Source organism: Lutimonas halocynthiae, from assembly GCF_030409835.1.
In the GTDB taxonomy this organism is placed as follows: domain Bacteria; phylum Bacteroidota; class Bacteroidia; order Flavobacteriales; family Flavobacteriaceae; genus Lutimonas; species Lutimonas halocynthiae.
On sequence record NZ_JAUFQO010000016.1, the window covers coordinates 115,344 to 230,686 of the forward strand.

The 115,343-nt window shown below is 33.9% G+C and carries 111 protein-coding genes, 1 tRNA gene and 1 pseudogene (1 of these 113 only partly in view); 66 read left to right on the top strand and 47 right to left on the bottom strand.

The genetic code is table 11. The annotated features are described in order from the left end of the window. The first annotated feature begins 76 nt into the window (after window positions 1-76). The 7 genes from QWY87_RS13445 (at window position 77) to QWY87_RS13475 (ending at window position 6,455) form a co-directional block, all read left to right on the top strand. Entirely contained in the window at window positions 77-958 is an 882-nt protein-coding gene (locus QWY87_RS13445) for an SDR family oxidoreductase (RefSeq protein WP_290292078.1), read from the top strand. A 197-nt stretch (window positions 959-1,155) separates the two neighbouring features. Beyond that, window positions 1,156-1,938: a ParA family protein gene (locus QWY87_RS13450; protein WP_290292079.1), complete on the top strand. Its 783-nt coding sequence runs from the start codon at window positions 1,156-1,158 to the stop codon at window positions 1,936-1,938. Then, window positions 1,922-2,818: a ParB/RepB/Spo0J family partition protein gene (locus QWY87_RS13455; protein ID WP_290292080.1), complete on the top strand. Its 897-nt coding sequence runs from the start codon at window positions 1,922-1,924 to the stop codon at window positions 2,816-2,818. The genes QWY87_RS13450 and QWY87_RS13455 overlap by 17 nt, the downstream gene beginning before the upstream one ends. Next, entirely contained in the window at window positions 2,819-3,463 is a 645-nt protein-coding gene (locus tag QWY87_RS13460) for a DUF5683 domain-containing protein (RefSeq protein ID WP_290292082.1), read from the top strand. A gap of 17 nt (window positions 3,464-3,480) precedes the next feature. Then, window positions 3,481-4,179 carry a 4-hydroxy-tetrahydrodipicolinate reductase gene (gene dapB / locus QWY87_RS13465; protein ID WP_290292085.1) on the top strand — a complete coding sequence of 233 codons (699 nt, stop codon included), beginning with the start codon at window positions 3,481-3,483 and terminating at the stop codon, window positions 4,177-4,179. 80 nt (window positions 4,180-4,259) lie between these two features. Then, entirely contained in the window at window positions 4,260-5,804 is a 1,545-nt protein-coding gene (gene lepB, locus QWY87_RS13470; protein ID WP_290292087.1) for a signal peptidase I, read from the top strand. A gap of 21 nt (window positions 5,805-5,825) precedes the next feature. Next, the gene (locus QWY87_RS13475; RefSeq protein WP_353959173.1) at window positions 5,826-6,455 is read left to right on the top strand and encodes a WbqC family protein; all 630 of its coding nucleotides are present in this window, start codon (window positions 5,826-5,828) and stop codon (window positions 6,453-6,455) included. Window positions 6,456-6,472: 17 nt separating this feature from the next. On the opposite strand, the gene QWY87_RS13480 is transcribed toward QWY87_RS13475, so the two are convergent. The 5 genes from QWY87_RS13480 to QWY87_RS13500 form a co-directional block, all read right to left on the bottom strand. Then, complete coding sequence (locus QWY87_RS13480) at window positions 6,473-7,903, bottom strand: amidohydrolase (protein WP_290292088.1); 1,431 nt, start codon at window positions 7,901-7,903, stop codon at window positions 6,473-6,475. A 202-nt stretch (window positions 7,904-8,105) separates the two neighbouring features. After that, window positions 8,106-8,735: a tRNA (guanine-N1)-methyltransferase gene (locus QWY87_RS13485; protein WP_290292090.1), complete on the bottom strand. Its 630-nt coding sequence runs from the start codon at window positions 8,733-8,735 to the stop codon at window positions 8,106-8,108. A gap of 170 nt (window positions 8,736-8,905) precedes the next feature. After that, a complete protein-coding gene (locus QWY87_RS13490) occupies window positions 8,906-11,818 on the bottom strand; it encodes an FAD-binding and (Fe-S)-binding domain-containing protein (protein ID WP_290292092.1) in 2,913 nt (970 codons plus the stop codon). 29 nt (window positions 11,819-11,847) lie between these two features. Next, window positions 11,848-12,186 carry a tRNA-binding protein gene (locus QWY87_RS13495; RefSeq protein ID WP_290292095.1) on the bottom strand — a complete coding sequence of 113 codons (339 nt, stop codon included), beginning with the start codon at window positions 12,184-12,186 and terminating at the stop codon, window positions 11,848-11,850. Beyond that, a complete protein-coding gene (locus QWY87_RS13500; RefSeq protein ID WP_290292098.1) occupies window positions 12,186-12,644 on the bottom strand; it encodes an Mpo1 family 2-hydroxy fatty acid dioxygenase in 459 nt (152 codons plus the stop codon). The genes QWY87_RS13495 and QWY87_RS13500 overlap by 1 nt, the downstream gene beginning before the upstream one ends. A gap of 146 nt (window positions 12,645-12,790) precedes the next feature. On the opposite strand from QWY87_RS13500, the gene QWY87_RS13505 reads away from it, so the two are divergent. Next, window positions 12,791-13,348: a thioredoxin family protein gene (locus QWY87_RS13505; RefSeq protein WP_290292100.1), complete on the top strand. Its 558-nt coding sequence runs from the start codon at window positions 12,791-12,793 to the stop codon at window positions 13,346-13,348. A 17-nt stretch (window positions 13,349-13,365) separates the two neighbouring features. Here the strand turns inward: QWY87_RS13505 and QWY87_RS13510 are convergent, their stop codons facing one another. The 3 genes from QWY87_RS13510 to QWY87_RS13520 all read right to left on the bottom strand — a co-directional run bounded on the left by QWY87_RS13510 (window position 13,366) and on the right by QWY87_RS13520 (window position 15,771). Beyond that, window positions 13,366-13,908: a YfiT family bacillithiol transferase gene (locus QWY87_RS13510; protein WP_290292101.1), complete on the bottom strand. Its 543-nt coding sequence runs from the start codon at window positions 13,906-13,908 to the stop codon at window positions 13,366-13,368. A gap of 6 nt (window positions 13,909-13,914) precedes the next feature. Beyond that, window positions 13,915-14,730, bottom strand: a complete 816-nt coding sequence (locus QWY87_RS13515) for a hypothetical protein (protein WP_290292103.1) — start codon at window positions 14,728-14,730, stop codon at window positions 13,915-13,917. A gap of 108 nt (window positions 14,731-14,838) precedes the next feature. Further along, window positions 14,839-15,771: a peptidylprolyl isomerase gene (locus tag QWY87_RS13520; RefSeq protein WP_290292105.1), complete on the bottom strand. Its 933-nt coding sequence runs from the start codon at window positions 15,769-15,771 to the stop codon at window positions 14,839-14,841. Window positions 15,772-15,942: 171 nt separating this feature from the next. On the opposite strand from QWY87_RS13520, the gene QWY87_RS13525 reads away from it, so the two are divergent. Both QWY87_RS13525 and QWY87_RS13530 read left to right on the top strand, forming a co-directional pair. Beyond that, window positions 15,943-16,761 carry a hypothetical protein gene (locus QWY87_RS13525; RefSeq protein WP_290292107.1) on the top strand — a complete coding sequence of 273 codons (819 nt, stop codon included), beginning with the start codon at window positions 15,943-15,945 and terminating at the stop codon, window positions 16,759-16,761. 472 nt (window positions 16,762-17,233) lie between these two features. After that, complete coding sequence (locus tag QWY87_RS13530; protein WP_290292109.1) at window positions 17,234-18,001, top strand: hypothetical protein; 768 nt, start codon at window positions 17,234-17,236, stop codon at window positions 17,999-18,001. Here QWY87_RS13530 and aroC read toward each other — a convergent pair. After that, on the bottom strand, window positions 17,978-19,036 hold the full coding sequence (aroC, locus tag QWY87_RS13535; protein WP_290292111.1) for a chorismate synthase: 1,059 nt from the start codon (window positions 19,034-19,036) through the stop codon (window positions 17,978-17,980). The genes QWY87_RS13530 and aroC overlap by 24 nt on opposite strands. Window positions 19,037-19,194: 158 nt before the next feature. On the opposite strand from aroC, the gene QWY87_RS13540 reads away from it, so the two are divergent. After that, a complete protein-coding gene (locus QWY87_RS13540) occupies window positions 19,195-19,467 on the top strand; it encodes an acylphosphatase (RefSeq protein ID WP_290292113.1) in 273 nt (90 codons plus the stop codon). Here QWY87_RS13540 and QWY87_RS13545 read toward each other — a convergent pair. Continuing rightward, complete coding sequence (locus QWY87_RS13545) at window positions 19,457-20,209, bottom strand: sulfite exporter TauE/SafE family protein (protein ID WP_290292116.1); 753 nt, start codon at window positions 20,207-20,209, stop codon at window positions 19,457-19,459. The genes QWY87_RS13540 and QWY87_RS13545 overlap by 11 nt on opposite strands. A gap of 142 nt (window positions 20,210-20,351) precedes the next feature. Between QWY87_RS13545 and QWY87_RS13550 the strand changes: the two genes are divergently transcribed. The 3 genes from QWY87_RS13550 (at window position 20,352) to QWY87_RS13560 (ending at window position 21,383) form a co-directional block, all read left to right on the top strand. Beyond that, window positions 20,352-20,436 (top strand) — tRNA-Ser (locus QWY87_RS13550). A 214-nt stretch (window positions 20,437-20,650) separates the two neighbouring features. Further along, window positions 20,651-21,100 (top strand): hypothetical protein, encoded by a 450-nt coding sequence (locus tag QWY87_RS13555; RefSeq protein WP_290292118.1) that lies wholly within the window; start codon window positions 20,651-20,653, stop codon window positions 21,098-21,100. 79 nt (window positions 21,101-21,179) lie between these two features. Then, on the top strand, window positions 21,180-21,383 hold the full coding sequence (locus tag QWY87_RS13560) for a hypothetical protein (protein WP_290292120.1): 204 nt from the start codon (window positions 21,180-21,182) through the stop codon (window positions 21,381-21,383). Here the strand turns inward: QWY87_RS13560 and QWY87_RS13565 are convergent. The 3 genes from QWY87_RS13565 to QWY87_RS13575 all read right to left on the bottom strand — a co-directional run bounded on the left by QWY87_RS13565 (window position 21,363) and on the right by QWY87_RS13575 (window position 22,790). Continuing rightward, window positions 21,363-21,563, bottom strand: a complete 201-nt coding sequence (locus QWY87_RS13565) for a hypothetical protein (protein WP_290292123.1) — start codon at window positions 21,561-21,563, stop codon at window positions 21,363-21,365. The genes QWY87_RS13560 and QWY87_RS13565 overlap by 21 nt on opposite strands. Before the next feature lie 73 nt (window positions 21,564-21,636). Further along, the gene (locus QWY87_RS13570; protein WP_290292125.1) at window positions 21,637-22,050 is read right to left on the bottom strand and encodes a hypothetical protein; all 414 of its coding nucleotides are present in this window, start codon (window positions 22,048-22,050) and stop codon (window positions 21,637-21,639) included. 209 nt (window positions 22,051-22,259) lie between these two features. Next, the gene (locus QWY87_RS13575; RefSeq protein ID WP_290292127.1) at window positions 22,260-22,790 is read right to left on the bottom strand and encodes a DUF4468 domain-containing protein; all 531 of its coding nucleotides are present in this window, start codon (window positions 22,788-22,790) and stop codon (window positions 22,260-22,262) included. Window positions 22,791-22,983: 193 nt separating this feature from the next. On the opposite strand from QWY87_RS13575, the gene QWY87_RS13580 reads away from it, so the two are divergent. Further along, complete coding sequence (locus tag QWY87_RS13580) at window positions 22,984-24,033, top strand: type I restriction endonuclease (protein ID WP_290292128.1); 1,050 nt, start codon at window positions 22,984-22,986, stop codon at window positions 24,031-24,033. 98 nt (window positions 24,034-24,131) lie between these two features. Here the strand turns inward: QWY87_RS13580 and QWY87_RS13585 are convergent, their stop codons facing one another. The 7 genes from QWY87_RS13585 to QWY87_RS13615 form a co-directional block, all read right to left on the bottom strand. Beyond that, window positions 24,132-24,713, bottom strand: coding sequence for a hypothetical protein (locus QWY87_RS13585; protein ID WP_290292131.1), 582 nt, complete (start codon window positions 24,711-24,713; stop codon window positions 24,132-24,134). Between the two features lie 150 nt (window positions 24,714-24,863). Next, window positions 24,864-25,520 carry a DUF4145 domain-containing protein gene (locus tag QWY87_RS13590; protein WP_290292133.1) on the bottom strand — a complete coding sequence of 219 codons (657 nt, stop codon included), beginning with the start codon at window positions 25,518-25,520 and terminating at the stop codon, window positions 24,864-24,866. Between the two features lie 169 nt (window positions 25,521-25,689). After that, window positions 25,690-26,334, bottom strand: coding sequence for a C1 domain-containing protein (locus QWY87_RS13595; RefSeq protein ID WP_290292136.1), 645 nt, complete (start codon window positions 26,332-26,334; stop codon window positions 25,690-25,692). Next, a complete protein-coding gene (locus QWY87_RS13600) occupies window positions 26,335-27,387 on the bottom strand; it encodes a DUF4236 domain-containing protein (protein WP_290292139.1) in 1,053 nt (350 codons plus the stop codon). A gap of 57 nt (window positions 27,388-27,444) precedes the next feature. Continuing rightward, window positions 27,445-27,867: a hypothetical protein gene (locus QWY87_RS13605; protein WP_290292140.1), complete on the bottom strand. Its 423-nt coding sequence runs from the start codon at window positions 27,865-27,867 to the stop codon at window positions 27,445-27,447. 167 nt (window positions 27,868-28,034) lie between these two features. Next, window positions 28,035-28,436 carry a hypothetical protein gene (locus QWY87_RS13610; protein ID WP_290292142.1) on the bottom strand — a complete coding sequence of 134 codons (402 nt, stop codon included), beginning with the start codon at window positions 28,434-28,436 and terminating at the stop codon, window positions 28,035-28,037. Window positions 28,437-28,697: 261 nt separating this feature from the next. Then, the gene (locus QWY87_RS13615; RefSeq protein ID WP_290292145.1) at window positions 28,698-29,102 is read right to left on the bottom strand and encodes a hypothetical protein; all 405 of its coding nucleotides are present in this window, start codon (window positions 29,100-29,102) and stop codon (window positions 28,698-28,700) included. Window positions 29,103-29,281: 179 nt separating this feature from the next. Between QWY87_RS13615 and QWY87_RS13620 the strand changes: the two genes are divergently transcribed. Further along, window positions 29,282-30,376, top strand: a complete 1,095-nt coding sequence (locus tag QWY87_RS13620) for an AbiH family protein (protein WP_290292148.1) — start codon at window positions 29,282-29,284, stop codon at window positions 30,374-30,376. Between the two features lie 178 nt (window positions 30,377-30,554). On the opposite strand, the gene QWY87_RS13625 is transcribed toward QWY87_RS13620, so the two are convergent. The 6 genes from QWY87_RS13625 to QWY87_RS13645 all read right to left on the bottom strand — a co-directional run bounded on the left by QWY87_RS13625 (window position 30,555) and on the right by QWY87_RS13645 (window position 36,018). After that, entirely contained in the window at window positions 30,555-30,812 is a 258-nt protein-coding gene (locus QWY87_RS13625) for a hypothetical protein (RefSeq protein WP_290292150.1), read from the bottom strand. 4 nt (window positions 30,813-30,816) lie between these two features. Further along, window positions 30,817-31,119: a hypothetical protein gene (locus QWY87_RS13630; protein ID WP_290292153.1), complete on the bottom strand. Its 303-nt coding sequence runs from the start codon at window positions 31,117-31,119 to the stop codon at window positions 30,817-30,819. A 1,117-nt stretch (window positions 31,120-32,236) separates the two neighbouring features. After that, a complete protein-coding gene (locus QWY87_RS17875) occupies window positions 32,237-32,380 on the bottom strand; it encodes a helix-turn-helix domain-containing protein (RefSeq protein WP_353959174.1) in 144 nt (47 codons plus the stop codon). A 55-nt stretch (window positions 32,381-32,435) separates the two neighbouring features. Continuing rightward, window positions 32,436-33,320, bottom strand: a complete 885-nt coding sequence (locus QWY87_RS13635) for a sulfotransferase domain-containing protein (protein WP_290292154.1) — start codon at window positions 33,318-33,320, stop codon at window positions 32,436-32,438. A gap of 614 nt (window positions 33,321-33,934) precedes the next feature. Beyond that, window positions 33,935-35,527 carry a Gfo/Idh/MocA family protein gene (locus QWY87_RS13640; protein ID WP_290292155.1) on the bottom strand — a complete coding sequence of 531 codons (1,593 nt, stop codon included), beginning with the start codon at window positions 35,525-35,527 and terminating at the stop codon, window positions 33,935-33,937. After that, the gene (locus tag QWY87_RS13645; RefSeq protein ID WP_290292156.1) at window positions 35,524-36,018 is read right to left on the bottom strand and encodes a DoxX family membrane protein; all 495 of its coding nucleotides are present in this window, start codon (window positions 36,016-36,018) and stop codon (window positions 35,524-35,526) included. Before QWY87_RS13645 ends, QWY87_RS13640 begins: the two co-directional genes overlap by 4 nt. A gap of 353 nt (window positions 36,019-36,371) precedes the next feature. On the opposite strand from QWY87_RS13645, the gene QWY87_RS13650 reads away from it, so the two are divergent. The 6 genes from QWY87_RS13650 to QWY87_RS13675 are packed head-to-tail and all read left to right on the top strand — an operon-like array spanning window position 36,372 to window position 40,008. Beyond that, window positions 36,372-36,536 (top strand): Lacal_2735 family protein, encoded by a 165-nt coding sequence (locus QWY87_RS13650; RefSeq protein ID WP_290293711.1) that lies wholly within the window; start codon window positions 36,372-36,374, stop codon window positions 36,534-36,536. Between the two features lie 15 nt (window positions 36,537-36,551). After that, on the top strand, window positions 36,552-36,953 hold the full coding sequence (locus QWY87_RS13655) for a DUF2452 domain-containing protein (protein ID WP_290292158.1): 402 nt from the start codon (window positions 36,552-36,554) through the stop codon (window positions 36,951-36,953). Beyond that, window positions 36,950-37,240, top strand: coding sequence for a TIGR03643 family protein (locus tag QWY87_RS13660; protein ID WP_435389548.1), 291 nt, complete (start codon window positions 36,950-36,952; stop codon window positions 37,238-37,240). Before QWY87_RS13655 ends, QWY87_RS13660 begins: the two co-directional genes overlap by 4 nt. Window positions 37,241-37,242: 2 nt before the next feature. Further along, window positions 37,243-38,370: an FAD-binding domain-containing protein gene (locus QWY87_RS13665; RefSeq protein WP_290292161.1), complete on the top strand. Its 1,128-nt coding sequence runs from the start codon at window positions 37,243-37,245 to the stop codon at window positions 38,368-38,370. An 18-nt stretch (window positions 38,371-38,388) separates the two neighbouring features. After that, window positions 38,389-38,517, top strand: a complete 129-nt coding sequence (locus QWY87_RS13670; protein WP_290292163.1) for a DUF2256 domain-containing protein — start codon at window positions 38,389-38,391, stop codon at window positions 38,515-38,517. A 3-nt stretch (window positions 38,518-38,520) separates the two neighbouring features. Continuing rightward, window positions 38,521-40,008, top strand: coding sequence for a cryptochrome/photolyase family protein (locus QWY87_RS13675; protein ID WP_290292166.1), 1,488 nt, complete (start codon window positions 38,521-38,523; stop codon window positions 40,006-40,008). A gap of 22 nt (window positions 40,009-40,030) precedes the next feature. Here QWY87_RS13675 and QWY87_RS13680 read toward each other — a convergent pair whose 3' ends face one another. Both QWY87_RS13680 and QWY87_RS13685 read right to left on the bottom strand, forming a co-directional pair. Continuing rightward, entirely contained in the window at window positions 40,031-40,444 is a 414-nt protein-coding gene (locus QWY87_RS13680; protein WP_290292169.1) for a hypothetical protein, read from the bottom strand. Further along, window positions 40,444-40,968 (bottom strand): glutathione peroxidase, encoded by a 525-nt coding sequence (locus tag QWY87_RS13685; protein ID WP_290292173.1) that lies wholly within the window; start codon window positions 40,966-40,968, stop codon window positions 40,444-40,446. The genes QWY87_RS13680 and QWY87_RS13685 overlap by 1 nt, the downstream gene beginning before the upstream one ends. Before the next feature lie 130 nt (window positions 40,969-41,098). On the opposite strand from QWY87_RS13685, the gene QWY87_RS13690 reads away from it, so the two are divergent. Beyond that, entirely contained in the window at window positions 41,099-42,343 is a 1,245-nt protein-coding gene (locus tag QWY87_RS13690; RefSeq protein WP_290292175.1) for an NAD(P)/FAD-dependent oxidoreductase, read from the top strand. 29 nt (window positions 42,344-42,372) lie between these two features. Here QWY87_RS13690 and QWY87_RS13695 read toward each other — a convergent pair whose 3' ends face one another. Continuing rightward, the gene (locus QWY87_RS13695; RefSeq protein ID WP_290292176.1) at window positions 42,373-43,416 is read right to left on the bottom strand and encodes a sugar phosphate isomerase/epimerase family protein; all 1,044 of its coding nucleotides are present in this window, start codon (window positions 43,414-43,416) and stop codon (window positions 42,373-42,375) included. Between the two features lie 429 nt (window positions 43,417-43,845). On the opposite strand from QWY87_RS13695, the gene QWY87_RS13700 reads away from it, so the two are divergent. Further along, entirely contained in the window at window positions 43,846-45,471 is a 1,626-nt protein-coding gene (locus QWY87_RS13700) for a sodium:solute symporter (protein ID WP_290292178.1), read from the top strand. Window positions 45,472-45,492: 21 nt separating this feature from the next. Here QWY87_RS13700 and QWY87_RS13705 read toward each other — a convergent pair whose 3' ends face one another. Next, on the bottom strand, window positions 45,493-46,158 hold the full coding sequence (locus tag QWY87_RS13705) for a hypothetical protein (protein WP_290292180.1): 666 nt from the start codon (window positions 46,156-46,158) through the stop codon (window positions 45,493-45,495). Window positions 46,159-46,423: 265 nt separating this feature from the next. On the opposite strand from QWY87_RS13705, the gene QWY87_RS13710 reads away from it, so the two are divergent. From QWY87_RS13710 to QWY87_RS13865, 32 genes and pseudogenes are all read left to right on the top strand, one after another. Next, window positions 46,424-46,582: a hypothetical protein gene (locus tag QWY87_RS13710; protein WP_290292182.1), complete on the top strand. Its 159-nt coding sequence runs from the start codon at window positions 46,424-46,426 to the stop codon at window positions 46,580-46,582. Window positions 46,583-46,797: 215 nt separating this feature from the next. Beyond that, the gene (locus QWY87_RS13715) at window positions 46,798-48,684 is read left to right on the top strand and encodes a tetratricopeptide repeat-containing sensor histidine kinase (protein WP_290292184.1); all 1,887 of its coding nucleotides are present in this window, start codon (window positions 46,798-46,800) and stop codon (window positions 48,682-48,684) included. Then, the gene (locus tag QWY87_RS13720) at window positions 48,668-49,345 is read left to right on the top strand and encodes a response regulator (protein WP_290292185.1); all 678 of its coding nucleotides are present in this window, start codon (window positions 48,668-48,670) and stop codon (window positions 49,343-49,345) included. Before QWY87_RS13715 ends, QWY87_RS13720 begins: the two co-directional genes overlap by 17 nt. A gap of 7 nt (window positions 49,346-49,352) precedes the next feature. Continuing rightward, window positions 49,353-50,486 carry a glycerate kinase gene (locus QWY87_RS13725; RefSeq protein WP_290292187.1) on the top strand — a complete coding sequence of 378 codons (1,134 nt, stop codon included), beginning with the start codon at window positions 49,353-49,355 and terminating at the stop codon, window positions 50,484-50,486. 91 nt (window positions 50,487-50,577) lie between these two features. Beyond that, a complete protein-coding gene (locus QWY87_RS13730) occupies window positions 50,578-51,900 on the top strand; it encodes a GntP family permease (protein WP_290292189.1) in 1,323 nt (440 codons plus the stop codon). A 478-nt stretch (window positions 51,901-52,378) separates the two neighbouring features. Beyond that, window positions 52,379-53,494, top strand: a complete 1,116-nt coding sequence (gene gmd / locus QWY87_RS13735; protein ID WP_290292190.1) for a GDP-mannose 4,6-dehydratase — start codon at window positions 52,379-52,381, stop codon at window positions 53,492-53,494. Beyond that, window positions 53,487-54,593, top strand: a complete 1,107-nt coding sequence (locus tag QWY87_RS13740) for a GDP-L-fucose synthase family protein (RefSeq protein ID WP_290292191.1) — start codon at window positions 53,487-53,489, stop codon at window positions 54,591-54,593. The genes gmd and QWY87_RS13740 overlap by 8 nt, the downstream gene beginning before the upstream one ends. Before the next feature lie 394 nt (window positions 54,594-54,987). Continuing rightward, window positions 54,988-55,404, top strand: a complete 417-nt coding sequence (locus QWY87_RS13745) for a sugar 3,4-ketoisomerase (protein ID WP_290292193.1) — start codon at window positions 54,988-54,990, stop codon at window positions 55,402-55,404. Further along, on the top strand, window positions 55,388-55,810 hold the full coding sequence (locus tag QWY87_RS13750) for a sugar 3,4-ketoisomerase (RefSeq protein WP_290292195.1): 423 nt from the start codon (window positions 55,388-55,390) through the stop codon (window positions 55,808-55,810). The genes QWY87_RS13745 and QWY87_RS13750 overlap by 17 nt, the downstream gene beginning before the upstream one ends. Window positions 55,811-55,820: 10 nt before the next feature. Continuing rightward, window positions 55,821-56,492, top strand: coding sequence for a DUF4956 domain-containing protein (locus QWY87_RS13755; RefSeq protein ID WP_290292198.1), 672 nt, complete (start codon window positions 55,821-55,823; stop codon window positions 56,490-56,492). Then, a complete protein-coding gene (locus QWY87_RS13760; RefSeq protein ID WP_290292200.1) occupies window positions 56,492-58,039 on the top strand; it encodes a hypothetical protein in 1,548 nt (515 codons plus the stop codon). The genes QWY87_RS13755 and QWY87_RS13760 overlap by 1 nt, the downstream gene beginning before the upstream one ends. Window positions 58,040-58,044: 5 nt before the next feature. Continuing rightward, window positions 58,045-59,763, top strand: a complete 1,719-nt coding sequence (locus QWY87_RS13765) for a hypothetical protein (protein ID WP_290292202.1) — start codon at window positions 58,045-58,047, stop codon at window positions 59,761-59,763. Beyond that, complete coding sequence (locus tag QWY87_RS13770) at window positions 59,738-60,406, top strand: VTC domain-containing protein (protein WP_290292205.1); 669 nt, start codon at window positions 59,738-59,740, stop codon at window positions 60,404-60,406. The genes QWY87_RS13765 and QWY87_RS13770 overlap by 26 nt, the downstream gene beginning before the upstream one ends. A 93-nt stretch (window positions 60,407-60,499) precedes the next feature. Further along, a complete protein-coding gene (locus tag QWY87_RS13775) occupies window positions 60,500-61,054 on the top strand; it encodes an acyltransferase (protein WP_290292207.1) in 555 nt (184 codons plus the stop codon). After that, window positions 61,051-62,151, top strand: a complete 1,101-nt coding sequence (locus QWY87_RS13780) for a DegT/DnrJ/EryC1/StrS family aminotransferase (protein WP_290292209.1) — start codon at window positions 61,051-61,053, stop codon at window positions 62,149-62,151. Before QWY87_RS13775 ends, QWY87_RS13780 begins: the two co-directional genes overlap by 4 nt. A gap of 275 nt (window positions 62,152-62,426) precedes the next feature. Then, entirely contained in the window at window positions 62,427-63,830 is a 1,404-nt protein-coding gene (locus QWY87_RS13785; protein ID WP_290293713.1) for a lipopolysaccharide biosynthesis protein, read from the top strand. Beyond that, complete coding sequence (locus QWY87_RS13790; protein WP_290292211.1) at window positions 63,827-65,131, top strand: glycosyltransferase family protein; 1,305 nt, start codon at window positions 63,827-63,829, stop codon at window positions 65,129-65,131. The genes QWY87_RS13785 and QWY87_RS13790 overlap by 4 nt, the downstream gene beginning before the upstream one ends. Then, complete coding sequence (locus QWY87_RS13795; protein ID WP_290292213.1) at window positions 65,128-66,327, top strand: O-antigen ligase family protein; 1,200 nt, start codon at window positions 65,128-65,130, stop codon at window positions 66,325-66,327. Before QWY87_RS13790 ends, QWY87_RS13795 begins: the two co-directional genes overlap by 4 nt. A gap of 367 nt (window positions 66,328-66,694) precedes the next feature. Next, a pseudogene (locus QWY87_RS17905) lies at window positions 66,695-66,976 on the top strand (CatB-related O-acetyltransferase); the annotation flags it as partial. An 8-nt stretch (window positions 66,977-66,984) separates the two neighbouring features. Next, window positions 66,985-68,121, top strand: a complete 1,137-nt coding sequence (locus tag QWY87_RS13805; RefSeq protein WP_290292216.1) for a glycosyltransferase family 4 protein — start codon at window positions 66,985-66,987, stop codon at window positions 68,119-68,121. Between the two features lie 28 nt (window positions 68,122-68,149). Continuing rightward, window positions 68,150-68,890 carry a glycosyltransferase gene (locus QWY87_RS13810; RefSeq protein WP_290292219.1) on the top strand — a complete coding sequence of 247 codons (741 nt, stop codon included), beginning with the start codon at window positions 68,150-68,152 and terminating at the stop codon, window positions 68,888-68,890. Between the two features lie 42 nt (window positions 68,891-68,932). After that, a complete protein-coding gene (locus tag QWY87_RS13815) occupies window positions 68,933-69,439 on the top strand; it encodes an LbetaH domain-containing protein (RefSeq protein ID WP_290292221.1) in 507 nt (168 codons plus the stop codon). A gap of 4 nt (window positions 69,440-69,443) precedes the next feature. Then, window positions 69,444-70,094 (top strand): dTMP kinase, encoded by a 651-nt coding sequence (locus QWY87_RS13820; RefSeq protein ID WP_290292223.1) that lies wholly within the window; start codon window positions 69,444-69,446, stop codon window positions 70,092-70,094. Beyond that, entirely contained in the window at window positions 70,091-71,200 is a 1,110-nt protein-coding gene (locus QWY87_RS13825) for a phosphotransferase (protein WP_290292224.1), read from the top strand. The genes QWY87_RS13820 and QWY87_RS13825 overlap by 4 nt, the downstream gene beginning before the upstream one ends. Then, window positions 71,193-72,326 carry a glycosyltransferase family 4 protein gene (locus QWY87_RS13830; RefSeq protein ID WP_290292226.1) on the top strand — a complete coding sequence of 378 codons (1,134 nt, stop codon included), beginning with the start codon at window positions 71,193-71,195 and terminating at the stop codon, window positions 72,324-72,326. The genes QWY87_RS13825 and QWY87_RS13830 overlap by 8 nt, the downstream gene beginning before the upstream one ends. Continuing rightward, window positions 72,323-73,531: a glycosyltransferase gene (locus QWY87_RS13835; RefSeq protein ID WP_290292229.1), complete on the top strand. Its 1,209-nt coding sequence runs from the start codon at window positions 72,323-72,325 to the stop codon at window positions 73,529-73,531. Before QWY87_RS13830 ends, QWY87_RS13835 begins: the two co-directional genes overlap by 4 nt. A 13-nt stretch (window positions 73,532-73,544) precedes the next feature. Continuing rightward, window positions 73,545-74,246 (top strand): hypothetical protein, encoded by a 702-nt coding sequence (locus QWY87_RS13840; RefSeq protein WP_290292231.1) that lies wholly within the window; start codon window positions 73,545-73,547, stop codon window positions 74,244-74,246. Then, window positions 74,243-75,214 (top strand): NAD-dependent epimerase/dehydratase family protein, encoded by a 972-nt coding sequence (locus tag QWY87_RS13845; RefSeq protein ID WP_290292234.1) that lies wholly within the window; start codon window positions 74,243-74,245, stop codon window positions 75,212-75,214. Before QWY87_RS13840 ends, QWY87_RS13845 begins: the two co-directional genes overlap by 4 nt. Before the next feature lie 13 nt (window positions 75,215-75,227). Then, window positions 75,228-75,833: a sugar transferase gene (locus QWY87_RS13850; RefSeq protein ID WP_290292237.1), complete on the top strand. Its 606-nt coding sequence runs from the start codon at window positions 75,228-75,230 to the stop codon at window positions 75,831-75,833. A gap of 1 nt (window position 75,834) precedes the next feature. After that, window positions 75,835-76,803 (top strand): ATP-grasp domain-containing protein, encoded by a 969-nt coding sequence (locus tag QWY87_RS13855; RefSeq protein ID WP_290292239.1) that lies wholly within the window; start codon window positions 75,835-75,837, stop codon window positions 76,801-76,803. After that, window positions 76,793-77,458: an HAD family hydrolase gene (locus QWY87_RS13860; RefSeq protein ID WP_290292241.1), complete on the top strand. Its 666-nt coding sequence runs from the start codon at window positions 76,793-76,795 to the stop codon at window positions 77,456-77,458. Before QWY87_RS13855 ends, QWY87_RS13860 begins: the two co-directional genes overlap by 11 nt. A 19-nt stretch (window positions 77,459-77,477) precedes the next feature. Then, complete coding sequence (locus tag QWY87_RS13865) at window positions 77,478-78,605, top strand: DegT/DnrJ/EryC1/StrS family aminotransferase (protein ID WP_290292244.1); 1,128 nt, start codon at window positions 77,478-77,480, stop codon at window positions 78,603-78,605. A 3-nt stretch (window positions 78,606-78,608) separates the two neighbouring features. Here QWY87_RS13865 and QWY87_RS13870 read toward each other — a convergent pair whose 3' ends face one another. Next, a complete protein-coding gene (locus QWY87_RS13870; protein WP_290292247.1) occupies window positions 78,609-78,974 on the bottom strand; it encodes a four helix bundle protein in 366 nt (121 codons plus the stop codon). Window positions 78,975-79,066: 92 nt separating this feature from the next. Between QWY87_RS13870 and wecB the strand changes: the two genes are divergently transcribed. The 3 genes from wecB to QWY87_RS13885 all read left to right on the top strand — a co-directional run bounded on the left by wecB (window position 79,067) and on the right by QWY87_RS13885 (window position 84,050). Beyond that, window positions 79,067-80,143, top strand: a complete 1,077-nt coding sequence (gene wecB / locus QWY87_RS13875) for a non-hydrolyzing UDP-N-acetylglucosamine 2-epimerase (RefSeq protein WP_290292248.1) — start codon at window positions 79,067-79,069, stop codon at window positions 80,141-80,143. Between the two features lie 197 nt (window positions 80,144-80,340). Next, window positions 80,341-82,251, top strand: coding sequence for a polysaccharide biosynthesis protein (locus QWY87_RS13880; protein WP_290292250.1), 1,911 nt, complete (start codon window positions 80,341-80,343; stop codon window positions 82,249-82,251). A 614-nt stretch (window positions 82,252-82,865) separates the two neighbouring features. Then, window positions 82,866-84,050: a lipoprotein N-acyltransferase Lnb domain-containing protein gene (locus QWY87_RS13885; protein WP_290292252.1), complete on the top strand. Its 1,185-nt coding sequence runs from the start codon at window positions 82,866-82,868 to the stop codon at window positions 84,048-84,050. Window positions 84,051-84,354: 304 nt separating this feature from the next. Here QWY87_RS13885 and QWY87_RS13890 read toward each other — a convergent pair whose 3' ends face one another. The 6 genes from QWY87_RS13890 to QWY87_RS13915 form a co-directional block, all read right to left on the bottom strand. Next, window positions 84,355-85,422 (bottom strand): putative type IX sorting system protein PorV2, encoded by a 1,068-nt coding sequence (locus tag QWY87_RS13890; RefSeq protein WP_290292253.1) that lies wholly within the window; start codon window positions 85,420-85,422, stop codon window positions 84,355-84,357. A gap of 568 nt (window positions 85,423-85,990) precedes the next feature. Next, the gene (locus tag QWY87_RS13895) at window positions 85,991-86,962 is read right to left on the bottom strand and encodes a YheT family hydrolase (protein ID WP_290292255.1); all 972 of its coding nucleotides are present in this window, start codon (window positions 86,960-86,962) and stop codon (window positions 85,991-85,993) included. A 49-nt stretch (window positions 86,963-87,011) separates the two neighbouring features. Further along, window positions 87,012-88,091, bottom strand: coding sequence for a DUF3179 domain-containing protein (locus tag QWY87_RS13900; RefSeq protein WP_290292258.1), 1,080 nt, complete (start codon window positions 88,089-88,091; stop codon window positions 87,012-87,014). Then, on the bottom strand, window positions 88,088-89,077 hold the full coding sequence (locus tag QWY87_RS13905) for a hypothetical protein (RefSeq protein WP_290292262.1): 990 nt from the start codon (window positions 89,075-89,077) through the stop codon (window positions 88,088-88,090). The genes QWY87_RS13900 and QWY87_RS13905 overlap by 4 nt, the downstream gene beginning before the upstream one ends. 61 nt (window positions 89,078-89,138) lie before the next feature. Then, window positions 89,139-90,455, bottom strand: coding sequence for a DNA recombination protein RmuC (locus QWY87_RS13910; protein ID WP_290292265.1), 1,317 nt, complete (start codon window positions 90,453-90,455; stop codon window positions 89,139-89,141). A gap of 6 nt (window positions 90,456-90,461) precedes the next feature. Continuing rightward, complete coding sequence (locus QWY87_RS13915) at window positions 90,462-91,007, bottom strand: DsrE family protein (RefSeq protein WP_290292267.1); 546 nt, start codon at window positions 91,005-91,007, stop codon at window positions 90,462-90,464. A gap of 62 nt (window positions 91,008-91,069) precedes the next feature. Here QWY87_RS13915 and QWY87_RS13920 point away from each other — a divergent pair, with 62 nt between their 5' ends. Then, the gene (locus tag QWY87_RS13920; protein WP_290292269.1) at window positions 91,070-91,645 is read left to right on the top strand and encodes a 1-acyl-sn-glycerol-3-phosphate acyltransferase; all 576 of its coding nucleotides are present in this window, start codon (window positions 91,070-91,072) and stop codon (window positions 91,643-91,645) included. A 97-nt stretch (window positions 91,646-91,742) separates the two neighbouring features. On the opposite strand, the gene QWY87_RS13925 is transcribed toward QWY87_RS13920, so the two are convergent. Then, window positions 91,743-92,408, bottom strand: coding sequence for a potassium channel family protein (locus QWY87_RS13925; RefSeq protein ID WP_290292271.1), 666 nt, complete (start codon window positions 92,406-92,408; stop codon window positions 91,743-91,745). Between the two features lie 24 nt (window positions 92,409-92,432). Further along, window positions 92,433-93,515, bottom strand: coding sequence for a glycine cleavage system aminomethyltransferase GcvT (gcvT, locus tag QWY87_RS13930; protein ID WP_290292273.1), 1,083 nt, complete (start codon window positions 93,513-93,515; stop codon window positions 92,433-92,435). A 119-nt stretch (window positions 93,516-93,634) separates the two neighbouring features. Here gcvT and QWY87_RS13935 point away from each other — a divergent pair, with 119 nt between their 5' ends. Then, window positions 93,635-95,101, top strand: coding sequence for an aminopeptidase P family protein (locus tag QWY87_RS13935; RefSeq protein ID WP_290292275.1), 1,467 nt, complete (start codon window positions 93,635-93,637; stop codon window positions 95,099-95,101). Window positions 95,102-95,106: 5 nt separating this feature from the next. Here QWY87_RS13935 and QWY87_RS13940 read toward each other — a convergent pair whose 3' ends face one another. After that, the gene (locus QWY87_RS13940; protein ID WP_290292277.1) at window positions 95,107-96,735 is read right to left on the bottom strand and encodes a M1 family metallopeptidase; all 1,629 of its coding nucleotides are present in this window, start codon (window positions 96,733-96,735) and stop codon (window positions 95,107-95,109) included. An 81-nt stretch (window positions 96,736-96,816) separates the two neighbouring features. Here QWY87_RS13940 and QWY87_RS13945 point away from each other — a divergent pair, with 81 nt between their 5' ends. Next, a complete protein-coding gene (locus tag QWY87_RS13945) occupies window positions 96,817-97,941 on the top strand; it encodes a BamA/TamA family outer membrane protein (RefSeq protein ID WP_290292278.1) in 1,125 nt (374 codons plus the stop codon). Window position 97,942: 1 nt separating this feature from the next. Here the strand turns inward: QWY87_RS13945 and thrC are convergent, their stop codons facing one another. The 3 genes from thrC to thrA are packed head-to-tail and all read right to left on the bottom strand — an operon-like array spanning window position 97,943 to window position 102,630. Then, complete coding sequence (thrC, locus tag QWY87_RS13950) at window positions 97,943-99,235, bottom strand: threonine synthase (RefSeq protein ID WP_290292279.1); 1,293 nt, start codon at window positions 99,233-99,235, stop codon at window positions 97,943-97,945. Further along, a complete protein-coding gene (locus QWY87_RS13955) occupies window positions 99,235-100,176 on the bottom strand; it encodes a homoserine kinase (protein WP_290292281.1) in 942 nt (313 codons plus the stop codon). The genes thrC and QWY87_RS13955 overlap by 1 nt, the downstream gene beginning before the upstream one ends. 9 nt (window positions 100,177-100,185) lie before the next feature. Continuing rightward, window positions 100,186-102,630, bottom strand: coding sequence for a bifunctional aspartate kinase/homoserine dehydrogenase I (gene thrA / locus QWY87_RS13960; protein ID WP_290292283.1), 2,445 nt, complete (start codon window positions 102,628-102,630; stop codon window positions 100,186-100,188). 433 nt (window positions 102,631-103,063) lie between these two features. On the opposite strand from thrA, the gene QWY87_RS13965 reads away from it, so the two are divergent. After that, window positions 103,064-103,651 (top strand): HdeD family acid-resistance protein, encoded by a 588-nt coding sequence (locus QWY87_RS13965; protein WP_290292286.1) that lies wholly within the window; start codon window positions 103,064-103,066, stop codon window positions 103,649-103,651. Window positions 103,652-103,705: 54 nt separating this feature from the next. On the opposite strand, the gene QWY87_RS13970 is transcribed toward QWY87_RS13965, so the two are convergent. Further along, window positions 103,706-106,243 carry an ATP-dependent Clp protease ATP-binding subunit gene (locus QWY87_RS13970; protein WP_290292289.1) on the bottom strand — a complete coding sequence of 846 codons (2,538 nt, stop codon included), beginning with the start codon at window positions 106,241-106,243 and terminating at the stop codon, window positions 103,706-103,708. 223 nt (window positions 106,244-106,466) lie between these two features. Between QWY87_RS13970 and gyrA the strand changes: the two genes are divergently transcribed. Together gyrA and QWY87_RS13980 are read left to right on the top strand one after the other, a co-directional pair. Next, a complete protein-coding gene (gene gyrA, locus QWY87_RS13975) occupies window positions 106,467-109,001 on the top strand; it encodes a DNA gyrase subunit A (RefSeq protein WP_290292292.1) in 2,535 nt (844 codons plus the stop codon). Window positions 109,002-109,045: 44 nt separating this feature from the next. Then, a complete protein-coding gene (locus QWY87_RS13980) occupies window positions 109,046-110,311 on the top strand; it encodes a tetratricopeptide repeat protein (RefSeq protein ID WP_290292297.1) in 1,266 nt (421 codons plus the stop codon). 76 nt (window positions 110,312-110,387) lie between these two features. Here QWY87_RS13980 and QWY87_RS13985 read toward each other — a convergent pair whose 3' ends face one another. Genes QWY87_RS13985 through QWY87_RS13995 form a run of 3 tightly spaced genes read right to left on the bottom strand, consistent with a single transcriptional unit; the run spans window position 110,388 to window position 113,287 of the window. Next, complete coding sequence (locus tag QWY87_RS13985; RefSeq protein ID WP_290292301.1) at window positions 110,388-111,263, bottom strand: esterase-like activity of phytase family protein; 876 nt, start codon at window positions 111,261-111,263, stop codon at window positions 110,388-110,390. A 45-nt stretch (window positions 111,264-111,308) separates the two neighbouring features. Beyond that, a complete protein-coding gene (locus tag QWY87_RS13990; protein WP_290292304.1) occupies window positions 111,309-112,079 on the bottom strand; it encodes a C40 family peptidase in 771 nt (256 codons plus the stop codon). 32 nt (window positions 112,080-112,111) lie between these two features. Then, on the bottom strand, window positions 112,112-113,287 hold the full coding sequence (locus tag QWY87_RS13995) for an acetyl-CoA C-acyltransferase (protein ID WP_290292305.1): 1,176 nt from the start codon (window positions 113,285-113,287) through the stop codon (window positions 112,112-112,114). 264 nt (window positions 113,288-113,551) lie between these two features. Here QWY87_RS13995 and QWY87_RS14000 point away from each other — a divergent pair, with 264 nt between their 5' ends. Next, window positions 113,552-115,343 carry the 5' portion of an HD family phosphohydrolase gene (locus QWY87_RS14000; RefSeq protein ID WP_290292308.1) on the top strand. It continues 266 nt past the right edge of the window, so 1,792 of the gene's 2,058 nt are visible here — the first part of the coding sequence; the start codon lies at window positions 113,552-113,554; the stop codon falls past the right edge of the window.

A 115,343-nucleotide genomic window follows, 5' to 3' on the forward strand; every position in this document is an offset into this window, starting at 1 on the left:
AAAAAACAAATAATCATCTGAAGTTTTTAACAATTTAAAAGTGTATTTTTGTTTTAAAACAAGAAAATTAGAACCTATGGAATATGACAAGCCCATGTTACGGGACAATGCGTTAAAAGGAGAAGTTATTATAGTTACTGGGGGTGGCAGTGGTTTAGGAAAGGCGATGACCACTTATTTTCTTGAATTAGGAGCGAGTGTTGTGATCAGTTCAAGGAATATGGATAAGTTGTTAACAACAGCGAAAGAACTTGAAGAAAAAACTGGAGGAACAGTACTTCCAGTGAGTTGTGACGTCAGACATTACGATCAAGTTGAGAATATGTTGGCAACAGCGCTTGAAAAATTCGGTAAAGTTGATGCCCTAGTTAATAATGCTGCTGGAAATTTTATCAGTCCAACTGAGAGATTGTCTGCAAATGCATTTGACACGATAATTGATATTGTTTTAAAAGGATCTAAGAATTGCACGCTCGCACTTGGTAAGCATTGGATTGATACAAAACAAAAACGTTCTACGGTTTTAAATATAGTAACTACTTATGCCTGGACAGGATCTGCCTACGTGGTTCCTTCTGCAACAGCTAAAGCAGGTGTTTTAGCCATGACGAGATCATTGGCTGTAGAATGGGCGAAATATGGAATTCGCACCAATGCAATTGCTCCAGGGCCTTTTCCAACTAAAGGAGCTTGGGATAGATTGTTACCGGGTGAATTGAAGGAAGAATTCGATATGAAGAAAAAAATCCCGGTTGGAAGATTGGGAGTACATCAGGAGCTTGCTAATCTTGCAGCGTATCTGATTTCTGATTTTTCAGCATTTGTCAACGGAGAAGTTGTCACTATTGATGGAGGAGAATGGTTAAAGGGCGCAGGAGAATTCAATATGCTTGAAAAAATACCAGAGGAAATGTGGGATATGCTTGAAATGATGATAAGAAGCAAAAAGAGTAAATAAAGCGAATAATATCCACCGTAATTTTTCAGAATATTTATCGAACATTTGCCAGTACATGTTTAGGTTCCAACCTTTTGCATTAAAACAAATATTGTAATACGCTTAACTTGTGAATAAGAGGGCTTGTATGTTAAAAACTTCGTTTCATAAGCTCATAAATAATTGTATTTTTACAGCGATTAAAATTCATTATTTGAATGGGAAAAATTATAGCTATTGCTAATCAAAAAGGAGGCGTTGGTAAAACAACAACAACAGTAAATTTGGCGGCATCCTTAGGGGTCTTAGAGCAAAAAGTACTACTGGTTGATGCTGATCCACAAGCTAATGCGACCTCTGGATTAGGAATTGAAGTTGAAAGTGTTGAGAAGGGCACTTATCAGGTGCTCGAACATACCGTTGGAGCGCGGGAAGCTATAATTAAAACCAATTCACCAAATGTGGATATGATTCCTGCCCATATTGATCTGGTCGCCATTGAGATCGAACTGGTCGATAAAGAAAGAAGAGAGTATATGCTGAAAACGGCGCTCGATGAAGTTAAAGATGATTATGATTATATTATCATTGATTGTGCGCCATCATTAGGCTTGATAACGGTCAATGCCTTGACAACAGCTGATTCGGTTATCATACCAATCCAATGTGAGTATTATGCTTTGGAAGGTTTGGGCAAATTATTAAATACGATCAAGAGCATACAAAAAATTCATAATCCTGAACTTGAAATAGAAGGCTTATTATTAACGATGTATGATTCGCGATTAAGACTTTCGAATCAGGTTGTTGCTGAAGTGAAAAAGCATTTTCACAATATGGTATTTAAGACTATTATTCAACGAAATATTAGATTGGGAGAGGCGCCAAGTTTTGGAGAGAGCATTATTTCTTATGATGCAACGAGTAGGGGAGCTGTAAATTATATTAATTTGGCTCATGAAATTATAAAAAACAACAGTAACGATGGCCAAAGCGACTAAGAAACAGGTTTTAGGAAGGGGATTATCAGCTTTATTGAGTGATGCCAAGGAAGATATTACATCGATTCAGGATAAAAATGCTGAAAAACTTGTTGGTAGTATCGTTGAGATAGAATTAGATGCTATTGAAGTAAATCCTTTTCAGCCAAGAACTAATTTTAACGAAGAAGCGCTTAGAGAGTTAGCAGGTTCGATACGTGAATTAGGAGTAATCCAACCCATAACTGTAAGAAAATTAGAAGGAAATAAATTTCAGCTGGTTTCAGGTGAAAGAAGGTACAGAGCCTCTAAACTAATTGGGTCTTTGTCGATACCTGCTTATGTCAGGATTGCGAACGATCAGGAAATGCTGGAAATGGCACTGGTTGAGAACATTCAAAGAAAAGATCTTGATCCGATAGAAGTTGCTTTGTCGTACAGACAATTAATTGAAGAAGTGAAACTTACACAAGAGCAATTGAGTGTGCGTGTAGGTAAAAATAGATCAACCGTTACCAACTTTTTAAGACTTTTAAAACTTGATCCTATCATTCAAACTGGAATCAGAGACGGATTCTTAAGTATGGGCCACGGAAGGGCTTTGATCAATATTTATGAGAATGAGGTACAGCTTGAGGTATATCAAAAAATAATTAAAGATAAGCTCTCAGTTAGGCAAACTGAACAGTTGGTTAAAAGCGTAAAGGAAGGAAAACCGGTTGAAACTCCTCCAGCAGTTAAAAAAGAAATACCAGAATATTTAAAACAGGGTATAAAGGAAATGAGTACCTATCTGGGGCACAAAGTTGATGTGAAAGTTTCCGGAAATGAAAAAGGTAAGATCATTATACCATTTCATTCAGAGGAAGATTTTGCCCGCATCAAAAAATTACTTGAGTAAATGCTGCAAAAAGTTATTTATAGCCTAATTATTTGCATTTTTTGTTGGAATCCATGTCATGCTCAGGAGATTGAGGAGAAACAAAAGGAGGACAAGAAAGAGGTAGTAGCTGGTGAAGTAGTGACTGATGAAGTGGTAGTTGATGATATGGTTGTTGAAGGCGTTGTTTCCTTAGACTCTCAAACGATTGACCCGCTTTCTCCTGCTACAGCTGCATTTTATTCAACAGTTCTGCCAGGGCTTGGTCAGGCTTATAATAAGAAATATTGGAAAATCCCTATTGTTTATGCTGCTATTGGTACCGGTGTTTACTTTGTTGTGGACAACCAAAAGGAGTATGATCGTTATCAGGAAGCATATAAATTAAGAATATCAGGTAGACCCGATGAATTTGATGGAACAGGAACTAATCCGAACATTAGTGAAGCAGGTCTTATCAGGGCTCAAGAGGTATTAAAAAAGAACAGAGATCTTGCACTTTTTATAACCATAGGGTTGTATGCTTTGAACATCATTGAAGCGAATGTTGATGCCCATTTGGATGACAAGGCCTTTAACAGGAATTTATCATGGAAACCATCTTTGTATGTGAATCCTGTAGATAAGAAAACGGTAGCTGGATTAAATTTAAAATTCGACTTTTAATAAGAAAGTATAGAGAAATGAAAATTGCATTGTTAGGTTATGGCAGAATGGGAAAGGCCATTGAAGAAATTGCCTTAGAAAGAGGACATGAAATTGTCATTAGAAAAGACGTTGATCCAATTGACGTGGATCTAAGTCTTGCCGATGCCGCTATAGATTTTAGTCATCCCGCTGCTGCATTTGATAATATTAAAGATTGCATTGATAGCAATGTTGCAGTAGTTTCAGGGACAACAGGCTGGCTGGATAGATTCGATGAGATCAAATCATATTGTGAGGCGCATGACGGGGCTTTTATCTATGCTTCAAATTTTAGTATCGGAGTTAATTTGTTCTTTAATTTGAATGCACATCTGGCAAAAATGATGGAACAGATTAAAGGTTATGACGTTGCCATGGAAGAGATTCATCATGTTCACAAACTAGATGCGCCCAGTGGTACAGCAATTTCACTGGCAAACGATATTCTCGAAAATTCTGAAAAGAAACAATGGAATATAGAAACAGCTGATTCGGATGACCTTTTTATTAAAGTAAAAAGAGAAGGTGAAGTACCAGGTACCCATAGCGTATCTTATACATCAGCGATTGATGCTATAGAAATTAAACATACTGCCTTTAATCGTACCGGATTTGCACTTGGAGCTGTAGTGGCTGCCGAATGGTTGCATGGAAAAAAAGGTGTTTTTAATATGAAAGACGTATTGAGTTTATAAAATATATCCTTTGAAAAAGGTAACATTTTACAAGACTCTTATACTAATTAAGATAAATAAGAATTAAATATAAAATCATTATGACCTTAACACAGTGGTTACTTTTTATACTCATCCTGCAGGTAGTTCATTTTTTGGGAACCTGGAAATTATATGTCAAAGCAGGTAGAAAGGCATGGGAAGCAATTATTCCCGTATACAATGCAATCGTTTTGATGCAAATAATCAACAGACCAAAATGGTGGGTGATATTGCTATTCATTCCGATTATTAACCTTTTGATGTTCCCTATAGTTTGGGTTGAAACGATCAGAAGCTTTGGTAAGAACACCACAAAAGATTCATTTCTTGTCGTATTAAGTCTTGGTTTTTACATTTTTTATGTGAATTATATGGAAGATGTGGCCTATATCAAAGATAGAAGCCTAAAACCGAGAACAGCAACAGGAGAATGGGTGAGTTCAATAGCCTTTGCAGTTATTGCAGCAACATTGGTGCACACTTATTTTATGCAGCCCTATACTATTCCAACATCATCTTTGGAAAAATCCTTGTTAATTGGAGATTTTCTGTTTGTGAGTAAGTTCCATTACGGAGCAAGGGTACCGATGACAACTGTTGCGGCACCTATGGTTCATGATACCTTGCCAATTGTTAAAACCAAGAGTTATTTGAAGTTTCCTCAATTGCCTTATATGCGATTACCAGCCTTGCAAAAGATAAAGCAAAACGATATTGTTGTCTTTAGCTGGCCCGTGGATACCGTTGAGCAATTCTTTAAAAAGACGAATAGAAAGATTAGAAAACCCATCGATAAAAAATCCAATTATGTGAAACGCTGCGTTGGAATACCTGGTGATTCGCTTGAAATCAGAGATGGGTATGTTTATATCAATGGAAAAAAGAATGTATTACCAGATAGAGCGAGATTACAGTTTTTCTATGAAACTGATACAGATGGCAAGGCTTTAAGCGTCAAGAGTCTGAAGAGTAGATATCACGTTAGAGAAGGAGGTAGGTTACAGGACGGAAATTATATTTTGAATCTCGCTGATGAGGATGCCCAATTGATTTCAAAGAACCCTACAGTTAAGAGTTTGACCAAACGTTTATCTCCAAAAGGAGAGGCTGAAGATGTATTTCCTAATGTGAGTTCTCTTGACTGGAACCGTGATAATTTTGGACCTGTTTATATTCCTGAAGAAGGGAAAACAGTTGCCTTAAATATAGCGTCATTGCCTTTTTACAAGCAAATTATTGTGGAGTATGAAAAAAACACACTTCGTGTTGAAAACGGTCAAATTTATCTAAACGGAAGTGCAGAACCGGTGGATACCTATACGTTTAAGCAAAATTATTACTGGATGATGGGTGACAACCGCCACAACTCTGAAGATTCAAGATATTGGGGTTATGTACCTTATGATCATGTTGTTGGTAAGCCTGTATTTATTTGGTTTAGTTGGAATTCTGACGGTCAGGGACTAGATAAAGTCAGATGGGAAAGACTATTCACAACGGTTGGAGGAAGTGGTAAAGCCATATCTTTTTTCTTTCCATTTGTTGGATTGATGTTGGTTCTTTATGGTTTTAACTGGTTTAGAAAAAGAAAGAAGGCTGCTTAATTCGTATTTTAATTTTTTATTTTGCTCGTACAACCAAGCTTTTTTGCCCCAATTATCCAATATGTATTGATCGCTGATCAAGAGGAAATTATTTTTGAGAAACAGGATAACTTCCAAAAGCAGACCTATAGAAACAGGTGCTATATTTATGGAGCAAATGGAAGGCAATTGTTAAGCGTTCCTATTCAGCATTCAAAATCGAATCAAAGGCAAAAAACAAAAGACATTAAGATTGATCATACCTTCGCATGGAAGAAAAATATCATAAAGTCTCTTGAATCGTCTTACAGGTCATCACCCTATTTTGAATTTTATGAAGATGAACTCATGCAAATATTTGAAAAACCTCATAAATTTTTACTGGATTTAAACATGCATTCTTATGAGCTCATCAATGATTGTTTACAGCTGGATCAAAAATTTTCATTTACCAATGATTATATTGATACAAATGTAAAAGACAATGATTATAGGTTTTTAGCCAATGCAAGGAAAATGCCTGCTTATGAGCTAAGTTCCTATACTCAGGTGTTTGATGACAAGCATGGTTTTATAAGCAATTTGAGTATACTGGATTTGTTATTTAATGAAGGTACAAATGCTCCGGATTACTTAACCTCACATTCAAATTTGACCATAAATAAATTTTAAAAATTGTTGCATAATTATTAAGGCTCAACAATTGGTGGAGGGCCTTCTGGAATCATTGCTTTATATACTTCAGTTCCTTTTCTTTCTTTGTATTCATCCTTTATTTTTTGTACCGTTTTCGGGTTTTCATATAGATCGTACATCGTCATTGCCATGGCCTTTGCAGCCTGAATTAAGCCCTTATGACCAATTGACATTCCACCGCAGGCTACTACCGCCCAAGAATGCCAGGGCGTGTCTATAGGGGCAGTTGTAACTCTAAGATTTATGTTGGGAACATTCCAGCTTACGTCCCCAACATCTGTTGAACCACCACCAGGGTTTTTTCTTGTTTCTTTTAATGCGCTTATTTCACTATCAAGGCCTAGTTGAGGTTTACCGGTAACCTCTTGAATTTTTTTTCCGAAGGCTATTTCTTCCTCTGTATATGTTATTGGCCCCAGTAGTTCTAAGTTTTTTTGTAAAACCTCACCGCCGGCTCGATTTACCAATACTTCATAAATTCCGGAAATCAAAGTAATCTTATAATCTACATTTGCCATGATGGCTGCTCCTTCAGCCATTTTCATGACCCTTTCATAAACCGGCATCATTCCGGAGCGTTTAGAGTCTCTGATTCGTACCCATAATTTTGAATAATCAGGAACAACATTCACCACTAAACCTGCGTCCTGAATATGATAATGCATTCTTACACTTGGTTTAACGTGTTCTCTATAATAGTTGATTCCTGATGTATATAATTCGAGTGCATCCGAGGCGCTTCTGCCATTCCAAGGATCAGCTGCAGCATGCGCGGCCTGTCCGAAGAATTCAACTTTAAAATCAATTAAGGCCAGAGAGCTTTGAACATCTGATTCTGTAGAAGCGTGAGGGTGCCAACTCATGTTTACATCTACGTCATCCCAAAGGCCTGCGTTGACCATCCATATTTTACCAAAATATTTTTCTTCACTTGGGGTTCCAAAGAATTTAATGGTACCCTGAATCTTTCCTTGCTCAATTAGTTCTTTAATGGCAATGGCCGCACCTAGGCTGGCTGCGCCAAATAAGTTATGTCCGCATCCATGTCCGGCGGCTCCCTCCTTTAAAGGTTCCTTGACCGGAACCGCTTTTTGAGAAATACCGGGTAAGGCGTCAAACTCGCCCAATATGCCAATGACGGGCTTACCAGATCCATAAGTTGCTACGAAAGCAGTTGGCATACCCGCGACTCCCTTTTCAACTGTAAACCCATTCGTTTCTGCATAGTCTGATAAGATCTTAGAAGAATCATATTCCTCAAATGCAGTTTCAGCTTTGGCCCAGATTTCATCGCTAATGGCGATCAGGTCCTTTTTATGAGCTTCTATAGCGTTGTTGATGTCTTGCTTATCTTTTGGTAATTTTTGCTGCGTAAAGGCCACAATAGGTAAGAAAATAATGAGCAGGCTAAGGAAATTCTTCAAAATTTGTATATTAAAGGTTTAGTATCAGCAATTTAATGATTAAAACCATAAAAAAATAATTAGAGACCAAGTTGGATTAACCATCATGATCTGACAAGTGAGATGTATCATTACTAATTAAGTCACGCGCCAGAATTTGGCGCATAAAAAAACCGAATAAAATCAATTATTCGGTTTGTAAATTTTTATGATAAAAAAATACTTATTTCTTACCCTTTTTATCCGCATATTTTTGCTTGTTTAGCTCATCCTGTAATTCTCTTCTTACTTTTTGCTCCCTTTCAAGGGCTTTCGCTTTGTAAGCTTCAAATTCTTTTTCAGTATCACTTAACAGATCTCTGGCTTGCACTGTAATGGAGTTGCTTGATTTGAATCTGAAAATAAAGAATAGGAGCAAGGCAACTAAACTAAAAATGATCGTCCATAACAAACTGTTATACGAACCTTTGGTCATGGGTATACCAAGAAACTTTATATTGTCTTTTTCCTTCGTTACGGATGTTAAGTTATTATTGGTCGTTTGGAGATCAGACTTTAAACTTTTAATCTCGTTTCCTTGAACCTCGACTAGTTTTTTTGTGTCCCCTAAATCTTTCTTCAAGGCCTGCATTGAGTCAAGAACATTCCCTTTAATCTTTTGATAAGAGGTCTTTTTTACAACTTTATATTCTTGATAAGAACTAGATTTTCTGTATAAATAACCGAATTGGCTTTCAATCGTACCATTATCGAGTGAAGGTTTAGGCCCGGTTTCTGCCTCAGCCTGCCCATAACTAACGGCAGAAAAGCATAAAAAAAAGGTGAAAGATAAAACAGTGATGAATTTTTTCATTTCAATGTTATTTGATTAATAAAATTACAATATCTTGATATAAAGCAACTTGGAATGTATTATATTGATAGTAATATCTTACAAGTAGCCTTAAAAAGGGTATTATAATCGTTCTCTAATTAAATTTAAGAGGGCTCTAAAATTAAATAAATTTACCTTGTCTGCAAAACTTATTTTAAAGCTTCCTTGAACAAGCTAATTGGATGTTTTGCCAATCTATTTGTTCCGTCTTTAATTTGGTGTCTACAACTTGTTCCTGAGGCAATAATTTCAACATTAGATTCCATATTTCTAACTTTAGGGAAAAGTGTATCTTCTCCTACTTGCATGCTTAGATCATAGTGTTCTTTTTCATAACCAAACGATCCGGCCATACCGCAACATCCTGTATTCATAATTGAAACTTCGAAATTTTGAGGCAGGTTTAGCATGCTAAAAGTAGCCTTCATATTTGACAGCGACTTTTGCTGGCAATGTCCATGAACTTTTATTTTTTTTGCCTTACTTGTAAATTGACGTTTATGAATCTTGCCTTTTTTAATTTCTCTCTCAATAAATTCTTCTATTGTAAAGGCATTTGTACTTATGAGCTTCGCATTTTCTTTGTCATCTGCCAATCTGAGATATTCATCTCTAAAAGTTAAAATTGCCGAAGGTTCTATTCCAACAAGTGGTGCATCTTTATTAATTTTTTCTTTGAAAAAGTCAACATTAAGGTTTGCTAGTTCTTTAGCTTCATCTAAGAGACCCTTTGAGATAAAACTCCTGCCACTTTCCTCGTGATCAGTAATTAAAACCTCATAGCCTAACTTTACTAGAGCTTCGATGCAGTCTTTTCCAACCTGATCATCATAAAAGTTTGTAAACTCGTCAATAAACAAATAAACTTGACCATTTGGGTAATGGGTATTTTTAAACCTGTTTTTATTGTTTTGATACCATTTTTTAGTTGTTTTCTGAGCAAGCTTAGGAATACTTCTTTGTATAGCCACGCCCATTATTTTTTTAGCCAGGCTGGTACTTAATACCAAATTGGCAATGGAGGGCATTAAAGAGCCTAACTTGTTGTATTTCACGTTATCCGCAAATAACCTCGTCCTGAAACTCACACCGTTTTCTTTTTGATATTGATAGAGAAATTCAGCTTTCAATGCTGCCACATCAACATTACTAGGGCATTCACTGGCACAGGCTTTACAACTTAAACAGAGATCAAATACTTCTTTTAGTTCAGCATGATCAAATCGATTTGATTTTTCGCTATTCGTTAAGTATTCTCGCAGCATGTTTGCTCGAGCTCGAGTTGTATCCTTTTCGTTTTTAGTAGCTCTATAACTTGGGCACATTGTTCCGCCGGCAAATACAGGTTTTCTACAATCTCCTGAGCCATTACATTTTTCAGCAGCTCTTAATATGCCTTGTGAATCAGAGAAATCCTGAATGGTTTCTATTTGAGGTTCTTCCCGATCCGGATTATACCTTAGAGAAGCATCCATAGGCCAAGGGTCAATAATCTTTCCAGGATTAAAAATTTGCTGCGGATCGAATACTTGTTTGATCCTTCTCATCAGCTCATAATTCTTTTTACCCAACATAAGACTTAGAAATTCTGATCTGACTATACCATCTCCATGTTCCCCGCTCATTGAACCTTTATATTTCTTTACAAGTTCAGCTACTTTACTGGTGATTTCACGAAATAAATGGATGTCTTCACTCAATTTAAGATTGAGGATAGGTCTTAAGTGCAGTTCGCCAGCACCCGCATGGGCATAATAAACAGCCTCCTGGTCATAGCTTTTCATCATTGCTGTAAATTCAGCAATGTAGTTTGGTAGGTCCTTAACTTCTACAGCGGTGTCTTCAATACAGGCCACAGCCTTGCGGTCACCCACTATATTACCTAACAAGCCCAGGCCTGCTTTTCTAAGAGACAGGGCCTTTCCAATGTCGTCACCTAATAGGATAGGATGCGCGTAACCAAAATTTTTGTCTTGTAATTCTTTAATAAGTGCTTGCGCATTTTTTTTGACAATATCCGGATCATCATGACAGAGTTCCATCATTAATATCGCGGCAGGATCGCCTTGAACAAAAAATCTGTTTTTTAATTGTTCCCGATTATTCTTGGTACAGTCAAGAATGGTTTTATCCATTAATTCACAAGTATATAGATTGTGATTCATGGCTGCAACTACAGCCTCAAGACTTTCCTGAATACTTTCAAAATGAGCAGCAACGATGATGTTATGGGCAGGAGGGAGGAGATCAAGAGATAAGGTAACATCTGTTGTGAAAGCCAAAGTTCCTTCGCTTCCACAAAGTAATTTTGCTACATTGATTGGCTTATTTTCATCAGAAAAGATTTCATTATCAAGTAAGGCATCTATTGCATATCCATTATTCCTGCGATGAATCGATGGTTTTGGGAATTCATTTCTAATTTCCTCTTGGGTTTCTTTTTTTGACAATTCGCTGAAAAGCAGGTTGTATATTTTGCTTTCAAGTGAATTTCCTTTTAGTTTTTCGTTAAACTCTTTTTTAGTCAGATTTCCGAAGGCACAGGCTGATCCATCAGACAAAACAGTGTTCATTTCAATTACCTTGTCTCTGGTAACGCCGTATTGAATTGAAGTAGTTCCAGAAGAATTATTTCCAACCATTCCGCCAATCATGCAACGGTTTGAAGTAGAAGTGTTCGGACCAAAAAACAGGCCAAATGGCTTTAAAAATTCATTTAATTCATCGCGCACAATTCCTGGTTCAACCCGAATGGTTCTATTCTTTTCATCAAAGGCTAGTATGCGTGTATAGTTTTTAGACGTATCCACTATGATTCCTTCACCAACGCATTGACCCGCAAGTGATGTCCCGGCGGTTCTTGGAACGAGTGAAATCTTTCGCTTTGATGCGAAATCTATAAGTGTTTTGATGTCATCTGGCCCTTTTGGAAAGGCTACTGCCAAAGGTATTTTTCTATACACTGAGGCGTCAGTAGCATACATGTTCTTATGAAGATCATCAGTATATAATTCGCCACTTAAATCGGTTGAAAGTTGATGCAATTCTTTTGTCACTGACATGCTTAAAACAATAAAATTTTAGGTTTGTATTAAAGTACCTGTGTTCCGTTAGCGATATTGTCGCCTGATTGTAAAAGTACTACATCTTTACCGTTTTGAAGCCCTAAAACAAGGCATTCACTCTTGAAATTTGCAATTTGTTTGGCTTCAAAATTTATAACGGCTATGACTTTTTTATGCATTAAAGTCTCCTTTGAATACAAGGTGGTTATTTGAGCACTTGACTTTTTTATTCCCAGGTCACCAAAATCTATTTTAAGCTGAAAAGCAGGAACTCTGGCTTTAGGAAAATCCAATACTTCAATGATGGTTCCAACTCTCAAATCAACTTTCTGAAAGTCTTCAAAAGAGATAACGGCTGAACTCATTACTTAGATAGTTTTTCTAAGACCCAGGCCGGACCTATTAATAAAAACTGAAGGTCTTTAATAAAGGAAGGTTTTTTACCTTCAATATGATGCCCGTAGAATTGCCCGATCCAGGCAGCAACGAAAATTGCTACAGAAGTAATAAATAAAGGCAGGTATTGACCTAAATAGTAGTTGCCAATGATGGTAAGTACACCAAATCCTAACATTCTTAAAAATAGCGTAAATGATAAGCGGATGTAAAAGATCAAAAGAAAGACCATTACGATACTGGCCCAATTTCCAATCATAGGATTGCTAATACCTAATGTGTTTTGAATAAATCCTGAAGGAATACTCATGATCATCCCGACGATGCTGAAAAATATGGCAGGAACACAGATATAATGGATCTTTTGATTGGTTTCGTTTTGATGGCTTACGGCATATTCATCATACCATTGTTGCGCTGTCTTCATAGGATTGATTTCAATTTTAATATTATTTGAATGTGCTTTTATTTCTAGTAAGCAAGAATAGCATCTTAAAAAGTTAATAAATGGTTCCTTTTAAAAGATTATTTTTGTGTCAAGATTGAAGTAAATATATAAATAAATTAGGATTTATGGCGAACACAGCATCTAATATGCTTCCTCTAGGATCTGAGGCTACGGATTTTAAATTAATTGACACGATTTCGAATGAGGTTTTATCTTTAGAACAGTTAAAAGGAGAAAAAGCAACAGTTATAGTTTTTATATGTAATCACTGCCCATTCGTTATTCATGTTAATCATGAATTAATTAGGATGGCACAGGAGTATAAAGAGAAAGGAGTTGGGTTTATTGCCATCTCCTCGAATGATAGTGTCAACTATCCGCAAGATGGTCCTGAAATGATGAAAAAAGTGGCGCTTGATTTGTCTTACCCATTTCCTTATTTATATGATGAATCGCAGGAGGTAGCTAAGGCCTATCAAGCGGCCTGTACACCAGATAATTATGTTTTTGATAAGGATTTAAAATTGGTTTACCGAGGGCAAATCGATAATTCAAGACCAGGAAACGGCGTGCCCGTAAGCGGAACTGATCTTAGAGAAGCATTAGATTTACTTTTAGCCGGCAAAACATTACATGGTCAGCAAAAACCAAGTATGGGATGTAATATTAAATGGAAAGCTTGATGATGAAAATTAATAAATTAGAACCAATCTTTATCTATCAATAGATTCCCTATATGGGTATAATGATGTTTGCTATGCCACGCGTAGATACCAATGTTTTTTTCAAGTGAAACTTCTTCATTCGTATCTGGATGTATAAATACCCGCTTTAACTCTTCTTTTGACAGTCCCTTAAGTAAATAAACCCATTTGGCATGAAGACTTTCTAAGGCGGTAAGAGATAATTCTATCGGAGCCTTATAATCATTTAATTCGGCCCAACGGTCTTCATGATAAGCCTTAATCACTGGTTTATCTTCAGTCAAAGTCCATTTGAATCTGATATAACTATTGTAATGGCTGTCAACCACGTGATGAATCACTTGTCTAATTGTCCAGCCACCATCTCTATAAGGGGTGTCTAACTGCTCATCAGATAGCTTCTGCGTGATCAAACGCATCTTTCTTGGAAAGGAATCAAGTATTTTAATCCATTTTTGAATGTCAATTTCTGTAATTTCTTCAGGAATTTTTGCCTTCCCGATAGGATATTTAAGTTGTTCTAATGGATCGATTTGCATATTTTACTAAAAATTGGCATGAAGGGTTAACAACGGCCCCGAAAAATCCATGTTGAATCTGCCGTCTAAGTTACCATCGGTAACTCTTGCGTTTAAAAAGAAAAAACGATAGTCCAAACCAACCCCGAAATTTTTTATAATCTGGTATTTAACACCCGGTGCAATATCCCATAAGCCTCCTGAGTATTTATCAATAGTGATTCCAAACCAGTCAACCCTGGCTACAAATGCCCATTTTGGTGTAGGAGCCCAATGATACCATCCTCCTATATTTGGCAAAGGGATCAAGCCATCAATAGTTTTTTTCTCAAATTTACGGTCTCCTTCACTGGATAAGGCCTCACCTTCTATAAATAGTCCAAGGTTCATGGCATGAACTCCAAGTCCGGCACCTAAAGAATGTTTTGGTCCGGATGAAATTGTTCTCCCCACAAATATCCTAAACACGCCCACACTAACTCCTCCTCTAACAGTGCTGCCTGGTAGAAAAGTTACATTATCAAATTTAATAGAATCTTTTAATGTTGCCCCAGCAGCATTGTTTACGGTAAAACCTTCTACGGTTAAGCGCCATTTCTTGTTCCATCTCCATTCTAAATTTAAAAATGGGGTAGCCTGGTTATCATTGAAATCGAATGTTTCTGACCAATCAATATCACTATCCTCAGACTCAGCACTGGCGCCAAATTTAATGTCCTTTTGAGGAATGAAGACCCCAATTTCTCCGTAAAATTCATCAGCTAAAAGTGGATGCTGTTCCTCTTCTTGAGCCCAAGTAAAAGGGATAAAACAGAAAGAAAAAATGAGGAGTAAATATTTCATAATATATGAATATTGGATTATTGGACTATTAAAGTTACAATATAATTAGCACATAAAAAAGCACCTGTCATAAAAATAACAGGTGCTTTTGATTCTATGTAGAAAGGCTTATTTAACAGCCACTAATTCAACGTCAAAAATCAATGTGGCATCAGGAGGTATAACCCCTCCAGCTCCTTGCGAGCCATAAGCCAAATGAGAAGGAATAACCAAACGTGCTTTGTCTCCAACTTGCAACAATTGCAAGCCTTCATCCCATCCTTTTATAACCTGACCAATTCCTACTGTAAAGTCAATTGGTTGTTTACGATCATATGAAGAATCAAATACCCTTCCATCAGGCAACTGACCTTTATAATGTACAGAGATTTCTTTACCTTGACTTGCTTGTGCACCAGATCCTTTTTGAATAATCTGATATCTTAAACCGCTTTCAGTTTTTTCAAAACCTGCTGCTAGTTTGTCTAATTCAGCATCCATTTGTTCTTTAGCTTCAGCTATTTTTTTATCTCTATCTCCTTCAAAAGTTCTGAATGCCTCAATCGCATCAAAGGCTTCAGCAGCTCCGCCAACTCTTATGATTTCCATTTTTTCAATGCTGTCATCTTGAGTGATCGTATCAACTATGTCTTGTCCTTCAAGTACTTCACCAAAAACAGTATGCTTATTATCTAACCAAGGTGTTGGTACATGCGTTATGAAAAACTGTGATCCATTTGTTCCAGGGCCAGCATTGGCCATAGAAAGAATACCTGGCTTGTCATGCTTAAGGTCTGCGTGAAATTCATCCTCAAAGCTATAACCTGGATTTCCTGTTCCTGTTCCAAGAGGGCATCCGCCTTGAACCATAAAATCAGGAATCACCCTGTGAAATTTTAAACCATCATAATATCTTTCACCTTGTGGTTTAGCTGAGTTTTCTAAATTTCCTTCTGCGAGGGCAACAAAATTACCCACTGTTCCTGGAGTTTTTTCCATCTCAAGCTTTAAAAGAATATCACCCTTTGTGCTTTTTATTTTCGCATATAAACCGTCGTTCATGTCTTATTTTTTTTAAAATCCTTGCAAAGATAAATTATTCCGTAAGAAATGGAATCAACTCAGAAGATTTATTGAAAAATTTTAAGGAAATATTAGCATTTACAACCTTGAACCATATAAAATATTTTAGGTTTTGTAGCGTTATAAAACAGTAATACAAAAACAATTACAATGAAAAAGATCGGATTTATAATTATCGTTTTGTTTTTAAGCCATACGATATCCGCACAAATACAGAAAGAAAGTTTCAACGAATCAGAAATTCCTGATGGTTGGATCTACGAAATTAATTCAAATGCCACCGGGTGGCAATTTGGATATACGGGTGTAATGCCAAACAGTGGCCCAACGATTGAATCTGAGTTTGATTCAGGTGCAGCGTTATTTAATGATCATGTTCATGGATCAAAATCAAATGACAGAACGAGCTTGACAACGCCGATTGCAGACCTTTCGGATGTTAAAGATGTTCAGATAGAAGTAACCTACAACTTACAGGTTGAAGATGAAAAAGGCGAGTTCTCTATCGAAGTGTTTGATGGAAAAAAATGGAAAGAAGTGTATTTTCAGGATACTTCATCTCCTAAAAACACAGGTATGAATGAAGTAGTCTTGTTAGAAGTAAGTGAATTTTTGAATGATGAATTTCAAGTAAGGTTCGTATATAATGATGAAGGTCAAAACGAAACACAGGGTTTAGGAATTGATCATTATGAATTAAAAGAAGCTACCATGGATGTCGAATTCAATGAAAGTAAAATCAGTTCAATTAATGTCTTAAACTTACCGGATAACGTTTTGGTATTAGATACTAATGATGAATTGAATACAGATGTTATGCAAGATCTGGCTCAACATTTAGAGCGATCAGAACTTTCAACAGATTCAATTATGTATAATATTACTGAATTCCCAAACGGAAGCGAGATGTTCAGAGTCCAAGAAGAAAACAACGTAGGTTCATTTAAGACATATAAGAAGTTGAAATAATAATTAACATTTTAGATTTTGTTTAAAAGACTACTTGTTTCGATAAGTAGTCTTTTTTTGTTTCGTTTTATATCAAAACAAAAGACCGCTATGAAATTTTTATCTTCCAGTAGCGGTCCAAAAAAAAGGGATCTTTAGGGACTTTGCTTTTGAGAGCAAAGCCATATATTAATGTCTTTTTCTTCATCTGTTGAAGGTTTAAGACTCGACAATTCAATTTTACATCCATGAATGCTTCAATAATCTGAAACCTACACGACGGCCTTATACAGAAACATCTGTATTAAATTTATGATGAGAAAATTGTTATTTGAGGGAAGTGAGTTGCACTTGTTAACATACAACTGAATCTTAAACGCTTGAATTAAAATTTTATTTTAAGTGATACATAATTATTACTTTTACCTCCATGAGAATTATCTTCGATAGTAATTCTTGTCTAATCTCAGATTCATTAAAAAGGGTAGTTTAAATGATCAACATACACGTGGATGACGCTTCCAATGAACAAAAAGTCAAAGAAATTATTCTTTCATTCAATGATACCGGCAAAACCTATTGGAAGAAAAGAAATACCATTAAAGTTTTTGATTTTGAAGATAAACAGTGGAATGTAAAATCATTTAAAGTACCACATTTGATTAATCGTTTTGCTTATAAATATGTGAGAGGCTCGAAGGCAAGACGCTCATTTGAACATGGAAAGAATATACTGGCTAAAGGAATTTTGACTCCAAAACCAATTGGCTATGTAGAATATAGTAATTTAATAGGTTTAGAAGAAAGTTTTTATGTTTCTGAAAATTTGAATTACGATTTGAAATTTGAAAACCTTTTTGATGAGAATTATCCTGATAGAGTGAATATCCTTGAGCAGTTCACTGAGTTCACATATCAGTTGCATGAGAATGAGATCCATAGTTTTGATCATTCAAAAGGGAATACATTGATGATAAAGAAACCGGATGGTTCGTATGATTTTTATTTGGTTGACCTGAATAGAATGAAATTTGAAAAAATGGATTACCAGCAAAGGATTGATAATTTCAATAGATTAGGATTAACACCATCAATGATAGAAATTATAGGAAGCAAATACGCTGCTATCACAGGCCTGGATAAAGCTAAAGTAATTAGCGATATCACTGCTTCTTGTGATAAATTCCACGAATTTAAATATCGCAAAATGCGATGGAAAAAGAAGTTTGGTATGAGTTTAGCTCCTGGCTCTGGCCAATAAGTAAAAATCTGCCATGACCATTGCGGCTAATGCCTCAATAATAGGAACAGCTCTAGGCACTACACATGGATCATGTCTTCCTCGACCTTGCATTTCAACATTATTCCCCTTAGAATCAATCGTATCTTGTTTTTGGATCAATGTAGCAACAGGTTTGAACGCCACGCGAAAGTAAATATCCATACCATTAGAAATCCCGCCTTGAATACCTCCAGACAGGTTTGTTTTAGTAGTACCGTCTTGATTAAATAAGTCGTTGTGATCACTACCTTTCATTTTCGCTCCGCAAAAACCACTTCCATACTCAAATCCTTTCACCGCATTTATTGAAAGCATGGCTTGCCCTAGTGCAGCATGCAGTTTGTTAAAAATAGGTTCACCCAATCCAACAGGAATATTTTGAATAACACAGGTGATTGTTCCTCCAACAGTATCTCCTTGTTTTTTGATTTCGCTGATATGTTCAATCATCTTTTCAGCGATAACTGGGTCAGCGCATCTCACGATATTTTGTTCTATTGTTGAGAAGTCAAGTTCTTGGTATGGTTTATCGATAAAAATTTCTCCTACTGAAGAAGTAAAAGCGGTTATCTTGATGTCTTTGATCAATTGTTTGGCAACTGCGCCACCAACAATCCAATTTGCTGTTTCTCTTGCTGAACTTCTACCACCACCTCTGTGATCACGTACTCCATATTTTTGATCATAGGTGTAATCGGCGTGAGAAGGTCTGTAAACGTCTACATTATGAGTATAGTCTTTACTCTTTTGATTGGTATTTTTGATTTGAAAGCCAATAGAAGTTCCTGTTGTTTTCCCTTCGAAAATGCCGGATAAAAATTCAACCTGATCTGGCTCCTTTCTCTGTGTTGTAATTTTTGATTGTCCTGGTTTTCTGCGGTCCAGTTCATTTTGAACATATGATAGATCAAGATCAATACCTGCAGGACAACCGTCAATAACACCTCCAATTGCCGGACCGTGTGATTCGCCAAAAGTGCTTAGTTTAAAAAGATTACCAATTGAGTTACTCATGTAAATAGATTAAAAAAATCGAAAAGCAAAGTTACTATAATAAGTGAGAAGTGAAAAACGAGAACTAATAAGTTTTGGAATATTAATCATAAATTTGACCCTGTAGCGAACCCTTCGGAGGTGAACCCTTCACTTCCGACCCGGTGAGCGTATTTAAAATGATCAAAAACTATCAAATACAAGTAGTAGGTAAGGTTCAAGGTGTCTGGTTTAGAAAATATACTTTTGAGGAAGCCGTAAAACTCAATATTGTGGGCTTTGTGAGGAATGAGCAGAATGGCAGTGTTTATGTTGAAGCAGAAGGAATCGAATCAGATTTGAATCAATTGTTGCGATTCTTAGAGAAAGGCTCACCCATGTCAAAGGTAGAATCTGTAAACTATGAGCTTGCACCTGTTAGGCATTATACAGAATTTAAAATTAGTCGGTAAAGAACCATAATTTTATGGCCATAATGATCACCATTACGATTAAAAATATTTTCACTAACCCGTCTCCTTTTGAAACTGACCACCTGCTGGCAAACCAGCCACCTACAGCATTTCCGAAAGCAAGAATCAGCCCGTATTCCCAATTTATTTTATCATTGACCATAAAAATGATCACTGCAAAAACGGTATAAATTCCTGTTATAACAATTTTGAGGGCATTACTTTTTACTAAAGAAAATCTATTGACCCCTGAAAGGACCAGTAACATTAAAAAGCCGACACCAGCTTGAATAAAACCTCCATAAATTCCTACGAAGAAAAATAGAATAATACTTGTCCATAAGTGCTTGCCACTAACTCTTTCTATAACATCTTCAAGTTTAGCTTTTCTATTTAAAACCAGGTAGGCAACAACAATGACCATGATAATGGCAAGAATTTTATTAAAAAGCGCACCATCAATTTCAATAGCCAATTGTGCTCCAAGAATGGCGCCTAATGTTGCTGAAATTCCAAAATAGATGCTGAATGGATAGGTATTGATTCCCTTACTCCGAAATCCGGCATTCGTCACAATACTTTGAATTAATATGGCTATTCTATTGGTTCCGTTCGCTACGCTAGGAGGGAGGCCTAAAAAGATAAGCATAGGCAAGGTTAACAGTGAACCACCTCCGGCTAAGGTATTTATAACACCGGTTACCAATCCAATAAAAGCTAAAAGTATTAATTCTAATTCCATGTAAAAAAGTAAGCGATAAAAGTAGTATTTATTTAATTAGTTGCTAAGTGAAATTAACTAGAAAAAAAATTATAAAATGCTTTAGTAAAACAAAAAAGGGTTTTATATTTGCGCTCGCATTTGAGCAATCAGATACACTCTTGGAGAAATGGCAGAGTGGTCGAATGCACTAGTCTTGAAAACTAGCGAGGGTCACACCTCCGGGGGTTCGAATCCCTCTTTCTCCGCAAAAACCCTTGTAACTTATTTGTTATGAGGGTTTTCTATTTTTAGGTGACAAAATAGGTGGGAATTTAGGTTACTTTACTCTGTTAATAATAAAATACCACTTCAATTTACTACTTTATTAGGATGCGATTGTAAACCAAAATTTTCAACGATAACATTATTGTATATAGACTTAATCCTCAGTATATTTATGTACTTTTTACATTTATTGTTATGAAATTATCTAACACCCTTTTTCTATTATTATTTTTGAGCTTAATTACGTCATGTGTCAAACAATCCGATGATAAAATAGAAATATTATCATGCTTTGATAAAGACCCAAAAGACTTATATGATTCATTTAGACCTGAATTTGAGCGAAGATTTGTAGATGCATCGGATGGTGAAATATACCTAATAGTCTTTGATAAAAAAGAGAAGCCTATAATTGGGTTTGTTGGAAACGAAAAAGTTAGTGAGATTCGTTTAATTAGTTCCAATAATAAAATATTTACATCTTGGTGTAATTACTTTGGTACGGATACTGTCTATAAAAAAAAGATAGATGTTCGGAAAGAGAAAATTTCATATCAATTATATGCTGAAAGAGGTTATTCCGAAGAGGGTGGGTTAGAATATGTTATGGGAATTCAAAAGGTAAATCCTGAAAAAAAAGAGTAATGATACTTTTTTGAAATTCCGTAACAACAGCAAGGTTTTTCCTTACCTCAAAATCAATATCAGTTTCTAACTTTGGGTTATGAAATTACAAGAACTTGTTTATTACTGCGATTCACACCCTCAGCATCAGGAGGAAATCATCTCTAATAATTGGAAGTATTGGGATATGACTTTAGATGAAATGATTAAGGAGCTAGGGGAATGGAAACCCCTACCGATTAAAGAGGGGTTTGATATTTGGAAATTGAAGCTGAATAATTTTTTAATGACAGTCTTTAATTAGATAATCAAACTCTTTATATAATTGGCGTATTCTTTCATCTCGAGATGCTTCGTTTCCTACATGTTCTCTTATGTCAGCTTCTTGCTGATTTCTCCAAATCAATAAATCTTCGTAACAAGTATCGTCGTCCTTGTCACAACTAATTATCATTACAGTTAATGCAAAAAATATCCTTTTCAAAGCCTTAATTTTAGTACTAAATAGTATTAGTTAGAATTATTAGTTTCATATTAAAAATCAGATAATACTTAAATTAATATACAAATTCGAGTGTTGTAGGACGGATAATTCCATTTACAGCTTTAGTAGTAATTGTTGTGGAATCTACCAACTCTCCATTTATATAAAGATTAAACTCTTCCATTTCATTTATTTGACTAAGATATGCCCAAACACTTATGGTTATGCAGTCGCAAGTTGTCTGTATTTTCGTTACTTCATCTCCTGAAGTATAGTATGTGTATTCAGAGGTAAAAGGCAGGTCTGTTCTATCCCACTGTTTAACACCCCTTGAATTAACAGAGATAGATGCCCTTGGAAAAGAATATTTACCCTTAATTTCAATTTTTATATCAAATTTTTCAGGTATTTCTTTTATCGATTCATCTTCAGATGAACATCCGATTAAACTAAATAGAAACAAACCTAATAATATTACTTTTTTCATACTCTTTTTTTTGTTTTTACAAAACTGGTGAAAAGGTTTAGGTTTCTATTATGGGTTACCGTAAACTATAAAATTTACCCTAGTAAGGGTATATGATTTTAGTGCTAAAAGTTGGAATATTGGAAAGTGGAGTTAGATGAAATGATTGATGAGTTGGGAAATGAAAAACCCGAAAAAATCATTGATGGTTATATTAAATAAAGATTTGGTTACCAATTATCATTGGTTGTATCATTCAATAGAAAATCAATATAATTATCATAGATATTATTCAACTCTATATTGATTTCATTCTTCATTTTTTGAACTTTGTCTAGATGCTTCTTCTTCTTACTATCACCATAATAAAGTAATGATAACTCAATATCATACTTTACCCCATTAGCCGCAATCGAGTTTATATCATAAACATGATATTTTACTTTTTCATCCTTAATGTCAATTTGAATTAAATAACTTAATCCATATGTATAAAACTTGGATGTAATGATTGAATTTGAAACACCCTGGAAACGTAACATTTTATTCTCAACACTTGATTGAATTACTGATTCAGTATTTCTAAAGTTATATGCAACCCATTCAAGGGTTTTCCCATAAATAACATCTTTCTCTTGATTTGGGACATTATTTATTGTTTCTCCCTCGAACATATTTAATTGATTAAACTCAATCTTTAAATCCTGACCAGAAATCATATTATATATCATCAAAGCTAAAATTGCCAACTTGCATTTCATAATCGAGATATTTTTAAATATTCACCGAAAGGTAGACTTCAATTAAACCTTAAACCATGACAATAATCAACCTACTCAAATTTACCCTGATGAGGGTATTTTGCAATTGCATGATATATGTCAGTTAAATTAAGTTATACAATTTATAAATTCATCCATTGCAATATCTGCTTAAATATTCAAAATTTATACGATGGAAATAAAATCAAAACTTAAGGAATTAACTGAAAAGGTTAACCTAATGAAGGAACAAATAACAACTGAAGAAGCAACTAAAACTGCTTTTATTTTACCCTTTATAAACTTACTAGGTTATGATATTTTTAACCCGACAGAAGTAGTTCCAGAATTTACTGCAGATATTGGCTTAAAAAAGGGGGAAAAAGTTGACTATGCTATATTTGAAAATGGCAATCCTATTTTAATAATTGAGTGTAAACATTGGAAGGAAGATTTAGATGTTCATAATTCACAACTGTTTAGATATTTTCATGTTTCAAAGTCGAGGTTTGCTCTTTTAACTAATGGAATTGAATATAGATTCTACACTGATCTAGAACACACCAATAAAATGGATGAGAAACCATTTCTAGAATTTAATATTAGCAAATTGAAGGATTCAACAGTTTTGGAAATTTCGAAATTTCATAAATCTAACTTCGATATAGATAAGATTGTTTCTAATGCCAGTTCTTTAAAATATACAAAGGAAATAAACAAGGTTTTTAATACTGAATTGAATGAGTCTTCAGATGATTTTGTACGATTCTTTGCCTCAAGAGTTTACAACGGTAGATTAACGGAGAAGGTTATGGAACAGTTTAGGGAACTGGTTCAAAAAGCAATTAATCAATTAATCAGTGAAAAAGTAAATGATAGACTTCAAAGCGCATTGTCTAAAGAAGCTGTTCAGCAAGATGAGGAAAACATTGAAGTTGTAGAAGAAAGTAAGATAGAAACTACCGAGGAGGAATTGGAAGGTTATAGAGTGATTGTTGCTATATTGAGGCGTAAACTTGAAAAATCAAGAATTGCATATAGAGACACCCAATCATATTTCGGGATTTTACTAGATGATAATAATCGTAAACCACTATGTAGACTTCATTTGAATGGGGGAACAAAATATATTGGGTTGATTGATAAAAATAAAAAAGAGATAAGAGAAAATATTGAGACTATTGATGATATATACAACTTTGAAGAAAAGTTGTTGGATACTGTAGATTTCTATCTCAATTAAATCTCAATGCAATAGAATTATCAACCTATTGAAATTTACCATGTTAAGGGTATGTGCTAATGTGTGGGAGTGGTGGAATGAAAACCCCCTCCTTCTTATCAAAAATCATTCCCACGGGACTTCTTTTCGATTTTATCAAGTACCTCACCTTGAGCTTTAATACTAAACGACATTGTAAATTCTTTCCCAAGCCTACAATCCCCGTCCTTATGCTCAATTATAATTAATAAAAAATGACCATCTTTATAAGCTCTATACTCTAACGCCCTACTCGGCGTGGCGTTAAATTGTGCCTCATAAAATTTAACGCCATAAAAATTCTCAACTGCTTTAATAAATCTATAAGTCTCTGAAAACTCATACAACTTTACTTCGCTTTTTTTTATTTCTAAATTCATGTTAGATAGAGGGTATCCATTATCTTCTAAAACCCTAAATTTCAAGGTTTCTTGAAAATCCTCATAAAACTCTTCATTAGGATGAAAACCCAATTCGGTTATGTAATTCGTTTTTCCTACGAATGCCGCCCATACTTTTCCATCAATTCCACCAAGCCTTATTTTTACCCCTTCTTCCTTTTTTCCGTCATATTCTTCTCCAATAACAAATTGTTTCATCCCGACTTGACCCGTCATTATGGACGTAGCTAAAACAGTAAATAATAGATATTTCTTAATCATTTTCAACTTTTTCACCAAATGTACAAATTAATATCAATCCTTTTTTTGATTAAGAAATTTACCCTGATGAGGGTATGGAGTTAGATGAAATGATTGATAAGTTAGGGGAATGAAAAAACTAATGAAAATTTGAGTTATTAAACGCAAGATTTAAATCATGTCTTTTTTATATTGTTCGGTCAAAAGTTCCATTTCAATCCAATGCGTGGTTACTTTAATTAACAACTTTAAATCTTTAATGTCTTTATCTTCCCATTTACGAACATAGTGAGTTTCGTCATTTCCTAACCAAGTTGCTCGTTCACCCATTTCCCTGACATTGATATTTTCGATGTCATCTTTAATGCACTTGCCAAGAAATTTTTTCTTTATGTTTATTTCTTTTTCAGGGTTTTTAGCAATCAAATAGTCTTTTATTAAAAATTCTAGTGCTTTTCTAAATCCTATTCCTGCTATATGGTGCAAGTTTAAGGATTCTGCTTTTGATGCTTGGTTGAAGATTTCAATAAAATTACTTGATAAGTTTTTCAAAGTATCTGAAAACTCAACTTCAACAAATGTTCCAATTGAAGAAGATTGGTATGCAAAAGAAGCTCCACTTGTTCCTCGGTTAAACTGAGCTAAGAATATCCGACCACAATTGGAATTAGGACAGCCATAAACAATTTCAAGAGCGTTTCCTTTAAGAAATGCCTGGAACGTCTTTGGAGTCACACTATTATGACAAAAAGGGCATTCATGTGGGGCTGTGTAATAATTAACCAATTTGCTTGAACCATCAAATTGAAGTGCTTTTATACTTAACATTTATCTCTTTTAAATTGTTAATGACAAGTAAATATAATTGAATAGTTTTTATTTATATCAATATTCATAGATTACCTAGAACGGTTTCTCATTCCAAATATTTTCAAAGATACTTCATCACTAAATCTTAAAGCATGAGAGTGATTAGTGTGAAAAGTATTGAAGTGATTTACTCGGGTTCTTTTAAATTACGTTCAATCTTAGGGCTTAATAAATAAATTTTTTCGCTATCGATTATAACCTCTCTATAATCCCATTTTGAGCCATCCTCCGTACATGCTACATAATATTCGTTATAATTTATCTTCTTGACGTAATATGTCTTACAGGCAACTTCATATTGATTTATCACATTATTTAGTTTAGACTCTTCAACACTCGTTGGTTGCCTCCAAGCTTCGGTAAAATCTACAAAACTTAAAATGTAAATTGTTATAGATGCTATAATTAATACGGCAGTAGCAATATAAATTATTATTTTTCTATAAGAAGGGGCAGAAACGTCCGTATTGTTAACCATTTCTTCATTCAATATTTCTTCTTCTTCTTCTTCTTCTTCTTCTTCAGGTTCGGGAAATTGATATTTACAATGCTTACAAACTAAAGCTTCACTATTAACAACTTCCGCACACATTGGGCATTTTTTCTCTTCGATTTCTGAATCTTGTTTAAAACGACGTTCCATGAATTTTATATCCTCTCTAAGCCCTTTTAATTCATCAATAACATCATTAATTCGAAGCATCCATGCCCCGAATAATCTTGTTAGTAATATGACTACTATAAAAATGAATATTGCAATAAATATTTCCATTTAATAAGTTTTAAAATTTTGACAAAAATTAAAGGGTGAATCAGCCTGTGAAGTCATTAAATATAAAAATAGACCATTAGTAGATTTAATAATGATTGTGCCATAGTTGCAAACTGGAATTTGATGATTATTTTTAAATCTTTTGTCTGGTCCTCCATTTCGATTCGAATATTTCCAACTATAGTAGCTAATTTCGGCATCTTTTGGCACTCTATCGTCTTCGATAAAGTTAGTTTTGCCATCCTCTAAAATAAGGTCAGAATATTCGACGAATCCAACATTTTTATTGTCATATACTAACAACCCGTCCGGCATGAAATAAATTGATTGACCACGAGCAACTATCACTGGAATATTAATATTTGTCTTAACCCATGGGGGTTTCCCTTCACCTATTTTAGAAACGGAACGATTAACTAAGTTGTCAGCTCCTGCATTTATTTTAGATTCATGAGAATAGATATTTCTTGAATCTATCATTGCCCATGTTTTATTATTTCCAGTCAAGAAATTGAATGCATGAATTCTTTTTTCAAACTTTTCTGAAGAGTTTGATTTGAAATCATAATTAATTTCAATGGTTCTACGTTTTGACTCCCAATATGCAATATAAATTGTTGCTATAATTCCGATGGAAGCCGCCAAGATTCCATAAAGATTATTAATTGAGAAAAGATAAAACGATGTAATTGCAACGATAATAGCACTAAGGTAATCCAGTCTTATTGATGAATAGGATTTATTCAATTTATCCAGAAGTTCTTTTCTTGATGTTGGTCTTAATTCCTTGGCTGAAACAGAATTATACTTTTCAGTAGGGATATCATTATTTTCATAAACTTCTGAATCTATTATTCTATTATTACTGTTTCTTCGACCGCCTAATTCTTCTCGATAATAAAGCCCATGCCTTCCTGCATGAACATAACTACTTCCATTTGGACGGACACCAACTCTGAAACCTGTTACTCCCACTGAAGTGCCTATACCACTCTTGGATAAATTAAATCTAATTGGACCAACGCTTACTGATTTTCTGATATAAAAAGCCATGTCAAATGGTTTAGTATTAAAATTCTACATGATAAACACCTAATGAGCACGTTATTATTAATTCATTGGCTTAAAGTGAACAACGGTTCTGTTTTCGTCATTTAAAACTGTTGCGGAGTATTTATTAGTAATAATGCCTCCAAATTTATTTGAGCCTCTTGCTACAAAATCAACATAAAAAACAGCATCATAATCGTCATCCAAATTCTTTAAAAATGGTATCTCTTGTTTGCTTTGATTAATTAAATCGGTCATCCCTAATTCAGTAAATCTTTTCAGCTGAGCCTCATTCATAGTTTTTTTGCGTTCCCCTGCTTTAATCGTTTTCTTAATCTCCATACTTACAAACTCAAAAGTAGAGGGGTCATTCATGATTTGTTTTAATTCCAATGTAATGTTTTCCTTCATCTTCTCCTCAGGAGATTTCTGACATGAGGTGAAAAATAAAATGGAGATAAATACAATTGCAACTTTTTTCATTTATTTTAATTTAAAAATTAACACCGCAAAATTAGTTTCAACCAATAAAATTTGGTTACGGTTTTCCTTAATCTAATATAATATTATTCAAAGAGACCTTGCCATTAATCCTTAAACCATGAGAATTATCAGCATGAAAAAAAACCTCCGATTGAAAGGTGCTTGATTTAGTAAATTCCTTCGTATTCCCTAATCTCACCAACATAGTCCCCTGAATAGACCTTATCAATGATGATTTTGTTAAATCTTGGTCTGCCCACTTGTATATCCCCATTTGAGAATACATAGAGGTATGCATTTTTCAATGTTTTATTCCAAATTAAGCGGCCATCCACATTTACAATTTTGACCTTAACTTTGGAGGTCTCTCCAACATACCGGCCTTGATTGTTAGATTTTAAGGATACTGTGACATTCTTATATACTATCCCTTCAATATCCAATACTGATACATTCCGAATAATTTCAGTTTTGTACGATGGGCTTATTGTTTCTTCTTCTTCTTGCGACAAAAGAATTGCAGGAAAACTGAACATTAGAATAATCAGAAGTGTTGTAATCTTTTTCATAGTGTTTAAATTATACCACAAAAATACCTTACTTTATTAGACAATCATCCGACAAGACATGTCATATCTCTCCAATAGTAAGGCAAAACCCTACTGCAAGATCAATATCAATTTCTAACTTTTAAAATGACCCTACAAGAACTAATTGATTACTATGATTCACACCCCGAGCATCAAAAAGAAATACGTGCTAATGGTTGGAAATATTGGAATATGGAGTTAGATGAAATGATTGATAAGTTAGGGGACAATCTGAATGACTTATTTAAATCCAACGGCTTCTGGATTTATTTTTTGACTACTCCTTTCAAGTTCTTCCCAAATTCCTGTGACTGTAGTATCTTTTAATTTGTCTAAAAAAATCCGTTGTGAATCAACTACACGACGCCAGCCTTCAAATGACCCTAATACCTTCGGCATTGTTGCGCCATTTTGTATTTGCTTTTGCAGTTTTATTAAATCATCATCTTGTTCTTTTACTATTTTTTGAATATTATAATACTTTGCATATAAATCTGGGTCGCATTTTTCCTCTAAAACAATGTTTCTTTTTACGACTTTAACTCTTTCAAAATAATTGTAACCTAATGCGCCAACCAGCACTATTGCAGTTGTAATAATCCATTTAGTGTCACTATACCAATGTTTTTTATTTTTCTTGCCCATGGGTAATTATTTAAACATCAAAATTATATCCATCTCCCAAAGATACCGCACCATTAAATCTAAAAGCATGAGAATTATCAATCTATTGAATTTTACCCTGTTGAGGGTATATTAGATAATAAGTTAATTCATAGGATAGTATTGAGGTAGTTCCGATATTTACCATTTAAAAATATTTCATGAACAGTTCAAAAAACTATGTATTACTTATTGGAAACGGATTTGATATAGCACATGGGCATGAAACTTCTTATTTAGATTTTGCAGACTATTTATTGATACAATTATCACAAAGAATTTTTACTCATTTATCGGGAGCTTTGGCATCTAATCCTTACTTTGATGATAGGGCTAATATAAATCTTAGACACATAGCACTCAATAAACGAAACGATGTAAATCAAGATTTTCAAGATTTGTTTGAGGCTTTTTTAAAAAGTGAAACGGCTAATAGTCATAAGTATATTCATGAAGTACTAATTGAAAAATACTTGGATAAATTACAACTCATTTTAGCCAACAAATTTATGGCAGGTCTGTTCAGGAATAGAAGTTCTTCTAATAATTGGTTCGATATAGAAAATATGTATTTTAAAAATGTCAAAGATATTGCTCTAAGAAAACCATATCAGAACCAACGATTAAAGAATTTAAATAAAGATTTTAATGATTTAAAAACTGAGCTTTCAGATTATTTGAATAATCAAAACTATTCTGTAAATAAAGAGATACATTCCTACTTCGGCACTTTAGCAAAATCCATCGATAGTTTAACAATTATTAATTTTAACTATACTCCAACTCTTGATAATTATCAGAAATTATTCCCTGTGGATTGTGAGATATTTAATATTCACGGTACTTTAAAAAAGGGCAATATTATTTTTGGTTATGGTAATGACCAAAATGATGAATATCGAAGGATATTGGAATTAGAAGAAGATGAGCCTTTAAAAAATTTCAAAACCTTTGAGTATTTGAGAGATGGTGTTTATTCATCTCTGTTAGAAAGAATCGGAAATTTTTCTGATTATGAAGTCTATGTGATTGGTCATTCTTTGGCTTTAACGGATAAAACTATTTTGGAAGAGGTTTTTTCGAGAAAAGAATGTTCGAGTATAAATCTTTTAAAAAGGACGGACCTAAAGAATGAATCAAATAAAATAATTGAGAATTTTAAAAAACTTAGTTACGCCGTTGCACGAGTTATAGAAGATGATAAAATCGTTAGAAAAATTATCGTAGATCAAGATAGAACCATGTATTTCCCATGATTGATAAATGGGAATTGTCAATCTAAGTTATATGTAGGGATTAATAAATGTAATTTTTCTGCTTTAATATTTCTATTTCTTCTTCAAGCTTAATAATGTAAAGTAATGCTCGAGTTGGAGTCTCTTCCAAGCTCTTCTGACATCTGTCTTTGTAGTATTTCTGACATATTTTTTAAAGTTAATCAAAGGTTGACACAGCGCCTTTTTTTCTTAATTGAGTTTTCTTTCTGAAATCAATGATTAAGGGTTTTTCGTAATTAGGAGGAAAGTCAATAAAGAACTGTTCTAGGTGTTCAGCAAGTGTTTCCCTATCTTCTGGAATATTTAATACATAGCATCTGAAAGCTTTGTTTAGAAATGAAATGATTTGCTTGTCAGAATATTTTTTCGAGTTCCTGATAAAATGTATTAAGTCCTGTTCCGATTCTATTTTCATAATATTAATTTAAGGTTCTCAAATCTTCGTCTGATGACTCTTTGGTCATGTTGATAATTATCGGTTCCCTTAATAGTCCGGTTTCTACTGTCAAATCAATGGCTTTTTCCTTGGGCAATACTAGTTTCGCAATTTCCATGTAGGCTCTGAATCTATCTTGTACCTTCATTCCTTCAACACACTCAATCATATCTGGTACACTTTCGCTTAAATAGGTGAGTAGTTCTTGTTTAACTTGTTTTGTAAGGGCGTTCTTACTCCCGATTGGTCGTCCCTTCCCAAATGCATTTCCTTTTTCAAATGGCATAATGTTATTCTATGTTATTTCAACATGACTTGTATTCATAAACTATGACAATACTTGATAAATATCATTTTCTTGCTTTCTGCTGTAATATAAAGACTGGCTAATCGTTGCCGACATAGTTGCAGTTTTTTCCTTCTTTACTTAAATTAAATACTCCTTGTTTATATTTGTCAGATATGTGCTAATTTTCTATTTTGACATATCTATTAAAAATTACTTTGGTTAAACTTGTCAATTAATTCTTTTTGTCAATTTTTTGTCAACTAAAACCCAAATCGAAGGCTCTGAATGACGCTCCTAATTTCTTTCGAATCTTCAAGGCTCAATGTCACCGAAAAATTACCGCCCGATATTAGGCAATTTTCAATATCAAAGCCGTTGAGGTTCAGTAAATCAATAGTTTTGTCCATATTGAGGGATTCAATTTTTAGTTTCATCTTTTTCGGGCGACCAAAATTTTTTTAGCGCTTTTTTAGCGTTTTTGAGGTTACCACCCCTCACTCGTTATGTTTCTCTCTCTAAACTTGCTTATGTTAGATTCAGAGGTGTTTGGATATAGGTAGCCCTACGACTACCAAAATCCTATACTTGCTTCCGTTGAGTTCTTCGGCTTATTAGGACTTGGAGTAAGATTAAGACTTCTCCAAGTTAACAGACAAACGCTTTCTTAATTGCGTGGTAACCATCTACTGTTATTCGGTACGATGTTCGACTTAGTTACCTTCCCATTCTTGTCGATTACTAAAGAGCTTTCCCGAATCGTGATTTTATTTAGACGCATAAAAAAAGCCCTCAAGTTGTCGGAGAACTCAAAGGCTGATATGTCAGGATATTACTCCTGTAATTTATCATAAGTTGCTCCAACTAACTTGTACTATAAATATAAAACAAACTATCTTTATATTGTATTGATTATTTAAATAATACTACCTAACACTCTTTCAGTCAGTTATATTATTTCTAAAAAATATTTGACAAATAGTAATTTTTTCCTATTGAGATTCATGGCCGAAAAGAGGAGTAAAACGCAGATTCTAGCAAGTGACCCCTAAAAATGAACACAAAAAAAGAGGGTAATCAATTAAGACGACCCCCTCAGTTCGATATAAGTTGAGCCCTATCTTTTAAACTTTAAAGACCTGACTTCTTCCATTGACTTTTCTAAATCACTTCGCTTGACATACATTCTTCGTCCGATTTTTTCAGCTGGTAAATCCCCGCCTTTTATTCTATTACGAACTGTTGCCTCTACAACCGTCAATAAAAATTTGACCTAAAAATGTTTTTTAATCATACTATTTTATGATTCTCATATCTTATATTTCATAAGCAAAATATGTAAGGATGGGCTCAAGCTTAGAATTTAAAATTTCTATAGTTTTATCATCTAATTTTTCTTTATAATCACCTGATATTCCTTTTCTATTATGGGATAATTTATCTTCATTTTTTGGTCTTTTCATCAAGTTTTCATCAACTAATTCTCTTCTTAGAGTATCTGATATCGACAGACCAGTTATATTGGATAAATCCATAAGCCATTTCGAATAATCAACGATCATGTTTTCATATTTAATTATTCCAACATTATCATGTCTGCATAGTTTATTTTTATATTTATCAAAAATAGAAAAGATCTTATCAACTTCATTTAGTACAAACTCATCAATTTTACTACTCAAGGCAAAACTTCTTTTATCAAGAAACTCATTTCTTTTATTACTGGATTCAATAGGCACGACATGACTATATGCCATTGAATAATAGAGAGATACCAAAACATCTCGAGGGTCTCTTATGGAGAGAATTATTTTATAATTATTAAAGTTATCTACATTTTCTAACATTCCTCCAAATACGCTGTACAAATAACCTGTTTCTTTGAAAACATGTTTAAATTCCTCCATTTGTTCGAATGATAAGTGATCAAGATATGGTATTTTACTTGAAAACGCATAATCATTTATAGAAACTGGAATCATTTCATTTTCAACAGCAATCCTCCGAAGTAAACCCTTAACATGTTGTGTGGCAGCCTTATTGATACTAAAATGAATAACACTTGCAGTAATTGATTCTAGGTCTAAACTATTATTCAATAGTGCGATTTCAATCTTAAATTTCTTTGCAAGGTGATAATCATTTATCTTTTTACCTAAAAGGGGTATTTTTTTTGTTAAATTCCAAATCATTTTTTTCATGTTTTATCTATTTGTTTATCGACAATCAATTAATGAGAGTTTAAATTCTTAATTTATTATTAATGTTTTTTCTGTGTCATAAAACTTTAAAAACCAAATGCGAGGATAATTAACATCGGTTTAAAATGCGCTGGCTTGGTTTCATGCCAAATTTAGTAAAAGTCTGTAAACATTAATGATATTTATCATGTTTTCATGAGTAAAAAATATCGAAGTAATTGTGAAAAAACACCTTGATTCAACTTCCTGACGTATGAATGAGGGGCAGCTAATACGCTTTTCAAATCCACTGTTGTAATTTTATTCTTGTAAACGGCATCCGCCAAGATTTTTAACAACTTGTCAATCTTTGTTAAATTATGTTTGTAGTTGTGCACTGCTTCTCTAACTACCTGCTCATTTCGTCAGAAAAGTAATTTCTTTTTGGAATATCGAATTTCGAAGTAAAGACTTCATCATTTGATATTTCTTGTTCGGTGAATCTTACAAATAACCATTTAATTGATACAAATCAATTTAAGATGGATAAGTACAAAAAAAAGCTGCTCAGTTAAATATTGAATATTTAACTTAACAGGCAGCTTTTTGAATATTTATCTATTCAGTGCGATATGCTAGTAGTTAGTACTCCCCAGCAAAACGGCATCAAAATCAATACCATCAATAGGCTTGATCGTTTCTGTTTCACGATCCCAATCGATACGTCTACCTAGTTTCCAAGAGAGCCCTGTCATATGCGCTGTAATCGCTTCTTCAAAGCCTTCTTTGATACCACAACTTAATTCGGTACCATTTCGAATTCCACTAAGCCACTCTCGTAAATGCAAAAAGGTAGAATCTACCCGAGCACCATCAATATAGGTCCACATCAAACCCTTATCAGCAAAATACTGCGAAGTGGCAGATGAAATTGCATCTGGCACACTGGCTCCTGGATCGTATTGATAAATTGGTACCGATGGTTTCATAGTATGCGCCTCGAGCATCTTAGCATATTTGGTTGAACCTCCGTCGGGCCAAATGGTTAAACGATTGCCCAGTTCCATGGTTGCATCATGACCCATTAAAATTGTGGGCCTGCTAAAGCTATTGCCTAAGGTGGCGCTATAAATAAAGGTCATTCCTTTCTCCTTTCCTTTACCTTGGCTATTACCAATGCTAAAGTCAGGAAACTCCATATTTGCCTGCAGTACATCAGGTACATTTCGTCCGTCGATATGTGTATAAATACCACCAGAAGCCGATATTGATTTCGGAATCCCCATATTTAATACACAATTCAAACGATCGTAATCATGGGTTAACAAGTCACCTGATAAACCAGAACCATAGGCCCACCATTTACGCCATCTGAAAAAATGATTTTTATTAAACGGTATTTTGGGAGCTGATCCTAAAAATTGTTCCCAATCAATCGTTTGTTCATTGGCTTCTTTATCAATATCATAATTCCAGGCTCCATTGTCGTCGTTTCTATTCGTATTGGTCTGCACCATAGAAATATGACCTAAAGTATTTTTCGTAACCACATCTTTTGCAGTTTGAAAACTCAATGTCTGTCGGTGTTGGTGCCCCACCATCAAACGCGCTTTTGATTTTTGAGCAGCTTCGCGTAAGTGATAAGTCTCCTCAATGGTGTGGGTCATAGGTTTCTCTATATATACATGTACATTGTTTTCTAAAGCGTCTATGGCCATAGGTGCATGCCAGTGGTCCGGGGTGGCAATAATGATAGCTTCTACGTCACCGCTGCGTATCATTTCCTGATAGGTTCTGAAGCGTTTTACCGCTTGTTCTTCAGAAGAAAAAGAATCGATCACTTCTTGTGCCCGAACATCAAATACATCACAGACAGCAACCAGATTTACATTTAATTTTTCTTGACTATTAAAATCCGCTAAAGCTGAGTGATTAGGGTTTTCCTCTGCAGCTTTTGCCATATTATCTAACCAATCTCTAGTGGCAAATCCGAGAGAACGACACAATTGCTCTCCACGAATACCAAAGCCGATAATACCGACTCTGACAGGTGCACCACCTATTGGCGGCAGCACTTTGGATAAGGAAGCTTCTATATTTAATTGTTCTAATAATTTACTACGCTCTTTACTGCTTTGCACACTACTCGCGGCACCAGCCCACCAGATAGCTCCAGCAATGGGTAAACCGCCTAAACCTTTAATGATGTCTCTTCTTGTCCATTTCATAGTGTAGCAGTTTTAAGTGTTTTTTTCTTATTACTAAAGAGTCGTGCCAGACCGAAATACTGTGCAGTCGGATATTGAAAGAGCACCAAACAAGCCACTAATTCAATTAAGTTTTTGTTTACAAACCAATAGCTACCTTCTACATTAACTTCTGCCAGCCATGGAAATGATGGATGTGCGAGATAATACAAAGCCAGTAAGCCCATTCCGATAAATGCACCTGTTTTTTCGAAAAACCCTAGTGTAAGCGTTAAACCTACAATTATAAGAGCGGCCATATTCAGGCCATCTACCCAACCCATCATCGATTCGTTTGTTAAGGACATAAAAATAGGTTTAAAAGGCCCTTGTGCTGAAGCCAGATAACCATAAGAAGTCCAGTCAGGATTATAAAGTTTAATAATTCCTTCATATAAAAAGTGCCAGCCTATAAGAATTCGTAAAAGAACTATGCTGTCTTTGAGTTCCCATGTTTTTTTTGTTATAGTCATAGAAGTTGTGTTAAAAGCAACAAAGTTAAAGCCGTAAATAAGGAATATCTATGATTTTAGTCATTTGCTGTCGATCAATTCTCGCTTACGAAGTTAAAAAAAAGGGTAGACATTAATCTGATTATTTTAACCTAAAGTGACTGTTGGATAGAGCAAGTTTAACGCTATCATTTCTTGCGAAATCAGGTAGTGAAAAATAAAGAAACAAAACGGTTACAATATGTTTGTCATGGAGGAAATCCTAATAATTATACTTTTTGTTTAACTATTATTGTAATAAGTTAAACAAAAAGTGTATATTTGTTCCGTTCAACAGAGAAGCAGAGTTAAATCAGTGTAAAACAAGCAAAATGATGTTCGGATTATTTAAGAAGAAAACAGAGCAAGAGAAATTACAGGATCAATATGAGAAATTGATGAGAGAAGCGTATTTACTGTCAAGCACAAACAGAAAAATGAGTGACCAAAAAACATTCGAAGCGAATCAATTAATGGATCAAATTGCAAGGTTGAGTTAATTTATACAGAGAGAAATGCAAGGTGACAAGAAACCAGATAACGTAGTTTTTAATATTGAAACGCAAAGATATGATGCTTCTTTAAAATCTTATGCAACATCTGTTGGAGCACCAGTAATTACAACGAATGATACCGTTGACTGGAAGAACAGGAGTATCCGTAAAGTAAACCAGAAAGTTCAAACCAAGTATTTGGAATTAAAGGCCGAATATGAGAAAATGATGGCTGAGTTTGAATATAACAACTTAATTTTCAATGCAAAGTTCACTTTTGAACCCCTCATTGGAGATATTTACCATTTATACAAAAGAGAGAACGGTGAAACATTTCTATCTATCATAGCTCCGAATGAATGCAATTTTAATACGATGGGTAGTTTTTACTTAAATGCTGATCAAATTTGGGAAAAAGTATGATGCGTACCGGAGAATTTACTGAAAGAGAATTAGATCGCATCATTGAAATGGCCTGGGAAGATCGTACGCCTTTTGAATCGATGCTTTTTCAATTTGGCTTGCCTGAAAAAGAGGTCATTAAAGTGATGAGAGCTTCTCTTAAAGAGAGTAGTTTTAAACGTTGGAGAAAGCGTGTGAATAGTGGTGTTAGTCAAAAGCACTTAAAGAAAAGAAACCCTGATATGACGCGCTTTAAATGTTCCAGACAAAAAGCCATTTCCGGTAATAAAATAAGTAAAAGATACTAATTATGCTTTTTGAAAATGACATGGAAATGTTTCCTACTTCGTATAAAGAAATTCTTCAGCGGATAGATCAAATTGACCCAGTCAAATATAGTAACACCAGAAACTATTTAAATGGTGCTGTCTCTTATCTGTCACCTTACATTTCAAGAGGAGTGATTAGCACAAAATTTGTTTTTACGCAATTGATTGAAAGAGGTTTTCATGCGGACCGTATAGAAAAATTTATCCAAGAACTGGCATGGCGTGATTATTGGCAACAAGTTTGGATCCACAAGGGAGATGCCATTAATACGGATCTAAAGAATATACAAAATCCGGTAACTAACGTTTCTATTTCAAAAGGAATCATAGATGCAAATACTGGAGTGGACGCCATTGATAAAGCAATCTTATCGTTTTATAAGACCGGCTATATGCACAACCATATGAGAATGTACGTCGCTTCAATAGCCTGTAATGTTGCTCAGAGTCATTGGAATGTTCCGGCCAAATGGATGTATTATCATCTGCTTGATGCAGACTGGGCAAGTAATGCCTTGAGTTGGCAATGGGTTGCAGGAGCCAATAGTCAGAAGAAGTATTACGCTAATCAAGAAAATATTAATAAATATTGTTTTACGAATCAAAAAGATACATATCTCGATACATCTTACGGTGCTTTCGCTGATATGGACATACCAGATTACCTTTCAGAGACCGTTGACTTGGTTTTGGAGACTTCTTTACCTCCTAAACAACATATCGTGATTGATGAAAGTGTACCAACTTGTATCTATAACTTCTATAATTTAGATCCAAACTGGCAGAAAGCCAAAGAGGTGAATCGAATATTACTGTTAGAACCTTCTCATTTTAAGCAATACCCTGTATCAAAAAACAGCATTGATTTCATGCTGAAACTTGCAGGAAACATAGATGCAATTCAAATTTATGTTGGTGAATTTCATGAACTTATAGAAGATTTCAATCTGAAAAAGATGATGTTTAAAGCACACCCTTTAAGCAGTCATTATCAGGGAGAAGAAGAAAAGAGAGAACTGATGTTTTCTGTTCAAGGTTATTTTCCGTCTTTCTTTAGTTATTGGAAGGAATGTAAAAAAGAATTGCTACCGATTGAAATAGTTTCTTAAGAATTTAAAGAGAAGGAAATGAAAAAACAACACCTTCCTGAAAAAATATGCATCGTGTGTGATCGCCCGTTTAAGTGGCGCAAGAAATGGGCTTTAAACTGGGATGAAGTAAAGTATTGTAGTGAACGCTGTAGAAGAAATAAATAAGAGATGAAAACGACCCACCTTATCTTTCCGCATCAGTTATTTCAGCATCCATCTTGGATAGACCACACTGTACCAATTTATCTGATCGAGGAGTATTTGTTTTTTAAGCAGTATCCGTTTCACAAGCAAAAAATAGCGTTTCACAGAGCTTCTTTGAAATCTTATGAAAGTTATTTAAAGTCTTTGGGTTTTGAAGTATGTTATGTTGAAGCTACTGAAGATAGATCAGATATCAGGTTGCTTATTGCCGAGTTGAAACAGAACGGAATTAAAGAAATCAGCTATATAGACCCATCAGACTGTTGGCTCGAGAATAGAATAGAAAAATCTTGCTTTCAACAGCAAATCTCCGCTAAAAAATGGGATTCTCCCATGTTCCTTAATTCAAAAGATGATTTGTTGCCTTTTTTCCGCAGCGACAAAAAAAAATATCATCAGACGAGTTTTTATAAGGATGAAAGAAAGAAACGCGGTATTTTGATATCAAAAGATGGAAACCCAGAGGGTGGGAAATGGACCTATGACACTGATAATCGTAAAAAGTATCCGGCAAAGAAAATTCCGCCTCATGTACAGTTTCCGGATGCTGACGCCTATTATGAAGAAGCAATAGTATATGTTCAAACACATTTTTCTCATCATTTAGGCGCCCTAACGAACAATCCTCTTTATCCTACTAATCACAGCATAACAGACAAATGGCTGGACCAGTTTTTTGAGAACAGATTTATGGAGTTTGGCCCGTATGAAGACGCGATACTTGGAGAAAATTCATTGTTACATCATAGCATTTTAACACCCATGCTCAATGTAGGCCTTATAACGCCGCAGGAAATTATTGATCGGTGTTTGGTCTATGCTGAAAAACACGATATTCCGATTAATTCAACTGAAGGTTTCGTCAGACAAATAATTGGATGGAGGGAATTTATCAGAGGGATGTACATGGCTAGAGGAACAGACCAGCGCAACTGTAATTTTTGGCGTTTTAAAAAGAAAATTCCTGCTTCATTTTACACAGGAACCACCGGTATAGCTCCTATTGATATAACGATAAAAAAGGTACTTGAAACAGGGTATTGTCATCATATTGAACGCTTGATGGTATTGGGTAATTTTATGGTACTATGTGAGTTTGATCCCGATGAAGTGTATCGTTGGTTTATGGAGATGTTCATTGATGCATATGATTGGGTGATGGTACCTAACGTATATGGAATGAGCCAATATGCCGATGGCGGATTAATGGCTTCTAAACCCTACATCAGTGGTAGTAATTATTTAATGAAAATGAGTAATTATAAAAAAGGTGAATGGCAGGCAGTTTGGGATGGATTGTTTTGGCGATTTATGGACGTACATCGTGACTTTTTCAAACAAAACCCCAGACTTGGGATGTTGGTGAATACTTTTGATAAAATGCCTGACGAGAAACGTCAAAAGCACCTTGAAAATGGTGAATTATACTTGTCAAAGCTAAGTGAGGGTTAAAGAAAATTAAGACTTTTAAAAATTACATAGCAGTAATGAGCATACTATATAGAAATAATATGGTCCACAGAAAAGTTCTGATCCAATTCTTTTTTACTAGTGAATCCAACATTTTTTGATTGGCTTTTCCTTTGGAAATTTGAGCATGAATAGGAACAAATTGCGTGAAAGTAGATACCCATATCACAATGATGATAATGATGCTCAAAACTGTATAAAGATTGATTTCCATGATCAGTTGATATATAGAAATCCCTAATTGGCCAAGCATCAATGGCATCACAATAAAAGTTAGACGAGAAGTATATACTTTATGCCAGTTTATAAGATTTTTAGAATTATAATGGAGAAAACCGGGATATACAATGCGTTGAACAATCCAAACCAACACAAGTAATCCAAAATCGAATAAAAGACGCAGAATCGCTATGGACATTACAAATGCTTCGTTATTTTAGAGCTCAATGGGTTCGTAATTGAAAAATAATAATCAATTAAACGGCCTTTATCATCAACCAAATATTTTTGAAAATTCCATTTAACACTAGAACTCTTTTTGTTGTTTAAGCTTTTGGTTGTAAGCCATTTATATAAAGGATGCTGCTTGCTACCTTTAACATCAATTTTTTCAGTGAGTAAAAACTTAACACCAAAATTTAACTCACAAAACTTTTGAATCTGCGTAGCATCACCAGGCTCTTGTCTACCAAATTGGTTACATGGTGATCCAATAATTACTAAGCTATCTTGAAATTGATCACTTAAAGCTTGAAGGTCTTTATATTGTTTTGTAAATCCACATTCGGAAGCAACATTGACAAAGAGTATTTTCTTGCCTTCAAAATCATGTAAAGAGATTGGTTGTCCATTTAAAGAATTGATAGCAATATCATAAATTGATTGTTTTATTGTATCCTTCGATTTACTGCTTACTAATTTGGCTTTGTCAATTGTTTTCATGTCTCTGTTTTTTACTTTAGGTAAAGATATCTAAATTTTGTTTAATTATAAAATTATTTTGTTAAACAAAATCTAAAACACTTAAATTAGCAGAAAAGTAATATAGCTTTGAATTCTTAACATAATCCTTATGAATAAACAAGATTATAAAATACACATCATAGGAGCAGGCATCAGTGGTTTGGTTGCTGCCAGAGTACTAGAGGATCATGGCTATTTACCTGTTATCATGGAAGCCTCTGACAGCGTTGGTGGCCGTGTTAAAACAGATGTAGTGAAAGGCTACCAATTAGACCATGGCTTTCAAGTACTATTAACTGCGTATCCTGCTGCACAAAAGTATTTGGATTTCACATCCTTAGAATTGCAAAAATTTGTGCCAGGAGCCGCGATTTTTAAATCGGGAAAGCAAATCGTTTTGGGCGATCCTTTAAGAGATATTTCTTTGTTGTTTTCGACACTATTTTCAGGAATAGGTGTAATTGGTGATAAACTGAAAATACTCAAATTAAATAACCGAGTAAAAAACAAAAGCTTGGCTGACATTTTCGCTGATAAGGAGCAAAGCACATTGGCTTATTTGCTGGAGCTTGGTTTTTCTTCAGCTATGATTGATGATTTTTTTAAACCATTTTTTACTGGTATTTTTTTGGAAACTGAACTGGCCACATCAAGCAGGATGTTCGAGTTTGTTTATAAGATGTTTGGAGAAGGCTATGCGGCTTTACCTAAATCTGGAATGCAAGCTATTCCAAGACAACTTGCCAATAATTTAAAGCACACCACGATTATATTTAATTCACCGGTTAGTTCAATCAAGGACCAAGAAATAACACTTAAGAATGGTGATAAAATTCAAACTGATTTCACCATAGTAGCTACTGAAGCCAGTGGACTTATTCAAAATTTAAGCAATCAGGCTACAAAATGGAAGTCTTGTGACACCTTATATTTTGAGACTAAAGAGCGTATTATTGCTAAACCATTAATTGGCCTTATACCCGCTGCTGATGCTTTGATAAATAATATTTTCTATCCCACAAGCTTTGCGAGTGATCAATCATCTAAAAATCAATTATTATCAGTTACTGTGGTCAAAAACCACAGCTTAACTCAAGAAGCACTCATCAATCAGGTTATGTTAGAGTTAAAGCAATATTGTTGTATCGATTCTTGCACATTTCTTAAACGATACAGCATTCCGATGGCTTTACCAAAGTTAGATAATCTTCAATATGACATATTACCGTCTGAAACAAGATTAACTACAAGTATATTTCTAGCCGGAGATACACAATTAAATGGCTCCCTAAACGCTGCAATGATTTCAGGAGAAAGAGCAGCACTTGGACTTATTGAAAATATATCAAAATAAAGAGTCAGAGAAAAATGAAAAAGCGGGTATTAAAGCCCTAAAATACTTTTATTCAGCTCTTTGTTAATCCCTGAAGAGGCAAAGTCATCAAATGATTTACCTGCTTTTATTATCATGTGATCTTTTACAAATTGAGCACCTTCAATTGCGCCGTCTATAGGGTTTTTTAAACAACATTCCCATTCAACGACGGCCCATCCATCAAAATTATATTGCGCAAATTTGCTGAATATAGATTTGAAATCAATCTGACCATCACCCAGTGATCTGAACCTGCCAGGTCGTTCGACCCATGATGAATAACTTCCATAAACTCCCGCTTTTCCCGAAGGATTAAATTCTGCGTCTTTTACATGGAACATTTTAATTCTTTCATGATAAATATCTATGAATGCCTTATAATCCATTTGTTGCATGATAAAATGACTGGGATCATATAAGATATTGGCGCGTTGATGATGATTGGTAGCCTCTAAAAAACGCTCAAAAGTAAGCCCGTCATGCAGATCTTCGCCTGGGTGTAGTTCAAAACAAATATCAACCCCATGCTGGTCATACACATCTAAAATAGGTAACCATCTTTTTGCCAATTCTTGGAATCCGTCTTCAACGAGGCCTTCAGGTCTTTGTGGCCAAGGATACACAAAAGGCCATAATAATGCTCCTGAAAACGCGACTAAGGCATTAATGCCCAAATTTTCACTGGCTTTGGCGCATAACATCATTTGATTAACAGCCCATTCTGTTCTTGCCTTCGGGTTGTTGTGAAATTTTGAAGGAGCAAAACCGTCAAACATTTTGTCATAGGCTGGATGTACCGCAACCAACTGACTTTGCAAATGAGTACCCAATTCGGTTATTTCAACTCCATGGCTGTTAGCAATACCTTTTATTTCATCAGCATAAGTTTTGCTCTCAGCAAGTTTCTCAAGATCAAAACACCTGGCATCCCAAGAAGGTAATTGAACCCCCTTGTAGCCATAAGAAGCCATTTCTTTACAACTATCATTTAAGTTGTTAAACGGGGCTTTATCATCCATAAACTGCGCTAAATATATTGCTGGTCCTTTCATTTGCTTATTTATTGTGTTTAATATTAGATCTTTATTCTTTGTTTTTTATAAGGATTTCTTGAGCCAAAGAGTAGTTCAGAAACCATTATTAAAATATCCATGAGCGTTCTTTCATTTTTATCTGAAGCATCATAGCTAATTTACGAGAAAAATTGACAAAATCTTCATCTTGTTGGTATGGATAAATTCAGATTTTCTGCTATAGAAAAAAACAACCCCTGACATGATCTGACAATATTCCATTAACGGATATTCGATTAGCTCAGTTTTTGGTAGATTACAATAAAGGAAACTTAAGATTGAACCTAAAATGACTAGTATTGTATAATTTCTTGTTTATGAAAAAAAATTAATTTACTTTTTACAAGATTATTATGGCCAATATTAAAACTCATTTTTAGAACAACAAAAACTAAAGAATAAACCTATATGAAAGCACTGGACACTCTGGATTGGATTGTTATTGTTACTTATTTTATTGTGTTGCTAGGTGTTGCCTGGTGGGTAATTTTACAAAAGCAAAAAAATACTGAAGACTATTTTCTAGCTGGTAGAAATATTGGCTGGTTCATGGTAGGTGCTTCTATTTTTGCTTCAAACATTGGGTCAGAACATGTGGTTGGATTGGCTGGAAATGGAGCAGGGGATAAAATGCCGCTTTTGATTTATGAAATGCACGCATGGATCGTATTAATGTTGGGTTGGGTGTTTTTACCTTTTTATGCTCGAAGTGGCGTTTTTACAATGCCCGAGTTTTTAGAAAAAAGATTTGACGCAAGATCGAGATGGGTCTTATCAATTGTATCTCTGGTAGCTTATATATTAACCAAAGTATCTGTAACCATTTATGCAGGTGGAATTGTTGTTTCTGCCTTATTGGGGATTCCCTTTTGGATTGGTGCGGTGGCAACCGTCGTCTTAACGGGGATTTATACAGTTTTAGGAGGTATGCGTGCCGTGGTTTATACCGAAACAATACAGGCTATAGTGCTCGTATTAGGAGCAGGAGTACTTACGTTTATGGGGCTGGATGCTGTTGGTGGCTGGTCAGAACTTAAAGCAACTGTTGGAAGTGATTATTTTAATATGTGGCGCCCTAATTCTGATCCGGATTATCCATGGTTACCCTTATTCATTACCAGTACGGTTGTAGGGATCTGGTACTGGTGTACCGATCAGGTAATTGTACAACGAGTGCTAACGGCCAAGAACATTAAAGAAGGAAGAAGGGGAAGTATATTTGGTGCTTTACTAAAATTAATGCCGGTGTTTTTGTTTTTAATTCCAGGTGTTGTAGCCTTAGGCTTAAAAATGCAAGGTAAATTAGACTGGGATAATCCTGATGAAGCTTTTCCTGTATTGATGAGTAACCTGTTGCCATCCGGTTTAAGAGGTTTGGTTGCTGCTGGTCTGTTGGCAGCATTGATGAGTTCATTGGCCTCCGTATTTAATTCGTGCTCGACACTCTTCACTTTGGATATTTATAAAAAAATGCGACCGAATAAGCCGGAAAAAGATTTGGTTAAAACAGGGCAAATCGCGACCTTTTTTGTAGTTGGATTAGGCCTTTTATGGATACCCATTATTTCCAGATTATCTGATGGTTTATACGAATACTTGCAAAATGTGCAAGCGTATATTTCGCCACCCATAGCAGCTGTATTCTTATTGGGTATTTTTTATAAGCGGATAAATTCTAATGGTGCTATCGCGACTTTGGTTGGAGGTTTTATTATAGGTTTTTCAAAGCTGACCTTAGAGATCATGAAATCAAGTTTTAGTGAAGGAAGTTTTTTATTCAATATAGCGGATATCAATTGGCTGGTATTTGGTGCCTATTTCTTTGCTTTATGCATCGGTATAGCTGTAGTGGTGAGTATGTTTTATCCTGCTCCATCAGAGGAACAATTGGCTGGATTAACTTTTGGGACAATTACTGAAGAGCAGAAGTCTGCCAATAAATCAAGCTATAATATTTGGGATATCTTAACTTCTCTAACTGTTGTTGTGATCGTGGTGTATATTATGCTTTCCTTCAGTTCACTTACTCTATAAAAGAATAAATAGAATCGGGTTTCAGGCATTAAAGGCTCTCATTTTTTCCAGCCTCATGGCGAAAGGAACACTCTTGTGATCGAAAGTGTATTCAATAGACCTGTCGAATTCTACTGTTTGTTGCAGTTGTAATGAGGATGTTTCTATTGTGCCTTCAAGTGCTGATTTAAGGGCTTTGTCCATAATGATTTGAATACTGCCATAATAAAGCTCGGTAATCATATAAACACGACGAATTTTTCCGTCATAGGTTTTCCAGTTGTCATGCTTTAGAATTTCTAAATAATTGTCGATTCTAATCCTGTTTAAGTTTGACATGGTTTTAATTTGCAGGTTGCCAAAGTGAAAATTATTGATCTTATTCAGCTCAAATCTGGCTTCCAGATCCTGAATTATTGGATTTTCGAGGGTAGTGATAACATTTGATTCCATATGTATTACCCTGTCAGCCAGATGGGCATTCTTAATCTTTTCCTTATCCAGATCTTTTATGCCTTTAGTCCAGTTTTCACGACTAATAATGCCAGCGTCTAAAAAGGTATTATAGACATGTTCTGACATGCCGGGATCATCAAATTTTGGTTTTCCTATCAAAGGATCCCAAACAAGATTACCCAAAATAATGTTCTCATGGGATGCAGGAATCAGCTCTAAGTTGTATTTGTTTCTAAATCGTTTTATTTCCATGGCCATCAAATAAATAATATGATTAGTAAAATTAATTCGTATTTGAAAAGGAAGGGTAAGGAAAATACTTACTATCAGTAAGGTTAATTTAATAGAAGGCTGAACTGATTTGAATAACTTGTAGTTAGTATTGAAATGCTTTTTATGAATACAGGCTTTGGGTGATTTTTACAATGCAGACGAGCTTAAAATCAGTGCGTTATGTTTATAATTATTTACATTTTTATAATTTTTTAGTATCTTTTGGGTACTAAAACTGATAATTATGAAAAAATTAGGAATTATTATTGTGTTACTCATAATGGGAATTTTAAGTACACAATGCACAGAGGATGAAACTGTGGAAGCTGCAGAATACAAAGCAATCCAATTGATTGATGGGGGCGAAGAGGGGGATCAAGAATTGGATTCTGAGCGAGATTGAATTGATTATTTTTATTAATGTAATTGCTTAAATTGAATTGTTCTATTAAAATAAATTACGTTCTGATTCAGATTTGTCTTGGGATTCAGTTGCTATTTTTTTCTTCCTGTCTTAATGAAGATTTGGATACAAGAAAAAACGAGTTAAACTCTCTTGATAGCTTGAATTATTGGCTTCAAAAAAGTAAGAGTGACTCGATTAATGAAATTACGAAGATGTCATTTCTTAAAAGAACACTACAAATTGCTTTGAAGGAAGAAAATGATTCAGTAAAAGTAAGTAATCTTCTCAGGATTTCTGACCAATTGTATTCGTTGAATAGTGATTCGCTGTTTGAAGAGACGAACAAATTGATTTTAAAAATTGCTTTGAAAGTGAAGGATACCAAAGCAATTGCTGAATATCACTGGAACATCGGAAATATGTTGGCTGACAGAGACATATTAGATAGTGCTTATTACCATTATGTGAAATCTAGAAATTTTTACTCTTCAATTGGTCATGAATATTACAAATCTAAGATGGACTATAATTTATCTTTTTTAGAGTTTCGAGTTAAAAACTATGTTCAGAGTGAGATTTCAGTTATTTCAGCAATTAACGGTTTTAAGAGCTTAGAAAGAAAACGGAATTTATTTTTATGCTACAATCGTTTGTTGATTATTGATAAAGAGTTAGGTAATTATGACAGTGCGGTATATCATTTTCGAGTTGCCACGGAATTATTATCCCAATTAGAGTCAAAAAGTGTTAACAGAGAAAGATTATTAAACAATCTAAGCCTTGTTTACCAAAAACAAGAAAAGTATGAGCTGGCCATCAAGACGCTGGATCAGGCCCTTGAAAACGATGAATTAAAGAAAAACCATCTAAACTTATATGCAAAGTTAATCGACAATCGTGCTTTTTGTATGTTTTTAAATGAGCAAGATAGGGATGTGTATCCCATTTATATGGAAGCCTTGAAAATCAGAGAACAGGCGAATGATAGAGGCGCTGAAGTAATCAGTCGAAAGCATTTGGCGTATTATTTCCTTAAAAAAGGAGATAGCTTAAGAGCCTATAAGGAAGCAAAAATTGCATATGATATTTCTAATAAGCTCGGACTGAACCGGGATATTTTGGAAAACCTGCATCTGTTATCTGTTTCTGATCCTAAAAATAGTATAAGCTATATGAACAGGTATATTTCATTGAATGATAGTTTGTTATTTGAAGAGCGAAAAATTCGAGATAAGTTTACAAGAATTCAATTTGAAACAGAAAATTATATCGCTGCGAATGAGGAGCTTAAAAGGAAAAATGTCTGGATTTCATTAACCAGTGGATTCGGTATTTTTAGTTTGGGTTTATTCTTTTTTTTATATCGACAACGATCTAAAAACAGGACATTAATTCTTGAAAGTCAACATCACCAGGATAATGAGGAAATTTATGATTTGATGTTAAAACAGCAAAATAAGACTGAAGAAGGAAGGATTCAAGAAAGGATACGGATTTCTCAGGAACTGCATGATGGTATTTTGGCGAGGTTGTTTTCGGTTAGAATGGGGCTTGGTTTTTTAAATATTGGTGAAAACATAGATGATATTACTAAGTATGACGCCTTTATGAAGGAGTTACAGCTGGTAGAAAAAGAGATCAGAACCTTATCACATGAACTGAAGGCTGATGACTTGTCTTCGAAAAAAGACTTTACTATTTTATTGTCAGAGTTATTAAAGGAACAAAGCACCTTTGGGCAATTCAAATATGAATTAGATGCTGATAAAACTATAGCCTGGAACAGGGTGGATGAAGCTATTAAGATCAATTTATACAGAATTGCTCAGGAGGCAATTTTTAATATAATTAAATATGCTAAGGCTCAGAAGGTTATAGTGAGCTTGAGAAAGAAAAAGGAAAATATTGAATTGAGTATTGTTGATGATGGGCATGGTTTTGACACGAATAAGAAACAAAAAGGAATTGGATTGAAAAACATGCACTCCAGGGCTAAATCCATCGGAGCTGATATTAATATTCATTCAAAGCCTGAAACAGGAACGGCAATTACATTAAGCATATCAACTAAAACCATATATCATGAGGCAAAAGAATAAAGTGTTGATCATTGATGATCATCCCCTAATTTGTGATTCCTACAGAAAGGCTTTACATCAGGTAATGAAAGAGAATCAAGACATTCAAATGCAAATTGAATCTGCTGAGAATTGTGATACGGCTAAGGAAAAAATAATGAATTCCTGGACCAATGACAGTTGGGATCTGGTTTTTCTGGATATAAGACTCCCGGCTTCCAAGGATCGCAGGATACTCTCTGGGGAAGATTTAGGAGAAATGATAAGGGAAAACCATCCTCTGGCAAAAATCATTGTTGCAACGACATTTAATGATAATTACCGTATTCAGAATATTTTTAAAAGTTTGAATCCAGAAGGGTTTTTGATTAAAAATGATTTAGATCCCAAGGAATTGGTGAGTGCCATTATTAAGATTATGCAAGGTGGTGTGCATTACAGCCAAACCGTATCAAACCTTATGCGCATAAAAATGCATAGAAATATTAATATTGATAAAAAAGATCGACAGATTTTATTTGAATTATCATTGGGTACCAAGATGAAAGATTTGCCAAACATCGTACCTTTGTCTATAGCTGGCATCGAAAAAAGAAAAAGAATCTTAAAAGAAATATTTGATGTTGAGGATCAGGGAGACAAAGCTTTGATTCTTAAAGCCAGGGAGTTAGGTTTTATATAATAGTATTATGAAGATTGTCATCGCACCAGATAAATTTAGAGGATCTCTAACAGGAATAGAATTTTGTTGGATCGTTAAAGAAGCCATATGGAAAATAATTCCTGATGCTGAAATCGTAGAAGCCCCTGTTGCAGATGGAGGTGATGGTACCTTGTCAGCGCTTGAGTCCCAAGTGCCACATGGTAAAAAGTTACTGGAAGTGCATGACCCCTTATTCAGAAAAATTGAAGCTGCTTTTTTGTACAATGAAGATTTTAAAATTGCCTTTGTAGAAATGGCTGAAGCTTCTGGGCTTAGACTTTTGAAGGAAGATGAATATAACTGTTCTAAAACCACAACTTATGGAACCGGGGAATTGATCAAAGCAGCGCTGGATGCAGGTGCAGAAAAAATCATATTGGGAGTTGGAGGTAGTGCTACGTGCGATTGCGGTATGGGTATGGCTGCCGCTTTGGGTTATGAATTTTATGATGCAGAAGGCAAGGCAGTAGAGCCTATTGGCGAAAATTTATCTTCGGTGAAAGAGATTAGAACTGATAAAGTAGATCCTCGTGTCATGACAACAGATTTTGAAGTGGCCTGTGATGTTATTAGCCCCTTGTATGGAGAAGACGGAGCGGCATATATTTATGGACCACAGAAAGGTGCCAGTAAAGAGGAGATTGAGTTTTTGGATAAAGGATTGAGAGATTTCAATGAAGTTTTAATTGAGACTTTTAATAAAGATATAAATGATATATATGGTGCTGGTGCCGCAGGCGGTATGGGCGCAGGGGCACTTACTTTCCTAAATGGAGAATTGAGATCAGGAATTGAAATGGTTAAAGAAATGATACGTTTTGATAAAAAGATCAAAGATGCAGATTGGGTCGTTACAGGAGAAGGTAAGTTAGATTTTCAAACCCTGACAGGTAAGGCAGTGAAAGGAGTGTCAGAGTCTGCACAGGATCAAAAAATTCCTGTAGCTGTATTTTGTGGACGTATTACCTTACCCCAAGACGCCTTATCAAATATGGGCATACAGTATTCAGCATCAGTCATGCTAGAGGCCATTGATTATGATGATGCGATAAAGAACGGAAGGTCTTATCTGGATAAAATGGCAACGGATTTTGCATTGAGGGTGCAAAGAGATCTGTGATGGAATGCATGAATGATATAAATAGATTACCAAAACCAAAACCAAAACCAAAAACTTAATACTTAACCCTTAACACTTAGTCCTTAGCCCTATGCTAATTCTGATTTCCCTTGTTCTTGTTGTAATATTGATGATCGTAGCCTCATCAAAATTTAATGTCCACCCCTTTTTAAGTTTACTCGCAGCTGGTATCTTTATGGGTTTTATTGGCGGTTTATCTGAAGCTGAGATTACAAAAACCTTGATGGAGGGCTTTGGGAAAACACTCGGAAGTATTGGTATTATTATAGCTTTCGGAACAATCATTGGGGCTTATCTCGAAAAAAGTGGCGGAGCCATGTCTTTAGCCAATTGGGTCATTAAAAAAGTTGGGAAAAAGAATTCGGCTTTAGCGATGAACCTTACCGGTTTTATTGTTTCAATTCCGGTGTATTGTGATTCAGGCTTTATCATTCTTTCTTCTTTGATGAAAGCAGTTAGTAAACGCTCCAATATTCCCTTAATAGTTCTTGGTGTTTCTTTGGCATCAGGACTATACGCAACCCATGTTTTTATTCCGCCTACACCAGGCCCTTTGGCAGCTACTGCAGCACTCGATGCAGATCTTGGTTTGGTAATTATGTTGGGCTTTGTAGTGGCCATCCCAGTTGCTTTGACTGGCATGTTCTGGGGAAAGTATATAGGAAATAAGATTGGCAAGCCAATTGCCTTAGACACGAAGTCTACAATAGAACAAAAGAAATTGCCTAATACCACGAAATCATTTGCTCCTTTGTTGGTGCCGATAATTTTGATTGCCTTGAATTCAATTGCTGCCTATCCGACACATCCTTTTGGAGTTGGAAGATTCGCGGAATTTTTACAATTCATCGGTCATCCAGTGATAGCCTTGTTTATTGGCGTTGCGCTGGCATTTCAATTGCGACAGAAAAAATCAAAAGAGACACATACCCAATGGGTAGCACAAGGCCTAAAACAAGCCGGTGTCATTATTTTAATTACCGGAGCAGGTGGCGCCTTTGGCGCAATCTTAAGAGCAACTGGCATAGGTGATTATATCGGGGAGACCTTCTCAGGAATGGAATTGGGCTTGTTATTGCCCTTTCTTATAGCAGCCATTTTAAAAACAGCCCAAGGCTCATCCACTGTAGCTATTATCACAACGGCGGCCATCATCGCTCCGGTAATGGAAAGTTTTGGTCTGGACACCTCTTTTGGCCGGGCCCTTGCGGTCCTGGCGATAGGAGCCGGAGCCATGACAGTTTCACATATTAACGATAGTTTCTTCTGGGTTGTAGCACAGTTTACCGAAATGGACACCAAAACTGCATTGAAGAGTCAGACTGTGGCAACTTTGTTGCAGGGGTTGGTAGGAATTGGGGTTGTTTTGGTATTGGGATTGGGGTTGATTTAAGGGTTAAGAGTTAAGGGTTAAGAATTAAGTGAGGAGTGAGGGTTTCGGAACTTGGTTAAATTGTTCAATTATCTTATTTATATGTAGTTCCGAAGCCCTCACTAAAAGCCCGCACTTAGTTTACTTTTGCCGACACAAAATAAGCAAATAGTTCCATCACCTAATAGATTGTCAATTTTAAGTTTTAGAATCAAAATTTCAGGTTTTTAGACTCAATTTTTATGCATTTAAAAGTCTATTTTGACCTCTATTTCTCACTTATCATTTGTCCCTTCTCCCTTTATTTATTTATTTAAAGACTACGAAGGCTTGCAATTCAACTAAACCATTGACTACACGCTTGTTAATTGCCTGTTAATTTCTTTATTATTTTAGACCAATTGAGGCTTTGAAACTGTAATGAAAAAATTATATTTGGGGCATTGTAAATAAATGGAGAATTTTATCTAATATTTTACAGATTAATTGAATTTGATATATGAAAAAAATTGCTTTAATAACTGGTGTTACAGGACAAGATGGAGCCTACTTAAGTGAGTTTTTATTAAAAAAAGATTATATAGTTCATGGGATAAAAAGAAGGTCTTCCTTATTTAATACGGACAGAATAGACCACTTATACCAGGACCCTCACGTAGATAATCAAAACTTTGTTTTGCATTATGGTGATATGACAGACAGCACTAACCTAATCAGGATTATACAGGAAGTACAACCCGATGAGATCTACAACTTGGCTGCAATGAGTCATGTTCATGTTTCCTTTGAAATGCCCGAATATACAGGGAATGCGGATGGGTTAGGAACTTTAAGGTTGTTAGAGGCGGTTCGTATGCTAAATATGGATAAAAAGGTTCGTATTTATCAGGCATCTACTTCTGAGCTATATGGTAAGGTTCAGGAAGTGCCACAAACGGAAACAACACCGTTTTATCCAAGAAGCCCATATGCAGTTGCGAAAATGTACGCCTTTTGGATTACGGTAAACTATAGAGAAGCTTATGGAATGTATGCCTGTAACGGCATCCTGTTTAATCATGAATCTCCTATTAGAGGAGAAACGTTTGTGACAAGAAAAATTACAAGGGCTGCATCAAAAATAGCCCTTGGTCTGCAGGATAAATTATTCTTGGGTAATTTGGATGCTAAAAGAGATTGGGGGCATGCTAAAGATTATGTAAGGATGATGTGGATGCTACTTCAACATGAAGAAGCTCAGGATTGGGTTATTGCCACGGGAACCACAACTTCTGTTAGGGATTTTGTGAAAATGTCCTTTGATTATCTGGGAATTGAGTTGGAATTTAAGGGTGAAGGCGTTGATGAGAAAGGTTTTATTAAAAAATGTCATAATTCAGATTTTCAATTGGAGAATGGAACTGAAGTAGTGGCTGTTGATCCAAGATATTTTAGACCTACAGAGGTTGATTTGTTAATCGGAGATGCAAGCAAGGCTAAAGAAAAACTGGGTTGGATTCCTGAATTTGATTTAAAACACTTAGTAGATGATATGATGCAGAGCGATTTAAAACTAATGCAAAAGGACCAGTATTTAAAAGATGGGGGTTATAATGTGTTGAATTATTATGAATAAAGATTCAAAAATATACATCGCTGGCCATCGGGGCTTAGTAGGATCGGCCATTCTTAAGAATTTAAAAGAAAAAGGTTATACTAATTTCCTTACCAGAACACATCAAGAACTCGATTTAAAAGACACTAATGCTGTGGCCGAATATTTCTCAAAGGAGAAACCGGATTACGTTTTTTTGGCAGCGGCAAAAGTTGGAGGTATTATAGCAAATAACACATACAGGGCTGACTTTATCTATGATAATTTATCGATCCAAAATAACATAATCCATCAGAGTTATTTAAACGGTGTAAAGAAACTGCTGTTTTTGGGAAGTACTTGTATTTATCCAAAAAACTGTCCTCAACCTATGAAAGAGGAATATTTGCTGACTGATACACTGGAATACACAAATGAACCTTATGCCATTGCGAAGATCGCTGGTATAAAAATGTGTGAAAGTTATAATTTGCAATATGATACAAATTTTATTGCGGTTCAGCCTACCAATTTATATGGCCCGAACGACAATTTTGACCTTGAAAAATCGCATGTATTACCTGCATTGATCAGAAAAATGCACATAGGTAAAGCTCTTGAAAATAATGATTGGGATACTTTGAGAAGCGATTTGCAGAAGTTGCCAATTGAAGGCATTGACCATAACAATTCAGAAGAAGAAATTTTAGAAAAATTGTTAAAATACGGAATTTCTCGATCTGATGATGAATCATCTGACGGTGGAGGTTTGTCAGTAGAAATCTGGGGATCAGGAAAACCAATGCGTGAATTTTTATGGAGTGAGGATATGGCTGATGCCTGCGTTCATGTGATGGAGAGTATTGATTTTAAGGATACTTTTGATGCTTCAAACAAAGAAATTCGAAACACTCATATCAACATAGGAACAGGAAAAGAGATTTCAATAGCTGAATTGGCCCATATTATTAAAAAAGTAATAGGTTATAAAGGAGGCTTGTTTTTCAATGCAGATAAACCTGATGGTACGATGAGAAAATTAACAGATTCTTCAAAGTTGAAAGAATTGGGCTGGAAGTATCAAGTTGAATTGGAAGAAGGAATCGAGAGAATGTATGAGTGGTATTGTATGGAGGTATAAGGGTTAATGCCCATACAAAATAAAATGCTTATTTAAGCAAATGATCCTATAGTCTCATAGATTGTCAATTTTAGGTTTTAGATTCAAAACTTCAGGTTTTTGACTGAATTTTTATGCATTTAGAATGCTATTACGACCTCCACTGCTCACTTCTATCTTCTGCATTCTTCTTTATTTATTTAATTCAAGAATATGAAGGATTACTATTCAACTAAATCATTGACTATACGCTTGTTAATTGCATGTTAATTTCTTGATAAAAATCAATGCCTAATAGCTTTGTAACTGTATTGAAAAAATTATATTTGGGGATTGTTAAGATATCATCTGAATGGCTTCTGTTTTTAAAAGAAAATGGGAGTGATAAGGGCGAAGCAGTGAATAATATTGAATTATGAGTTTAGATAAAGTCAAACTAATTAGTTTACCTAAAATTTCAGACCCTCGAGGTAATTTAAGTTTTTTTGAAAGTGGTGTTCATATTCCATTTGAAATAAAGAGAACTTACTGGATATATGATGTGCCTGGAGGAGAAATTAGAGGTAGCCATGCCTTTAAAGAATCACAAGAGTTTATTGTAGCGCTTTCTGGGAGTTTTGATGTAATTTTAAATGATGGAAATCAAGAAGTAAAATACTCATTAAATAGATCTTATTTTGGGTTATATGTCCCAAAACTTATTTGGAGAAGAATGGAAAATTTTTCAACAAACTCATTAGCATTGATTGGAACTTCTCATGAGTATCAAGTTGTTGATTACATTAGGAATTTTGAAAAATTCAAATTATTGAAGAATGAAAAAGAATCATAATACTGTTCATGACTGTTCTATTTTTGAATTATCACGTATTCAAAATCGAGCTGGCAATATAACTCCTGTTCAGAATAATCAGGATATCCCGTTTGAAGTAAAAAGAATTTTTTATTTGTATGATATTCCAGGAGGCATTGATAGAGGAGCTCATGCACATAAAGAATGTCATCAGTTCTTAATAGCTGCATCTGGAAGTTTTGAGGTTCAATTAGATGATGGAAAAGTAAAAAAAACTATTATGTTAAATCAACCATATAGAGGCTTGCATATTCCTCCAGGTATTTGGGCTTCTGAAGTTAATTTTTCTTCGGGAGCAATTTGCTTGGTTTTAGCCTCACATATATATAATGAAAATGATTATATAAGAAATTACAACGAATTTAAATTAAAAATTAAAAATTAAAAATTAAAATATGGAAGATTTACTATTCAAAAGTGAGTTTTATGAAGATATTAATTACAGTAGATTTATTGTTGGAATAATTCTTTTGATTTTATTATCAAAAGCACTTCAGTATGTCTATAGAAAGTATTCTGACTCTCCAACAAATAAAAAATCATTTTCATCTATATTTGTATTATTTTCAATATCTATTTTTTTAATTGTTACAACAATTAAATCATCCTTAGCCTTATCTTTAGGTATGGTTGGAGCACTTTCTATAATCAGGTTTAGAACAGCAATTAAAGAACCTGAACAAATGATTTACTTTTTAGGTATAACAGGTGTTGCTATAGCAATTGCTGCGGAAAAAGAAATTTTAGCTTTAATAGTTGTGTTGGTGTTCGTTATTTCTGCAATATTGAATAACAAATCAAATAAGGATAAAAGAAATTCAAACCTGAATTATTTATTAATCACTTTGCAATTATCGGAGGAACATAATGATTTAGATATCGTTTATGAATTGATGAAATTCGATAAAACAGGGAATTTAAAATGTAAAAACTTCTATGAAGATGATGGATATAATTTAAGGCTTACTTTTTCAGTAAGTAATACTGAAAATCTAGATACGACACCATTAAAACAAATCATTAAAAGTTTAGACATTAAACATTTTAGTTTAAAGATGATTGATTAATGAAAGTATTTAAAGGTGTCATTGTTATAGTAATCTTAATGTTTTCATTAATTGCGTTTTGTATAAATGTTTTACAAAATACGAGACCATACTCATATCTAGGAGAAATATATCCAGGTCCATATTTTAGACCTATTAAATGGTATTCTATAAATAACTTTTTTGATCATAAAGCTTATGGGTTTAATAAACCGTCTTCCAAAGATGCAATATTAGCTGATTTTTCAGATAATGACATTAGATATAACGACTCAATAATTGACCTAATGACAATTCCAGAACATTATATTGATGATGATTTAAAAGAATGGAAAAAAAGTCATTTGATTTATAAGGGGAAGAGATATAAAATTAAATATAAATTCCATGGTTCACATAATTACAATTACAAACAAGGTAAAATTTCATTAAAGTTACGATCTAAAAAAACAATTAATGAGGCAAAGCAGTTTAGTTTGATTTCAGGATATCAAGAAGCTTCCTTCATAAATATATTTCTTGCATTACAAGAACATAAAGGAAAACTTATTGCTCCAGATCCAGGAAGTATATTATTAGCAAATTTGAATGGTAAAGTTGAAGATTTCTGGTTTACAGAAGATATGTCAAATGATTATTTAAAGTACAAGTATGGGTTGGAGAGTTTCAAAATTTTTGAAGTTAGTGATAATTGGATGAGAAATGGAGGGGCTCATTTCAGTGAATTAGATGGGTTTTATTATTATTTAGATGGTGATAATTCAGAACAAGATTCCGAAAATTATAATAAATATAAAGTTTTTATAGAATCAATAAATAATAATGAAAAAAGTGATCATTTTCCAAATACTGATTATGAATATATGGGAAGATTTTTAGCAAATCTTTACTTTTTTTATGATGCCCATCACATACAGGGTGATAATAATAAATATTTATTTGACTATTCAAATAATTTGGTCTATCCAGTTGCTAGAAATGAAGGGGTTTATGAAAAAATAAATAACATACTAAATTTAGATCAAGGGATCTTTGATACTAGAAAATCTCCTACTGCAATTTTTTATAAAAAAGCGGTATGTAATGATAGTATTAAGTTCTACAGGGACTTAGAGCTTTATAGATTAGTAAAAAATAGAGACAGAACTCTTTATGAATTGGATAGCATAAAAAGTAAGTACAACAATTATCATAAATACTATAATGTTGCTTACATGAATGTAAGATATAAATATAAAAAAATCAGGGATGTAATAATACATAATAGTAACGCCTTCTTGAAATATTTAGAAAATGGAGAGGTTGCAATAGCTTATGATAAAAAAAATAAAAAAATAAAAATTGCAACAGACTATAGGGTTCCTCTTAAAGTTATAGATATTAAAAGTTCAGAATCATTTATTTTTAAAGGAGTAGAATTTAAATATAAGGATGGAGTAATTAAAGCAGGTTTAATTGAAAATGAATATACTTTTAAAGATTCAATAAATAAAAGTCAATTAAAGATTGTGAATATGATTACTAAGGACACGGTGCCAAATAGCAACATTATTTTTAATTATTACTGAACATTATGAAGGCTATTTTACCTATACTTTTTTTATTTATTATTAATGCATGCAAAGAACCTGTAAATATTAATAAAAAAAATGTAACATTAAGTCTTTCAAATAAAGAGCTTACAAAGTTGTTTGAAGGCCAGGAGCTTTATGCTATAAAAGGGATTAAGTCAAAGTTTGAAGGTGTGAATGCTCGTGTAAAAAGTATATTATCTCAAAAAGATTACATTTTACACTTAGATTTTAATAACCTTTATTATGAAGGGTCTAATGAATTGATTTTACATTCTAATATTGAATATTTTCAAGTTTATAATTCCTTGAAATGGTTTATTGAAAAAAACAAATTAGTATGGCCAAAAACAGATTTATTAAGAGTCAATTTTAAGAGTGGTCTTCACAAAAATTTTGTATTACTCAATATACCTGATAAAGAAAGTTTAGAGTATAATGAAAAAAGGTTTGTTCAATTATTAGAATACAATTCTAAAAAGAGGAGGTTTGAAGTTGATGAATCTGAGATATTAAATATAGTGGATTATAATACTTGTTTTGATTATGATTATAAATCAATGGTGATATTATATGTTTATTTAGATGAAACAAAAATTAAATTTAATTCCTATTCAGGAATAAAGATGGCGCCTAATCCAATAACTAACCTGATAGAGTTCGTTATAGATTATAGTTATATTTCTACAAATACAACAGGAATTGGATTTGAAGAGTGTATGACTCAATTAAGCCAGGTAAAAAAAATAGATTCATTAGAATTCGAAAAAGAAATGAAAAATTTTCTTTCAGAAAGAGAATTAAAAAGAAAAGGAATAGAAGTCGACAAAAAGTTCAAAGAATATATTATTAAAGATAAGTTAAATCTTTATGAAGATTTGTGTTTGTCTAATGTAGATTTAAAAATAGAAGAGAATACTGAAATTAATTTATATAATAATTCAAAGATAATAATAGATAAAGGTATGATTAGTTTTAATGGTACCATGAGCCAACCAGTTCATATAAATGGTTATGGGGAAAATTCCATTTTTATTACTGATGTGAAAACCTGTTTATTTAATTATACTTTTATTAAGGGGCTTTCAAATTGGTCGGATTCATGTAAAACAGTGCCTTCTGCAATTACTATATATAATTCTAATAGTGAATTTAATTTTTGTGAGTTTGAAGATAATAAACGTGGTGATGATATGATAAACCTATTTCAATCAAAGTTTACAATTAATAATTGTTTATTTAAAGATATTTTAAGTGACGCTTTAGATTCCGATTTTAGTCAAGGATCAATAATAAACTCATCATATGTTAATATAGGTAATGACGCTATCGATTGTTCTGGTTCAAATTTAGAAATAATTAATTCAAGTTTTACCAAAATTAGTGATAAAGCAATTAGTGCAGGTGAAAATAGCAATATTGATATCTCAAAGTCTAAAATTACAAATTCTGCTATTGGATTTGTGTCAAAAGATGGTAGTATTTTAAATATAAAGGAAAAAAATGTATTGAACGAAAATGAATTGGATTTTGCGGTTTTTATTAAAAAAGAATTTTATAAAAAACCTTCATTATACTTTGATGGTGAAATGAGTGACTACAAATATTTGATTCAAGAAAAAAGCATAGTTGAATCAAAAGACCAAGATTCTAGTTTGATTTTTTTAAAAGAGGTGGAAACAAAATTATATGGAAATGAGTTTGGAAAATCTTCAAAATAATTATAGATATGAAAGAAAATACAAATTAAATGTTTCGGAATATGAAATATTAGTTCATGATTTGTTATCTGAAGGAATGAAAATTCATCACCCAGCTAGGATTGTTAATAATATTTATTTTGATACATTGAATTTTGATTCGTATTTCGAAAATGTTGAAGGAGAGAGTGTTAGAAACAAATATAGATTAAGATGGTATGGTGATCGGTTTAAAAAAATATCCCCGACGTTTGAGGTTAAAATGAAAAAGGATCAGGTCAATCAGAAAATCAATTTAAAAATACCTGAAGTAATGTTGAATAGTTATGATGATATTGAAGATGTTTATAATCATCTTTTAAATTTCATGAAAGATAAAAAACCAACATTTTATTTTGAGATGTTTAATAAAACTCCCACTCTTTTAAATGGGTATAAAAGAGATTATTACTTATCAAAAAATGGAGATACCCGATTAACTATAGATAGAAATTTGTTTTTTTATAATTGTAGAACTAACCAAGAATATGACCAAAGTGAAATTATAGTAGTTGAGGTTAAATATGCCTCAAATGTAACCCCTAGAATTAATTTTGATAAATTTAAATTAATCTTGGGAAAAAATTCTAAGTATGTTTCAGGAATTAATTATACTAAGTTCTAAGTATAAAATATTGGAAACATAAATTATATTTGTTTGACCTAGTAACTCATGGGTTTAATGAAGAAAATATTAACTACAGTTAATGATTAATAAATGAAATATTTCTGTCATAACACAGCTGAGGTTCAAACGGATAATATAGGGAAAGATTCTTTTATTTGGCAGTTTGTTGTGGTATTAAAAGAAGCAATTATCGGTTCTAATTGCAATATTAATTCTCATGTTTTTATTGAAAATGATGTTATTATTGGGAACAACGTTACTGTAAAATCAGGGGTGCAAATCTGGGATGGATTAAGAATAGAAAACGACGTGTTTATCGGCCCCAATGTTACTTTTACTAATGATTTGATTCCAAGATCAAAACAGTTTCCTCAAAAATTTGAAAAAACTATTATAAAAAAGGGAACTTCAATAGGAGCAAATGCAACTATTATTGCTGGAGTTACTATACATGATTATGCTATGATAGGTGCTGGTTCAGTTGTTACAAAATCAGTAGGTAAGAATGAATTGTGGTTTGGAAACCCAGCAATGCTAAGAGGTTATGTAACAGAAAAGGGCAGATTGCTTGATCTGAATTTGAAAGACAAACAATCAGGTAAAAGTTATAATTGGTTCAACAATCAATTAAAAGAAAAATTATGATTAAATTTTTAGACCTTCAAAAAATCAATGCTCAATATGAGCAAGAATTGAAGGAAGCTGCTGTCAAGGTTATAGATTCAGGATGGTATTTAATTGGGAAAGAGCTAGATTCTTTTGAGCAAAACTATGCGAGTTTCTGTGGAACAAAATATTGTTTGGGTGTGGCAAACGGATTGGATGCGCTTCGCTTAATTTTTAGGGCATATATAGAACTAGGCTTAATGAAGAAAGGAGACGAAGTGATTGTTCCTGCTAACACCTATATAGCTTCCGTATTAGCAATTTCTGATAATAGTTTAGTTCCTGTTTTTGTTGAACCCAATGAACAAACATATAATTTAGATAGCGAAAAAATTGAGAAAGTAATAACAAATAAGACTAAAGCAATTCTTACAGTGCATTTATATGGGCAAAATTCTGTCGATGAAAAAATACTTGAAGTTTGTAAAAAGAATGACTTAAAGCTCGTTGAAGATGCGGCACAGTCTCATGGAGCTTTATGGCAAGGCAAAGTTATGGGAAGTATTGGTGACGCTGCTGGCCACAGTTTTTACCCTGGTAAAAACTTGGGAGCCTTAGGTGATGCAGGGGCTGTTACGACAAGTGATGAGACGTTGGCTAAAACGATTAAAGGACTTAGGAATTATGGGTCGGAAAAAAAATATGAAAATATATATAAGGGATTTAATTCCAGATTAGATGAAATTCAAGCTGCCTTTTTAAATGTCAAACTGAAATATATTCAAAATGATATTAAGGCAAGAAGGGATATAGCATATTATTATTTGAAGAATATTAATAATTCTAACATAACCCTACCCAATGTTTTAAGTAAAGAAGGACATGTCTGGCATGTATTTGTTGTTAGATGCAAAAAACGGGATGCTCTTCAAAAGTTTCTTATGGATAATGGTATTCAAACTCTGATTCATTACCCTATTCCAATTTTTAGGCAAAAAGCTTATAAGGAATTTAATCATATGAATTATAGCATAACTGATATGATACATAAAGAGGTACTGAGCATACCCATTAGTAGTGTTTTAGATAAAACAAGTTTACAGAAAATCATAGGAGTTATTAATTCTTTCAACTAGTATTCTTGTTTTAAATTTTGTTAATAAAGAGCAAAGCTTTGCATAAAGAATATTTGAATAAATAGTCTAATTGCATATAAAAACCTATTCAAACAGAGCACAAAAGGAATACATAATCACAAAAGCAAATTGCACTAAAATTTTCACAAATACTTGAGAAACAAATGGATTTTGAGATATTAATTTATATTAAAAACATTTGAAATCAAGTAGATAAATCAATTATTATCAATCAAACTAATATTAACTTACTATTAAAAACTAAAAGCGCTCTTATTTGGAATTTAGTTGAAAAATTATCGATTAAATTTGTTCGCTTTTTTCTTGGAATAATAATGGCAAGAATTCTTCTACCAGAAGATTTTGGGTTAATTGGTATGCTTTCAGTTTTTGTCGCAATTGCTCAAGTATTGACTGAAAGTGGCATGGGAGCCGGTTTAATCCAAAAAAACGATCGTTCTGATGATGATTTTTCAACAGTTCTTATTTTTAATTTTATTGTTAGTGTTTTATGTTATATAATGATATTTATTTTTGCACCATTCATAGCAAGTTTTTTTGAAAAACCTGAATTAGTTTTAATTACTCGGGTTTTAACATTAAACATAGTTATTAATTCTATGGTTATAGTTCAAAGAACCAAAATGATTATCGAATTTGACTTTAAGACTATTGCAAAAATAAATTTTATTGCTATTTTTATTAGTGGGATTTCAGGTGTTTTATTTGCCTATTTTGGCTATGGTGTTTGGGCATTGGTTATACAAAATTTACTATTTTCAATTTTTACTACTTTTCTTTTTTGGGTACTATCAAGATGGAGATTCTCATTAGTATTTTCTACGAATTCATTTAATAATCTATTCTCCTATGGTTATAAATTATTATTTTCAGGTGTTTTGGTACACACTCTTAATAACTTATATAATATTATTATCGGAAAATATTATTCTGCTTCTGAATTGGGATATTATACCAGAGCGAAGGGTTTTGTTGATCTAGCTGAAGGAACTTTTTCTGGTATAATCCAAAGCGTTTCTTTCCCATTATTGTCCTCATTGCAACAAGATAAAATTCAATTGATTTTAGTTTTCAAGAAGATGATTAGAATGTCGGCTTTTGTTATTTTTCCTGCGATGTGTCTGTTAGCAATTTTAGCTGAACCCATTGTAATATTGCTTTTAACTAAAAAGTGGATATTTGTTGTTCCTTTATTGCAATACCTTGCTATTGCTAGAATATTTTATTCTCTTAGTTTAATAAATATGTCAATATTAAAATCGATTGGAAGATCTGATTTATTTCTAAAGGTAGACTTTTTAAAAATACCAATAATTGGGTTGGTTCTGCTGATTTGTTTAAATTATGGTATCATTTTTCTTGTAATAGGTCAAATTGTTATTTCTGCATTTGATTATATAATAAACACATATTACCCCGGTAAAATTTTGGGATATGGTTTTTTAAATCAATTGAAAGATTTATTACCAATTGTTTTGTTAACATCTGTAACATCTTCGGTTGTTTATTTTTTATCGATATCAATAGAACATAATTTGCTAAATATTTTTTTTAGTTCGGTAATTATGGTGACGATATATTTGGGTTTAAGTTATTTCTTTAAATTTAAAGAACTTGAAGAAATAATTCGATTACTAAAAATTCAAAAAAATATATGAATCAGGGAGCTCTCAATAATTACATCATTATTACCCCAAATCTATCTAAAATCGGTGGTGCTCAAATGTATACAATGAGGCGATCAAATTATCTTAAAAAACTAGGTTATAATGTTATTATTATTACCGGACCAATTTCTGATTTTGTTTTGAAAAATAAATTTGAAGGAATTAGAATATTCGAAACTCTATATTTAGCAATTGAATTTGATATACTGCAGAAGGAAAACCGAGAATTATTTTTTTTACAAATTTCAAATTACATTAATGGGGATAATAATGAGTCTAAGGGAAAATTACATATAGAAAGTCATAATTCAAATCTTTCGCTTATTGGAGAATTTCTTGCATTCAAATTAAAAGCAAAACATATAACATATTTTTTGTTTGAGCAGAAAATGGCCTATGATAAGGGAGGTCAGATATATTCATTTTTTAAAAATAAAATGGCTTCTAAAGAGTTAGTGGGAATTACAAAACAGTCATTACCTATTATATTCAATACTGAAGTGACTGATGAGCATAATTCTTATGTGAATGTTTCATTAAGTGAAGATGAAATGGTCGAAGATAAAAATTGGAGATTTAATAAAGATTTTAAATATTCAATGAGAATCGGTATCATTTCAAGATTAGAAAAAAAATATGTTAGAGATACTATTGACTCGTTGATTAACTTATCCCAAACTTATAAAGACAAAAAGTTTCTTCTTAACATAATTGGAGATACGAAGTTTAAAGAAGTTGAATTTAAAATAAAAGAGAAAATAAGAAGCGTTCCTCATAATTTAGATATTAGATTCTTAGGCAGATTTTCTCCTGTGCCAAAACAATTTTTTTCTGAAATAGATTTCACCATTGGAATGGGAACCGCTGCTGTAATGAGTATTTCACAATCGTGTCCAGTTCTCATAATAGATCCTTTTACTAACCAAATTCATGGGTTTTTAGGGAGCGATGTTTTTAATTTTGCTTATAAAGATGACAATTCAGTCAAAAGTGAAATAATTGAGCTAAAGCTAGAAGCTATTTTAACCAAAGGGTTTGATAAAATAAAAATTTCTGAAAAAGGTTTAGCTTTTTTTAGTAGCGAGTATAGTTTTCAGGGAAACATGAGAAAACTAGATAATTTTATTGAATGTAGTGACAGAGTACTTCAGTATAATATTTTAGATAAGTCCGTGTTGTTAAATAAATTTTTAAGAAGACGCTTGCTTTTGGTCGTAGGTGTAAAATGGTATTTAAAAATTTCTACATTTTTGTTAAATTTTAGAAAAAGGAATCTTAATCCTGGGTTTTGAATAATTCAATTAAAATAGAGAAAATTGTTGATAAGTCTAATTCCAATGACTTTATGCAGATCCTTGCAATTTCTATTTTTGTGGCTTTTCCAGCTGTTGACTTTTTTGTTAATAATCAATTGGATATTGCAATTTGGGACTCATTATTAACAAAAGGCATATTATATGGTTCGATTTTGCTTGGTTGGTTGATGTCTTTAAAGAAAATATCTGGTTTAAAACTTTTTTTTCCATTTTTTCTTTTGATTCTGATTTTTTTAAGCTATTTCTTGACAGATAATCCTAATCAAGAGAACTCTTTCACTATTTTAATAAGTATAATAACTTTATCAATACCATTATATTATATTGTCATTTCAATAGAGGATTTTGACAATTTATATACTTATCTGACTTATTCAAGTTGTATTGCAATTTGTTTTGGATTTTTCACTGTATATTCTTATAGTTTATTGTATAATGATAGAGTATTCCCCTATATGGCTTTTTCTAATCAAATTTTGTTTCCAATTGTTTTTTTAATATTTTCTTATGGTAGAATCAGAAAATGGTTAAGTCTATTATTTATTTTTACGGGGGTTTTATTAGTTTTTATTTATGGTTCTCGAGGAGCTCAGTTATCTATAATACTTTCCATTATAGTAAGTTTTATGGTTTTTTTTAAGCCAACACTTAAAACCATTGGTTTGATATTAACAATTATCATTTTAATTTTTTTTATTGACATAAGTTTAGATAATATAAATTTAGTATTGATCGATATGGATGTCTACAGTCGATCAATTTCATTGTTATTAAATGACGATATAACAAACACTTCAGGAAGAGATATGCTCTATGATTCTGTGGTCAATTTAATTTATGATAACCCATTTGGAAAAGGATTCTTTTATACGGGAGATTTATTTACTGGCAGCTATAGCCATAATATAATTTTGGATTTTTTCCTTCATTTTGGAATTGTTTTGGGCTCGTTGTTGCTGTTTTTATTATTGATGCTTAGTTTGAAAAAGATATTTCAATTCAATTTGTTTATTGATAGCATTTTTTTCATGAGTATTTTTTTTTCAGTAGGCTTTGTGAAAATGTTATTCTCTAGTACTTATCTTTCAGAACCTTTTTTTTTCATTCTAATTGCATTATTGATAAATATAAATAAAAATAGAAAACATAGTCTAAATGAAAAGTATAGTTAGAAACTTTCTCAATTTTATAAAATATTTTTTTAACTCAGATATTATTTTAGAAAGTAATGTTCGGGTGTATGGAAGTAATTTCGAAGGGAAAAACAAAGTTTATTCGGGATCTGTTTTTGTTAATGGAAAATGTGGTAAAGGTACATATATTGGTAAAAATTGCCACTTTAGTAGGGCTGTCATTGGTAGATATTGCTCAATAGGAAATAGAGTGAGAGTGATTTTGTCTAATCATCCATCTTCAAAGTTTGTTTCTACTCATCCAGCATTTTTTTCAACACTCAAACAAGCAGGATTTACTTATTCAAAAAAACAGACTTTTGATGAGTTTCGTTACATAAATAAAAAGGAGAATATTGCTGCTTTTATAGGTCATGATGTTTGGATAGGCGATGATGTAACAATTATGGGAGGAGTCAAGATTAATCATGGGGCTATAATTGGGGCCAAAGCACTAATCACAAAAGATGTGGCTCCCTTTTCTATAGTTGGAGGTGTGCCTGCAAAATTAATTGGGAAAAGATTTAGCGATGAAGAAATTGAGTTTTTAGAGCAGTTTAAATGGTGGGAGAAAGATGAGAATTGGATTTCAAAAAATGCATATTTATTTTCAGATATTAAACAATTTATGAAACAATTCAAAATTTAAAATATTAAATGAAACTTTGTATAATAGTATCTAATAGTTTAAGAAAGGACCCAAGAGTTATAAAACAAATTAGATGTGCCTTGGACGCTGAAATTGATGTGTATTTTATTGGTTTTAAAGACAAATTTTACAACAAGGAGTTTCTTGATTCTGTTGGTTGTCATATTTCAATAGTTGATACCTATGTTGGTCAATTAAAATCGACATTGAAAAAACTAATAAGAAAATTTCATCATTTTTATTTACCTGTGAAATATATGATAAAAATTAAGCCAGATATTATCCATGCGAATGATTTTGACACTTTAATTCAGGCATATGTAGCTTCAAAAATAGTTGGTAGTAAATTATTATATGACTCACATGAAGTTTGTGCTGAAAACATAGGGATAACTGATAAAAAAATCCAGAAAAAAGTAATTATTATAATAGAAAAGTTTATTGTAGAAAGGATTGACGTAATGGTTTCTGTTAGTAATGCGGCTGCAGAATATTTTCGTGAAAAGTATAAAATAAAGATTCTTGAGGTAATAACAAATGTTCCATATAAAAGTAAAATTGAGTTTCCGGAAGAAAAAGACAAAGATAATTTTGAAGTACTTTATCAAGGTCTTATGCTAAGAGGAAGGGGATATGAGGAATTTGTTAAAAGTGGAGAATTTATTGATAGTAATATTAAATTGGTTTTAAGAGGCTATGGCAGTATTGAAGATGATTTGAAAAATATTATTTTAAATAATAATTTAGAGAAAAAAGTTAGATTTGATGGACCAGTCGAAGTTAAAGATATTGTTATGAAAGCATCTTGTTCTCACTTAGGAATTGTGCTTACACAACCTGTGAATATCAATTTCAAGTTGACCGTTTCAAATAAGATTTTTGAATATTTACAAGCTGGATTGCCAGTTTTAATGTCTGATATTCCTGAGCATAGATATTTGAATGAAAAGTTTAATTTTGGTATTATTATAACAGATTTTACATCTAAAGAGATTGCCAATGCTATTAATAGTTTAGCCTTAAATAGGCTGGAATATAATCGACTTAGAAACAACGCAATTAAAGCTGCTGAAACTCTATGTTGGGAGAATGAATCCATAAAATTAATTGAATTATATGAAAATATGTTCTTTGAGAAATCATAGATTACAATAATAATAAACTGCTTAATGAATGTTATCAATAGTCACACCCGTACTTAACGGAAGAAAATTTATACAAAATAACATAGAATCAATACAGAAACTTAGTATTCCCTATGAGCATATTGTTGTTGATGGTGGTTCAATAGATGGAACTATTGAATATGTAAGCCAATTTCCACACATTAAATTGCTTCATCAATTAGAAAATAATGGGATGTATGGGGCAATACATCAGGGTTTTAATGAGTCAAATGGTGATTATCTTACTTGGGTAAATGCTGATGACTATATTATTAAAACTGGCTATGAACTTATGTATAATGATATAGCTAGTAAAAAAGCTGATTTGATATATTCAAATTCAGTTTATCATTTTGTTGAAATTTTGCAATATAAAAAAATGTATGCTAAATATTTAGGTAGATTTTTGTTGAAACAAGGTATTATGCCTTTTGCTCAACCTAGTTCAATTTTTTCTAAAAAATCATATAATGAGGTTGGAGGGTTAAATTTTAATGATTTTAGAATTATTGGTGATCGAGATTTGTTTCAAAGAATGGCGTATAAAAGTGAATTTAAATTCTTATATATATATGTTGATTCCACAGTTTTTTTACGTTATAGTGATTCATTGTTATTTAGAAATAAGAAACTGTTAAATGAAGAGCACAACTATTGTATTAAGACAAATATTAGTTTGTTTAATCGAATTATTTTTCATTCATCAGGATATTTGAGAAGGTTTTTTAATCTTTTGGATTTTAATTAGAATATAGATTAATTATAGTTTATAAAACGAAAAATAACTTGAATGAATTTATTGAAGATTATTTTAGAGGATCAAAAAATTAATAAGGATATAAAAATTAGGTTTTCCCTTTTTATTTTTAGAATTGGAAATTTCTTTTGGTTTCAATCTAATTTATTTTATAAAATTTTATATTATATCGTAAAACTTTTTTACAAATTAGTTGTTGAATATTTATTAAGTATTGAATTACCATTAAATTCAAAAGTAGGCATAGGTCTAAAAATTGAACATGGATATGGGCTTGTAGTAAACTACAAATCCATAATTGGAGATAGGGTGACATTAAAACATAATACAACAATAGGATGTAAAACTAATTCCGAAAATAGATGTATTAAGTACGCCATTATTGGAAATGATGTTATAATCCACCCACATTCCTGTATAATAGGTGTGTCGATTGGAAATAACGCCATTATTGGAGCAGGGAGCATTGTAGTAAAAAACGTAGAAGCTAATTCTATTGTTGCAGGAAATCCAGCTAAATTAATTAAAACAAATAAATAATCTTATGTTGATAGCATTTTCAGGCCTTGATGGAGCAGGGAAATCAACTCAAATAGATTTGTTAAAGTCGTATTTTAAACAGTCTGGAGAAACAGTAAAATTATTCTGGAGCAGAGGGGGCTATACACCGGGAATGCAGGCGTTAAAAAACATCATGAGGAAGTCTAAAAGTTCTAAAATTCCATCAAATCATGGGAATTCTAAACAAAGAGACGAATCATTTTCAAATCCAACTGTCAGAAAAATATGGTTGTCACTAGCTATTTTAGATTTGATCCTTTATTATGGTATTTACTTACGGTTTAAGTCCGTTTTTGGAGTTAGAGTCATTTGTGATCGTTATATTTTTGATACACATATAGATTTTAAACTTAACTTTCCACAAGAGAACGTAGAGAAATGGTTGTTGTGGAAATTACTCCTTTTTTTTGCGCCAAGACCTAAGAGACATTTTGTGCTTACAATACCAGTTGAAGAATCTATTAGAAGATCAGCTTTGAAAGACGAGCCCTTTCCAGATTCGGAAGAAGTTTTAGAATTAAGATTAAAGGACTATTTAACCTTTGTCTCAGAAGAATCTTTTGCAATTCATATAGATGGCACAAAAGGTATTGATGATATTCATACATTTATAACAGAAGAAGTTTCAAAATGAGAATTTCACTACTAGAAGAAAGGGAGGATTTCGATAAAATTCTTAAAGTTACCCTAGAAAAGACCACTTTTTTTAAGAATCGAAAAGGTAAAATAGAGAAAAAATACTTTATCAATAAGTATTTAAACTTTATTGCAACCAATACCCTTTCTAGAACTGTTTTTCAGACACTTGTCAACGAATATTCTTCTTCACTAACTTGGTGGAAAAAAGGGATACAGCTTCTTTATGTAAAACTAGCTAGTTCAAAGCTTTTTAGAAGTTTTTTTGCACAAAGAGATATTCTGTTGTCTGAGGATTTTAAAGACTATCTAATTTTAGGAGGAAACCATAGAATTCGTTTGTTTTATGGCGAGTTAAAAGACAGTATAGTCATATTAAAATCAGGAGAAAATCAAAGGTTTATAAAGAATGACATAGCTATCCGAACAGAGAATGATTTGTCATATGCTCCTGAAATATTTGATTCAGAAAACGATTGGTTAAGAGAAGAATACTTCAACGGAGTTCCAATTAATCGTTTAAAAAGCAAGGAAAGAATTGAAATATTTATAGAACTTATCATCAAGAATCATTTAGAGGAATTGTTGTTACCTACTTCAGTAGAAATTCCTTTGAAAAATTACATTCAACTTGTTGAAAAAGAAGTGTTTGAACTTATTTCTGATAAGAAAATAATAGTAAAGGAATGTGTTTCTAGTTTGATTAAAAAAGTTTATTCTAAGTTATTCAATAAACTTTCAAGTACCATAGTAAAAACCTCTTGGAGTCATGGTGATTTTCAAGCGGCTAATATCCTAGTGCGAGACACACACTATCAAGTAATTGATTGGGAAGCATCTAACAAACGTTTTTATTTATATGATGTATTTACATTATTGAGTAAAATAAGAAGTAATATTCCTCTTAAAGAAGCTATTGAGAATTTGAATAAAGCAAATACAAACTTTGAGAATGCCATTGTAAGAAATTCAGATGAAATTATATTGTTTTTGATTGAGGAGTTGAGGTTTCAAATAAATGAAGAGTTTTCAGAAAATTTTTATTTTTCTGGAAGGAAAACAGAAAAATTATGCCATTCTATTATATCATACATTCTTGAGTAAAAAAGCAACACTAGTTAATCAAGTTACCGGGCCTTTATTTATTGATATTGCCAATGCTTATATTAGTAAATTTGATGAAGTAATATTAATAACAGGTTCTATAGAACCTACTTCTGCAGAATTAGATTCCAGGATCAAAGTTCTTATGAAATGTAAGTATAAAAGAAATAAAGGACATTTAAGAATATATACATGGCTTTTATTCTTCATGCAAATTTTTGTTTATATTCTGTTTAATAAAAATCATGGAAAAATACTGTTTGTGAGCAATCCTCCATTATTACCTTTTTTAGGAAGTAATTTTTCTGACAGAAAAAACTTTGACTTTGATGTGCTGGTCTATGACGTATATCCAGATGCGCTTTCAAACTTCGGTTATATTAAAGAAGGGTCACTTTTATATCGACTTTGGGATCGAATGAATAAGAAAGTATATCTAAAAGCTACAAGAGTTTTTACAATTAGTAATGTAATGCAGAAGGTGATTTCTAGAACAATCGAAAAAGATAAAGTTGAAGTAATTTACCCTTGGGTAGATATGTCATTTATTAAGCCGATAGAGAAGGAAAATAATTGGTTTGTAAAAGAACAAGGGTTGTTAGATAAGAAAGTAATTTTGTATTCTGGAAACATGGGGATAACTCACGATTTAATGACGGTTCTAAAGACAGCTAAAAAACTATCCTTAATAACGAATAACTTTCATTTTCTTTTTATAGGAGACGGGGCGCAGAAAGAAAAATTAGTTGCATATAAGGAAGATAATAAGTTAAGTAACGTTACTTTTTTACCCTATCAAGCTTCCGAAATATTACCATTTTCTTTTGCATCTGCAGATTTCGGAATTGTATCTTTAGGGAAAGGCGCAGAAGGGTTATCCGTTCCAAGTAAAACCTTTTATATGTTGGCAACAGGATCAGCGATCATTTCAATCTCAAAACCAAATTCTGAAGTTAGTAATTTGTTGAGAGATAATAGCTGTGGAGTTTCTATTGGTCCTTCAGATTATCAAAGTTTATTCGAATTCTTAATTTCTATTGGAGATAGTGATTTGAAAAAATATAAAGAGAATTCAAGAAGTTTGAGTAATCATTTTACTCATAAAAATGCATATAAATTCCTATGAAAGTTTTAAATTTATCAAATGTAGCAGGTGTTACAAGTGGAGGGATTGGAGATGTTGCACAAGCAATGACACGACATCAAAACAAGTTGAATGTAGAATCCAACTTATGGTTTCCAGGGGGCGACGATAAAAAAACAGAAGTACACAAGCTTACGGGTGTTCCTTTGAATCAAATTGAAGCGATTAAAACAATTGGGCCCCACCATTTAGGAATTGCCCCCAGTTTGATTAAGAAAAGGCATTTTGCTATTGAGAATTTTGATATCATTCATCAACATGGAGCATTTTTACCAATTTCATTATTTACAAAATCACTTTCTAAGAAAATAAAAATATTGATTAGTCCTCACGGTTTATTTGAACCAGAAAGATTAGAAATGCAGTCTCGAAAAAAAGCAATTGCCAGGTTTGTTTTTGAAAACTCTAATTTTAAAAAAAGTGCATGTTTAGTGACTTGTTCTAATCAAGAAGCTTTAAACTTAGCAGCGCTAAAATTTAACGTACCAATAGCAATTTTGCCTAATGGAATTGAAGAAAGTTTTTTGTTAGAAAAAACAACGGTAATAGAAAGAACTTCATTTAGAGATGAGAAAAACATTCCAATAGATAAAAGAGTGTTGCTTTTTATTTCAAGAATTCACCCTTTAAAAGGTTTGCCATTATTATTAGAGGTAATTTTAAAAATAAAAGCCGAATTTCAAAAAAGTAATTGGCTGCTAGTCATTGCTGGTATTGATGAAAACAATCATGAACAAGAGCTGAAAAAGTTGGTCAAAGAATATAATTTGGAGGAGCTAGTTCAATTTGTCGGACCTGTTTTTGGCAGAGAAAAAATATTGATGTTCGATATTGCTTCGACATTTATATTACCTTCACATAACGAAAATTTCGGAATTGTGGTTATAGAGGCTTTGGCTAGAGGAATTCCAGTAATTACTACAAAAAATACGCCTTGGGCCGATTTAGAAGATTTCAACTGTGGTTGGTGGGTTGATAGAAATGAAAAAAGCATCACATTAATACTTGAAAAGCTATTAAAGCTGGATTCACAAGAGTTATCAACAATGGGAGAATCAGGAAAAAAACTAGTTGAGAAGAAATATTTATGGACATCTATTGCAAGGCAGTCTATTAGTTTGTACAAATGGATTTTAAGTGATTACAGTGAAGACTTTAAGTCAGGATTTCAATTGTTAGAAAAATAAAAAAAACATGAAAATGGATTTCATTGGGTGTTTTAATGATTTCATTACTGTTTTAAATAAACATAAAGTGCGTTATGTTATTTTAAGAGGTTATGAAAATTTACCAGAAAACTTCTCAAATGATCTAGATTTTGGAATTCACCCTTTAGATAAGGATGCTTTTTTTTCTGCACTTAAAGAATATAAAATTGAACATAATTTAGAAATTAAGATAAACCTTTCTCGCTATGAAGTATTAAAACTAAGGTTCAGTTTTAAAAGTCAGGAGATTGATTTCGATTTTTGGTTTGATATCAATTATTGTGGCCTGGAATATATAAGCATATCAGAAGTTTTAAGAAACGCAGTCCCCTATAAAAACTTTATGATTCCTAGTGCAGCAGATGAACTTACTATTTCTTTTCTGAAAGAATTGTTGCACATGAAAAGACTGCGTGAAGATAAGGTAGTTTGGCTAACAAGTAAGGTTGAAGAATCTGATTTGGGTTTTTTTGCAACTTTTTTTTCAAAAATAATAAGAAAACAATTTATTAATGTAATTAAGATTCGCAAATTTGATCTCGAAAAATTATCAAGTAAAGCGAAAGTAGAATTGTTGAAGGTTCATTTAAAAAAAAGAAGTTTTAAAGCCACGTTTCAGAAAATCATTTCTTTTGTTTATCTAAGATTTCGAAATAATAAAAACCCTTTAGTAATAAAACTAAGAGATATATGAGCGCAAGAATTTTAGTTACAGGTGGTTCCGGTTTTATAGGGACCAACTTAATTGAGTATTATAAAAAGAAAGGGCATAGTCTTTTAAATCTTGATATTGACAGACCGTTGAACAAAGAACAGTCGGATGTTTATGCGAAAATCGATATTTTAGACAGAGAAAAGTTTATTAATAAAGTTCAAGATTTTAAGCCAGATTATGTAATTCATTTGGCGGCTAAAGCAGATTTACTAGGAAAAGATCTGAAGTATTATGATGCTAATATTAATGGAGTTAGAAACCTAGTAGACGCTGTAAATTCTGCACCAACAATAAAGAAATTAATAGTAGCTTCTACGATGCTAGTTTGTGAAGTAGGTTATATACCTGCTCATGATGATGATTATAAAGCTACCACTTTTTACGGTAAGAGTAAAGTAGAAACCGAAGAAATTATTAAGAGGAGTAAAATTAACTGTGACTGGTTAATTATTAGGCCTACTTCTATATGGGGCCCTTGGATTGTAAATACTTCTTATAGGCCATTTTTTGAAATGATCTTAAATGAAAAATATAGAGACATAGGCGAAAACAGAACTTCAACCAAAACTTATGGATTTGTTCTGAATTCTGTTTTTCAAATAGATAAATTGTTATATTCTAAAGCGAAAGGAAAAGTTTTTTATATAGGGGATAAACCTTCATACAATATTTCCAATTGGGCACAAGTAATAGCCGAAGAATCGAACAAAAAAAAGCCTAAGAAGGTTTCGTTTTTTATTGTGAAAATAGCGGCATTGTGCGGAGATGCTTTATCTTTCTTCAAAATATCATTCCCACTTAACTCATTCCGATTGAAGAATATGACAAAAGATAACGAGTGTAATGTAGATCATATTTATAATTTGGCAGGAGAACCCCCATATTCGATGCGTGACGGTGTGAAAATTACATTAGAATGGTTTAAGACATTTTATTCTAAAGTTTAAAATATAATGGCCAATGTATAGAAAATACCTAAAACGCATTCTAGACTTTATACTTTCTGTTTTAGTCTTCTTACTTGCAAGCCCAGTATTTTTAATAGTAACCCTGATACTAGCCGTTACAAATAAAAACAAACCTTTTTTTGTCCAATTACGCCCTGGTAAAAATGGAAGAATATTTAAGGTCATTAAGTTTAAAACAATGACCGATGAGAAAGACAGTGATGGAAATTTAATTTCCGATGAAGATAGACTTACTGTTATTGGATCTTTTGTTAGAAAGACAAGTTTAGATGAAATTCCACAATTGCTTAATGTAATAAAAGGGGATATGAGCTTAATAGGTCCGAGACCTCTATTAGTTCAATATTTGGGTAGGTATAATAAAACGCAAGCAAGACGTCACGAAGTACGTCCGGGAATTACGGGTTTGGCTCAAATAAATGGAAGAAATGCCATATCTTGGAAGAAAAAATTTGAATATGATGTTTGGTATGTAGATAATTTGAGTTTTTGGATTGATATAAAAATAATTTTTAAAACGATTTGGAAAGTGTTTAAAAGTGAGGGTATTTCTCAAGAAGGAAATGCAACTATGGAAGAATTTAATGGAAGTAAATAGGATGAAAAATATATTAATAAGTTCTGCAGGAAGGCGTGTTTCGCTAATTAGGTCTTTTATTAAGGAAGCGAATAAAATAAATAAAAATATAAAGATTTATGCTGCAGACGCCAACCCAAATTCTTCTGCGGCTTGCTTAGTTGCTGATGCTTGGTTTAGAGTACCACTATTGGATTCTAAAGATTATTTAAATATTTTAATTGAAGAATGTAAAAGGTATAATATTGGTTTAATAATACCAACCATTGATACAGAACTTCAGATATTAGCTGATAATATTTCTAAACTAAGAGAAAATGGAATAGATGCAGTTATATCTGATTCATCATTTGTTAAGAAATGCAGAGATAAAAGAATGATTCATGATTTTTTTGAATCCAAAGGAGTTCAGGTAGCAAAGGAATATCCAAAAGACAAATTAGAATTTCCGCTTTTTATAAAACCAAGTGATGGTAGTAGAAGTGTAGATATTTATTACATTGAAACGCAAGAAGATCTTACCGATTATCATTTTTCAAATGACAAGTTTATGTTTTTGGAGTACTTAGACCAAGAATTATATTGGGAGTATACATGTGATTTGTATTATGATAAAAAGGATAATTTAAAATGCGTAGTTCCTAGAAAACGAATAGAAGTTCGAGATGGAGAGGTAAATAAAGGAAAAACCGAAAAGAATGAGTTAGTGCCATTTATTAAAAACCATTTGCAGACTATAAAGGGAGCAAGAGGTTGCTTAACTGTACAATTTTTTTTTAATGAGAATTTAAAAAAAATTATTGGGATAGAAATTAACCCAAGATTTGGGGGTGGATATCCACTTTCTTATTTAGCTGGGGCAAATTTTCCAAAATGGATTATTGAAGAATACTTGCTTGGAAATAGTGTTAAATATTTTGATGAATGGGAAAAAAACTTACTCATGCTGCGTTATGATGATGAAATACTAGTTCATGACTATGAAGAATAAAGTCATCGTATTTGATCTAGATGATACATTGTATAAAGAAATCGATTTTCTTGTTTCGGCGTACAAAGAAATAATTCTAAGATTGAAAATAGACTTTAATATAGAAATGGATTTCGATCATTTATTTTCTATATATCAAAAGGGTAATAATGTGTTTGAAAATATTTTATCAAGTCACAAGAATAAAAAATTAAATATTGAGTATTTATTGAATATTTATAGATATCATTTTCCAAATATTAGTTTGAGAAGAGAAGTTAAAGATTTCTTGTTTCAATTGCTATCTGAAGGCTTTATTTTAGGGCTGATTACGGATGGTAGAAGTATTACTCAACGAAATAAGTTAAGAGCTTTGGGTATCCAGAAAATATTCAGTGAAATTGTTATTTCTGAAGAGTTTGGACACGAAAAACCGCATCTAGCAAATTATGAACATTTTCAAATTAAATATCCAAATTCATTATATTTTTATATTGGGGATAATTTGAGAAAAGATTTCATATCTCCTAATAGTTTGGCATGGAAAACTGTTGGAGTAAGAGATATAAAAGGTGCTAATATTCATTCACAAGTCCCTGAAAATTTTAAACAGAAATATTTACCTACATTTTGGATTAATGATATAAGTGAATTGAAGGTTGACGATCTAGATTAATTTGTTGAAATCGAAAAATATGAAAGAAAAAATATGGCTCTCTTCGCCTCACTTAACAGGTGAAGAACAGAAATACATAAAAGAAGCCTTTGATACTAATTGGGTAGCGCCTTTGGGCCCAAATGTGAATGGGTTGGAAGCCGATATATGCGCTTATTCTCAAGTTAAATCATGCTCAGCTTTGACTTCAGGCACCTCTGCTATTCATTTGGCTTTGATTTTGCTAGGAGTAGAGGCTGATGATGAAGTTTTAGTCTCTAGTTTTACTTTCTCAGCAACGATTAATCCTATACGGTATCAAAAAGCCATTCCGGTTCTGATAGATTCTGAAAAAGACACTTGGAATATGAGTCCAGAATTATTGGAGCAAGCTATTCAAGATAGAATAGCTAAAGGAAAAACACCAAAAGCAATCATCTTAGTTCATTTATATGGCATGCCCTCAAAAATGGATGAGTTGATAGGAATTGCCAATAAATATAAAATCCCAATTATAGAAGATGCTGCAGAAGCTATTGGGGCATCTTATAAGGGTAGACCCATGGGAGGATTTGGCGAACTAGGTGTTTTTTCTTTTAACGGTAATAAGATTATTACCACGTCTGGTGGTGGAGCATTAGTGTCAAATAATCCAGATTATTGTAAAAAAGCTACATTTTTGGCAACGCAGGCTCGTGACGAGGCGCCGCATTATCAACACTCTCAAATTGGTTATAATTATAGAATGAGTAATATTGTGGCCGGAATTGGCAGAGGGCAAATTGAAGTACTAGATGATCGAGTAGCGGCTCGGAGAAAGAACTTTGAGTTTTATAAGAAGGAGCTGGGAGATATCCCAACTATTTCTTTTGTTGAAGAACCTGATGGCTTTTTCTCTAATAGGTGGTTGACCACAATCTTAACAGATAGTTTTGAGACGAGAGAAAGAATCAGACTCGTCTTAGAAAAAGAAAATATTGAGTCGCGACCATTATGGAAGCCTATGCATTTACAGCCTGTATTTGAAGAATTCCCAGCGTATACTGACGGAACGTCAGAAGACCTTTTTAATCGAGGGCTTTGTTTGCCTAGTGGGTCGAATCTTTCTTTGGAAGATCTTAGGAGGGTAGTAGGGATAATTAAAGAAGTATTAAGGACTAAGTATTAAGGACTAAGATTTTGAAATTTTGGTTTTTTGAATGATACTTCCTAGTATTTTTTCCAATTCTCTTGATTCGATGAGGAGAGAGTTTAGATCATTATGTCCACTTTCTATTTCTAAAAGCGATGAGATGATTTCTAGCCAATATGTGGTTTCCGATATTTCCTTCAATGAAATGTATACTTTGCTTCTAAAATCAGCTAAGGAAGAGGCAGATTGAGATTCTCTATAATTTGCTCCTACTGAAGTTACACTTTTTATTAGCTGGTATTTAATTATTTTGAACTCAGGACTTTTAGGTAAATTTCTCGAATACTTAATAACATTTGCTGCAAAAGATAATAATCGATTTGTTAACTCGTTTTTATAACTCATTAAAATAATTTTTACATATTTGTTTATGAGTTATATGCAACATCGTAAACATTAATTTTTAACTTAGTCCTTAGTCCTTAAAACTTAAACAAATGAAACTAGATATCATTGCTGGAGCCCGTCCCAACTTTATGAAAATTGCTCCTATTATAGAGGCATTAGAAAAAGTATCAGATAAAATTCAATATAGATTGATCCATACGGGTCAACATTATGATAAAAAAATGTCGGGTAATTTCTTTGAACAGTTAGGAATTCCGGAACCAGACGTAAATTTAGAAGTTGGCTCAGGCACTCAGGCTGAACAAACAGGCCGGATCATGGAACGTTATGAAGCTCTTTTGTTAAAGGAGTCATGTAACTGGATGTTGTGTGTAGGAGATGTGACTTCGACCATGGCTTGTAGCATCGCAGCTAAAAAACTCAATATTGGTGTGATCCACGTAGAAGGAGGTATTCGATCTAACGATATAACTATGCCTGAAGAGATCAATCGTATGGTAACTGATTCCATTACTGATATATTTTATACAACCAGTGAAGTGGCAAATGAGAACTTAAGAAAACTCGGACATGATGAATCTAAGATTCGTTATGTTGGTAATACTATGATCGATACCTTACTAAAGAATATGCCCAGGTTTATCAAACCAGAGGCATGGGATGAAAATCAGTTATCTGAAAAGGCTTATTTCGTAATGACACTGCACCGTCCTGCTAATGTGGACCAAGAAGCTCAATTAAAAAAGTTAATTGATGAGATTGCAAAAGGATCCAAAGGAATGCCCATTATATTTCCTGTACATCCACGTACAGCAAAAATGTTAAAAGGTATTGGTATTGAGGCGGAGAATTTACATATGATTGAGCCTTTGGGGTATTTGGAATTCAATTATTTAGTGCAGCATAGCTTCGCTATGATAACTGACTCAGGCGGCATTACTGAAGAGACAACAGTCATGAAAGTTCCTTGTATGACATTGCGTGATAATACTGAAAGACCAGAAACTATTACTATTGGGACCAATGAGCTTGTTGGAACCAATCCAGATAATGTGGCACCATATATGGAAAAACTGCATAAGGGAGACTGGAAAGCTGGTGAGATTCCTTATTTATGGGATGGGAATACAGCAGAGAGGATTGTCAAAGATTTGCTGTCCTTATGAATATTACAACATAAGAAAAAAACTGAATCCCACTGAAGTGGGATTTTTTTTGATTCATAGAATCAAAGCAGCATTAACCTTGTTAAAAATGGTCTGAACAACTCACCATTTTCAATGATTTATATAACTACCAACATTCAATGAATGAAAATTCTTATGTATATTTGTTAAGTATTTTACAATAGCTTATAACCCCCATGACCAAATCATTATTTAGCAACGCTACTTATACATCACGTTGGATTGTTTTCTTGATAGATCTTTCCTTAAGCATGCAGGCTTTCTTTTTTGCCTATCTGATTCGATTTAATTTTTCTTTACAGTTCGGATCACATGACTTTCTTCAGCAATTGCCTTTAGTCGGCTTGGCATCAATTTTAGGCTTTTTAATTGTAGGTTCATTTAAAGGAATTGTAAGGCATACTGGCACCAAGGATGCTATTAATGTGTTTTGGGCCTCCACTGCAGTAGCAGCCATCTTGTTTTCAATAGCTTTGATTACCAGAGGGTATGGAGTTGGGTTGTTATATTCTATACCACTCTCTATTATATCAATTCACTATCTGTTAAATATTGTTATTCTAATTGCAAGTCGCTTTATTTTTAAATATTTATTTGACAGAATCGCTTCAAATTATAAGAAACCTAAAAATGTTTTGATTTACGGAGCTGGTGATTCTGGCCTATTAACTTATACAACATTAAGCAATAGTGTGAGTAGTAAGTATAAAGTGGTTGGTTTTTTAGATGATGCCCAACTAAAAATAGGGAAACAATTTAATAGAATTCGAATTTATGACCCTAGAATTATTGATGAAAAATTTATTAAAAAACATGATATTGAAGAGGTAATCGTTTCTATTCAAAATATTAAACCCTTTGAACTATTTGGCAGGGTAGATGCCTTTACCAGTCTGCCAGTGACCATTAAGATGGTTCCTCCCGTGAAGCAATGGATTGATGGGGAGCTAAATGTGGGGCAGATCAAGGAGGTCAAAATTGAAGATCTATTGGATCGAAGTCCTATTAAAATTAACAATCCTGTGCTTAGAAAAGAGTTGGATAATAAAGTTGTATTGATTACTGGAGCTGCAGGGTCTATTGGTAGTGAAATTGCCAATCAGGTTCGAAAATATGATTATAAGCATTTGATTTTGTTGGACCAGGCAGAATCAGCATTATATGATCTGCAACAGAGTTTTAAAAGAAAGGAAGTTGAGAATTTTTCTGTGGAATTAGCAGATATTCGAAATGAGGATCGATTAAAAACTGTTTTTGATAATTATCAAGTTGACATGATTTTTCATGCAGCAGCATATAAGCATGTGCCGCTTATGGAAAATAATCCATATGAGGCGGTTAGAGTTAATGTTTTTGGTAGTAGTTTGTTAATGAAGATGGCCATTTCATATAAGGTACAGAAATTCATCATGGTGTCTACTGACAAGGCTGTGAATCCAACTAATGTGATGGGTGCTACAAAACGAGTAGCAGAGATTTATGCAAATTGCTTGAATACCCAAGGTAAGACAAAGTTTGTCACAACTAGGTTTGGAAATGTACTGGGCTCTAACGGATCTGTTATTCCTTTGTTTAAGAGACAAATTGAAAACGGTGGGCCACTTACCGTTACACATAGGGATATCACAAGATTTTTCATGACAATCCCTGAGGCTTGCCAGCTGGTTTTAGAAGCTGGTGTTATGGGGAATGGAGGAGAGATTTACGTTTTTGATATGGGAGAATCGGTTAAAATTTACGATCTGGCTAAGAAAATGATTCATTTAAGTGGTAAGAAATTTCCTGAAGAAATTGACATAAAAATTACAGGTTTGAGGCCAGGAGAGAAGTTATATGAGGAGTTATTGTCAAATGAAGAGAATACTATTCCTACGTATAATGAAAAGATCATGATCGCAAAAACTGAGAACATGCATGTGGATCAAATCAAACTGAAGATTGATGCTTTGATCTCAGATTTAAATCTGGAACACGTTGAAATCGTTAAGAAAATTAAGGGCATAGTTCCAGAATACCTTTCGAATAATTCTGAATTTGAGAAACTAGACCAGCCTCAAGTTAAAGTCAAGACTTTAAAAATCAGTTAATTTTGCTTTGAAACAAAAACTGCATTGAAGTTGTAATTAATATAAAAAAAAGAGGTAATGTGAAATTTACCTCTTTTTTTATGCCTTTATCAAGAATCGATTAACTTGTTTATCTGTTTTGATACAACAGATTGAAACTTATCTGCCGGCGGGCTGGAAATCAAGACTTATTTTATTTTTCTGTACATCTTACTCCACCGTAGCCTAAGCCCCTTCGTTTAAGGCTACTCATTCAGCTAACTAAAAATGATCAGGATGCAACGAAAATTTAAATAGGTCGCTTCAAAACTAAATAACTCTCTTTGAAGAATAAAACATTAATTAAATCAAATCTTTTACGTCAGTGTAGTTTGAAAAGCCTGTTAATAATTTTTGAATCCCTGTAAAAAAATTAAGGCTTTTCAAACCTTTTTTATGCGTTTGATAGAAAAGCTTAAAAAACACACCTCGTAAAAGTCTCCTTTTTTTTGAATCGTTTTTTTTGGAGAAGCAAAAAAAATGATTAAAATTAAATTAAAGTTTGATTTAAGCGATGTATGTTTAAATTTTTATGCTAAAAAGTTAATGAAATTAAACTTGTAAACTATATTTACGATCTAAATGAAATATCAATTTTGAAAAGAATACTTTTTTTATTAATTATAATTACAGCAAGTAACTGCTTCGCTCAACAGATACAATTATCTACAACGGCCGAGGTTAGTGTTATCACTTGCGGACCAGGAACTAATGAATTATATGCAAGTTTTGGGCATAGTGCCTTCAGAATACTAGATTTAGAGAATAAAATTGACAGGGTTTATAATTACGGGACTTTTAATTTTAATACGCCAAACTTCTACACAAAGTTTGCTCAGGGTAAATTACTATACCAATTAAGTGCTTATAATTTTGGGGACTTTTTAAAGGGATATCATCGAGAAAACAGATGGGTGGTTGGTCAGGTTCTTGATTTAGATCCGGTACAAGTTCAAAAAGTATATGATTATTTAGAAGAAAATGCCAAACCTGAAAACCGGTCTTATCAATATGACTTTTTTTATGATAATTGCTCCACTAAATTGTATGATGTTTTAGAAGATGCTATCGGGGAAGATTTGGTTTTTAAAAGTGATTTCGATCAAGCTGATTATAGCCATCGAGATCTTATTGAATTATACATGGGGCATCAACCCTGGGCCGATTTCGGTATAGACCTGGCTTTAGGAGCTGATATTGACAGGAAAGCTTCTTCTAAGGAGTACATGTTCTTACCTGATTATGTTTTAGAAGCCTTTACAAGCATTGAAATCAAGAAAAATGGAGTGTTAGCGCCAATCGTCAAACGAACCGAAGAAATTCTTCTAAGCTATCCACAAGAATCTAAACAAGGCGGCTTTACCCCAATCATTCTTTTCTCAATTGTTGCCCTATTGATCATTTGGATTACTTATAAAGATTATAAAAATAATACTAGGACTAAAATCCTTGACACTGTCTTGTTTTCTATTACCGGTGTTGTAGGTATCATTCTTTTATTATTATGGTTTGCCACAGATCATTCAGCCACCGCTAACAACTTCAATATATTATGGGCCTTCGCTCCAAATCTCATTTTTGCTTTTGTACAACATAAAAATCCTAAGCTTAGTAAGTATTATATGGTTACCTTATTGATATTACTTGACATTATGGTTCTCTTATGGATCTTTAACGTACAGGTTTTTCATTTCTCTTTGATCCCATTTATTATTGCTCTTTATGTGCGGTATGTCTATTTGTGGTCGTGGAACTATCGTTCCTCAAAGCTCTCTAAATAATATTCTTTGAATCTAAAACATTAATTGAATCGATTCTTTTACGGCAGTGTAGTTAGAAAAGTCTGTTAAGAATTTTTGAAGCCTTGGAGAAAATTCAAGGCTTTTCAAACGATTTTTATGCGTTCGATAGAAAAGCGTAAAAAACACCTTCGTAAAAGAAAGCTCCTTTTTTTGATTCTTTTTTTGGAGCAGCAAAAAAATGAATAAAAAATATTCTTATGGACACCAATTGAGTAGGACTCAATAATTGTCCATCAAGACAAAAGAACAGAAAACATAATAACCTGACGCCTCGCCGTCAAGGTTATCTAAAATACCCAATATCAACCTTAACAGAAAAAACATTCGAATACAAAGTCCCACTGGCAGCACCAATATTAGCCAATGCATAATCGATCTGTATGCCTTTATATCTGAATCCGACTCCAAAGTTGGGTTCTAGGGAAGTTGATTTCGCGCCATCGAATTCAGTGAAGTATTGAAAATTATTAACACCCAGGCGTAAATAAACCATTTTTAAATAATCAAATTGGAGGCCTACACCCGGGTCGATACTTAAGAAAGAAGTCGATAAGATATCATTGGTTTCTGAAAACCGCATATTTAGGTCAATCTCAGTCAGAATGCTAAAATCGCGGAAAGCAACAAATGTTTTCGCAACACCAAATTGTACTTTCGGTTTTGTTAATTCGAGTGATTCTGGTGCTTCTTGGTTTTCTCCTGGAATGGCATTTTGGATTTTATTAAACTCTTCTTCATCAATACTCCAGGCATTAAATGTTGTTGTGATATCTCTGACCATCAAACCGAACTTCCATTCACTTTCCGTTTCAAATTGCAAGGCAGCATCCAGGCCAAATCCCCAGGAAGAGGCAAAATCTCCAATTTTTCGATGTACGATTTTTGAATTAATTCCTATATCCAGTCCTTGAACTGGTAAACGTCTGGCATATGCCACGTTAAAAGCATAATCAGCTGCAGAGAATAGACTGATATTGTCATAGTTGATGTTGCCTTGACTATCAATTAATTCAGTTGTATTTAAAATATCATCAACACCGAATCTAATAAAGGCAATGGCAAAGGTACTCTCGTCATTAATGGGTTTCGCGAAGGCTGCATAGTCATATTTTCCGATGCCCTGAAAATATTCAGCATGCATTAGGGCTCCTTGAATATCATCAACTTTAGTCAGACCAGCAGGATTCCAATAGATTGAATTAACATCACCACTAGAGGCAATAACCGCTTTACCCATGCCAAAGGCAGCAGCGTCAACACCAAGATTTAGAAATTCATTTGAGAAACTTCTAAAAGCCTGGCCGTTGGCCAAGTGGCAGATAAATAAAATGATGAAGATTGACTTTTTCAATTTCAAAAACAAATTTGCTACAAATATAGGCAAATGAAAAGCAGGAAATCAAGGATTAAATGATGCAAATCGAACGCACATTATGCAATAGAACTTCTATTATAAACGCAAAATGTAAAAATGAGATTGAACCCGGCCGGCGAGGTACGAATTGGTGATTTGTGACTTTTGAATATCCAATATCGAACAAGGAATTTCGAAACTATAAATTTCCCTCCTTTATAGAATTATTAATTAGATCTAATCTTTTACGTCAGTGTAGGATGAAAAGGGCGTTAAAAATTTTTGAAGCCCTGCCTGCCGGCAGGCAGGCTTGGAGGAAATTTAACCCTTTTCAAAAGATTTTTATGCGTGAAATAGATAAGTAGCACCTATTTTCGAGTATGACTAAGCATAAAAAACACCTTCGTAAAAGTCTCCTTTTTCCTGCCTCGCCGGCAGGCGGGTTTGGTTCTTTTTTTTTGGAGAGGCAACTGCGAAGCACATCACGAATTCCTTAATGGAAATAAAAGAGGGATGAGTAAAAAAAATGAACAAAAAGTGTTATTTAAAGCGCTATGCTTAAACCCTAGGCAAGTGTTTCGAAATAATCGATAATACGCCTTTCCAGCCAAAAGCCAGATCCATTCTCAAAATTTGAATTATAACCTACATGACCACCGTAATTAGTGACTTCCAGATGAAAGTATTTGTTTTCCTTCGCTTCCTGCAAAGGAATACAAGACGCTGATAAAAACGGATCATCTACAGAAGTGATCAATAAGCTGGGAATTTTTATGCCATCTAAGAACTGTTTACAACTGTTCTTTTTCCAATAATCTTCAGCATCCAAAAAACCATTCACCGGTGCCGTAAAATAATTGTCAAAATCCAGAAAATTTTTCGAATTTAAGATGGCTTGTTTATCTAAGCCCATTTCTGGGAACTGCCCAATTTTGATGAGCGTTTTCTTTTTCAGAGAAATAAGAAACCTTTGCATATAGACCATATTCCAAAATTTGGCAATGCTTTCAGACGAACCCTTAAGATCACAAGGCACTGAAACACCAATTCCGGCCTTTAGTTTAGTAGAATAGTCGTTTCTTTCTTCTCCCAGGTATTTAAGCAATAAATTGCCTCCTAGAGAATAACCAACCAGGCAGTAAGACTCATAGTTTTCTGAATGATCTAAAAAAGCAAGTATTTCTGCAAGATCATCTGTTTTACCGCTATGATAAGAATATAAATTACGATTAGCTTCACCGCTGCAACCTCTAAGGTTGATGGCTGCCACATCATATCCTTGTTTATTGGAAATATGGCTCAATGCCGTCACATATTTTGAACTTGAACTTCCTTCGAGACCATGTATGATCACCATCAATTTTGAAGATCCTGTTTTGGAAAAGTCGATGTCCATAAAGTCACCATCGCTGGTTTCCATTCTTTTTCTTTCAAAATTGACATTAATTCTATGAAAAAGAGTTCTATAAATGGTATTGAGATGCTTACTCCTAAAAGCCATACTCGGTTCATAAGTTGAAACATCAATTACTGCCATCTTTTTTTACCAAATATATTTTTTAATCTGCAGTTCACAAAATTATCTTTTATTCATAAAAGACCGAATCAGGATAAAAGGATTCAACTGAAAAATAATAGGACATCATTCCAGAATGCGATGTTTTTAAGAATTGACTTTTATTCGGGCCTGATAGTGCTTGGCCAAAGAGGTCCCACTGATTATTCTGATCATCTGTCATGATCACCTCACCATCGTTAAAATCATAAGTGAAATCAAAATTAATTGTGTTCTCGTCAAGCTCAAATGAAACAATAAATTGAGAATTACCAATTAAGACATAGTCTTTTCCTTCAAACTGGTCTTTTATAATTTTTCCATTCCCGAAGCTTTTAAATTGATATACTTTGGCTTTATTTCCAGAGTTAATGACATATACACGCTCTTTTGCAGGAATGTTATTTATTAATGGATCAATTGGGTAAATAAATCTCTCATTATCTGTTTTATAACTGCCATAGGGATAATTTTGATACTGGCGGGCATGACCTGTATTGGTGCTGACAACCCTTGATGAAGGATATAATTTTTTCCATAGGCCCCATGTTAATTCAGTTAGTACCGTAGTTTCCGGAGTACTACCTATCAATTCTCCGTTGACACATTGACCGCTCAGTTGTGACCAATTACTGCCTGTGGCTCTATCATAGGGTACAATGTTGTTTTTATAGAGCAATCCTGAAACGCCAAAAGTAGTAGTCTCGTTATTGATCTTTGTATTCCAACCAATACCCGTTCCGGTTAAGGGGCAATAAACTACAGCCATTGTAGTACCAAAATTATCCATATTGACAATTTCATGCCAGTCAAGAATCCTATGTGGAATAGCAATTTGATTGGTTCCATTAGAAATGCCAATTACCAGGTCATCATCCGCTAGATAAGTGATTTGATCTGCCATAATTGTTTCCGGATTAATCAGTGCGGGGATGCCGTCTATTCCTGGCCCTGCATCAATAATGAAATTAGGGTCGATCAACCAGACATTTGGTTCTACAGGGTTTTCTCGAATTACACTTTGTTGGCTATTTGGTATGTCACTACTATCGCCTGAACAAGAAATAAATAACATCAAACAAAGGGCTAAAGTAATATTTACATATTTCATAATTGATTATTTAAATTTTGGAAATCATTTTTATCCTTCTTAGTTAAGGTTAGGAAAATTCCTGCGGTAATTCTGAACGTGGGTGTTAATTGGGTACCTTCAACATAATTATATAATGGAATCTCTGCCTTACTAATAAAAAGCAGACTTTTACTTAAATGTATATTCAAACTGGGAACCAGGTTCACCCATTTTCCTCCTGTGTTTTCTAATGAAGCGCCTCCAATTTCGTCTTCACTGGTTTGTCTGTATTTTACACCTAATCCTGGGTCTAAAAGCGTTTTTGATACCAGAAATTGATCTGTATAATTTAAAAAGGCCTGAAATTCAGAACCAAAGCGATAGGTCGTATTATTATTGAAATAATTATTATTTGTTCCGGTATATCGGTAAATCAATGAACCGGAGAACGTACCAGAAGGTCTGAAATCAAAACTTTGCAAATAGGTAGACCACAATATGAGATCCCAGGCACCCGAGCCGGGCTGCAGGTCAGGATTCAGCAGAATTCCATTGTCATTGGTTTTATCCGTTGCTCCTAGCGGGATCTTAGGCCCTAAGCCAAGTCTGAGGGTGTTACTTCCACCAAGTAAGTCATTAAAATTATATTTAAATAATAATACAGCATCTCCAATGCCATAGGTTTCGTCAATGTTTATATTACCAAATTGATCAATTTCTCTTTTTTGATTGATATAAGTAAGTAAAAGTTCCACAGAAAGATCATTGGTAATGGTGTATCCGCTGTTGAATAATAAGGATTGTGTTATACGAAGTCGTGAATCGTCGTCTATCTGATCACTTCCGCTTAGAAGCGTATTTAATCGATTATAATCATAGCTAAGGCTAAGTTGCCAAGCTCCTTGACTCTCGATAGGTAAACCAATACTATTGGATAAAGGAATACCTCCTGAGCAGCAGGTTTGTGCATCAACATGAATACTATAAAGGATTGAGAAACCCATAAGAAACAAAATTTTTTGCATCAAAAATCTATTTCACTATGTGTCGTGATAATGCTGTTAAGCTTACTAAAAAAAATAAAATCTATTCTTCGCCGGCCCTTTCAAGTAAATTTGGAGGTAAGGCTTTTTTTGTTTTAGCCCCCAGTGTTTTTAAATTTTCAACCCGACTGATAAGATTCCCTTTTCCTTCAGTTAGCTTGTTCATTGCTGATTTGTATCCTTCCTGAGACGCATTAAGTTGTTTTCCAACTTTGATCAAATCCTGCACAAGACCTTCAAATTTGTCATATAGTGCTCCGGCTTGTCTTGCTATTTCAATAACATTTCGTTTTTGATCTTCCTGCTTCCAAATGGACGCCACAGTTGTTAATGTTGCCAGCAGAGTAGAGGTTGACACCATCACCACATTTTTGTCTAATGCCTGTAAATAAAGATCCTGATCTTGCTGTAAGGCGATCATCAGGGCCGGTTCTATGGGTACAAACATGATCACATAATCTGGGCTGTTGATCCCATATAAGTCTGAATAGTTCTTTGTACCCAGTTCTTTAATATGTTTTTGAATACTCTGCACATGATTTTTGAGTCCTGATTTTTCATCAAGATCATTTTCCGCACTAAAGAAACGCTCATAACCAGTTAGAGACACTTTTGAATCAATAATCAAATGCTTGTTATCAGGCAAATTAATGATAAGATCGGGCTTCTTTAATTTTTCTTCTTCATCTCTATATCCGTCTTGAGTAGAAAAGTGTACATCTTTTTGAAGCCCTGCTTTTTCAAGTATGGTTTCCAACTGCAATTCACCCCAGTCACCTTGTTTCTTTGAATCTCCCTTTAAGGCTTTAGTAAGGTTCACGGCATCTTTGCTCATTTGCTCATTGAGCTCTTTGAGCCCTAAAATCTGTTGACGCAAAGCAGATTGTTTTTCTATACTTTCTTTGTGCGTATCTTCAACTTTCTTTTCGAAGGATTGAATTTTTTCCTGTAAAGGATTTAATATCAATTCCATATTCTCTTTGTTCTTCTCCGTAAACTTATTTGATTTGTCTTCTAGAATTTTGTTGGCCAGAATTTCAAAATCCTTTGAGAATTTTTCTTGTAACTTTGATACTTCATCAGCTTGCTCTTTCAACTTTTCGGCCGAATGATCTAAAGCTGAATCCTTCTTAACCAGCTCCATTTGATGCTCATGAACTGAGGTTCTAAGTACTTCTATTTGAGTTTCGAGCTTGTGATTTTCCTTTTCTTTTTCATCCTTTTCAAAATTTAAAGAAGAGATTCTTTCATCAAGCGTAGATATGTTTTTCTCAAATTTTAATTTGCTGATCACATAAGTTAGCACCACGGCTGTAATGATGATGATCAACACAATTACAATAAGCATAGAATTTGACATATTAGTTTAATTGAAATTAATAATTTGATATCCTTCTGATTGGTATTTCACAAGTGCGGTTAAAGCTGATAAGGAAATACCAACATGCTCAGAAATATCACTGGCATCATATCCTTTACTTTGCAAAGACTGTGCACAGACATATATTTTTACTTTTTTAGCAGCTAAGGCTGCAAGGAGTTTATAATTAGGGTGTTCGTTCTTAAACTCTTTTTTAAAGACAGCTTCGTTTAATGCGTTTTTTGTGGCTACGCCATGCAATACAAGTACGATATCCATATTGTCTTCTTTCACACCATTTTGAGCATGCATGTTCATAAATCGTGCTACGGTATTAATCAATGGATTCATTTGACTTGATTTTTTTTCATCAGAATAGACATCAAAAATAACTTTATACTTTTTGTCTTTGTCTAATAAGAGGTCAGCATCTTCAATAGGAAATACATAACCGAATTCTTGAAATACCGGCCCTGAAATTGTTTTGTGTTTTTGAGAATAACCTGATGAAATACAGGTGATTAACACGAAGTAGAGTAGAAAATATTTCATAGAATCAAGTATATTGGAATTAATTACGATATTACAAAAAAAAAATCTCCTAAATTATTGCTATGCAAAGTATTTCTAAGTTCATTCTTTTCAATGTTTTAGGTTGGAAAGTGGTAAATGGATTTCCAAAGGATCTCAATAAATATTTGGTGATCGCAGGGCCACATACTTCAAATTGGGATTTTCCCTTGGCCATATTGGCTCGATTTTCACAAGGGGTAATGATCAACTTTATTGGTAAAAAATCATTGTTCAAACCACCTTTTGGATTTTTCTTTAAGGCATTGGGAGGAACGCCTGTAGACCGAACCAAGAGTAAGAACATGGTTCAAGCGCTTATTGATGTATACGATTCGAATGAAAAATTTGTTTTTGCGATCTCTCCAGAAGGCACAAGAAAGAAAGTTTCAACCTGGAAAACGGGTTTTTATCACGTGGCTAAAGGCGCTAACGTACCTATAGTTATGGCCACTCTTGATTTTGGAAACAAACAAGTTTATGTGAATGATCCTTATTATCTAACAGATAATATGCAAGAAGACTTCAACTATTTTCATGATTTCTTTAAGGATATTAAAGGGAAGAATCCAGATCAATTCGATCCTGATTTTCATTTGAATATAAAAAAGTCAAAGTAATGAATCTGCTCACACCCTAAAAAGTGAAGGGTTCACTTCCGAAGGTTTCACTTCCCATCCGGTCGCTCCAGGCATGGTGAAAACATATAGAAATCTTTTATGAACTCCGTTTATTTTGCATGAACTTAGCGATGTTTATAGCAATGATAACGCTTAAAAACAACTGACCTGAGAGGACCAACATCAAAGCTAATGCCTGAGATTTTTCGGTTGCAGGAATGATATCTCCGTAACCTAAGGTGGTCATGGTTACAAAACTGTAATAAATATAGCTGTAAAGGTCTAATGCCATACCTGTAGAATGAGAATAGGAATTCGCCTCCCAAAATTCTAATCCTGCAGCCAAAAAACCACCTACAAGACCAATAATCAGGTAACCTGTTATTGAAATCAGAATCATATTTTGAGTATCTCCTCGTAAAGACATGGCTTCTTTTAACACCAAAATAAAGGCATGAATAATTAGGAAAGACAAGCCTATTTGAGAGATATAGTTGAGTACATCATGCTCTAAAAAAGCATCGACAATAATCATGATAAATGTAACCACTCCTAAATACCGCGAAATCTTAAAGCGTCTTACGATTAGAAAACTGGTGGTGACAATCAATAAAAAATCAAACTTTATAAAATTATCAATAAAGGAATCTGTATCTCCCAAAAAAGGAGGCATAAAAACCAATATCAATATGGAAACCAATAGCATATGAATACTATGAGTATCGACATAATGAAGAAACTTGTTTTTCGACGAATCAATCATATGTTGGATTTGAGCATGGTCAATTTATGATTTGTAAAAAGGTAGTTTTACTATAGTTGCTTCAAGCGATTTATTCCTGACCTTAATAAATATTTTACTACCAAATTTCGTGTAACCTGTCTTAACATACCCCATACCAATGCCTTTTTTTAGACTAGGACTCATGGTGCCGGAGGTAACAATACCAATTTTTTCATCATGCTCATTTACAATATCATATCCCTGTCTAGGAATACCTCTTGTTTCAAGTTCGAAAGCTCTCAACCTTTGGTTTACACCATTCTCTTTTTGTTCTAATAAAGCCTTGGAGTTCACAAATTCTTTAGTAAATTTTGTAATCCACCCAAGCCCGGCTTCTATTGGCGATGTTTCATCATTAATGTCATTACCATAGAGGCAATATCCCATTTCTAAGCGTAAGGTATCTCTTGCTGCTAAACCAATGGGTTTGATGCCATAATCTGCGCCTGCTTCAAATACTTTTTTCCACACCTGTTCTGCTTCACTATTCTTACAATAGATTTCAAAGCCTCCGCTTCCGGTATATCCGGTAGCTGAAATAATGACATGATCGATACCTGCAAAATCAGCCACCTTAAATTTGTAAAATGGAATCTCATTTAAATCTACAGAAGTCAAGGATTGCATGGCATCAACAGCCTTGGGTCCTTGAATAGCCAGTAGTGAATAATTATCAGATATATTCTTCATCTCGGCCTTGTTATCATTGTGCTGACTAATCCAATTCCAGTCTTTTTCGATATTAGATGCATTGACCACTAATAAATAGGTTTGCTCTTTAATCCGGTAAATGATAAGGTCATCAACTATCCCTCCCTTGTCATTTGGCATACAACTATACTGTGCATCCTCAATTTCAAGTTTAGACGCATCATTCGAACTTATTCTTTGAATTAATTCTAAAGCATGCTCGCCTTCAATCAAAAATTCTCCCATATGAGATACATCAAACACACCAACTCCAGAACGCACGGTTTCATGTTCTACATTTATACCTTCATATTGCACTGGCATTAAATAGCCGGCAAAGGGTACCATTTTTGCTCCTAAAGATTCGTGTATATGGGTAAGGGCTGTGTTTTTCATCTGTATAAAATTTATGCTAATTTATAAAATATGCACGTAAGAATACCCATTTACCTTTGAATTCCTATCTGTATTCATGCCTATATTTTTTATATCTTTCACAACCAAAACAAATCCCCATGAGAATTAGAATAATTGTTAGCTTTTTAATGTTTTTATTTATGAGTCAGATTGAGGCGCAGAATGATAAGCCCGACGATTATTTAAATGCAGCATTTCATAAGAACAGGAGAGAAGCTTTAAGGGCAACAATGCCGGAGAATAGTGTTGCCGTATTTTTTTCTAACCCTATTAGAAACAGGGCAAATGATGTTGATTTTGTATACCATCAAGACCCAAATTTTTATTATTTAACGGGTTTAAAAGAACCACATTCAGTCTTGGTAATGTATGCTGAGGAACAGGAAAAAGATGGGAAAAAATTTAATGAGACGCTATATGTATATGAAAGAGGACCTCGCTATAAAATATATATGGGTGAAGGTGTTGGTGTCAAAGGAGCCAAAGAGGACCTTGGATTTACCAATGTTTATGCAGGTCAATCTTTTATAGATGAGCCAATAGATTTTTCAAAATTTGACAAAATCCTGTTTAAGGAATTTGAAGATGACGTGAGAGAAAAAGGAAGAGAACAACCTAATTTATATGCCCTTATCAAACAATTTAAAACAAGTGTTAACAGCATTCCTGCGCCACAAGGCAAAGACATAGATGCTGAATCTAAGGGAGCGCAAACACTAGTCGATAATAAATCTCTAAGAAAAATGATGGGTGGGTTGCGAGAAATAAAATCTGCAGAAGAATTGAAGTTGATCAAGAAAGCTGTTGAGATTTCGTGTGTTGGACAAATTGAAGTAATGAAAGCAATGCATCCTGGAATGTCTGAAACAGAGACCCAAGGCATACATGAAATGGTTTTTAAAAAGTATGGATCAGAATATGAAGGATATCCTTCAATAGTTGGAGCAGGAAATAATGGTTGCGTTTTACATTATATTGACAATAATAAACTGAATGTAGGAAATGAACTCGTTTTGATGGACCTGGGAGCTGAATACAGAGGCTATACGGCCGATGTAACCAGAACGATACCTGCCAACGGAAAATTCACGAAAGAGCAGAAGCTTATTTATGACCTTGTATATGACGCGCAGGAAGCGGGCATTGCAACTATGGTTATCGGGAATGATTACAAGAAAGTTGATGCGGCAGCCAGAGAAGTGATATACCAGGGCCTTTTGGATCTGGGAATTATCGATACATTAAAAAATGGTCGTACTTATTTCCCTCATGGAACCTCCCACCATATTGGTCTTGACGTGCATGATTTAAATAATAGAGGTTCGTTTAAGGAGAACATGATCCTTACCGTAGAGCCGGGGATTTATATTCCGGAAGGTAGTAAATGCGATAAGAAATGGTGGGGTATAGCAGTGAGAATAGAAGATGATGTTTTGGTTACTAAAGACGGACCAATTAATTATTCAGCCTTGGCACCTAGAAAATCTGAAGAAATTGAAAAAATGATGGAACAGGAAAGTATATTCAATAATTTGCAATTACCCAACCTGGACGCTGATGAATAAATCTATTAATTAGACACATTGATATAAAAATTATCATCTAAGCTAAATTTAACTTCCTTTTTAATAAGGGGATACTTCTGCCATTTTTTTGTAGGATTCAACCAGACTTCCTTACCGTCTATAAAGGTTCTTACAGGTATTTTAAAGTCATTAACGATATTCTTAAAGCGGTACGAAAGCGTACCGTTTTTTATTTTATGCTGGAACAACGGTATTTTGGTAGATCGAAGATACTGGTCAAAAAAGCCCTTAAGTTCAAGGCCTGTTTGTTCCATAATGTAATTTTCTAATTGCTGACTACTTACAGTTTGATGGAAATATTCTTTATTTATAGCTCTTAACAATGCTCTGAATTGTTCATCATCATTGATTATTTGTCTTAAGGTATGGATCATGGCCGCCCCTTTGATATACATATCTCCAGAGCCTCTTTGATTTACTTCATAAGTTCCAATAATCGGACTGGTATTCATGGTTCGACTACGGTATCCTTTCAAGTATGAATTTCCTGATGCTGTCCCAAAATGATAATCAAGATAGAGTACTTCACTATAGGTGGTAAAACTCTCATGGATCCACATATCTGCAACGTCATAATTGGTAATACTGTTGGCAAACCATTCATGACCAGATTCATGAATAATAATAAAATCAAATTTTAGTCCATTACCTGTATCACTGAGATCACCTCCTAAATAGCCATTTTGATAACCATTTCCATAGGTGACAGAACTTTGGTGTTCCATGCCTAGATAAGGAGCCTCAACAAGTTTATAGCCATCCTCATAAAAAGGGTAGGGGCCGAACCAATATTCAAACGCCTCAAGCATTTTTGGAACCTGCTTGAATTGTTCTTTCGCTTTATCAATATTATAACTTAGAACATAATAGTCAAGATCTAATGGTCCGTTTTTGCCTTTATAAATTTCACTAAAATGAGTATAATCTCCAATGTTCATATTGATTCCGTAACCATTAATTGGATTGGTTACTTTCCAATGGTAAGTGGTGGTTCCGTCTTTATTTAATTTAGAGTCAATAAGTCTGCCATTCGAGACACTCTTTAAATCACCTTTGCTTGTTATTTGCATATCCATACCATGGTCTGGTTCATCATAAGGAATATCTTTAGAAGGTAACCAGGAACTGGAGCCGATCGATTGATTTGCATTGGCCACAAAAGGTTTTTGATTCTCATCTCGTTTCCAGACAAAACCCCCATCCCATGGCGGATTTTGCGCTTCTCTAGGCACGCCTTCGAATTCAATACTTAACTCTTGAATACTGCCTGGTTGCTGGTCTTTCTTAAGCTTAATGAAATAGGCTGAATGCTCGCGTTTATAAGCTAGAAATTCTCCATCTTGTCGAATAATCGATATTTTCATCGGGCTCTGTAAATCAATTTGAATTACGGAGGAAGCATCAATCACCCTATATTGGATCACATTCGTTCCAGAAATTGATTTGTTGTCGATATCAACTTTTACCTCAATGTCATAATGCAGTAAATCCCACCAAACTCTTTCTTTTGTAATACTTCCTATAAGACTGTCTTTTCGTTGAAATTTTTGAGCAACAAGCTCAATAGGTAACAACAAAAAAATCAAAATAATAAAGGCGATTACTTTTTTCATAGAGCTGGAATCAATAATAAAGATACTAAATTAATAAAGGTTTAAATTTTATGTCTTAGATGTTTTGAATAAATTTGAAGGATGACAAAGATATTCCCTCTGCTGTTTATTTTTCTTTTTTTGCCATCGATTATATCGGCGCAAGGCAATGTAATTGATACAGTAAATACCACAAAAAAAGATAAAAAAGTTAAGAAGGTCATTATTCCAACCATAACGTATAACAATAGTTTTAAGGCAATTTTTGGTTTTATGGCTTCCGGGTTTTATAAGCTAAAAGCCAATGATACCATATCACCTGTGTCAAGTTCGACTTTGATAGGAACTTATTCTACTAATGATACCTGGTATGTGGTTCAGGCCAATAAATTTTATATTAAGGAAGATAGGTTCAGGTCAAAATTAGTGGGAGGCTTTGGGTCTGTTAATTTTCAAACATTTGTAGATTGGAGCGACATTATTGAAGGATTGCCTCCTGGTATTATTCCTGTACCTCCGCCTGAAGATGGTGTCTTTGTGGGATATAATACAAAGTTCCAATTTGTTTACCTTGATTTCTTGGCTCGTGTTTATAAAAAATTATACCTCGGAGCTAATATGGTGTATTCACATGCCTTAACAGAATTTGATGCTCCTAATGTTCCTGGAGAGGAAGTAAACCTGTTTGGTTTTGGTTTTGCCTCAGAATATGATACCAGAAATAATCAATTCATGCCGCTGAATGGCTTTAATGGAAAGTTTAATACCATGTCGTTTTTAGAAAGCTTAGGGAGTAGCTCAAATTATACCAATATCAATATTGAGTATAATAAATATTTCCCACAAGGGGAAAGGAATACCATCGTGCTAAGGGCTTATGGACAAGCTGCAATTGGTGATGTGCCATTTGCAGGTCAAAATGTTGTTGGTAGGGATGACTTGCGGGGTTACTCAAACGGGAAATATAGGGCGAATCAGGTGTATGATGTACAGTCAGAATACAGGCATTGGTTTGCCAAACGTTGGGGTTACGTCGCTTTTGGAGGTGTCGCTACGGCCATAAATGACTCCAGCGATCTTTCATTTGATAACCTTTTACCTGCTGTAGGAGGAGGAATCAGATTTCTGGCTATACCTAGTTCCAATATCAGTGTTGGAATGGATGTGGCTGTTGGAAAAGACGATTGGGGCCTTTATTTTAGAATTGGTGAAGCCTTTACAAGATAATTTACTTTAATAAAAAGGCTTTTAATTCATCATATGTGCTAATCGAGTCAGCTACTTTTTTTCTATCCATGATTTCTTCAATTTGTGGAGGAAACGGAATACGTTTTTGAATCACCGGTTCAACCACATCAAGAAATTTCACAGGATGTGCCGTCTCAAGAAAAACACCTTGTGTCTTTTTCTGCTCTTTTAAATATTGCTTTAATCCTAAATATCCAACGGCTCCATGAGGATCCATCACATAGCCAGTTTCGGTATGAACATCCTGCATGGCTTCCCTGGTTTGATAATCAGAAAAAGAATAGGAAGAAAGATTCTTTTGTAGTTGTTTGAAATTGTCTTTAAAGATTTCACGAATACGAATAAAATTACTCGGATCTCCTACATCCATGGCATTAGATATCGTGGCAACAGACTTTAAAGGTTCATATACCCCGTTAAGCATGAAATTTGGGACAACTCTATTGGCATTCGTTGCTGCGATAAAATGATGTATGGGCAGCCCTAATTGTTGCGCCATAAAACCCGCGCAAATATTGCCAAAGTTGCCACTTGGTGTTGAAAAAACTAATTTTTTAGACCTATCCTTAAGTTGTTTAAAGGCAAAAGCAAAATAGAACATTTGTGGCAGCCACCTGGCTACATTGATCGAGTTGGCTGATGTCAACTGTATTGAATCTGTGATCTCTGTATCTAAAAAAGCAGTTTTTACCATTGCCTGACAATCGTCAAATGTACCATCTACCTCCAGCGCTTTTATATTCTGCCCCAAAGTGGTAAGCTGTTTTTCTTGTACTGCGCTAACTTTTCCGCTAGGGTATAGGATAAGCACATTAACGCCCTTAACACCAAGGAATCCAGAGGCAACTGCGCCGCCAGTATCTCCTGAAGTAGCAACCAAAACCGTTACTTCTGTAGTTTGTTTCTTATTGAAATAAGAAAGACAACGCGCCATAAAGCGGCCTCCAACATCTTTAAATGCCATGGTTGGACCATGAAATAATTCAAGGCAAAAAATACCTTCTTCAATAGGAACTAAAGGAAAATCAAAATTTAAAGTGTCCTCTATAATTGATTTAAGATCAGCTTCAGGAATATCATCACCAACAAATTCTTTGATCATTTCATAAGCGAGTTCCTGATGCGAGTAATCATCAATACGATCAAAAATCTTCTTATCTATTTTAGGAATGCGTTCCGGAAAGTAAAGCCCCTTGTCAGGTGCAATTCCTTTGATTACTGCTTCCTTAAAACTTACCTTGGGTGAGCTGTGATTTAAACTATAGAATTGCATTATTTCTTATTTAAAATTTTCACACCAACTTCATTGATCTTCGTGGTGTATAGATGATATGGAATTGTTGTTTTCTTATATACATTTTCTATCGCAAATTTCACATTTTCAGAAGTTTGCGAGTCTTTACTGAATGTAAATATTGAAGGTCCAGACCCAGAAATACCACCACCTAAAGCGCCAGCATTAATAGATTCCTCTATCACTTTATCGAACTTTGGAATTAGTTTTGACCTGTGCGGTTCAACGATATAATCCTTTAATGAATCGGCAAAAAGCGCATGGTCATTTTGATGAAGTGCATGTACTAATGCACCCACATTTGCCCACTGTTTTACTGCATTTTTAAGGCTTACATGCTCAGGAAGTATGTCTCTTGAAAGAGAGGTTTTGATTTCAATTTGTGGATGAATAATTGTAGCGTAGAGGCCATTAATTGACGGAAGCTCAACTATTTTTATGGGATCTGTCGATTTTACCAAAGTAAATCCTCCCAATAGAGCAGGTGCTACATTATCGGCAATGGGTGCTCCACAGGCAACTCTTTCACCTTCGGCTGCAAAAGGAACCAATTCGTGATTGGTAAAAGGCCGGTCTAACAGTTCATTGGCTGCGAAAACTGCCCCTGCTGCACTGGCAGCGCTACTACCTATACCGCTTCCTGGCTTGATTCTTTTATCAATTTCTATATCAAATCCAAAATCAGGTTCATAATCAAGTGCTGCTAATAAGGCCATTATAGCAACTCCGGCAACATTATTTTCTGGCTCCATCGGAAGCACTTCCCCATGAATTTTACTAATGACGATGCCTTTGTCGACGGTTTTTTTAATGATCATTACATCACCAATAGCATCAAGACAGCAACCCATTACATCAAAACCACAGGATATGTTCGCTATGGTGGCAGGAGCAAAAACTTCTATTTCTTGTAAGTCCATATGTGAATACTATTTATTGCCGGTTCTAATAATGTCGCCAAAGATTCCTGAGGCTGTAACTTCTGCACCAGCACCAGCACCTTTAATGATCAAAGGTTGGTCCTTATAGCGATTTGTATAAAATAGAACGATATTATCCTTCCCGTCAAGATTATAGAAGGGATGGTCCTTAGAAATGTGTTGCAATCCAACTTTAGCCTGACCATCTTTAAAAGAAGCCACATATTTTAATCTGCAGTCTTCAAGCGCCGCTTTGTTTCTCAATTCATCAAAATGGTCTGACGCTGTTTTTAAGGAGTCCATAAATTCAGGTACTGATTTGGCATCCAATGATAATTGTGGTAAAAAGGAATCATTTTTTATGTCTTCAAGTTCGCAGGGTTTACCGCTCTCTCTCATGAGAATCAAGATTTTTCTCATGACATCAACGCCGCTAAGATCAATTCGTGGGTCTGGTTCAGTATACCCTTCAACTCCGGCTTGCTCAACAATATCATAAAATGAATGTTCAGCATCAAAATTGTTGAAAATAAAATTTAAACTACCGGATAAAACAGCTTGTATTTCGGTGATTTCATCTCCTGAGGAAATCAAATTATTCAAAGTATCAATTATTGGTAGGCCCGCACCTACATTAGTTTCAAACAAAAATGGCGCATTGTATTTTCTGGATAAATATTTTAAATTTTTGTAATTCTCCAGACTGGATGAACAGGCAATTTTATTACAAGCCACTACCGCAATGCTGTGTTCAAGGCACGCAGCATAAAGGTCCGGCACCAAATTATTAGCCGTATTGTCAACAAATACGCTGTTTCTTAAATTCAGTTCCTTCATTGTTTTCATGAAAGAATTCATGTCGGAGACACTTCCGTTTTTATTCAGTTCCTCTTGCCATTGATCAAGTTGGATTCCATGCTGATCAAACAGCATTTTTCTGGAATTTGCCACTGCCACAACTCTTATGTTTAAGTGCTGCTGCTCCAGAAGATAGCTATACTGTGACCTGATTTGATCGATCAATTTGCTTCCTACATTTCCGATTCCAACCACAAATAAATTAATTTGTTTAATCTGATCTTCAAAGAACACGGCATGCAATGAGTTAAGCGCTTTTCTGACATCTTTTTCATTGATAACAGCAGATATGTTCTTTTCTGTTGATCCTTGGGCAATGGCCCTGATATTTACATTATTGTTTCCTAATTCTGAAAACATTTTCCCACTGATTCCCTGATGCGATTTCATATGATCTCCCACAAGGGCGATAAGGGCCAGTCCATCTTCTACTGTTAGAGGATTCACTTTGTGTTGTAAAATTTCAAATTCAAAGGCCTCATCAACGGACTTCTTGGCAATCTCACTTTCATTCGCATCTATTGCAATACATATAGAATGTTCACTTGAAGCTTGGGTAATAAATTTCACATTGATGTTGTTCTGAGCCAAAGCCCCGAAAAGGCGTTTAGAGATTCCTGGAACCCCAACCATACCATTACCCTCTAATGTTAACAAGGCAATGTCTCCAATATGACTTATTCCTTTTACCGTAGTCCCTCCAACTAAAGACTTCTCTGTGATGAGTGTTCCTTTATCTTCTGCTGACAGCGTATTTTTGATTAAAATAGGAATGTTTTTGTCTAAAACAGGTTGAATAGTAGGAGGGTAGAGCACCTTCGCACCAAAATGAGAAAGTTCCATAGCCTCTTGGTATGAAATTTCATCGATCGGGTAAGCCTGTCTTACCAATTGAGGATTTGCAGTAAACATCCCGCTTACATCCGTCCAAATTTCTAATAAGTCAGCTGAAACTGCATTTGCCACAAGAGCAGCAGTAAAATCAGAGCCACCACGACCAAGTGTTGTGATTTCTCCTTTATCATTAGAAGCGATAAAGCCAGGAAGTATTTGCACCTTAGCATTACTTTCTTCGAAAGCCTTAAGTATATTTTTATAGGTAACTGAAAGATTCACCTGAGCATTCAAAAAGTCATTATTGGTGCGAATGAGTTCTTGACTATATAATAGTTCTGCATTAAGATTGTCCTGAATCATCGTTTGATGAATGATAAAAGAAGACAATAATTCCCCTAGACTTACGATCCTCGCTGAGGTTTTATCAGATAGATCGTTTAAAAGTGCTACGCCATTGAGAATATCTTTTAATTGATTTAACTTCTTCGCTACTTCTGCCTTTGAGACCGTTTGGTTGTCATGATGCAGTAAGCCTTCAATTGTTTCAAAATGTCTAAGCTCGATTTCATCGACTAATTTTATATAAGAAAGGTCATTGTTTAAGGCAAGATGCGAAGCTTTGATTAAAAGGTTTGTGACACCTCCCAGAGCAGACACAACCACTGCAGTGTTTTCTTCCTTACTTTGAACTATTTGAATTACTTTTTTTATGTTTTCAGCAGAACCAACTGATGTTCCGCCAAATTTTGATACTATCATTGTATTTGTTTTATAAAATAAACTGTGTATTATTATTTTTAGATCCTTGATTTATTCCTTAGAAACAGGATCTTTATAGACGTAGTGATATATAATATAACCCCTAAAGGGTAATAATAGTGAACGTTGCAGTCGTTGAGTGACAGCGGATTGAAGTGTGTATGTTAACTATTTTTTGCACGGTCTGGCAAATATATACTACTTTTTTTAATTGATAAAGAATATTATATTTTTTTTAATAAAACCTTGTAGAGTTAATGTTTGCTTGATAAATATATAGAAAATTAGATTTTTGTTTGTCAATGGAATAATGACTTTTCAAAGATGCTGTAAATAGCATAGAGAAATTAGTTTTGTACATATTAATATCTAATCCTGCTATTTAGAATAATATATAATCCATATCTTTATTTCAAACCTTAAATATTAAATTATGTCAAATATTATTTCTAAAGTAACCGGAACTGTCAAGAATTGGTGGGTCTTTTTAATCATGGGTGTATTATTGCTTATAAGCGCCTATTGGATGTTCTCCACTCCGGTAGAGAGTTTTGTTGGCCTTGCGAGCCTGTTTAGTGCATTGATTTTTGTGAGTGGACTTTTCAGTGTGTTTTTCGCACTGACCAATAAAGAGGATATTGATAACTTTGGTCTTTACCTGGCTGGTGGGGTACTCGATGTTATTATTGGATTTATACTTTTGAAGTATCCCGGTCTAACTATCGTTCTCTTTTCAATGTTTATCGGATTTTGGCTCCTTTTCAGAGGATTCAATATGATCTCTGTTGCATTCAAGATCAAAAGCGCTGGAGATGAGAATTGGGGCTGGATTTTAGTTTTTGGAATACTGATTGTCATCTTTGCAATGATGTCAATTATCAATCCTTTAATTGGAGCGAGTTATTTGGTATATACCTTAGCTTTTACGCTGTTGCTTTTCGGCTTTGCGAATATCGCATTATCTCTGAGATTAAGGCGTCTCAAATCAACGGTAAAAGATTTGAAGGAGGGGTTAAGCTAATTAACAATTACTTATTGAAAAATAAAAAAGGTGGCAATTGCCACCTTTTTTCATTTATGATTTAGACTCTTTATGCTTGTCTATTTTAATCTTTAGTTCGTTTTTATCCTTGTCAAGGTCTAAGTAGATCGTATCATTTTCATTCAAATTAGAATTGACAATTTCTTCCGCTAAAGCGTCTTCAACATACTTTTGAATAGCTCTTTTTAGAGGCCTTGCGCCATATTGTCTGTCAAAACCTTTATCTACGATAAAATCTTTCGCTTCATCACTTAGTTTGAGTTGGTAACCAAGATCTGAAATTCTCAACAATAATTTTTCCAATTCAATATCAATAATGGCATGAATGTCTTTCCTCTCTAATGCATTAAAAATAATGACATCATCAATTCTATTTAGAAATTCAGGAGCAAAGCTTTTCTTTAAGGCATTTTCAATAACACTTTTTGCATTTGCATCTACCTGGTCTTTTTTAGAAGATGTTCCAAAGCCTACACCTTGTCCAAAATCTTTTAATTGTCGAGACCCAATATTTGAAGTCATGATGATAATGGTATGTCTGAAATCAATTTTTCTTCCAAGACTATCCGTAATATATCCATCATCCAAAATCTGCAGTAACATGTTAAAAACATCTGGATGCGCTTTTTCAATTTCATCAAGTAATACTACGGCATAAGGTTTACGTCTGATCTTTTCAGTCAATTGCCCGCCTTCTTCATAACCCACATATCCTGGAGGAGCACCAATCAACCTTGAAATGGCAAACTTCTCCATATATTCACTCATGTCAATTCTGACCAATGCATCAGGTGAATCAAACAACTGTGATGCTAGAATTTTAGCCAGCTGTGTTTTACCGACACCTGTTTGTCCCAAAAATATAAATGAACCAATTGGTTTGTTTGGATCCTTAAGGCCCACACGATTTCTCTGAATGGCTTTGACCACTTTACTAACAGCTTCATCCTGACCGATTACTTTTCCTTTAATTAAATTAGGAAGTTCTCTAAGTCTATTGCTTTCTGCTTCGGCAATTCTGTTAACCGGAATACCAGTCATCATGCTTACCACTTCAGCCACATTGTCTTCAGTCACTGTTTCTTTGTGAAGTTTAGAATGCTCTTCCCAATCGGCTTGTGCTGTTTCTAATTCTTTCTCAGTACGTTTTTCATCATCCCGCAGCTTAGCAGCTTCCTCGTACTTTTGACTTTTTACAACATCATTTTTATGTTCTCTGATCTCTTCAAGTTTTTTTTCTAATTCAAGAACTGTTTTTGGAACCACGATGTTCGTAATGTGTATTCTAGAACCAGACTCATCAAGCGCATCAATAGCTTTGTCAGGTAAATACCTGTCAGTCATGTACCTATTGGTAAGCACTACACAAGCCTTGATGGCTTCAGGTGTGAATACCACATTATGATGGTCCTCATATTTATTTTTGATATTTTCTAAAATTTGAATAGTCTCTTCAACACTTGTCGGTTCAACCATTACTTTTTGGAAACGTCTTTCTAAAGCACCGTCTTTTTCGATATTTTGTCTAAACTCATCAAGGGTAGTGGCTCCAATACATTGAATTTCTCCTCTTGCCAAAGCGGGTTTAAACATGTTCGAGGCGTCAAGTGATCCGGTTGCACCACCTGCTCCGACAATAGTGTGTATTTCATCAATGAACAAAATGATATCATCATTCTTTTCTAATTCATTCATCAATGCTTTCATTCGTTCTTCGAACTGGCCTCTGTATTTAGTCCCTGCAACAAGGCTGGCTAAATCAAGGGAAACAATTCGTTTATTGAACAATATTCTCGAAACTTTTTTCTGAATGATGCGCAATGCCAATCCTTCAGCTATTGCAGATTTACCTACACCAGGTTCACCAATCAAGATAGGGTTGTTCTTTTTTCTCCTGCTCAAGATCTGTGAAATACGCTCAATTTCTTGTTTTCGACCTACTACAGGATCTAATTTACCGTTTTCAGCCATTAGGGTTAGATCCCTTCCAAAGTTATCTAAAACAGGTGTTTTTGATTTTTTTACTACTTTCCCTTTTGATCCTTGATAAGGATTTTTTTGAGGATCATTAAAATCTTCAGGAGGCGTTTCTGCCACCGGGCTTTCAGTTATGTCATCTTCTTTAGTCCCTGCAAATAATTCTTGAAATACTTCTTTCACGTCTTCGTAGAAAACATCGAAGTTATGAAGAACCTTAGTTGTGGGGTCGTTCTCATTTCTTAAAATACAAAGCAAGAGATGCGCTGTACTGATGGCATCGCTTTTATATAGTTTGGCCTCAAGAAAGGTTGTTTTTAGTGCTTTTTCAGCTTGTTTGGTCAAATGAAGACTTTTTTTGTCGTTTACCTCAGCTGAAGCTGATCCAATTTCATGTAGTAATTCAATCTTCTTGCGCAAGGCAGAAAAATTCAATTCAAAAGTGTTCAATATGTCGTAGGCTTCGCCCTTACCTTTACGTAAAATACCAAGCATCAGGTGTTCAGTACCTATAAAATCGTGCCCCAATCTCAAAGCTTCTTCTTTACTATAGGCAATTACATCCTTTACTTTTGGTGAAAAATTATCGTCCATATGCTTGTTGTTTATGATGTAAATTTAGTAGAATTTTTTACTAATTCATTACAAAAGTTATTAGCAACTTTTAACTTGACACTAAGTTACTAAAATTCAGCCAAATAATTCGGAAGTATTGTTAATAACTAATCTTAATAAAATCAGGCCCTAGCATCCCTAAAAATAAGAATAATTGTATATTGCTCGTGCTAAAAAAAACGATTAAAAACGGTTAAATAATATGGCTGAACACGATAAGATAATTCCAATTAATATTGAAGAGGAAATGAAATCTGCATACATTGATTATTCAATGTCTGTAATTGTTTCAAGAGCTTTACCTGATGTGAGAGATGGTTTAAAACCAGTTCACAGAAGAGTGTTGTTTGGAATGCATGAATTAGGAATCAAAGCGACAGGAGCTCACAAGAAATCTGCAAGAGTTGTAGGGGAGGTTTTAGGTAAGTACCACCCACATGGTGATACTTCAGTTTATGATGCAATGGTGCGTATGGCTCAAGAATGGAGTATGCGTTACGAATTGGTAGACGGACAAGGGAATTTCGGTTCTCCTGATGGGGATAGCCCGGCGGCGATGCGTTATACTGAGGTGAGGATGAAAAAGATTTCCGAAGACATGCTTGCTGATATAGAAAAAGACACAGTTGATCATAGGTTAAACTTTGATGATACATTAAAAGAACCAACAGTATTGCCTACCAGAATTCCGAGTTTACTCGTGAACGGAGCTTCAGGTATTGCTGTGGGTATGGCAACCAATATGGCGCCTCATAACTTGAGTGAAGTTGTTGATGGAACCATTGCATATATTGCTAATAATGATATTGAGATTGAAGAGTTGATCGAATATATTAAGGCTCCAGATTTCCCGACAGGTGGTACTATTTATGGATATGAGGGCGTGAAGCAGGCATTTTTGACAGGTAAAGGTAGAGTCATGATGCGTGCGAAAGCGAATTTCGAAGAAGTAAATGGCAGAGAATGTATTATTGTTACCGAATTGCCTTACCAAGTAAACGGTTCTGAGTTATTGAAGAAAACTGTTGATTTGATCAACGATCATAAAATCGATGGGATCGCTTCAATTCGAGATGAAACAAGTAGAAAGGGTAGAAGGCTGGTATATGTTCTGAAAAGAGATGCTATTCCAAATATTGTAATGAATAAGTTGTATAAATATACGGCTTTACAGACCTCATTTAGTGTCAATAATATTGCCTTGGTTAATGGTAAGCCTGAGGTGTTAAATTTGAAAGACCTTATTGTTCATTTTGTTGCACACAGACATGAAGTAGTCATAAGACGTACGGAGTTTGAACTTAAGAAAGCTGAGGCGAGAGCGCACATACTTGAAGGTTTAATCATTGCAAGTGACAATATTGATGAAGTAATTAAATTGATTCGTGCTTCCAGTAATGGTGATGAGGCAAGAATGAAGTTGATGGATCGCTTTGAGTTGACAGAAATTCAGGCTAGGGCGATTGTTGAAATGCGTCTAAGACAGTTGACAGGTCTTGAACAAGAAAAATTAAGAGCTGAGTACGAAGAGATCATGGCCTTGATTATAGATCTTAAAGATATTCTTGCTAATGAGCCTAGAAGAATGGAAATCATTAAGGAAGAATTACTAGAGATTAAAGCTAAATATGGTGACGAGAGAAGGTCGGTAATTGAATACGCGGGTGGTGAATTGAATATTGAGGATATGATACCTGATTCTAAGGTTGTCGTTACGATTTCTCATGCAGGTTATATTAAACGTACGGATCTTTCAGAATATAAAACACAAAATAGAGGAGGTCGAGGACAAAAAGGAGTGACTACAAGAAATGAAGATTTTCTTGAGCATTTATTTGCAGCGACGAATCACCAATATATGTTGTTCTTTACACAGAAAGGAAAAGTATTCTGGATGCGGGTTTATGAAATCCCTGAAGGAAATAAAACTTCAAAAGGAAGGGCTATTCAAAACCTGATCAATATAGAGAATGATGATAAGGTAAAAGCATTCCTTGTTACTCAGGATCTTAAGAATGAAGAGTATGTAAATAGTAATTACGTAGTGATGGTGACCAAGAAAGGGCAGACCAAAAAGACCTCACTTGAACAATATTCGAGACCAAGAACCAATGGTATTAATGCCATCACTATTAAAGATGGTGATGAATTATTAGAAGCTAAACTTACAAACGGTGACAGTCAGATCATGATTGCTGCTAGATCAGGTAAGTCTATCAGATTTGAAGAAGGTAAAACAAGACCAATGGGTAGAAATGCCTCAGGTGTTCGAGGTATTAGATTAAGAGATGAACAAGATGAAGTTGTAGGTATGGTTTCTATCTCTGATGATGATAGTGATATTCTTGTGGTTTCTGAAAAAGGTTACGGAAAAAGATCTAAACTTGATGACTATCGAATTACGAACCGTGGAGGTAAGGGTGTTAAGACCATTAATATTACTGAAAAAACGGGCGGATTGGTTGCTATCAAAAATGTAACTGACGATGACGATTTAATGATCATCAATAAATCAGGTATTGCCATACGAATGACAGTGTCTGATCTTAGGGTTATGGGTAGGGCTACACAAGGTGTAAAACTGATAAATATTAAGGAGAATGATTCAATTGCAGCAGTTGCCAAAGTAAAAAGTGAAGACGACGAAGTTCCGGAAATCATTGATTCTGAATTAAAAACTGATGATAATGATGAAAATACTGATGAAAATCATGAAAATACTGAGCAAAATGATTAATTTTGCACGCTAAATAAATCGATATATAATTTAAGTAAATTACAATGAAAAATCAAATCTTGTTGTTAGCGGCATTCTTCGTATGCACGGCAACATTTGCTCAAAAGGATGAATTAAAGGCCGCAGAAAAGGCGATTAAAAAAAGTGATTATGTTACTTCAGCTGCAGAAATAACAAAAGCAGAAGCGTCGATCTCAGGTGCGGATGATAAAACAAAAGCAAAGTTTTACTACTTAAAAGGTGAGACTTATGCAGCAATTGCAAAAACTGACCCAAGTGAAGCTAATTATGCAACAGCGGCGGAGTCATTTAATTCGCTTTTTAAGGTTGAAAAAACTTTAGGATCTGATAAGTATTCTGTTTTGGCTGCGCCAACATTGAATACAATGGTTTCTGAAGTTTCAGCTAAAGGAATCGAATCTTATCAGAACAAAAATTATTCAGCTGCAAAAACAGAACTTTTTCAGGTGTATAATTTAAGCCCAAAAGACACAGTTTATCTAGAGTATGCAGCTAATGCAGCGTATTTAGATAAAGACTTTGACATGGCTCTTGATTATTTTACAACTTTGAAAGATCTCGGATTTACAGGTGTTTCAACAGAGTATACTGCAAAGAATAATGATAGTGGTGAAAGAGAAAATATGGGTACCCAAAACAATATGGACCTTATGGTTAAAACGGGAACATACAGTGAACCTAAAGTTGTGACTTCTGAATCTAAGCAACCAAACATTATTAAGAATATAGCATTTGTCTATGTTGAAAAAGGAGATACTGAGAAAGCTTTGGCTGCAGTTAGAGATGCAAGAGCTGTTGCTCCAGAAGATGTAAACCTAATTTTAACTGAAGCAAACTTGCAAATCAAACTTGGTAATAAAGATGAGTTTGCAAGGTTGATGGGTGAGGCACTTGAGCTAGATCCTACTAACGCTTCGCTTTATTTTAACATAGGTGTTATTAGCGGTGAGCAAGGAGATTATGACAAAGCAAAAGAGTATTATACCAAGTGTATTGAATTGGACCCTACTTATGTTGATGGTTATATCAATTTAGGTTCTGCTCTTCTTGAAGACGATAAGATTTTGGTAGAAGAAATGAATCAAAGCTTAAATAATTTTGACAAATACGACGAGATTAAAGCAAAACAATCTGATTTATACAAGACTGTTATTCCATTATATGAAAAGGCTTATGAGCTTAGACCAGATGACGTTGACACCATCAGAACCTTGATGAGTTTATATGAAAACACTGAGATGGACGACAAGTTCAAAACAATGAAAGAAAAATATGATTCTCTAAAATAATTGAATCTTATTTCATAAAAAAAACCATCTGTCGTCGGCAGATGGTTTTTTTTTGTCCCTGACTTTTGGAGCTTATCTAATCAATAGGATAGGCATAAAGATTACCTCCAATTCCTCTAAATTTTTCATCAGCTATTACTACAAGCGAGTCATTCATAAAAGTAATGGCTTCTTTTTGTGTTATGAGCCCCAGATCAATATCGGTCACTTCTCCTGAAAAGAAGTCGTCTCCTTTCCAATTTTTAAAAATCCAGATCTTATTAGAACCTAAGAGTGCAAGTGTCTTTCTATTTGGGCTTATGGCTGCGCCGGTTATCCAACATTGGTATTTTCCTGATTTACAGGTTTTAAAACGACTTACTTTTTGAGCCCTTTGGTTAGAAGCATAGTCTTCCATTCTGTAGAGGTTGGTATATCCGTCAAATGGTTTGGTTCTGTTTTTTGTAAATAAATACAGCCGTCCTTTATAGAAAATAAAAGCCTCCATATCAAAATTCTTTATACTATCATTGGTGTTATCTAAGTCTTGATCGCTAAATTTAAACCTAATAATTTCAGCCTCCGTTTCAGTAGCTTTTATGTCAATTGGATTCTCAATTTTATAAATGGTAAGGTCTCTTCTTTTGTTAGAATTATTTCCAAAATCTCCAACAAAAAAATGCCCAAAATCATCTTGGGTAAGATCTTCCCAATCAATGTTCTTAGCGTTAGTTATTTCTATTGATCTATGGATTTCGCCTAAAGAATCTATCTGATGAATCTCTGTACTGTTTCCACTATCATTTATGGCCCAAAGATTACCGTCTTTGTCATACTCTATGCCTGATATTTCACCTAGGTCAGAAGTAACCGAAAGTATCTTGTTGTCATAGTTTAAAAAGGCTTTCCAAAGTAAAAAAATAATGATCAGTGAAACTGATATTTTAAATAGCGTACGTTTTCTAATTTCCATTATTCTCGTTATTGAATCCTAAGAATATTCAGGTATTTTTAAAGCTTAAAATATTTGCTTCATCACCCTTAATTTATGGGTATGTCTATTGGTGTCTACATTGTAAATCCCACTTGAGTCTAATCTGTCTATTCTGACTTTTCCATTACAATGAATGATATAGTTATTCGCTAACACAATTCCGGTATGAATGATTTCACCAGCTTCATTATCAAAGAAAGCCAAATCACCTGGTTCGCATTCCTCAATGAAACTCAAAACTTCACCTTGACTTGCCTGCTGATGGGCATCCCTAAATAATTGGTGACCATTGATCTTGTAAACCATTTGTGTAAAACCCGAGCAATCAACGCCAAAAATGGTTCTTCCTCCCCAGAGATAAGGGGTGTTGACGAATTTATAAGCAGTTCGTACCAAATTTAACTTTGCCATTTTACCAGAAATGACATCTCCATCAAATTCATAGGTGTGATTCGCGATACTAAATTTTCCATCTTTATACTCAGGTAGACTTGCCCCTAATGTCAAAATTTGTAATTGATCCTTCTCATCCTGTATGAATGTCGCCATTTCATCAGAACAGGTATTATTGTTCGCAGATATTCTTTTATAAGAAGCCTCTGTTAATTCGGTAACCTGCTTTTTAAGCACCCAGCCTTCGTAAAAGTCATAATCTAAATGAATTTTAATCCAATCTCCATCACTGATTAATACCTGAAAAGTTTCTCCAAAAAGTATTTGGGAGACCATCTCACTTCGATCTGAAGGTTCGTTTCTGATCGCAATAAAATTCAAATGACAGATTCCAAATTCCATGAAAACTTTTTATGGGTTCTTTGCTATACTTTTTAAGCTAAACTAATTACCATAGCACTTGCGCCTCCACCACCATTACAAATTCCTGCTGCACCAACCTTAGCATTATGCTGCTGTAATACATTTATCAAGGTGACAATTATCCGGGCTCCTGAGCAGCCTAAAGGATGTCCAAGAGAAACGGCTCCACCATGCACATTAACTTTGGCAGGATCTAAATCAAGTAGTTTAATATTGGCCAATCCTACAACAGAAAAGGCTTCATTCAGCTCGTAATAATCTACTTCGCTGGCGTCAATGCCTGACTTAGCTAATGCCTTAGGTAAGGCCTTTGCCGGAGCGGTTGTAAACCATTCGGGTTCTTGCGAAGCATCAGCATATCCATTGATAACAGCTATAGGGTCAATCCCGAGTTCAATTGCTTTTTCTTTACTCATGATGACCAAGGCGGCTGCCCCGTCATTTAAGGTAGAAGCATTAGCAGCAGTTACTGTCCCGTCTTTACTGAACGCAGGTCGAAGATTTGGTATTTTATCAAGCTTGACATTTTTAAACTCTTCATCCTCGGTCAGAATAATCGGTTCACCTCTTCTTTGAGGGATTTCCACAGGAATAACCTCATTATTAAATTTTCCAGTTTTCCAGGCATTTGCAGATCTTTTATAAGACGCTATGGCAAATTCATCTTGGTCTTCTCTTGAAAAGTCATATTTATCAGCACAGGCATCACCACATGTCCCCATATGTTTGCCGTCATATACATTTACCAAGCCGTCTTTCAATAAACCGTCTTCAATTTGAATATTTCCAAATTTCTGACCCTTTCTTCCGTGCATATAGTGCGGGATCATACTCATGTTTTCCATACCACCTGCCACCACAATATCCGCATCACCTGATTTAATTGCCTGTGCAGCGAAAGCGATAGATTTCATTCCAGAGGCACAAACTTTATTAACAGTTGTACAAGGTACACTATCCGGTAAGCCGGCAAACAAAGCGGCTTGTTTCGCCGGAGCCTGTCCAACTCCTGCCTGAACAACATTACCCATAAACACTTCATCAACCAAAGATGGATCAAGGTCAATTTTCTGGAGGGCTCCCTTTATGGCAGCAGCTCCTAGTTTACTTGCTGAAACCTCAGATAAACTTCCTAAAAAACTACCAATTGGCGTTCTTACGGCAGAAACAATGACAACTTCTTTCATATTAAATCCTATTTAATTCAAACAATTGTTCTTTGACAATTTTGACTAAAATTGCTTATGCGAAAGTAAATAAATTTAGTGAGATTATTCTTGTATGCACTAAAGAATAAGGATTGAGTAAAATCATAATTTCACTAGTTTGTAAGTCTAAATGGGTGATTTCTTCTTTAATCCATGGTTATATTGTTAGGTATGCGCATAAGTTCCTGAATTTATGCTGTTTTGATATATAATTTTTTACTTTTGAAATTGTAATTGAATTGCATGAAGGATTTCCTAAACAAATATTATCAAAATCACGCCCTTGTCTATAAAATATCGCTTTTTATAGTCATTACGGTTACCATTGTTTACCTGTTTCCAAAAGGAGGACAGTTTCCATATAATATTCAAAAGGGGAAGCCCTGGCAATATGAAAATCTATATGCACCATTTGATTTTGCCATCCTAAAAACGGATGAAGATGTGGCAAATGAGATTGAAGAAATCGAAGCCAATAAAAAACTGTTTTTTACCATAGATGAGGAAGTATATCAAAAGGTAGAAGAGCAATACCTGTCTAAAATTTTATTGATCCAGGAAGATTCGGCTGCAGCTGGTTTAGGTAAAACCAGGATAAAAACCTTTGGACAGCGATTTCTTAAGAATGTCTATAGTGAAGGGTTTTTAAATAAATCAGATAATGAAAGGGTAATTAACAATACGATTGTTTCGCTGAGAAGAGGTAATGAGGTCGAAGATATTCTATCTGATAAATTGTTTACAACTGAAATGCTGGTTCCGGCTATTCAAAAGTATTTCAACAATACCAGGTATCAAAAGCTAGAACAAAATTTTAGCACTTTGTTTTTTGAAATTTTAGAACCCAATATTTTTTATGACGAAGAATTTACGCAAAAGGTAATTGATGAAGACATAAAAAGCATTACAGTTAATAAGGGTTTGGTTACAGAAAATGAACGAATCATTGCTAAAGGTGATGTTGTTGAAGGGTCTAAATACGAGATACTTATGTCTCTAAAGAGCGAATATGATTCACAGTTATGGAGCAAGTCAAACTACAACTGGATTGTTTTTGGTTATACTATATTGGTAGCCCTTGTTTTGCTGATGTTGATGTTGTTTTTGCAGCGTTATCGGAAGAATATTTGGGAGAATAATACCAAGCTTACCTTCATTTTCTTCAATATTATTTTAATCGTTTTCCTTGTAACCATAGTTCAGAAATACTGGTTGAACTATATTTATGTGGTCCCGATTATTATTTTACCCATCATTTTTAAAGCTTTTTTTGATGCACGTTTGGGTTTATTTGCCCACGTAGTAACCGTACTAATTCTCGGGTTCATCGTTCCGAATAGTTTTGAATTTATATTCCTTCAAATTATTGCGGGTATCGTGACGATTCTCACCGTATCCGAATTACACAGAAGGGCCAACTTGTTCTTCTCCATCATTAAAATAACGGGTGTTTATATCTTGTCTTATTTGGCTTTTTCAATCATACAGGAAGGGAATGCCCAACAACTTAAATGGGGCTATTTTGTAATGTTTGCGCTTAACGGCGTATTATCATTTTTGTCTTTATTCCTTATTTTGATTTATGAAAAGACTTTTAACCTGGTATCGGATGTCTCTTTACTTGAATTGTCAAATACAAATTCTAAGCTGCTTCGTGAGCTGAATGAAAAAGCACCAGGAACATTTCAACATTCTATGCAAGTTGCAAATCTTGCAGAGGCTTCAGCGAATGAAATAGGGGCCAATGCAATGCTCGTTCGAACGGGTGCATTATACCACGATATTGGCAAAATGGTCAACCCGATGTATTTTATTGAAAATCAAACAACCAGTGTCAACCCACATAATGAATTGCCACCTCATGATTCTGCCAATATTATCATTGATCATGTGCTGAAGGGAATTGAAATTGCTAAAAAGAACAGACTGCCAGACAGAATTATAGATTTTATAAGAACCCATCATGGTACGAGTATGGTCTATTATTTTTATAAGAAACAAAATGATATTACGCCAGATCAGGTAAACCCTAAAG

Excerpts from the sequence above, each read along its gene's own strand:
- QWY87_RS13445 (WP_290292078.1), top strand. The coding sequence starts at position 77 with ATGGAATATGACAAGCCCATGTTACGGGACAATGCGTTAAAAGGAGAA.
- QWY87_RS13450 (WP_290292079.1), top strand. The coding sequence starts at position 1,156 with ATGGGAAAAATTATAGCTATTGCTAATCAAAAAGGAGGCGTTGGTAAA.
- QWY87_RS13455 (WP_290292080.1), top strand. The coding sequence starts at position 1,922 with ATGGCCAAAGCGACTAAGAAACAGGTTTTAGGAAGGGGATTATCAGCT.
- QWY87_RS13460 (WP_290292082.1), top strand. The coding sequence starts at position 2,819 with ATGCTGCAAAAAGTTATTTATAGCCTAATTATTTGCATTTTTTGTTGG.
- dapB (WP_290292085.1), top strand. The coding sequence starts at position 3,481 with ATGAAAATTGCATTGTTAGGTTATGGCAGAATGGGAAAGGCCATTGAA.
- lepB (WP_290292087.1), top strand. The coding sequence starts at position 4,260 with ATGACCTTAACACAGTGGTTACTTTTTATACTCATCCTGCAGGTAGTT.
- QWY87_RS13485 (WP_290292090.1), bottom strand. The coding sequence starts at position 8,735 with ATGAAAAAATTCATCACTGTTTTATCTTTCACCTTTTTTTTATGCTTT.
- QWY87_RS13490 (WP_290292092.1), bottom strand. The coding sequence starts at position 11,818 with ATGTCAGTGACAAAAGAATTGCATCAACTTTCAACCGATTTAAGTGGC.
- QWY87_RS13495 (WP_290292095.1), bottom strand. The coding sequence starts at position 12,186 with ATGAGTTCAGCCGTTATCTCTTTTGAAGACTTTCAGAAAGTTGATTTG.
- QWY87_RS13500 (WP_290292098.1), bottom strand. The coding sequence starts at position 12,644 with ATGAAGACAGCGCAACAATGGTATGATGAATATGCCGTAAGCCATCAA.
- QWY87_RS13505 (WP_290292100.1), top strand. The coding sequence starts at position 12,791 with ATGGCGAACACAGCATCTAATATGCTTCCTCTAGGATCTGAGGCTACG.
- QWY87_RS13510 (WP_290292101.1), bottom strand. The coding sequence starts at position 13,908 with ATGCAAATCGATCCATTAGAACAACTTAAATATCCTATCGGGAAGGCA.
- QWY87_RS13515 (WP_290292103.1), bottom strand. The coding sequence starts at position 14,730 with ATGAAATATTTACTCCTCATTTTTTCTTTCTGTTTTATCCCTTTTACT.
- QWY87_RS13520 (WP_290292105.1), bottom strand. The coding sequence starts at position 15,771 with ATGAACGACGGTTTATATGCGAAAATAAAAAGCACAAAGGGTGATATT.
- QWY87_RS13525 (WP_290292107.1), top strand. The coding sequence starts at position 15,943 with ATGAAAAAGATCGGATTTATAATTATCGTTTTGTTTTTAAGCCATACG.
- QWY87_RS13530 (WP_290292109.1), top strand. The coding sequence starts at position 17,234 with ATGATCAACATACACGTGGATGACGCTTCCAATGAACAAAAAGTCAAA.
- aroC (WP_290292111.1), bottom strand. The coding sequence starts at position 19,036 with ATGAGTAACTCAATTGGTAATCTTTTTAAACTAAGCACTTTTGGCGAA.
- QWY87_RS13540 (WP_290292113.1), top strand. The coding sequence starts at position 19,195 with ATGATCAAAAACTATCAAATACAAGTAGTAGGTAAGGTTCAAGGTGTC.
- QWY87_RS13545 (WP_290292116.1), bottom strand. The coding sequence starts at position 20,209 with ATGGAATTAGAATTAATACTTTTAGCTTTTATTGGATTGGTAACCGGT.
- QWY87_RS13555 (WP_290292118.1), top strand. The coding sequence starts at position 20,651 with ATGAAATTATCTAACACCCTTTTTCTATTATTATTTTTGAGCTTAATT.
- QWY87_RS13560 (WP_290292120.1), top strand. The coding sequence starts at position 21,180 with ATGAAATTACAAGAACTTGTTTATTACTGCGATTCACACCCTCAGCAT.
- QWY87_RS13570 (WP_290292125.1), bottom strand. The coding sequence starts at position 22,050 with ATGAAAAAAGTAATATTATTAGGTTTGTTTCTATTTAGTTTAATCGGA.
- QWY87_RS13575 (WP_290292127.1), bottom strand. The coding sequence starts at position 22,790 with ATGAAATGCAAGTTGGCAATTTTAGCTTTGATGATATATAATATGATT.
- QWY87_RS13580 (WP_290292128.1), top strand. The coding sequence starts at position 22,984 with ATGGAAATAAAATCAAAACTTAAGGAATTAACTGAAAAGGTTAACCTA.
- QWY87_RS13585 (WP_290292131.1), bottom strand. The coding sequence starts at position 24,713 with ATGATTAAGAAATATCTATTATTTACTGTTTTAGCTACGTCCATAATG.
- QWY87_RS13590 (WP_290292133.1), bottom strand. The coding sequence starts at position 25,520 with ATGTTAAGTATAAAAGCACTTCAATTTGATGGTTCAAGCAAATTGGTT.
- QWY87_RS13595 (WP_290292136.1), bottom strand. The coding sequence starts at position 26,334 with ATGGAAATATTTATTGCAATATTCATTTTTATAGTAGTCATATTACTA.
- QWY87_RS13600 (WP_290292139.1), bottom strand. The coding sequence starts at position 27,387 with ATGGCTTTTTATATCAGAAAATCAGTAAGCGTTGGTCCAATTAGATTT.
- QWY87_RS13605 (WP_290292140.1), bottom strand. The coding sequence starts at position 27,867 with ATGAAAAAAGTTGCAATTGTATTTATCTCCATTTTATTTTTCACCTCA.
- QWY87_RS13610 (WP_290292142.1), bottom strand. The coding sequence starts at position 28,436 with ATGAAAAAGATTACAACACTTCTGATTATTCTAATGTTCAGTTTTCCT.
- QWY87_RS13615 (WP_290292145.1), bottom strand. The coding sequence starts at position 29,102 with ATGGGCAAGAAAAATAAAAAACATTGGTATAGTGACACTAAATGGATT.
- QWY87_RS13620 (WP_290292148.1), top strand. The coding sequence starts at position 29,282 with ATGAACAGTTCAAAAAACTATGTATTACTTATTGGAAACGGATTTGAT.
- QWY87_RS13625 (WP_290292150.1), bottom strand. The coding sequence starts at position 30,812 with ATGAAAATAGAATCGGAACAGGACTTAATACATTTTATCAGGAACTCG.
- QWY87_RS13630 (WP_290292153.1), bottom strand. The coding sequence starts at position 31,119 with ATGCCATTTGAAAAAGGAAATGCATTTGGGAAGGGACGACCAATCGGG.
- QWY87_RS13635 (WP_290292154.1), bottom strand. The coding sequence starts at position 33,320 with ATGAAAAAAATGATTTGGAATTTAACAAAAAAAATACCCCTTTTAGGT.
- QWY87_RS13640 (WP_290292155.1), bottom strand. The coding sequence starts at position 35,527 with ATGAAATGGACAAGAAGAGACATCATTAAAGGTTTAGGCGGTTTACCC.
- QWY87_RS13645 (WP_290292156.1), bottom strand. The coding sequence starts at position 36,018 with ATGACTATAACAAAAAAAACATGGGAACTCAAAGACAGCATAGTTCTT.
- QWY87_RS13650 (WP_290293711.1), top strand. The coding sequence starts at position 36,372 with ATGTTCGGATTATTTAAGAAGAAAACAGAGCAAGAGAAATTACAGGAT.
- QWY87_RS13655 (WP_290292158.1), top strand. The coding sequence starts at position 36,552 with ATGCAAGGTGACAAGAAACCAGATAACGTAGTTTTTAATATTGAAACG.
- QWY87_RS13660 (WP_435389548.1), top strand. The coding sequence starts at position 36,950 with ATGATGCGTACCGGAGAATTTACTGAAAGAGAATTAGATCGCATCATT.
- QWY87_RS13665 (WP_290292161.1), top strand. The coding sequence starts at position 37,243 with ATGCTTTTTGAAAATGACATGGAAATGTTTCCTACTTCGTATAAAGAA.
- QWY87_RS13670 (WP_290292163.1), top strand. The coding sequence starts at position 38,389 with ATGAAAAAACAACACCTTCCTGAAAAAATATGCATCGTGTGTGATCGC.
- QWY87_RS13675 (WP_290292166.1), top strand. The coding sequence starts at position 38,521 with ATGAAAACGACCCACCTTATCTTTCCGCATCAGTTATTTCAGCATCCA.
- QWY87_RS13680 (WP_290292169.1), bottom strand. The coding sequence starts at position 40,444 with ATGTCCATAGCGATTCTGCGTCTTTTATTCGATTTTGGATTACTTGTG.
- QWY87_RS13685 (WP_290292173.1), bottom strand. The coding sequence starts at position 40,968 with ATGAAAACAATTGACAAAGCCAAATTAGTAAGCAGTAAATCGAAGGAT.
- QWY87_RS13690 (WP_290292175.1), top strand. The coding sequence starts at position 41,099 with ATGAATAAACAAGATTATAAAATACACATCATAGGAGCAGGCATCAGT.
- QWY87_RS13695 (WP_290292176.1), bottom strand. The coding sequence starts at position 43,416 with ATGAAAGGACCAGCAATATATTTAGCGCAGTTTATGGATGATAAAGCC.
- QWY87_RS13700 (WP_290292178.1), top strand. The coding sequence starts at position 43,846 with ATGAAAGCACTGGACACTCTGGATTGGATTGTTATTGTTACTTATTTT.
- QWY87_RS13705 (WP_290292180.1), bottom strand. The coding sequence starts at position 46,158 with ATGGAAATAAAACGATTTAGAAACAAATACAACTTAGAGCTGATTCCT.
- QWY87_RS13710 (WP_290292182.1), top strand. The coding sequence starts at position 46,424 with ATGAAAAAATTAGGAATTATTATTGTGTTACTCATAATGGGAATTTTA.
- QWY87_RS13715 (WP_290292184.1), top strand. The coding sequence starts at position 46,798 with ATGTCATTTCTTAAAAGAACACTACAAATTGCTTTGAAGGAAGAAAAT.
- QWY87_RS13720 (WP_290292185.1), top strand. The coding sequence starts at position 48,668 with ATGAGGCAAAAGAATAAAGTGTTGATCATTGATGATCATCCCCTAATT.
- QWY87_RS13725 (WP_290292187.1), top strand. The coding sequence starts at position 49,353 with ATGAAGATTGTCATCGCACCAGATAAATTTAGAGGATCTCTAACAGGA.
- QWY87_RS13730 (WP_290292189.1), top strand. The coding sequence starts at position 50,578 with ATGCTAATTCTGATTTCCCTTGTTCTTGTTGTAATATTGATGATCGTA.
- gmd (WP_290292190.1), top strand. The coding sequence starts at position 52,379 with ATGAAAAAAATTGCTTTAATAACTGGTGTTACAGGACAAGATGGAGCC.
- QWY87_RS13740 (WP_290292191.1), top strand. The coding sequence starts at position 53,487 with ATGAATAAAGATTCAAAAATATACATCGCTGGCCATCGGGGCTTAGTA.
- QWY87_RS13745 (WP_290292193.1), top strand. The coding sequence starts at position 54,988 with ATGAGTTTAGATAAAGTCAAACTAATTAGTTTACCTAAAATTTCAGAC.
- QWY87_RS13750 (WP_290292195.1), top strand. The coding sequence starts at position 55,388 with ATGAAAAAGAATCATAATACTGTTCATGACTGTTCTATTTTTGAATTA.
- QWY87_RS13755 (WP_290292198.1), top strand. The coding sequence starts at position 55,821 with ATGGAAGATTTACTATTCAAAAGTGAGTTTTATGAAGATATTAATTAC.
- QWY87_RS13760 (WP_290292200.1), top strand. The coding sequence starts at position 56,492 with ATGAAAGTATTTAAAGGTGTCATTGTTATAGTAATCTTAATGTTTTCA.
- QWY87_RS13765 (WP_290292202.1), top strand. The coding sequence starts at position 58,045 with ATGAAGGCTATTTTACCTATACTTTTTTTATTTATTATTAATGCATGC.
- QWY87_RS13770 (WP_290292205.1), top strand. The coding sequence starts at position 59,738 with ATGAGTTTGGAAAATCTTCAAAATAATTATAGATATGAAAGAAAATAC.
- QWY87_RS13775 (WP_290292207.1), top strand. The coding sequence starts at position 60,500 with ATGAAATATTTCTGTCATAACACAGCTGAGGTTCAAACGGATAATATA.
- QWY87_RS13780 (WP_290292209.1), top strand. The coding sequence starts at position 61,051 with ATGATTAAATTTTTAGACCTTCAAAAAATCAATGCTCAATATGAGCAA.
- QWY87_RS13790 (WP_290292211.1), top strand. The coding sequence starts at position 63,827 with ATGAATCAGGGAGCTCTCAATAATTACATCATTATTACCCCAAATCTA.
- QWY87_RS13805 (WP_290292216.1), top strand. The coding sequence starts at position 66,985 with ATGAAACTTTGTATAATAGTATCTAATAGTTTAAGAAAGGACCCAAGA.
- QWY87_RS13810 (WP_290292219.1), top strand. The coding sequence starts at position 68,150 with ATGTTATCAATAGTCACACCCGTACTTAACGGAAGAAAATTTATACAA.
- QWY87_RS13815 (WP_290292221.1), top strand. The coding sequence starts at position 68,933 with ATGAATTTATTGAAGATTATTTTAGAGGATCAAAAAATTAATAAGGAT.
- QWY87_RS13820 (WP_290292223.1), top strand. The coding sequence starts at position 69,444 with ATGTTGATAGCATTTTCAGGCCTTGATGGAGCAGGGAAATCAACTCAA.
- QWY87_RS13825 (WP_290292224.1), top strand. The coding sequence starts at position 70,091 with ATGAGAATTTCACTACTAGAAGAAAGGGAGGATTTCGATAAAATTCTT.
- QWY87_RS13835 (WP_290292229.1), top strand. The coding sequence starts at position 72,323 with ATGAAAGTTTTAAATTTATCAAATGTAGCAGGTGTTACAAGTGGAGGG.
- QWY87_RS13840 (WP_290292231.1), top strand. The coding sequence starts at position 73,545 with ATGGATTTCATTGGGTGTTTTAATGATTTCATTACTGTTTTAAATAAA.
- QWY87_RS13845 (WP_290292234.1), top strand. The coding sequence starts at position 74,243 with ATGAGCGCAAGAATTTTAGTTACAGGTGGTTCCGGTTTTATAGGGACC.
- QWY87_RS13850 (WP_290292237.1), top strand. The coding sequence starts at position 75,228 with ATGTATAGAAAATACCTAAAACGCATTCTAGACTTTATACTTTCTGTT.
- QWY87_RS13855 (WP_290292239.1), top strand. The coding sequence starts at position 75,835 with ATGAAAAATATATTAATAAGTTCTGCAGGAAGGCGTGTTTCGCTAATT.
- QWY87_RS13860 (WP_290292241.1), top strand. The coding sequence starts at position 76,793 with ATGAAGAATAAAGTCATCGTATTTGATCTAGATGATACATTGTATAAA.
- QWY87_RS13865 (WP_290292244.1), top strand. The coding sequence starts at position 77,478 with ATGAAAGAAAAAATATGGCTCTCTTCGCCTCACTTAACAGGTGAAGAA.
- QWY87_RS13870 (WP_290292247.1), bottom strand. The coding sequence starts at position 78,974 with ATGAGTTATAAAAACGAGTTAACAAATCGATTATTATCTTTTGCAGCA.
- wecB (WP_290292248.1), top strand. The coding sequence starts at position 79,067 with ATGAAACTAGATATCATTGCTGGAGCCCGTCCCAACTTTATGAAAATT.
- QWY87_RS13880 (WP_290292250.1), top strand. The coding sequence starts at position 80,341 with ATGACCAAATCATTATTTAGCAACGCTACTTATACATCACGTTGGATT.
- QWY87_RS13895 (WP_290292255.1), bottom strand. The coding sequence starts at position 86,962 with ATGGCAGTAATTGATGTTTCAACTTATGAACCGAGTATGGCTTTTAGG.
- QWY87_RS13900 (WP_290292258.1), bottom strand. The coding sequence starts at position 88,091 with ATGAAATATGTAAATATTACTTTAGCCCTTTGTTTGATGTTATTTATT.
- QWY87_RS13905 (WP_290292262.1), bottom strand. The coding sequence starts at position 89,077 with ATGCAAAAAATTTTGTTTCTTATGGGTTTCTCAATCCTTTATAGTATT.
- QWY87_RS13910 (WP_290292265.1), bottom strand. The coding sequence starts at position 90,455 with ATGTCAAATTCTATGCTTATTGTAATTGTGTTGATCATCATCATTACA.
- QWY87_RS13915 (WP_290292267.1), bottom strand. The coding sequence starts at position 91,007 with ATGAAATATTTTCTACTCTACTTCGTGTTAATCACCTGTATTTCATCA.
- QWY87_RS13920 (WP_290292269.1), top strand. The coding sequence starts at position 91,070 with ATGCAAAGTATTTCTAAGTTCATTCTTTTCAATGTTTTAGGTTGGAAA.
- QWY87_RS13925 (WP_290292271.1), bottom strand. The coding sequence starts at position 92,408 with ATGATTGATTCGTCGAAAAACAAGTTTCTTCATTATGTCGATACTCAT.
- gcvT (WP_290292273.1), bottom strand. The coding sequence starts at position 93,515 with ATGAAAAACACAGCCCTTACCCATATACACGAATCTTTAGGAGCAAAA.
- QWY87_RS13935 (WP_290292275.1), top strand. The coding sequence starts at position 93,635 with ATGAGAATTAGAATAATTGTTAGCTTTTTAATGTTTTTATTTATGAGT.
- QWY87_RS13940 (WP_290292277.1), bottom strand. The coding sequence starts at position 96,735 with ATGAAAAAAGTAATCGCCTTTATTATTTTGATTTTTTTGTTGTTACCT.
- QWY87_RS13945 (WP_290292278.1), top strand. The coding sequence starts at position 96,817 with ATGACAAAGATATTCCCTCTGCTGTTTATTTTTCTTTTTTTGCCATCG.
- thrC (WP_290292279.1), bottom strand. The coding sequence starts at position 99,235 with ATGCAATTCTATAGTTTAAATCACAGCTCACCCAAGGTAAGTTTTAAG.
- QWY87_RS13955 (WP_290292281.1), bottom strand. The coding sequence starts at position 100,176 with ATGGACTTACAAGAAATAGAAGTTTTTGCTCCTGCCACCATAGCGAAC.
- thrA (WP_290292283.1), bottom strand. The coding sequence starts at position 102,630 with ATGATAGTATCAAAATTTGGCGGAACATCAGTTGGTTCTGCTGAAAAC.
- QWY87_RS13965 (WP_290292286.1), top strand. The coding sequence starts at position 103,064 with ATGTCAAATATTATTTCTAAAGTAACCGGAACTGTCAAGAATTGGTGG.
- QWY87_RS13970 (WP_290292289.1), bottom strand. The coding sequence starts at position 106,243 with ATGGACGATAATTTTTCACCAAAAGTAAAGGATGTAATTGCCTATAGT.
- gyrA (WP_290292292.1), top strand. The coding sequence starts at position 106,467 with ATGGCTGAACACGATAAGATAATTCCAATTAATATTGAAGAGGAAATG.
- QWY87_RS13980 (WP_290292297.1), top strand. The coding sequence starts at position 109,046 with ATGAAAAATCAAATCTTGTTGTTAGCGGCATTCTTCGTATGCACGGCA.
- QWY87_RS13985 (WP_290292301.1), bottom strand. The coding sequence starts at position 111,263 with ATGGAAATTAGAAAACGTACGCTATTTAAAATATCAGTTTCACTGATC.
- QWY87_RS13990 (WP_290292304.1), bottom strand. The coding sequence starts at position 112,079 with ATGGAATTTGGAATCTGTCATTTGAATTTTATTGCGATCAGAAACGAA.
- QWY87_RS13995 (WP_290292305.1), bottom strand. The coding sequence starts at position 113,287 with ATGAAAGAAGTTGTCATTGTTTCTGCCGTAAGAACGCCAATTGGTAGT.